We start from the raw sequence: 115343 nt of genomic DNA on the forward strand, positions 1-115343 counted from the left end.
CCGCCCCCAACACCGCCCCCGCCCCCAACACCGAGCCCGAACGCGTCCCGGAGGCCGACGGCATCGACGCCGTCGTCTTCGACTACGGCAACGTGATCTACGCCTGGGAGGCCGTCGGTGCGGTCGCCGGGCGGGTGCGGCTGGAGGACTGGCAGGAGTTCGTGGAGGCGGGGGAGTTTCACCGCTGGAACGCCATGCTGGACGCCGGCGTGCCCCTGGAACAGATCCTCGCCGCCCTGGCTGCCGCCCACCCGGACCGCCCCGACTGGACACGCATCCTGCGCACCTACTGGGACCATTTCATCGACACCAAGACCGGCCCCATTCCCGGCACGGCCCGGGTCATCGAGGCGCTCGCCGATGCCGGCGTGCCCCTGTACGCCCTGACCAATTTCAACGACGTCCTGTTCGCCACCACCCGGCACCTCTCCCCGCTGCTGGATCGCTTCAGCGGCATCGTGGTCTCCGGAGAGGAGCACCTGGTCAAGCCCGATCCCGCCATCTACCGGCTGCTGCTGGACCGCTACCGGCTGAATGCCCCCCGCACCCTGTTCGTCGACGACTCCGCGGTCAATGTGGAGGCGGCCCGGAGGGCGGGTATGCAGGCCCATCACTTCACGGGGGCGGCGAGACTGCGCGCCGTACTGATCGAGGCCGGCCTGCTGCCCGCACCCTTAGACTGACGCCATGCGTGTGCTCTTCGCCGGAACTCCCGACACGGCCCTACCCGCGCTGCAGGCGTTCATCGCCTCCCCGGCGCACCAGGTTGTGGGTGTGCTCACCCGCGCCGATGCCCGCCGCGGCCGGGGCCGCACCCTGCACCCGTCACCGGTGGCGGCCGTCGCCCGTGCGGCCGGGCTCGACGTGCGCACCCCCGTCACTCTGCGCGATCCCGAGGTCCAGGCCTGGGTGCGCGAGCTGCGGGCGGACGTCGCCGTCGTGGTCGCCTATGGGCGCCTGGTTCCCGCCGCTCTGCTGGACGTGCCCGCGCACGGCTGGATCAACCTCCACTTCTCCCTGCTGCCCGCCTGGCGCGGCGCCGCACCGGTGCAGCGGGCCATCATCGCGGGCGACGCGGTCACCGGCGCCAGCGTGTTCCGACTGGAGGAGGGGCTGGACACCGGCCCCGTCTACGCCCGCATCACCGAGCCCATCCGCCCCGAGGACACCTCCGGCGACCTGCTCGCCCGCCTGGCCGACGCCGGAGCCCCCTTGCTGCTGGACGTGCTGGCGGGGCTCGAGGCCGGAACCCTCACCCCCACGCCGCAGGATGATGCCGCGGCCACGCACGCCCCCGTCCTGAGTCCCGCAGACGGGCGCGTGGACTGGGAGGCGGATGCCACGGCCATTGATCGGCGTATCCGGGGCGTCACCCCCGCTCCCGGCGCCTACACCACCTACGCCGGCGCGCGGCTGCGCCTGGGACCGGTCACTCCCATCTCGGAGGACACCGGGCTGACTCCCGGCGCGCTGCACGTAACCAAGCACGAGGTGCGCGTCGGCACCGGGGCCGGATCCGTGCGGCTGGGACGGGTGGCCCCCGCCGGCAAGAACTGGATGGATGCGGACGCCTGGGCGCGCGGCGCCCGCCCCGCCGCCGATACCGTGCTAGGACGCACTCAACCGCAGGAGGACACCACCGCATGAGGCCAGACACCGAGCCCGACGCCGCCCGCCTGGCGGCCCTGCACGCGCTGACCAAGGTGCGTGAGGACGATGCCTACGCAAACCTGGTTCTGCCCGAACTGCTAGACCAGGCCCGCCTGGACCGTCGCGATGCCGGCTTCGCCACCGCCCTGACCTACGGGACGCTGCGCCTGCAGGGCCGCTATGACGCGATCATCGCCGCCTGCGTCGACCGTCCCTTGGACCAGGTCGACGCGGTGGTGCTGGATGTGCTGCGCCTGGGTGCGCACCAGTTGCTGGGCATGCGCGTGCCCACACACGCAGCCGTGTCCACCACCGTGGACCTGGCCGCCTACAGTGCCGGTCGCGGCGCCTCCGGCTTCGTCAACGCGGTGATGCGCCGCATCAGCGAGCACGACCTGGCCGATTGGCTGGACCGCCTGCGCACGGACGCCCCCGACGCCACCACCGCCCTGGCGCGCACGCTGTCCCACCCCACCTGGGTGGTCAAGGCCATGCGGCAGGCGCTGAAGGTCAATGCCCGGCCCGACGTCGACGCGGAGCTGGCGGCCCTGCTGGAGGCCGACAACACCGACCCGCGCGTCACCCTGTGCGCCCGCCCCGGCCTGATCTCGGTGGATGAATTGGCCGAGCAGGTGCGCGACGCCACCGGCGAGGAGCCCCGGCCCGGCCGTTTGAGCCCCAATGCGCTGGTCATGTCCGGCGGCGACCCCGGCCGCATCGAGGCGATACGGGACTCCCGCGCGGGTGTGGAGGACGAGGCCAGCCAGCTGGTCGCGCTCATGGTCGCCGCCGCGCCGCTGGAGGGGCGTGATGAGCGGTGGCTCGACCTGTGCGCCGGTCCCGGCGGCAAGGCCGCCCTCCTGGGTGCGCTCGCCGACTCCCGTGGCGCCACGCTGGTGGCCAACGAGGTCACCGCCCACCGTGCGCGCCTGGTGCAGGGCGCCGTGCGGGCTCTGCCCCCCGACGTGGTCACGGTGCGCACCGACGACGGCCGCAACGTGGGTCGGCAGGAGCCGGGCGCCTACGACCGCATCCTGGTGGACGCCCCCTGCTCCGGGCTGGGCTCGCTGCGGCGCCGCCCCGAGGCCCGTTGGCGCCGCACCCCGCAGGACGTGGCGGCCCTGGCCGAGCTGCAGCGCGAACTGCTGGCCTCCGCCGTGGCGGCGGTGCGTCCCGGTGGCGTGGTCGCCTACGTCACCTGCACGCCGCACGTGCTCGAAACCAGTCTGGTGGTGCGCGACGTGACCCGGCAGGCGGCCCGCGACGGCATCAAGCTGGAACCGCTGCACGCCGGGCGGATCGCCGCCGAGCTGGCCCCGACCCCGCCCGCCGGCGCCGACCGGGAGCAGTTGCAGACCTGGCCGCATCTGGACGATTCCGACGCCATGTTCTGCACCCTGCTGCGGCGCAGCGCGTAAGCAAAGATCCCCCCAGTGAAGGAGTCCGTCATGCCCGCCATTCACCCGTCCATCCTCAATGCCGACCAGGCCCACCTCGCCGCCGAGCTGGACCGGGTGCGCACGGCGGATGGCCTGCATGTGGACATCATGGACAACCACTTCGTGCCCAACCAGTTCGGCGGTCCCAGCCTGGTGGAGACGGTCCTGGCGCACAGCGAATTGCCGGTGGACGCCCACCTGATGATCGAGAACGCCGACCGCTGGGCACCGGTGTACGCCGAGGCCGGCTGTGCGATCGTCACCAGTCACCTGGAGGCGACGGCCGCCCCCTTCCGCCTGGCCGCGCAGTTGCACCGCCAGGGGGTGGGGGTGGGGCTCGCCCTGCGGCCGGCCACGCCCCTTGCCGCGGTGGAGTCGCTGCTGGGGGAGCTTGATCTGCTGTTGCTGATGACCGTGGAGCCCGGCTTCGGCGGGCAGTCCTTCCTCGAGCCCATGCTGGACAAGATCGCGGCCGCCCGACGCCTGGTGGGGCGGCACGGCCAGCAGCTGCGCATCCAGATCGATGGGGGAGTAACGGAGCAGACCATCGTGCGCGCCGCCGAGGCCGGGGCGGATGTGTTCGTTGCCGGTTCCGCCGTGTATCGGGCCGACGACGCCGCCGCGGCCATCGCCACCCTGCGTGAGCAGGCGGCCACCCACAGCCACTGAGTCCACCCCGACACCCCTGAGGTGAATTCAAGGTAACGGACCGGATTTGTGGTGATTCCACAATAGGCCCACAAAGGTCAACGGCCCTATCGTTGCGTTGCGGCGGGAATCGCATGCCACCCCCAAGCGGGGCAGCCGAAAAGGCTTGTAGACAACCGCGATTCCGTGCCTGCCCGTTACCAGAACCGCGCGGGTCCGCCCACATCGACCAGTCACCCCAGGAGCCGCTCAGTGAGCGTTGACGCGAGCTACAACCACACCCTCAGCCGCATTCTCATCGCCAACCGTGGCGAGATCGCCCTGCGCGTAGCCCGCACCGTGCGCGACCTCGGCGCCACCTCGATCCTGCCGTACACGCCCGAGGACCTGATGAGCCCGGCCGCCGAACTGGTCGACGAGGCCTACGCCCTGCCGGAGGGATCCGGCTACACGGACGCCGACGCCATCATCGAACTGGCCCGCCGCACCGGCGCCGATGCCATCCACCCCGGCTACGGATTCCTGTCCGAGGACGCCGACTTCGCCCAGGCGGTCAGCGACGCCGGTATCACCTGGGTGGGCCCCGCACCGGTGGCCATGCGCACCCTGGGGGACAAGCTCAGCGCGCGCCGGGCCGCCGAGCAGGCGGGCGTCGCCCCCGTGCCCGGGATCACCGGCGGCGTCGACGGCCCCGAAGCGGTCATCGCCTTCGCCGCCACCCACGGCTACCCGGTTGCGCTCAAGCGCACCGACGGCGGCGGCGGCCGCGGCATCACCGTGCTCAACTCCGACGCCGAGGCCAGCAGCACTCCGGCCTTCGACTCCGCCGCCGGAGTCGGCACCCTCATCCTGGAGAAGTTCGTCACCGCCGCCCGCCACGTGGAGACCCAGTGCGCCCGCGACGTCCACGGCGATTTCGCCGTCGTGTCCACCCGCGACTGCACCCTGCAGCGCCGCAACCAGAAGCTGCTGGAGGAGGCCCCCGCCCCGTTCCTTCCCGCCGGCGTGGCCGAGCGGCTGGTCGAGGCCTCCCACCGGCTGCTGGACGCCGTCGACTACGTGGGTGTGGCCACCTGCGAGTTCCTACTCGCCCCCACCGGCGAGTTGTGGTTCCTGGAGGTCAACCCGCGCCTGCAGGTCGAGCACTGCGTATCGGAGGAGGTCACCGGCATCGACTTGGTGGAAATGCAGTTGCGCATTGCCGCCGGCGGCCCGCTGGGCGACGTGCCCGCCCCGCGCGGTCATTCCCTGGAGCTGCGCATCACCTGCGAGGACCCCGCCCAGGGGCTGACCCCGTCCACCGGCACCATCACCCGGCTGCGCTGGCCCGCCGGCCCCGGCATCCGCATCGAGTCCGGCGTGGTCGCCGGCGACACCGTCACCCCCACCTTCGATCCCATGCTCGCCAAGATCGTGGTCACCGGCGCCGACCGGGAGCAGGCGATCCGCCGGGCGCGGCGCGCCCTGAAGGAGACGATCGTGGAGGGCGTGACCGTGTGCGCCTCCCTGCACGCCCACGTGCTCGGCCGCGAGGAGTTCACCCGTCCGGATGCCGACGGCGGCCTGGGCGTCACCACCCGTTGGATCGAGGACGCCGTCCTGCCAGCCCTGGCGCCCAGCGCAGCCGGTGACGGGACCGCCGCACCGACTGCCGCCAGCCCCGAGCCGGCGCCCGACGACCACCGCACCCGCTCCACCTACGTCATTGAAATCAACGGGCACCGCCTGCAGGTCACCGTCCCCGACGGGATCCTCGGCGCCCATGCCCGGCGCCTCAGCGGCGGTTACCACGGCGGCGGCGACCGCGCCCAGCAGCCACTGCGTGGCCGCGGGGGCGCCAACGGGCGCGGGCGCGCCACCACCGAGCCGGGCACGCGCAGCAGCGACCCGAACGCCATCGCCGCCCCCATGCAGGCGATCGTCACCCGCATTTGCGTCTCCCCGGGCCAGCGGGTGCGCGAGGGCGACCTGCTGGTGGTGCTGGAGTCCATGAAGATGGAGAACTACGTGCACGCGCCCGCGGACGCCACCGTCGCGGACATCCCGGTCAGTGCCGGCCGCACCGTAGCCGCCGGCGAGGTCCTGGTGCGCATGCGCGCCGGCGACGCCGTCAACGCCCCACAGGAGGCCTGAACCCATGACTGAGTCCACCACGCCCGACGCCACCATGGCCACCTCGGCCGCGACCAGCGCCTTCCGCGAGCGCATCGCGCGCGCCGACGCGCAGGCCGAGGAGCACGCCGCCGCCCGCCAGCACCCCAAGGGCAAGCACACCGCCCGCGAGCGCATCGCCATGCTGCTGGACGCCGACTCCTTCCTGGAGATCGGTCGCTACTCCGGCTCCGGCGCGGGGGAGGGGGCCCGCCCCTCCGGCGTCGTGACGGGATTCGGCCAGATCGGCGGCCGGCAGGTGGCCGTCTACTCCCAGGACTTCTCCGTGTCCGGCGGGGCACTGGGCACCGTCGAGGGCGACAAGATCGTGCGCCTGCTAGACGACGCCATGCGACTGTCCATCCCGGTGATCGGCCTGATCGACTCCGGCGGCGCCAAGATTCAAGAGGGCGTGGCGGCCCTGCGCCAGTACGGGCGCATCTTCAACCGCACCTGCGCCGCGTCCGGACTGGTGCCCCAGATCAGCGTGATCATGGGGCCGTGTGCCGGCGGCGCCGTCTACAGCCCCGCCCTGACGGACTTCGTGATCGCCACCCGCGAGGCCTCCCACATGTTCGTCACCGGCCCCGACGTGGTGCGCGCCGTCACCGGCGAGCGCATCAGCGCCGAGGAGCTCGGGGGCGCCGACATCCACGGCTCGGTCACCGGCGTGGTCCACTACGTGGCCGAGGACGAGGACGACGCCCTGGACCAGGTACGCACCCTGCTGGCCTACCTGCCGTCCTCCTCCGACCAGGAGGCGCCCCGCTACGCCTACGAGGACGCCGACCGGGCCACGGACCGGGACGCCGCCGCCCAGGTCGGCTCCCTGGTTCCCGCCTCGCCCCGCCAGCCCTACGACGTCACCGCCGTGGTGTCCGCCGTCGTCGACCACGGGGAGCTGGTGCAGGTCCAGGAGGACTTCGCCGCCAACGTGGTGGTCGGCTTCGCCTGCTTCGAGGGCCGCCCCGTGGGCGTGGTCGCCAACCAGCCCCTGGTCGATGCCGGCACCCTGGACGTGGACGCCTCCGAGAAGCTGGCCCGCTTCGTGCGCTTCTGCGACGCCTTCGGCCTGCCGGTGGTCACCTTCGTGGACGTACCCGGTTACCGGCCCGGCGCCGAGCAGGAGCACGCCGGCATCATCCGCCGCGGCGCCAAGGTGATCAACGCCTACGCGTCCGCGACCGTCCCGCTGGTGACGGTGGTGCTGCGCAAGGCCTACGGCGGCGCCTACATCGTCATGGGTTCCAAGGCGATCGGCGCGGACCTGAACTTCTGCTGGCCCGGCGCGGAGATCGCCGTGCTCGGCGCCCAGGGCGCGGTGGGCATCATTCACCGCCGCGACCTGCAGCAGGTGCGTGAGGAGGCCGGTGAGCAGGCGGCCGCCGCCGAGCAGCAGCGCCTGGTCGACGAGTACACGCAGACCGTCATCAACCCCGACAAGGCCGTCGCCATCGGGGAGATCGACGCCGTCATCGCCCCCGAAGACACCCGCACCGTGATCGTGGACTCCCTGGCCGCACTGGCCGAGAAACGCGACGAGCGGCGTACCCCCTACCGCAAGCACGACAACGGCCCCCTATGAGCCCCCAATGACCATCGACCCAACCAACCCCGACCCACAGACCACCGCAATCGACCCGACAACCGAGGACCGCATGACCACCCAGCCCAACACTGCCGACACCATCGCCGAACGACTTAACTCCGGCGAGCCCTACGTACTCGCCTTCGGCGGGCAGGCCACCCCCTGGCGCTCCACGCTGGAGGAACTGGCCGGCCTGGACCGCGACCTGGCCGGTGAGCTGGTCGCCATCGACGCCGCCGTCGCCGACCGGCTCGCCCCGGTCGCTACCGACCTGCTGACGGTCACGCCGCGCGGCGGGCGCTTCTTCACCGACGCCGGCGCGCCGGTGGCCCCGGCCCCGCAGGGCGGCGCCGCCGACACCGCCGACGTGTCCGTACCCGGCATCCTGTTCGCCCAGCACGCCGCCCTGGCCTGCCTGCCCGGCTCCGGCATCGACCCGGCCGGCGAGCACGCCCCCGGCGCCGTGATCGGCCACTCCCAGGGGGTTCTGGGCGTGGCCCTGCTGGAGGCGCTGCGCCGCGCGCGGGAGCACGGTGACGACGCCGTCGCCCCCGACGCGGTGGTGCAGGTGCACGCGATCGCCCGCCTGATCGGGGCCGCCGCCGCCCGCACCACGGGCAGGCTGAACCTGGGCACGGTCGGGGAGACCACCCCCATGCTGTCGGTGCGCGGCGTCACCCGCGCGGTGCTCGACGGGGTCCTGGCGCAGGTGCCCGGCGCGGAGCGCATCGCCGTCGGCGTGGTCAACGGCCGCCAGGCCCACATCCTGTCCGGCCGCCCCGGCGACCTGGAGCAGGTCATCACCGCCTTGCAGGCGGCCGCCCGCCGCAGCGAGCGCGACCGCAAGGAGCGGCGCCGCGGCGGCGCGGTCCTGAACCCGATCACCGAGTTCCTGACCACCTCCGTGCCCTTCCACACGCCGCTGCTGGCCACCGCCGTCGACGACGTGGTGGCCTGGGCGGGCCGCGCCGGCTTGGACACCAACCTGGCTCACGACCTGGCCGTGGCCGTACTGATCGACCCGGTGGACTGGCCGGCCATCGTCACGGCCGCCCTGGGCGCGGGGGAGCGCAAGCTGATCCTCGACGTCGGCCCGGGCACGGTCCTGTCCCGCCTGACCGAACCGGTGGTGGCCGGCACCGGCACCACGGTGGTGCCCGCCGGCACCGCCCGCCACATCGACGACCTGGACCGGCCCGGCACCGCCCCGGCCCCCACCGTGGACCGGGCGCGCTTCGCGCCGCGCCTGACCCGGCTGCCCGACGGCCGCATCACCGTGGACACCGCCTTCACCCGCCTGACCGGCCGCTCCGCGATCCTGCTGGCGGGCATGACCCCCACCACCGTGGACCCGGAGATCGTGGCGGCCGCCGCGAACGCCGGCTACTGGGCGGAGCTGGCCGGTGGCGGCCAGACCACCGCGAAGGTGCTGGCCGACAACCTGGCCGGCCTGGAGCAGGCCCTGGAGCCCGGCCGCACCGCCGCCTTCAACGCCATGTTCATGGACCGCTACCTGTGGAACCTGCAACTGGGCACGCAGCGACTGCTGTCCAAGGCGCGGGCCGCGGGCACTCCCGTCGACGGCGTGATCATCTCCGCCGGCATCCCCGAACTGGACGAGGCCATCACCCTGATCCACCGCCTGCGCGCGGAGGGCTTCCCCTACGTGGCCTTCAAGCCGGGAACGGTGGACCAGATCCGCCAGGTCATCGCCATCGCCAAGGCGGTCCCGGACGTGCCGCTCATCATGCAGATCGAGGACGGTCACGCCGGCGGCCACCACTCGTGGGAGGACCTGGACACCATGCTCCTGGCCACCTACGACGCCATCCGCGCGGTGGACAACATCGTGCTGTGCGTGGGCGGTGGCATCGGCGCCCCGGAGCGGGCCGCCGACTACATCACCGGTCGGTGGGCACTGGCCTACGGCACCGCGGCCGCCCCGGTGGACGGCGTCAGCGTCGGCACCGCCGCCATGACCGCCCTGGAGGCCAAGACCAACGAGGACGTCAAGCAGCTGCTGGTGGACACTCCCGGAATCGACCCCGCCCACGAGGGCGGCTGGGTCGCCTCCGGGGCCTCCGCCGGGGGCATGACCTCGGGCCTGTCCCACCTGCGCGCCGACCTGTACGAGATCGACAACTCCTCGGCCCGCGCCTCCCGGCTCATCCAGGAGATCGCCGGAAACGAGGCCGCCATGACGGCGCGCCGCGACGAGGTGATCGCCGCCCTGGCCAAGACCGCCAAGCCCTACTTCGGCGACGTCGAGTCGATGAACTACCTGGAGTGGGCCGCCCGCTACGCCGAGCTGTGCGTGGCGCCGCATGACGGGCGCGCCGCGGGCCGCGACGACTGGGCCGACGAGGGCTGGTACGACCGGTTCCTGGACCTGCTGCACCGGGTGGAGGCGCGCCTGAACCGCGCCGACCACGGTGAGATCCCCACCCTGTTCGCCGGTGAGGACGACGTCCTGGACGCCGACGCCGCCCTGGCCGCGCTGGCCGAGCGCTACCCGGAGGCCGCCACCACCCAGGTGGAGCCCGCGGATGCGGCCTGGTTCGTGGACCTGTGCCGCAAGCACCCCAAGCCGGTGCCCTTCGTGCCCGTGCTCGACGCCGACATCCTGCGCTGGTGGGGCACCGACTCCCTGTGGCAGTCGCAGGACCCCCGCTACACCGCCGACCAGGTGCGCATCATCCCCGGCCCGGTGTCCGTGGCCGGCATCACCACCATCAACGAGCCGATCGGCCACCTGCTGGGCCGCTTCGAGACGGCCGTGATTGAGGCGCTGCAATCCGCCGGTGAGCAGCCCGCCCCGGCGGCCGGCCGCCTCGGTGTCGGCTGCGGCGCCGGGACCCGCCCGGTGGCCGACGCCACCGAGTTGGTGCGGGCCACCCCGCACGTGCTGTGGAACGGTCACCTGACCGTCAACCCGGCCCGCGTGCTGGACGACGACGCCTACCAGGTGGTGGCCCGTCCCGACGTCGCCGAGGACGCCTACGACCTGGACATCGCCCTGGACACCCACTGGGACCACACCCCCGGCGGGGAGGGCATCCACGCGGTGCGGCGCCTGGTGGTGCCGCTGCGACTGGCCCGCGCCTGGGACGGGGCCGCTCCCTTCGTCGACCCGGGCCGTATCAGCGACACCATGAACGCGCTGCTGCGCGACACCGCCGGCGTCGGCGCCGTGTCCATCACCGGTGACGAGGTTGACCACCTGCCCGAGGTGGTGCCCGCCGTCCCGGACGCCAAGGACGCCCTGGGCCGCCCGGCCCAACAGCCCTTCGGCACCGTGCACGCCCGCTTCACCCTGGGTGCGGGCCTGGGCGCGGACCACGCCGCCGTCACCGCCGACGCCCTGCCCACCTCGCTGGCGGCCGCGCCGCTGGTACCGGACGCCCTGCTCGGCCCCTGCTGGCCGGTGGTCTACGCCGCCCTGGGCAGCGTCGTCGAGGACGGCATGCCGCTGATCGAGGGGCTACTGGGCGCGGTGCACCTGGACCACACCATCGACCTGCGACGCCCGCTGGCGGAACTGGCCCGCGAGGCCGGCCCCGACCGGGTCATTCAGGCCGACGGCTGGGTGGCCGGGCTGGAGGAGTCCAGCGCGGGCCGCGTGGTGGATGTGCGCCTGCAACTGACGGACGCCGCCGACGGCAGCGTGGTTGCGCTCATGCGTGAGCGCTTCGCCATCCGCGGCCGCGCCTCCGGCACCGCCGTGCCCTCCGCGCCCGAGCAGGCCGGCGGCACCGGCCGCGAGACCGCTCCGGCGGCCCGCCGCCTGCTGCGCCGCATCACCGTGACGGCCCCGACCGACATGACGGCCTTCGCCCGCGTCACCGGCGACTTCAACCCCATCCACACCAGCTACCACGCCGCGAAGGTCGCCGGCATGGACGCCCCGCTGGTGCACGGCATGTGGCTGTCGGCCACCGCCCAGCAGGCGGCCGCCGCCACCGCCACCGACGGCACCCACCACGTACTGACCGGCTGGACCTACACCATGCTCGGCCCCGTGGAGCTCGGCGACCGGGTACAGATCAGTGTTGAGCGCACCGGCCTGGTGGTCGGCGGCGGCCTGGTCCTGGAGGTCACCTGCCGCATTGGCGACGAGGTCGTCTCCCGGGGTACCGCCGTCACCGAGCCGGAGCCGACCGCCTACGTCTACCCCGGCCAGGGCATTCAGGCCCGCGGCATGGGCCTGGACGAGATGCGCATCTCCAAGGCGGCCCGCGAGGTGTGGGAGCGCGCCGACGCCCACACCCGCGCGGAGCTGGGCTTCTCCGTGATCTCCCTGGTGCGGGACAACCCCACCGAGATGACCGCCCGGGGCGTGACCTACCGGCACCCCGATGGGCTGCTCAACCTCACCCAGTTCACGCAGGTGGCGCTGGCCACCGTCGCCATGGCCACCACCGCCCGCATGGCGGAGGCCGGCGCCCTGGTAGAGTCCGCCGCCTTCGCCGGCCACTCCCTGGGCGAGTACACCGCGCTGAGCGCCTACGGTCGCGTCATGTCGGTGGAGACCACCATCTCCATCGTCTTCCAGCGCGGCTCCACCATGCACTCCCTGGTGCCGCGTGATGAGTCCGGTGCCTCCAACTACCGGATGGGGGCCCTGCGCCCCAACCAGGCGGGTATTGGCGCCGACGCCGTGGAGGACTACGTGCGCTCGGTGTCCGAGGCCTCCGGGGAGTTCCTGCAGATCGTCAACTACAACCTGGCGGGCGTGCAGTACGCCGTCGCCGGCACCATCAAGGGCCTGGAGGCGCTGGCCGCCGACGCCCGCGCCAAGGCGGCCGCCCGGGGCGGTAAGAACCCGTTCATGTACGTGCCCGGCATCGACGTGCCCTTCCACTCCGAGGTGCTGCGCCCGGGCGTGCCCGAGTTCCGGGAGCGGCTGCTGACGCTGATCCCCACGGACCTGGATGTGGACCGTCTGGTGGGCCGCTACGTGCCCAACCTGGTGGCCCGTCCCTTCGCGCTGACCCGCGACTTCGCCCGTGCCATCCTGGACGTGGTCCCCTCCGAGCCGGTCCGCCAGATTCTGGACGACTGGGAGCAGTGGGCCGCCCGGCCCGTCGAGCTCGGCCGCCAGTTGCTGGTGGAGCTGCTGGCCTGGCAGTTCGCCTCCCCGGTCCGCTGGATCGAGACGCAGGACGTGCTGCTGAGCGCCCCGGAGCAGGGCGGCCTGGGTGTGGAGCACGTCGTCGAGGTCGGCCTGGCCGCCTCCCCGACGCTGGCCAACCTCGCCTCCCGCACGCTGGCGCTGCCGCAGCACGCCGGCCGCCACGTGGTGGTGCACAACGCCCGCCGCGACGAGGCGCGCGTACTGGCCACCGACACCGACCCGGCCGCGGGCCTGGAGGAGGAGAGCTTCGAGCTGCCCGACGCGGCCGCGGACGCCGCGCCGGCCTCCGCGCCGTCCGCGCAGACCCCCGCCGCGCCGGCGGCCTCCGCCCCGACCCCCGCCGAGGCCGCACCCGCCGCCCCCGCTGCGAGCGCCCCGGCCGCTGCCGGGCCCGTCGCGGACCTGCCCTTCGGCGCCACCGACGCGCTGACGGTGCTGCTGGCGTACGCCGCCCGCATCCGCCCCGAGCAGATCGCGCCCACCGACACCACTGAGTCGTTGACCAATGGCGTGTCCTCGCGCCGCAACCAGCTGCTCATGGACCTGGGCACCGAGTTGCAGCTGGCCAGCATCGACGGCGCCGCCGACGCCGACATGAACACGCTGGCCGGCATCGTCGCCAAGGGCGCCCCCGGCTACAAGCCCTTCGGCCCCGTGCTGGCCGACGCCACCCGCACCGGGCTGGGCCGGATCCTCGGCCCCTCCGGCGTGCGCGCCGGCCGCGTCGGTGAGCGCGTGAAGGGCACCTGGGGGCTCGGTGACGGCTGGGTTGCCCACGTGACCGCGGAGCTGTTCCTGGGTACCCGTGAGGGCGCCTCCATGCGCGGCGAGGACCTGGCCACGCTGGGCTCCTCCGCGCCGCTGACCAACGCCGGCGCCGTGGACGCCCTGATCGACGCCGCCGTGCAGGCCGTTGCCTCCGCCCACGGGGTGAGCGTGGCCATGCCGAGCGCCGGCGGTGCCGGGGGAGCGGTGGTTGACTCCGCCGCCCTGGACGCCTTCGCCGCTCAGGTGACCGGCGCCGACGGGGTGCTGGCCAACACCGCCCGCACGCTGCTCGATGCCCTGGGCCTGGCCGACAAGGCGGGCGTGCCCGCCGACGCCGACGACGAGGCGGCCGCCACCCGCGCCGCGCTCGCGGCGATCGACGCCGAGCTCGGTTCCAGCTGGGTCAAGTCCGTGACCCCCGCCTTCTCGGCCGACCGCGCCGTCCTCATCGACGACCGCTGGGCCTCCGCCCGCGAGGACCTGGCCCGCCTGGGCAACGGCGAGACCGACCTGGCTACGGCCACCGAGCAGCTGGCCCCGCAGCGCTTCACCGGCCTGGGGGCCGCCGTGGCCGACCAGGCCGCCTGGTGGGGGCGGCAGCTGCGCGCCGCCGCCGACGCCGGGGCGGAGTCGCCGGACCTGGCTCGTCGCGCCGAGATCGCCGAGGCGATCGCCGCCGCGGCTGCCCAGAAGCCGGTCGCCGGCGCGGACTCGGTCCGCTGGGCGGACGACGTCGCCGTGGTCACCGGTGTGGCCCCCGGCTCGATCGCCGCGGCCGTCGTCGGGGAGCTGCTGGCCGGAGGCGCGACCGTCGTCGCCACCAGTTCCCGACTGACCCACGAGCGCTTGACCTTCGCCACCAACCTGTACCGCGAGCACGCCTCCGCCGGCGCCCGCCTGTGGATGGTGCCCGCGAACCTGGCCTCCTACCGGGACGTGGACGCCCTGGCCGACTGGATCGGTAACGACCAGACGGTCACCTCCGGCGGCTCCACGCAGCTGGTCAAGGAGGCGCTGGTTCCGACGCTGCTGTTCCCCTTCGCCGCCCCGCGCGTGGTCGGCACTCTCGCGGACGCCGGCCCGGCCGCCGAATCGCAGACCCGGCTGCTGCTGTGGAGTGTGGAGCGCACCATCTCCGCCCTGTCCGCCATCGGCACCGACACGCATGTGGACCACCGTCTGCACGTGGTGCTGCCGGGCTCGCCCAACCGCGGCACCTTCGGCGGTGACGGCGCCTACGGCGAGGTAAAGTCCGCCCTGGACGCCGTGGTGAACCGTTGGCGCGCGGAGAAGAACTGGTCCGGGCGGGTCACCCTCGCCCACCCGCGCATCGGTTGGGTGCGTGGCACCGGCCTGATGGGCGGCAACGACCCGCTGGTGGCGGCCGTCGAGGCCGCCGGCGTACGCACCTGGTCCACCCAGGAGATCGCCGCCGAACTCGTCGAGCTGTGCACCACCGAGGTGCGCGGCCACGCCGCCCAGGCGCCCGTCGAGGCCGACCTGACCGGCGGTTTGGGCGACGACGTCGACCTGGTGGCCCTGCGCGAGAGCGCCGCCGCGACCGCGCCGGCCCCGCAGGCCGAGCTCGCGTCTCAGGCGAGCATCAAGGCGCTGCCGACCCCGCATGTACCCACCCAGCCCACGGCCCCCGACTGGGGCGAGGTGGACGCCGACCTGGACGACCTGGTTGTAGTGGTCTCCACCGGCGAGGTCTCCACCTGGGGCTCGGGCCGCACCCGCCGCGAGGCGGAGCTGGGCATGACCGGCGGCGACGACGTCGAGCTGACCGCCGCCGGCGTGCTCGAACTCGCCTGGGGCATGGGCCTGCTCACCTGGCAGGACAGCCCCAAGGCCGGCTGGTACGACACCGATGGGGAGTTCGTCGACGAGTCGGATATCTACGCCCGCTACCGCGACGAGGTCGTGGCCCGCTGCGGCATCCGCGAGTTCGTCGACGACGGCGTGATCGCCACCGAGGGCCCGGAGGAGGTCGCCGTCTACCTGGACCACGACATCACCCTCACCGTGGCCGACGAGGCCACCGCCCGCACCATCGAGGTCACCGACCCCGAGCACACGCTGGTGACCCCGGAGCTGGTCGACGGCGCCCCCACGGGGGAGTGGACCGTCACCCGCCTGGCCGGGTCGCTGGCCCGAGTGCCGCGCCGCGCTACGCTCTCGCGCACCGTCGGCGGCCAGTTCCCGGTCGACTTCGACCCGGAGCGCTGGGGCATCCCCGCCGCCATGGTGCAGGGCATGGACACCATCGCCTCCTGGAACCTGGTCACCGCGGTGGACGCCTTCCTGTCCGCCGGGTTCTCCCCGGCCGAGCTGTTGGCGGCGGTGCACCCCTCCGACGTGGCCTCCACGCAGGGCACCGGATTCGGCGGCATGGAGTCCATGCGCAAGATGTTCGTCGGCCGCTTCCTCGGTGAGGAGCGCCCCAGCGACATCCTGCAGGAGGCCCTGCCCAACGTCGTGGCTGCGCACGTGATGCAGTCCTACATCGGCGGCTACGGCTCCATGGTGCAGCCGGTCTCGGCCTGCGCCACCGCGGCGGTGTCCATCGAGGAGGGCTGGGACAAGATCGCGCTCGGCAAGGCCGACGTGGTGGTGGCCGGCGCCATCGACGACATCTCGATCGAGTCGGTGGTCGGCTTCGGCAACATGAACGCCACCGCAGAGGCCGAGGCCATGTACGCCAAGGGCATCTCGGCCCGCCACTTCTCCCGCGCCAACGACCGCCGTCGCGGCGGCTTCGTCGAGGCCGAGGGCGGCGGCACGGTGATCCTGGCCCGCGGCTCCGTGGCGGCCCGACTGGGTCTGCCGGTGGCGGGTGTGATCGGCTTCGTCTCCTCCTACGCCGACGGCGCCCACACCTCCATCCCCGCCCCCGGGCTGGGTGCGCTCGGCGCGGGCCGCGGCGGCAAGGACTCCCGTCTGGCCAAGGCCCTGGCCGCTCTGGGCGTGGAGGCCGACGACATCGCCGTGGTCTCCAAGCACGACACCTCCACCGGTGCCAACGACCCCAATGAGTCCGAGCTGCACACCCGCCTGGCTCGCGCCCTGGGCCGCAGCGAGGGCAACCCGCTGGTGGCCGTCTCCCAGAAGACGATCACCGGTCACGCCAAGGGCGGTGCCGCACTGTTCCAGGTGGCGGGGTTGGCCGAGATCCTGGCCACCGGCGTGGCCCCCGGCAACACCAGCCTGGACGTGGTGGACGCCCCGCTGGAGCGCGACGCCTTCTGGGTGTGGCCGCGTACCCCGATCCGCCTGGCGGGTCGCGGTGGAGCGGACGGCCGCGTCCCGGGCGCCGGCCCGGTGCGCGCCGGCCTGCTCACCAGCCTCGGCTTCGGACACGTCTCCGGCCTGATCGCCCTGGTGCACCCCGGTGCCTTCGAGGCGGCGCTGCGCGCGCAGGGCGGCCAGGAGGCCGTGGACGCCTGGCTGGCCTCGGCCAACCGGCGCCTGGCGGCCGGTACGCGGCAGCGCCGCGCCGGCATGATCGGTCGCGCCCCGCTGTTCGAGCAGATCGACGGCCGGCGCCTGGGCGAGGAGCGCAAGGGTCGCGACCCGCACGAGGTTGAGGCCGCCATGCTGCTCGACCCGCAGGCACGCCTCGGCGCCGATGGTGTCTACCACACCGGCGAACTCGCCTAACCTCCGACACCGGCACCAATGAGATGCCGGCACCGGTAGCAGCGGCGGCCCCGGGAGCTTCGGTTCCCGGGGCCACCGCGCCGTAGGGCTCATCGCGGGGTTGTCGGCGCGAATATGTGCGCGGTTCGGACATATCGCGACCCGTAAGCCGGCTCGGCCCGCCCATTCTTTACGGGGGCAGGGATTCTTCCGGGCGTCCGGTCTTTGCGTACTCCCGGAGCCTTCCTTGGGGCCGGGACTGGAGCCTCACCGTGCGATGGTGTTTCCCGCGGGGTTCGTGCTCGTGGTGGTCTGTGTATTGACGGTTCGTACCTTTACACCGACGATTCGTACTTGTATGCGACGGTTCGGCACCTAGATGTACGTACCGTCGTCAGAGAGTACGAATCGTCGACCAGAAGTTACGAACCGTCACAAGATGTGCCGAATCGACAGCCAGAAGGTACGCCCCCACACGAAGGTACTGCGTGGTTTCCCCAGCTTTGGGAGCTTTGAGGCCATGACTTCTAGGATGCCGGTGCACTTATCATTGCCTGAATCGTGTACCGACTGGGCAAAAGATCGAGGGCGCCTGGTTGAGCGTCTGCCTGGCACACCCACCGACACGAATAGCCATGAAAAGCCGACTTAGGATTGAGTGATGAGCAAGGCCAGCCGGGCCGCGTACCGATGCGAAGACTGCTTGTTCACGGTGCGCCCCATGCGCGCCTCAGACGCCCGTGCGGACACAGGAGTGTGGTGTCGCGCCTGGTGCGACACCTACGTCCGCCCCGAAGGCGCCACCCGGCAGTGGGTCGATGAGATCTGGAAGCCTCGGCTCACCGACAAAGACATCTTCAACCGTGGGGCGCAACGCTTCTACATACGACTCGGATTCAAAGCAGTTCCGGGCTCGGACGCGTTGTGGCGAGGCGTGCTCCCGGTGGTCACCATGCGCCGGCCCGCCGACTGGCGCCAGAAGCGGATGACTGGCGCGAGATAGAACTGGTCGGCGATGCTCCATTGCAGCGAAGAATGAACGTGACGTACAGTTTTCTGCACAGGAGGTGAGTCATGAGGACCATGACCTACACGGAGTCCCGCGCGCGCTACGCCCAAGTGCTCAATGACGTCGTGGACGACCGCGAGGAGGTCGTCATCACCCGAGCCGGGCATGATCCTGCCGTCATCGTCTCCCTAGCGGAGTATGAGGCGCTCAAGGAGACCGCTTATCTCCTGCGCAACCCCGCCAACGCCAGGCGGCTCCTGGAGTCGATCACCGAGCTCGAGGACGGGCACGGCAAGGCCCACGAGCTGGTGAACACCGGTGAGGACTGACCGGGTCCGCCATGAGACTCATCTGGTCTACCCACGCCTGGGAGGACTACCTGTGGTGGCAGACTGAGGATCGTCGAGTCCTCAAACGCGTCAATCTCCTCCTCCAGGACATCCAACGACACGGCAACGAGGGTCTCGGCAAGCCAGAGGCCCTCCGCGGCAATCTCAGCGGCTACTGGTCGCGTCGCATTACGTCCGAGCACAGGCTCGTCTACCGGGTCGATGGGGACGACGTCCTCATCGTTGCGTGCAGGCTCCACTATGGGCGTTGAACCACGGTTGCCCGACGTCCCCGAACGTCAAAACGGTGAGATCCTCGGCGTTGGGGTGGACCTGGTGCATATCTCCGGTCTGGCCGAGCAGTTGCACCAGCCGGGCACCGTCTTCGCCGAGCGGGCCTTCACCGCACGCGAGCGGCGTGACGCCGCCCGCCGGGCCGACGTCACCGGCTCGGCGCAGGCCGAGCACCTGGCCGGCCGCTGGGCCGCGAAGGAGGCCTTCATCAAGGCCTGGTCCCAAGCCGTTAACGCCAGCGCCGGGCGAGCGGTCCCTCCGCAGCTGTCGCCCGAGGCGGTCGACTGGCGGGAGATCGAACTGATCACCGACCGCTGGGGGAGGCCGTCGCTGCGCCTGACCGGCGCCGTCGCCGTCGCCGTCACCGACTCCCTGGGCGACGGCGCCGCGGGCCCGCAGCACTGGCCCGTGTCTCTGACTCACGACGGCGACTGGGCGGCCGCCGTCGTGCTTTACTCCGCAAGCCGCTCCGCCTCGCTTGACCGCCCCGATCGCGCGTGAGCCGCGCCGGCTGCGCCCCTCACCGGTTCTCTGTATCGAACCGGACGCCGAATGGGGCCGAGACAGTGATCGGCGACTCATCCGCGGTACAGTTCTGCCATGAAAAAGCTCATTAACTCCGTCGACGGCGTCGTGACCGACGCGCTGGCCGGAATGGCCGCGGCACACCCCGACCGCCTCCGGGTGGATGTTGACCAGCACATCGTCTACCGGGCCACCCCCAAGGAGGATGGCAAAGTCGCCATCGTCTCCGGCGGGGGCAGTGGCCACGAGCCGCTGCACGGCGGGTTCGTCGGCTTCGGCATGCTCGACGCCGCCTGCGCGGGGGAGATCTTCACCTCCCCCGTTCCCGACCAGGTCTCCGCCGCGACCGCCGCCGTGGACCGGGGTGCGGGCGTACTGCACATCGTCAAGAACTACACCGGCGACGTCATGAACTTCGACATGGCCGCAGAGATGGTCGCCGCCGAGTCCGGCACGGAAATCGCCACGGTTGTGACCGCCGACGACGTCGCCGTGGAGGATTCCCTGTACACCGCCGGCCGCCGCGGCGTGGGCGTGACCGTGATCGTGGAGAAGATCGCCGGCGCCGCCGCCGAAGCGGGGCGCTCCCTCGCCGACGTGGCGGCGGTCGCCAAGCGCACCTCCGAGGCCGGTCGCTCCATGGGCATGGCGCTGACCTCCTGCACCGTGCCCGCCAACGGCAAGCCGTCCTTCGACCTGCCCGAGGATGAGATGGAGATCGGCATCGGCATTCACGGCGAGCCTGGCCGGCATCGGGACAAGATCGCCCCCGCCAGCGAGATCGCCAAGCAGCTGGTCGACCCCATCCTGGCCGAACTGCCGGAAGGCGACCGGGGTGTCATTGCGCTGCTCAACGGCATGGGCGCCAGCCCGCTCCTGGAGCTGTACCTGATGTACGGCGAGGTCGCCAAGTTGCTTGACGCGGCCGGCGTGAAGGTGGAGCGCTCGTTGGTGGGCAACTACATCACCAGCCTGGACATGGCGGGCTGCTCGCTGACGCTGGTGCGCGCCGATGAGGACATGCTCGGTCTGTGGGACGCTCCGGTGAACACGCCCGGCCTGCGTTGGGGGGCCTGAGCGCCATGACGACTTCAACTGCACAGACCCCGTCCGCCCCGCTGACGACGCTGGCCGCCACGGATGTGGCCGCCTGGATCCGGCGCGCATGCGCCCTGGTCACCGAGCAGGCGGACTATCTGACTGCCCTGGACGCCGCTATCGGCGACGCCGACCACGGCGCCAACATGAAGCGCGGCTTGACCGCCGCCGTCGAGGCGCTGGGAGCGGAGCCGGACTCCCCGGCGGCGGTCCTCAAGCAGACCGCGATGGCGCTGATCTCCAAGGTCGGCGGTGCCGCCGGGCCCCTGTACGGCACCTTCTTCCTGCGCATGTCCACCGCCTGCGCCAAGCACGAGACCATCGACACCGCCGCCCTGGTCGACGCCGTCGAGGCCGGCATTGGCGGCATTGTGCAGCGGGGTAACGCCGAGGCGGGGGACAAGACCATGTTGGACGCCTGGTACCCGGCCCTGGAGGCGCTCCGTGCCGACACGGACGGCGCCTTCGCGGCCGCCGTCAATGCCGCCGCCGACGCCGCGGCGGCTGGGCGGGACGCCACCGAGCCGATGCTGGCGAAGAAGGGGCGCGCCTCCTACCTGGGGGAGCGGTCCGTCGGTCACATCGACCCGGGCGCCGCCTCCACCGCTCTGATCATGCGGGCGCTCGCCGACGTCGTCTCCGGCCAGACGGCGGACGCCGCATGACGGGCATCGTCGTCGTCTCTCATTCACGCCCGCTCGCCGACGCCGCCGTCGCCCTCGCCAAGGGGCTGATTCCAGGCCTGGATGCGCCCACGGAGGTGGCGGCGGGCCTGCCCGACGGCTCCCTGGGCACGGACGCCACCGAAATCATGGCGGCGATCGAGCGCGCCGACGACGGCTCGGGCGTACTGGTGTTGGCAGACCTGGGCAGCGGCGTACTCAGCGCCCAGATGGCCCTGGAGTTGCTGGACCCGGACTTGGCCGCGCACGTGCGCCTGTCCGGCGCCGCGCTGGTGGAGGGCCTGGTCGCCGCCTACGCGGCGGCCGGCACCGGCAAGGACCTGGATGCGGTACAGGCCGACGCCGATGCCGCCGCGTCACTTAAACTGCGGCAGGTTGCAGGCCCCCCACCCGACTAGGAGCACCATGACCGAGACGACCTTCCAAGCCATCTCGATGATCATCTACTTCGTTGGAATGGTGGCGATCGGCTGGTGGGCCTACGGTCATAACGACTCCCTGGACGACTACATGCTGGCTGACCGCGGGCTCGGGCCCGCGGTCACCGCACTGTCTGCGGGCGCCGCCGACATGTCCGGCTGGCTGCTGATGGGGCTGCCCGGGGCGCTGTACGCCAGCGGGCTGGTGGAGGCGTGGATCGCCGTCGGGCTGACGGTGGGGGCCTGGTTGAACTGGCGCTATGTGGCGCCCCGGCTGCGCTCCTACACGGAGGTCGCCCACGACTCCATCACCATCCCCAGCTTCCTGGACAACCGGCTGCACGACGACCGGCACCTGCTGCGCTGGGCCAGCGGGGGCGTGATCGTCGTGTTCTTCACCTTCTACGTCTCCTCCGGGATGGTCTCCGGCGGCACCTTCTTCGAGTCCTCCTTCGGCCTGGACTACCGGCTGGGTCTGACCCTGGTGGCCGCCATTACGGTGATGTACACACTGGTGGGCGGCTTCCTGGCGGTGTCCTACACGGACCTGGTGCAGGGAGTCATGATGGTGACCGCGCTGATCGCCGTGCCCGTTGTCGGTGTGACGCGCCTGGGCGGGTTGGGGCCGACCCTGCGGGCGGTCAGTGAAGTCGACCCGCACTACTGGGCGGTGCTCGGACCCACCACCTCCGTGATCGGCATCGTCTCCTCCCTGGCCTGGGGCCTGGGCTACTTCGGCCAGCCCCACATCATTGTGCGCTTCATGGCGCTGCGCAGCCCGCAGGAGGCCGTGGCCGGCCGCCGCATCGGCATCGGCTGGATGCTGTTCGCCGTCGCCGGGGCGGCCGCAACCGCCATCGTCGGTGTGGCGATCTACCAGCGCGACGGCGCCGCCCTGACCAACCCGGAGACCGTGTTCATCAGCCTGGGGCAGCTGCTGTTCCACCCCTTCGTGGCCGGGTTCATGCTGGCCGCCATCCTCGCCGCGATCATGTCCACCATCTCCAGCCAGCTGCTGGTCACCTCCTCCGCCCTGATCGAGGACCTGTACCGCCAGGTTTTCCACCGGCAGGTTTCCCAGCGTCGGCTGGTCATGTACTCGCGCTTCGCGGTGCTGAGCGTGGCCGTGATCGCCGCGGCCATGGCCTGGACGCCCAATGACACGATCCTGGCGCTGGTCGCCTTCGCCTGGGCGGGCTTCGGCGCCTCCTTCGGCCCCACGGTCCTGCTGTGCCTGTACTGGCGGCGGCTGACCGCCACGGGCGCCTTCGCCGGCATTATCGCCGGCGCCGTCGTCGTCATGATCTGGGGCAATGTCTCCGGCGGGCCCGGCGGCATCTTCGACCTGTACGAGCTCGCCCCCGGCTTCGCCGCGAACCTGCTCGCCGCCTGGGCCGTGTCCCGCGCCGGCACGCCGGACCACGCCGTCGCCGGCGAGTTCGACGCCGCCGTGGCCGCCGCCCGCTGAGACCTGTCGGCCGGCCGGGCCGCACCGGATACATGCGGGCCCGGCCGGAGTATCCTGGTGTTGCTCAAGGGAGAGACCACCATGAAGACCGTCCGCCGTCCCGCCGTCGCCGGAAGCTTCTACCCCGGGGATGCGCGCGCCCTGAAGCGCATGCTCGCCGACCTGCTCACCCGGGCGCGGGCCCAGCTGTCCGACGCCCCGGCCGTGCCCAAGGCCGTCGTCATCCCGCATGCCGGCTACGTCTACTCCGGCCCCATGGCGGCGCGCGCCTACGCCCGCCTGGAGGCCGGCCGGGGACGCATCACCCGGGTGGTGCTGCTGGGACCCACCCACCGGGTGCCGGTGCAGGGACTGGCGCTGCCCGGCGCCGACCAGTTGGCCACGCCTCTGGGGGTGCTGAATGTCGACGCCGCCGGCTGCGCGCAGGCGGCCTCCCTGCCCGGCGTGACCACCGCGCCAGAGGTACACGCCTGGGAGCACTCCCTGGAGGTGCAGCTGCCCTTCATCCAGACCGTCCTGGGGGCTGACGTCGCGGTGGTGCCGCTGGCTGCCGGGGACGCCTCGGCGCGCACCGTCGCCGACGTGATCAATGCGCTGTGGGGCGGGCCGGAGACCGTCATCATCATCTCCTCCGACCTGTCCCACTACCTGCCGCAGGACTTGGCCGTAACCGTCGACGAGGAGACCGTCACGCGCATTCTCGCCTTGGACTCCTCCATCCCCCACGATCGCGCCTGCGGCGCCACCCCGCTGGACGGGATGCTGTTGGCGGCGCAGGAGCACGGCATGCGCGCCGAACTGCTGGGCCGGTGCACGTCGGCCGACACCGCCGGCGATCCGGATCGGGTGGTCGGCTACTGCGCCGTCGCACTCCATGAGGCGGCCACCGCAGGTGCCGAGCCCGCCGCGGCCGCGGCGGGTCCACAGGCGACCGAGCCGCCCGCCGACGCCGGAGACACGCTGCTTCCGCTGGCCCGCAGGGCGATCGCCCGCGCGGTGGGCGCCGAGGCCGGCACGCCCGCCGAGTTGTTGGCGGGGGAGCGACCCGCCTGGCTGGATCGCCCCGGTGCCGCCTTCGTCACCCTGCGCAGCGCCGACGGCTCCCTGCGCGGCTGCATCGGCTCGCTGGAGGCGCACCGGTCGCTCGGCGACGACGTCGTCGCCAACGCCGTGGCCGCCGCCCTGCGCGATCCGCGCTTCCCGCCCGTGACGGCGATGGAGCTGCCTGCTCTGAACCTGGAGGTGTCGGTACTCACCACGCCCGAGGTCATGGATACGCACGATGAGCAGGAGGTGCGCCGTCGCCTGCGCCCGGGGATCGACGGCGTGGTGCTGTCGCTGAGGGCCCGGCGCGCCACCTTCCTGCCGCAGGTGTGGGATGAGTTGCCAGACCCGGCCGACTTCCTGCGCCAACTCAAGCGCAAGGCCGGCTGGCCGGCCGGTTTCTGGGATGCGGACCTGGTGGTGGAGACTTACCGGGTTCGCGCCTGGGAGGAGTCGTGACCGCCTCCGCCCCGCCCGCCTCCAGGCCGGGTGCGGCGGGTGGGGACGCCGGATACACGGCCCGCTGGTGGCACCCGCTGCCGGACGGCCGGCTGCAATGCGACCTGTGCCCGCGGCACTGCCGCCTGCGGGAGGGACAGCGGGGTTTCTGCTTCGTGCGTCGGCGCAGCGGGGAGCGGATCGTGCTGACCGCCTACGGCCGGTCCACGGGTGTGTGCCTGGACCCGGTGGAGAAGAAGCCGCTGAACCATGTCCACCCCGGCAGTTCGGTGTTGTCCTTCGGCACCGCCGGCTGCAACCTGTCTTGCAAGTTCTGCCAGAACTGGGAGATCTCCACCGCCCGCTCCATCGAGGTGCTCAGCGTGGACGCCCCGCCGGGCAGCATCGTCGATCAGGCCGCCCGGTTGGGTGCCCGCGCCGTCGCCTTCACCTACAACGACCCGGTGGTCTTCGCCGAGTACGCCATCGACACCGCCCACGCCTGCCACGAGCGCGGGCTGTTGGCCTACGCGGTCAGCGCCGGGTGGATCTGTGCCGAACCGGGGCTGGAACTGTTCGGCGCCGTCGACGCCGCCAACATTGATCTCAAGGGTTTCACCGAGGACTTCTACCGGAAGATCACCGGGGCGCGGCTGCGCGACGTGCAGGACACGCTGGTGCGCGTGCGCGAGCACACCTCGACGTGGCTGGAGCTGACCACGCTGCTCATCCCGGGCCTGAACGACTCGCCCGAGGAGGTCGGTCGGCTCGCCGCCTGGGTGGTCGGCGCGCTGGGCGCGGACACGCCGCTGCACCTGACGGCCTTCCACCCCGCCCACCGCATGCTGGACCGGCCGCCGACGCCGGTGGCGACGCTTCGGCGGGCCCGCCGCGCGGCGCTGGATGCGGGGCTGCACTTCGTGTACCTGGGCAATGTGCGCGACGCGGAGGGTGCGACCACGCACTGCCCCGGCTGCGGCGCCCCGGTTATCGTCCGCCGCGGCTACACGGTAGAGACCTACGAGCTGGATGCGTCGGGTTGCTGCCGGCACTGCGGGCGGCGGTTACCCGGCCTTTTCGACGCCGACGACCCCGGCGACTCCGCAGCCGCCTACCCGTGGCGCGTGGCCCCGACGGGCTGGTGAGCGGCGGCGCGCACGCACACAACCCCGAGGTCCTTTTTCACTTATCCCGGTAAGTGGAAAAGACTTCGGAGAGGGTGACAGATATGCCTGCTGGTCCGCCATCCCGTCCTTGACGTCGCCACCACCGCCCAGGAACTGAAGGTTTCTCCGCAGAGCGCCAGACGTTCGCTGGCACGCCTGGAGCAGGCGGGATTCGTGGTCAGCTATCAGGTGGCCCCCGGTCGGCGTGCCTGGCGTGCTCCCGATGTGCTGGCCCTCATGGACCGTGTCACCGCCGGCATACGCCGCCACTGAGACGTATCACACTCCCGCCCGTTTCAGGCGAACAGGGTTGCCACTGCTGGCCCCAGCCACTAATGTCGGTGGTGCATGAAACGTGCTCCGGGGTCGGTGAAAGTCCGAACCGGCGGTGACAGTCCGCGACCCGGTTGTGTCCACCCGCAGGGTGGGTGCGGTCGGCTGAGCCGGTGGAATTCCGGCACCGACGGTGAAAGTCCGGATGGGAGGAGACACGTGGCGCGCGTCCGGCGTCGGCGGATCGTGGTGCGTTCCCATGCGGGCGCATCCCGGCCGTAGGCAGCGGCCCCGCGCCGTGCGGCGCTACGCGCGTACCGCCCGTCACCCCGGAGTGCCCCGGGGCGGGTGCTCCGGGGGAGCCGGAGAGGACACCGCGCATGACCAGCGCCACCGTCGCCAGCACCGCCCTCGGCGTGGCCGACCGTGAGGCTGCCCGCGCGCCGCGGCGCCCACGTACCGGATCGTCCCGTCTGCTGCGACCGTTGCTGAACCCACCGGCAGCCCTCGGGGCCGTGCTGCTGCTGGCCTGGTGGGCGATCACCCGCGCCGGGCTGATCCCGCCGGTCTTTCTGCCCAGCCCCGGCGACGTCGCCCGCCGCCTGGTGCTCGCCTTCACCCAAGGCGGCCTGGCCGGATACACCTGGGTGACACTGCGCGAGGCGCTGCTGGGCTGCCTGGCCGCCGCCGCCCTGTCGCTGCCCCTGGCCTGGACCCTGTACCACTCCCGTCGCTTCTCCCGCGCCGTCCTGCCGTACGTGGCCGCCTCCCAGGCGGTCCCGGCCATCGCCATCGCGCCGCTGCTGGTGGTGTGGATCGGCTATGGGACGGTGCCGACCGTGGTGCTGTGCGTGCTCATGGTCTTCTTCCCCATCACCGTCACCGTCCTGCTGGGCCTGCGGGGCCTGGACGCCGACGTCATCGACGCCGCCCGGCTCGACGGCGCCCACGGGCTGTCCATGCTGATCTACCTGGAGTTGCCCATGGCACTGCCCTCCATTCTGTCCGGCCTGCGCACGGGATTCACCCTGTCCGTCACCGGCGCCGTGATCGGAGAGATGACCATGGGCGGAGAGGGCCTGGGCATGGTGCTCGCCTCCCAGCGGCAGACCGTGGACACCACCGGGCTGTTCTCCACCATCGTGGTGCTGTGCGTCATCGCCACCACCATCCACTGGGTGCTGCATGAACTGGAGCGCCGCAGCCGCGTCGTCGCCTCCATGCGGGGGCGCCGCGCCACCTGAGTGCCCGCCCCGCCGCGGCGCGAACGCCACTCCCAACCGATTCCCACTTTCCCCACTTCTACCCGCCCGCTTCCCCTCACCGCCGCACGGCACCGAAAGGAACCCCCATGACCGCCCTCACCCCCCGCTTGACCCGCCGCACGCTGCTGACCGCCATGGGAGCGGGCACCGCCGGGCTGCTGGCCGCCTGCGCCTCGGGCACCGGCGCCCGGACCGCGACGGCCTCCGCCTCTGCCGACGCCTCCGGGCTGGTGATCGGCATGACCTACACCCCGAACGTACAGTTCGCCCCCTTCTACCTGGCCCTGGCCGACGGCGAGTATGCGGCGGGCGTCTCCCTGCGCCACCACGGGGAGCAGGAGGGGCAGTTCGACGCGCTGCTGGCCGGGACCGAGCACGTGGTGGTGGCGGGCGGCGACGAGGCCATCGTGGCCGCGTCCAACGGCAATGAGTTGGTGATCATCGGCGGCTACTACCAGCGCTACCCGGGCTGCATCATCGTCCCCGAGGAGTCCGACATCACCCAGCTCGCGGACCTGGCCGGCAAGACGATCGGCACCCCCGGCAAGACGGGAGAGACCTGGTACTCGGTGCTGGTGGCGCTGTCCTCGGCCGGGCTGAGCGAGGACGACGTCGACGTGCAGGAGATCGGCTACACCCAGCAGGCCGCCCTTTCCAGCGGCAAGGTGGACGCGATCGCCGGCTTCTCCAACAACGACGCCGTCCAGATCGCCCAGAACGGCATGCCCGTGCGCATCATCGCGATCGGCGAGGAGGTGCCGCTGCTGGGTGCCTCCCTGATCACCACCCCGCAGGTGCTGGCCGACCGCCGCGCCGAGCTGGAGGAGGTGGTGACCGCCTCCGCCGTCGGGATGACCAAGTTCGTGGATGACCCCGATGCGGCCGTGGAGGCCACCAAGGAGTACGTGCCCGACCTGGTCGACTCCGCACAGGCAGACAATGCACGCGAGGTGGCCGTGGCCACGGGTGAACTGGTGCGGCCCAGCGAGAACACCGTGGTGGGCGCGCTGGTGCCGGAGCAGGTGGGGGAGACCATCGACTTCCTGGCCGGCCGCGGCCTGCTCGGTGAGACCACCGTGACCTCCGACGACGTCTGCGACCCGCTGCTCACCGTCTGAACATAGTTACAGCCGGCAGGCCACCAGGGAGGACACCAGGATGGCGCGCGCGCCGATGGCGTAGAGCTCGTCCATGACGCGGTTGGCGTCCTTGCGGGGGACCATCGCCCGCACCGCCACCCAGTCGGGGTTCTGCAGCGGGGAGACGGTGGGGGACTCGATGCCGGGGGTGATCTCGCTGGCCAGGTGCAGCCGGTTCATGGGGATGTCGTAGTCCACGAGCACATAGGAGCGGGCCCGCAGCACCCCCTCCAGACGACGCACGAGCGTGGCCAGGCCGGGCTCGTCGCGGTACTGCTCGGTGGTGATCAGCACCGCCTCACTGGCAAGGATCGGTTCGCCGAAGGTCTCCAGGCCGGCGGCACGCAGCGTGGACCCGGTCTCGACGACGTCGGCGATCAGGTCCGCCACCCCCAGCTGCACGGAGGACTCCACGGCGCCGTCCAGGTGCACGGTCTGAGCATTGATTCCCTGTTCGGCCAGGAAGTTGCGCACGAGCACGTCGTAGGAGGTGGCCACCCGCTTGCCCTCGATGTCGGCGAGCGTACTCATGGTGCCGGCGGGCGCAGCGAAGCGGAAGGTGGAGCGGGCGAAGCCGAGCGGCAGGTGCTCGATCGCCTCCACGCCCGAGTCCAGCAGCAGGTCGCGGCCGGTGACGCCGGCATGCACGGTGCCCTGGCCGACGTAGACGGCGATGTCGCGCGGACGCAGGAAGAACAGCTCAACCTGGTTGGCGTCGTCGACCAGGACGAGCTCCCGCCCGGAACGGCGGGTGCGGTAGCCCGCCTCGGCGAGCATGGTGGTGGCGGGCTCGGACAGGGAGCCCTTGTTGGGCACGGCGATGCGCAGCACGGTGGTCCTTGATGTGGTGAGTGGTTGGTGGGTCGATGCGGGGCCCGGCGGGCCGGTCACAGGTAGCGGTAGATGTCCTCGAGCGTGTACCCCTTGGCGAGCATCATCACCTGGGTGTGGTACAGCAGCTGGCTGAGCTCCTCACAGGCGGCCTCGTCGGACTCGTGCTCGCAGGCCATCCAGGACTCGGCAGCCTCCTCCACCAGCTTCTTGCCGATGAAGTGCACACCGCGGTCGAGCTCCTCAACCGTGCCGGACCCGGCGGGGCGGGTGGCGGCCTTGTCCTTGAGCTCGGCGAAAAGGTCCTCGAAAGTCTTCATGGGCTCAGCGTAGTGCAGCCCCCGGTGTGGTCGCCGCGCCCGCCCGGGCCGCGGGCAGGGCCTGGGCCAGCCGGGCGGCGTGGCGGCCGGCCGCGGCCGCGGTCAGAAAGCCGGCGGCGTCCTCGGACAGGCCACGGCCCATGGTGTTCAGGCGCACGCCGGCCTCCCGCTCCACGGCGGCCAGCGCCCCGAACAGCCCGGTCACCGGCACCTCCACCAGCCGGTGCGTGGCTCCCTGCCGGCGCGGGGCGCACAGGGCGGCGGCCTGCTCGGCCACCTGCCGCCCGAAGGCGCCCTCCAGGCGAGGAACGACGACGTCGGCCGCGGCCAGGGCGACGCGCCCGTAGGCGGTCAGGGAGTGGTGGGAGATACCACGGTGGCGGGCGCGGCCGTCCGCCTCGGACACGCGCAGACAGGCGACCGGGTGGCCGTCCAGGGCGGCGACGGCGTTGACGGCGTCGCCGCAGGCCACCCCGGAGAAGCCCCAGGGGGTGTCGGTGCCCAGGTTGCCGGGGCCCTGGGCGACCACGATCACGTCCGCGCCCAGCACCAGCCGGGCCGCCAACAGGCCGTTGTGGATGCTGACGGCCTCCAAATCCCCGCCCCAGGCCTGCCCGACGCTAACGGTGCCGGCCAGCAGCCCCGCCTCCTGCAGGGCGGCGACCGTACGCGAGTAGGGCAGCGGCAGGGCGCCGCCGTCGGTCATGACGTAGACGACGCGCAGCTCGCGCCGCCGCGACGGCGTGGCCGCCGCGTCGCGGTCCGGCTCCAGCGGGGCGCGCAGGCCCGCCAGGACCGCCGGCAGGGCGGAGTGCAGGTCGGCGATCACCACGGGCGTGCCCGCGAGGGTGAGGTCCTCGATCGGGGCGGACAGCAGCGCATGGGCGGGAGTGTCCTGCTCATCGACGCCGGTGACCATCACCTGGTCGGGCATGTAGCGGGCCTTGACCAGGTGGCCGTCCGGCGCCGGATCGGCCGGCAACACGCTCGGCCGCGCGGTCACCATCGCGTGCCCGCCGGTGCCCAGGCCGCGGGCCAGTGCGGACACCTCCAGCCGCACCCACTCGCCGGGCTCGGGCAGGCCGGTGACTGGCTCGTAGGCGACGGCCCGGCACGGCTCGCCGTCGCCGAGCACGACGGCGCCCGGCGGGGCCGACACGATCCGGGCCTCGACCTCCGCGCAGCGCCTGCCGGGACGTCCCCAAATCCGCCGCACGCCGAGCACGTTCGCGTCACGCCACATCATGTCCTCACCCTAAGCCACCCGGGTGTCTCACCCGCACCGGCACCGCCGCAGCGCCTACGCTGGCGCCGTGCCCCAACCCGCATCCCGCCCCGCTCCGGCCGCCATCCCCGCCGAGGAACGGCAGGTCAACCTGCTGCTGGCACTGCGCAACACCGCCGTGGGCCTGACGCGCACACAGATCACCCGCACGGTCGCCGGCTATGACGCCGACGGCGGCGCCTCCGCCGAGCGCATGTTCGAGCGCGACAAGGGCGTGCTGCGGGACTTGGGCATCCAGATCACCACCATCGGCCGGGGCGAGGACGCCCGCTACCGCATCACGGACGCCGACTACACGCTGCCCGACCTGACGCTGACGGCCGCGCAGGCCGCCGCTGTCGAGCTGGCCGCCTCCGCCTGGCGCAGTGGGGCACTCACCCCCGCGGCCCGGCACGCACTGACCAAGATGCGGGCGGTCGCCGCGGACTCCGACCCCGCGCCGCTTCCGGATCTGAGCATTGACCTGGGCAGTGACATCTCCGGTGGACAGGTGCCCGCCGAGCTGGCCGGCGCCGTCCAGGAGCGGCGCCGCGTGAGCTTCGACTACGCCTCCGCCAGTTCCGGGAGAGTGGGGGCTCGCATCGTGGAGCCGCACCGGCTGCGCATGAGCGAGGGCGCCTGGTATCTGGACGGCCGGGACCAGTCCTCCGGCCAGCAGCGCACCTTCCGGCTGGCTCGCATCGTCGGGCCGGTGTCGGTGATCTCCGCGGCCGAGGCCTTCCCGGCCCCGGCCGCGCCCGCCCCCGCCGGGGTTGAGGCGGTGCTCGTCGTCGCTCCCGGCCGCGCCCTGCAACTGCGCGCCCGCGCGCACGCTACCGCGCCGGCGCGCCGACCGGCCGGCTGGGACGAGATCCATGTGACCTACACGGACCGGTTCTCCTTCGCCGGGACGCTTGCCGCCCTGGCCGACGCGGTCGTGGTCCTGTCCCCGCCCGAGCTGCGAGACGACGTCGCCGCGCACCTGCGGGCGGTGGCCGCCCTCGGCGGGCCCCCACCCGCCCGGGAGGGGCACTGACATGGCCCGCCCCAGTTCCACCGACCGGCTGGTGCGGCTGCTCGCCCTGCCCGCCTGGGTGTCCGAGCACGACGGCGCCACCCTGGAGCAGGCGGCCGCGCACTTCGGCGTCACCGCGCAGACCATCCGCCGGGATGTGGACACCCTGTGGGTCTCCGGCCTGCCCGGGGGCCTGCCCGACGAACTGGTGGACTTCTCCGCCGAAGCCCTCGAGGCGGGCCGGCTCAGCCTGACCGAACCGCTGGGCCTGGACCGGCCCGTGCGCCTGTCCCACCGCGAAGCGGTCGCGCTGCTGCTCTCATTGGGCGTGCTGGCGCAGGTGCTGGCCGACGATCCCGACGCCGCGGCCGTCCTCGACCAGACGCGCCGCGCCCTGCGCCGGGCCCTGGGCGCCTCGAGTAGCGCGGACGCCCCGGCGTCACCGGCGGTTCCCGGGCCGCAGGCCGCACCGGCGGGCGTGCTGCCGGCCGTGCGCCGGGCACTCGCCGGGCGACGGCGCCTGCACCTGGTCTACGTCTCCGCCACCGACACCCGCACCGAACGCGACGTCGACCCCCTCGAACTGGTCAGCGACGGCACTCACCTGACGCTGCGCGCCTGGTGCCTGACCGCCCGTGCCGAGCGATCCTTCAGAATCGACCGTATTTTGCAGGCGCAGGTCCTGGACGTGCCGGCCGTCAGCCACCGGGCTCCGCACCGCGCCCCGCGCACAGCCGCAGTGGAGGCGACGCTCGTGCTCAAGCCGACCGGCCGCTGGCTGGTCGAGCAGATCCCCTGTGAGGTGTTGCATACCGACCGGGATGGCACACTGCACGTGCGGATACGGGGGCGGGACCGGGCCTGGCTGGTGGGCCTGGTGCTGTCCGCCGGCCGTCACCTCCGGTCGGTCGCTCCCGCCGACCTCGCGGACGAGGCGGCCACGGCCGCCCAGCGCGCCCTGGACAGTGCGGCCGCCGTATACGCCTGTGGTGGAACACCGGCGAACGGATGCGCGCCCGACGACGGCGAAACGCTAGACTCGTGAGCGTATCTGCGGGCTCATCTACAGTCGCGAGCCCCATGAAAGGAGTTGCGTCGTGATCAAGCCCACGCACATCGTCGTCCTGCTTGTCGTCGTCCTGCTCATCTTTGGCGCCAACCGGCTGCCGGAGATCGCCGGCAGCATCGGCAAGTCGATGAAGGTGTTCAAGAAGGAGGTCAAGGAGCTCCGCGAAGACGAGGAGACCCCCGTCGCGCAGCAGCCCCCGGCCCAGATTCCGCAGCAGCCGCAGCAGGGCACCTACTACACCCAGCCGACCCAGGCGGGTCAGACCGCTCCGCAGGCGGCGCCCCAGCAGCCGGCCGCCCCGCAGCAGCCGCAGCCGTACACGGACGGCACCGTCCAGCAGTGACGCCCCGGCCCGCGGGGCCGTGACTGCGCCGCGGGCCGCGCGTCCACCTCACCTCGCCGCTGGGACCGGGCCCGCCCGGTCCCGCGTGCGTACGGTCACCAGCATCCGGGAGGAGTAGAACGTGCCGCATATGCCTAAGCTGCCCGGCCGCAAGCGCAAGGAGAACCCCGAGGCGATCATGTCGATCGGGGACCACCTGCGCGAGTTGCGCAACCGCCTGTTCATCTCCGCAATCGGCATCACCGTGATGGCGGTCGTCGGCTATTTCCTGTACGACGCCGCGTTCCAGTTCATCACTCACCCGGTCGAGGTCGCCAACGCCCGCGGCGCCAAGCTCAATATCAACTTCTCCACCATGCTGTCCTCATTCGACATGCGACTGCGGGTGTCGATCTGGATCGGCGTGCTGCTGTCCTCCCCGCTGTGGATCTACGAGTTCTTCGCCTACGTGGGCCCGGGCATGACTCGTAAGGAGAAGGCCTACACCTGGATCTTCGGCGTTGTCGGACTGCTGCTGTTCGCCGCCGGCTGCGCGTTGGGCATGTGGATCATGCCGCGCGCGACGGTGATCCTGACCGGCTTCATCCCGAAGACGGCGTCTTCCACCGGCATCATGGATGCGTCGACTTACCTGTCTTTCGTGCTGCGGCTGGTGCTGGCCTTCGGCGCCGCCTTCCTGCTGCCGGAGATCCTGGTCGCCCTGAACCGGCTCGGCGTGATGAAGGGGCGCACCATGCTCAAGGGGTGGCGCTGGGCGGTGGTCGGCATCTTCACCTTCATGGCCTTCGCGAACCCGCTGCCGGACCCGTGGTCGATGATCTTCATGGCGATCCCCATCACCGGCCTGTACTTCCTGGCCTGCTTCATCTCCATCCGGCATGACAAGAACGTGGCGAAGCGCCGCGCCGAGGAGGATGCCGCTCTGGACGCGGCCCTGGCCGAGAACTCCTCCGTCCCCACCGCCTGAGAACCACACCCGCCCGCCGCCGTTTCGTCGTAAGCAAGCACCTGCTGGCCGTGCGAAGCGGTGGCGGGCTACGCATAGGGTTACCCCATGAGCTCGCCCGCCGAACGCTACGCCGCTGCACGCCGTCGCCAAGCGGAGTCACGCACCGAGCTCGCCCGCTTCGCCGCAACCTACGACTTCCCCTTCGATGACTTTCAGAATGACGCCTGCCGGGCCCTAGAGGCCGGAGAGGGCGTGCTGGTGGCGGCGCCCACCGGCGCCGGCAAGACCGTGGTGGGTGAGTTCGCCGTCCACCTGGCACTGTCCAAGGGGCTCAAGGCCTTCTACACGACCCCGATCAAGGCCCTGTCGAACCAGAAGTACCTGGACCTGGTCGCCCGCCACGGCGCCGACCGGGTGGGCCTGCTCACCGGGGACACCTCCATCAACCCCCACGCTGACGTGATCGTCATGACCACCGAGGTACTGCGCAACATGCTCTACTCCGGGGCCCGCGACCTGGATCGGCTCGGCTACGTGGTCATGGACGAGGTCCACTACCTGGCCGACCGCTTCCGCGGCCCGGTGTGGGAGGAGGTGATCATTCACCTGGCCCCAGAAGTGCAGGTGGTGTCACTGTCCGCCACGGTCTCCAACGCCGAGGAGTTCGGGGACTGGCTCGGGCAGGTGCGCGGCCGCACCGCCGTCGTGGTCTCCGAGCACCGCCCGGTGCCGCTGACTCAGCACATGCTGGTGGGCCGACGGCTGCTGCCCCTGTACTCGGCGCCGGCGCAGTCCGCAGCCACCGATCAATCCGCCGCGGGAGAGGCCCGCTCGTCCGCCCAACCGCCATTGAATCCCGACCTGCTGCGGGCGGTGAGGGATGCGCGCCGCGCCGCCGCCGGGGAGGACCATCGGGGCGGCTATGGGCGCGGTGGCGGGCGCAGGGCCGTCTCCGGACGTGGGGGCCGGTGGTCGCGCAATGCCGGTGGCGGCCGCCCGCCGCGCCGCGGCGAGGGCGGGGCCCGCACCGCCCACCTGCGCCCGCCCTCACGCCGCACGGTCATCGGTGCCCTGCAACGCGCCGACCTGCTGCCGGCGATCGTGTTCGTCTTCTCCCGTGCCGGCTGTGAGAACGCGGTGCGGGAGGCCATCTCCCACGGCGTGGACCTGACCACCCCACAGGAGGCCCGCCGAATCCGGGAGATCATCGACCGGCGCACCGCGGAGATCCCCACCGCCGACCTGGGGGTGCTCGGCTTTCACGCCTGGGCGCACGCACTGACCCGGGGCGTGGCCGCGCACCACGCCGGCCTGCTGCCGGTGTTCAAGGAGACCGTCGAGGAGCTTTTTGCCGCCAACCTGGTCAAGGTCGTCTACGCCACCGAGACCCTGGCGCTGGGCATCAATATGCCCGCACGCACCGTGGTGCTGGAGTCGCTGCGCAAGTGGAACGGCTCGGCGCACGTGACCCTGACGCCGGGGGAGTACACGCAGTTGACCGGCCGCGCGGGCCGGCGCGGCATCGACGTCGAGGGGCACGCCGTCGTCCTGGCCACCGACGAGGCCGAGCCCGCCTTCGTCTCCTCCCTCGCCTCCCGCCGCACCTACCCACTGGTGTCCGCCTTCCGCCCCACCTACAACATGGCCGTCAACCTGCTGGGGCGCCTGCCGCGCGAACGGGCCCGGGAGGTGCTGGAGTCCTCCTTCGCCCAGTTCCAGGCCGACCGGGGCGTGGTGGAGCTGGCCGCCGAGGTCCGTCGCAAGCGCCGGCACCTGGACACGCTGGAGCAGCAGATGGCCTGCCACCTGGGCGACTTCGGCGAATACGCCCTCCTGCGCCGTCGCATCGCCGACGCCGAGGCCGACCAGTCCCGCACCAACCGGGCCGAGCGCCGCCGCGAGGCGAGCCGGTCCATGGGGGCACTGGCGCGCGGCGACGTGGTCCTGTACCGCACCGGCAGGCGTCACCGGCACGGCGTCGTCGTCGCCCAGCATGCGGCAAGTTCGGGGGAGCCATACCTGACGGTGGTCGGCGAGGACAAGCGGGTGCACACCCTCACCCCCGAGAGCACCCCGGACGGCGTCAACCGGGTCGGCTCACTGCCGGTGCCGGAGGACCTCGACGCCCGCCGCCCGCACCAGCGGGAGCGCCTGGCCGAGCGCCTGATAGAGGCGCTGCGCGCCGGCGCTCTGGATGCCTCCACCGCGCGCGGCTCCCGCCGCGGCCACCGCCACGACGCCGACGCCGCCTCCCGCCTCGAGCAACTGCGCCACCAGCTGCGCGCCCACCCCTGCCACGCCTGCCCGCACCGCGAGGAGCACGCCCGTATCGGCCGCCGCTGGGTGCGTGCGCGCGAAGACCTGGACCGGTTGCAGTCCCGGGTGGATCGGCGCACCGGCACGATCGCCCGCCAGTTCGACGCCGTGTGCCGGGTGCTGCTGGAGCTCGGCTACCTGGTCCCGGTCGAGGCGGATCGGCCCGAGGGCGAGCTGCGGGTCACGGCGGCCGGCAGGATGCTTGCGCGCGTATACGCCGAGCGGGACCTGCTGGTGGCCGAGTGCCTGCGCCAAGGGCTGTGGGACGGCCTGAACCCGGCGGAGTTGGCGGGGGCGGTGTCGGCCTGCGTGTACGAGCCGCGGATGGCGGTGTCCTCACTCGGCCTGCCGACCGCGCCCGGCTCCCGCCTGGGGGAGGTGCTGCGCCAAGAGCTCTCCGTGTCCCGGCGCATCAGCAACCTGGAGGCCCTGGAGCGGGTGGAGCCCTCCGCCGGTGCCGAGCCCGCCGTGGCCGGGTCGGTGCGGGACTGGGCCGACGGCGCCGATCTGACCACCATCCTGGCCGACTCGGACCTGACCGCCGGGGATTTCGTGCGCTGGTGCAAGCAGCTGCTGGATGTGCTCGGGCAGCTGGCCACGCTCAGCGCGGGGGAGCCGCCCCGGTCGGCTGACTCCGCCGGCCGCTCAGACCTGGCCCACCTGAACCGGCTGGCCCTGACCGCCGCCGAGGCCTGTCTCGATGTCAACCGAGGAGTGGTGAGTTGGTCGTCCGTATGAGGTCCCGTGCACGCCACCTGCTGACACTGCCGGCCTGTACCTGCGCCGGCCTGGCCGTATGGGCCGCCTTCCCGCCCATCGGGGCCTGGTGGGCGGCCCCGCTCGGGCTCGCCCTCTTGGCCTCGGCGCTGCGCGATCGTGGCCCCTGGGCGGGGGCGGGCCTCGGGCTGGTGTTCGGCGTCGCCCTGTTCACCCCGATGCTGCACTTCACGGCGGTGGCCATGGGCAACCCGGTCGGCTGGGTGGCGCTGACGGCGGTGGAGTCGCTCTACCTGGCGGCCTTCGGCGCCGCGTGGGCGTTGGCCTCTCGCATCGGCCACCTGGAGCGTCCCACCGCCACGGCCCTACTGGCGCGCATGTTGGCCTTCACCGTGATCTGGTGCGGGGTGGAGGAACTGCGCTCGTCCTGGCCGTGGGGCGGCTTCCCCTTCGGCCGGCTCGCCTTCGCCATGGCCGACGCCCCCATGCTGCCCTTCGCCGCCTACGGGGGCATCGTCGGGCTGAGCGCGCTGGTTGCATTGGTGGGGGCCGGCGTGGCCGAGGCCGCCCATGCGCTGCGCCGCCGTCGTGCCTTCAACGCGCTGGTGGCCGCGGCCCTCGCCGGCGCCGTGGTGGTCGCGCCGGTGGCGCTGCCGATGGAGAGCAGCGCCCAGGACGGAACCCTGCGCGTCGGCGCGGTGCAGGGCAATGTGGCCGAGGAGTTCGAGGACGCCTTCAACCGGGCGCTGGAGGTGACCGGCAACCACGCCGAGGCGACCCTGACACTGGCCGAGACCGTCGGCCGGGGCACCCTCGACGTGGTGATCTGGCCGGAGAACGCCGCCGACCTGGACCCGCGCGACGTCCCCGCGTCGGCGACGCTGGTGGAGGCGGCCGCCCAGGCGGTGGGGGCGCCCGTGCTTGTGGGGGCGATGTCCTACGCAGACGGCGTGCGCTACAACGACATGGTGGTGTGGACGCCAGGCGTCGGCGCGGGGGAGTACTACCGCAAGCACCGGCCGGTGCCCTTCGCGGAGTACATTCCCCTGCGCGAGCAGCTGCGCCACATCACCGAACAGGTGGACCGTATCGGCACCGACCTGGCCCCCGGCACGGGCCCACAGACGCTCACCATTCACGCCGCTGCTCAGGACCGCGACGTCACGCTGGCCATGGGCATCTGCTTCGAGGTCGCCTATGAGGACACGCTGCGCGCCGGGGTCGAGCAGGGCGGCGAGGTGATCGTCATCCCCACCAACAACGCCAGCTTCCTGCACTCCTCGGAGGCCGAACAGCAGCTGGCGCAGGGGCGGATCCAAGCGGTCATGCACGGACGCGCCCTGGTGCAGGTCTCCACCGTCGGAGTGACCGCCATCATCAACCCCCGCGGCGTCGTCGAGCAGCGCACCCAGGCCTACACGCAGGCCTCGCTCGTGGCCGATGTACCGCTGCGCACCTCCATCACCGTGGCCGACCGGCTCGGGGCCGCACCCGGGCTCGCCGCGCAGCTGGGTGCCGCACTGCTGGCCGCGGCCGGTATGGTTTCCGGTGTGTCACGACTGCGCCGTCGGCGGCGGCGAGCGTGACCGTGCCGCAGCCCGCACAAGGGACAGGAGAAGGACCGTGAAGGCTCTGGTCGTCATACCCACCTACAACGAGATCGAGACCCTTGCAGGGGCGCTCGACGGCGTACGGCAGGCCGCGCCGGAGGCCCACATCCTGGTGGTGGACGACAACTCGCCCGACGGCACCGGCCGTCTCGCCGACGCCCGCGCCCAGGCCGACGACCACATTCACGTGCTGCACCGCAATCAGAAGAGCGGGCTGGGTCCAGCCTATCTGGCGGGCTTCTCCTGGGCACTGGCCTCCGGATATGAGCTGGTATGCGAGATGGACGCCGACGGCTCCCACCGGCCGGAGGACCTGGCGCTGCTGATTCAGCGCGCGGAGATGGCCGATGCGCCCGACCTGGTGATCGGGTCCCGCTGGGTGTCCGGCGGTGCCACCGCGGATTGGGATGCGAAGCGCGTGGCCCTGTCCCGCGGCGGCAACCTGTACATCAACGCCATGCTGGGGCTGGGGGTCAGGGATGCGACCGCGGGCTTCCGGGTGTACCGGGCGAGCCTGCTGCGTCGCTTGAATCTGGGAGAGGTGGAGGCGCTCGGCTACGGCTTCCAGGTCAACATGACCAAGCTGGTGGCCGACGCCGGTGGACGCATCGTGGAGATGCCCATCACCTTCCGGGAGCGGGAGGCGGGCCGGTCCAAGCTGTCCGGCGGGATCTTCTCCGAAGAGCTGGCCCTGGTCACCAAGTGGGGGCTGGCCCGGCGCGGGGCGCAACTGGCGGACGCGGCCGGCTCGGCGGCGACCGCCGTGCGCGGCGCCGCCGACCGCTTCCGGCGCGCGGCTCAGAAGCGTTCGCGGTAGATCTCCCCGGAGCGCAGCATCTCCAGGCGCTCGTCCAGCAGGACCTTCAGGTCCTCAATGTCGCGGCGCTCCAGCAGCATGTCCCAGTGCGTGCGCGGCGCCTTCTTCGGCTCGTCCGACTCGGGCTCATCCTCGCCGCGCAGGGCGGCGGCCTGGCCACATTCGGGGCACTCCCAGGTGGGGGGCACCTCCGCCTCCACGGACATAGGCACGGTGGTGACGTGGCCCAGGGGGCACTCGTAGGTGATGTTCTGCCTGGCGGCGAACTCGACGCCCTCCTCGGACTCCATCGACTTCGCGCCGATCGTCATGCCTCGCAGTGCGCGATCCGCCATGCTGGTGGCCTTCCTTCTCGCTGTTGCTTAACTGCCGAGAGGATAACGCACCCGGGCCACGGCGCATTCCCGCGCCGCCGCACCCACCCGAGCGAATGCCCGGCGCCGGAACGCGACTACCGCCCGGCGTACTGCGGCATACTTGGCGCCATGGCAACCAAGCGTATCGGAATCCTGACCGCCGGTGGCGACGCCCCGGGACTCAACGCCGCGATCCGCGGCTTCGGCAAGGCGGCAATCGGCGAGCATGGCTGGAAGCTGATCGGTTTCCGCGATGGCATGCGCGGCCTGGCGGAGAACCGATACACCGAGCTGGACGGCGCGGCCCTGTCCGGCATCCTGACCACCGGTGGCACCATGCTCGGCACGAGCCGGGACAAGGTGCACCGCATGATGGTGGACGGCGAGGCCCGCGACATGATTCCCACCATCGTGGAGAACGTCGAGAAGGACAAGCTGGACGCCCTGGTGTGTCTGGGCGGGGGTGGAACCGCCAAGAACGCCCGTCGACTGATGGACGCCGGCATTAATGTGCTGCACCTGCCCAAGACCATCGACAACGACATCGTGCGCACCGACACCTCCTTCGGCTTCTCCACCGCCTTGGAGATCGCCACCGAGGCGGTGGACCGGCTGCACTCCACAGCGCACTCCCACCACCGCATCATCCTCACCGAGATCATGGGCCACCGGGCCGGGTGGCTGGCCCTCGGGGCGGGCGTGGCCGGGGGCGCGGACGTCATCCTGCTGCCCGAGGTTCCGTACTCGGTGGAGGCGATCGCGGAGAAGATCCAGCGGCGCCGCAAGCAGGGATCGAGCTTCTCGGTCGTGGCCGTCGCGGAGGGCGCCCGCAGCGTCAAGGACGCCGAGGAACTCGCTCACGCCCAGGCCCTGGTCAAGGACGCCTCCAGCCCGGAGCTGAAGGCCATGGCGAAGAAGGGCGTCAAGGCGCTGGAGGCCTCCCACCGCGCCAACACCTTCACTCTGGCCGAGCAGCTCGAGGCCGCCACCGGCCTGGAGGCACGGGTGACCATCCTGGGCTACGTACAGCGCGGCGGCACCCCGAATGCGGCCGACCGGCTGTTGGGAACCCGTCTGGGCGTGGCCGGGGCCAACGCCATCGCGGACGGCAAGTACGGCGTCATGGTCGCCGACCGCGGGCACGACACCGCACTGGTGCCCCTGAAGGACGTGGCCGGCAAGGTCAAGTACGTGCCGCGCGACCACGAGTGGATCAAGGCCGCCCGCGCGGTCGGCACCGCCCTGGGCGACTAGGCGGCCGGAGCCTGCCTGGGCGGCACCGCCGTCGAGGAGCGGACCACCAGTGAGCCGGCCGGCCGGCCGGCAGTGCCCCTAGTCCAGCGCTCGTGTTCCCGGGAGCACCTCGGGGTCGTGGTTGGCCAGTAGGCCCAGGCAGCGCGGATCGTCGCCGGCGGCGCGCACCCAGTCCAGTGAGCGCTTGGCCTGTGCCGCGTCGACGACGACACCGGGCCGTAGTCCCTCCTCAAAGGAGGGGCGGCCGTAGCCGGCGTCGGAGGTCAGCAGCAGGAAGTGGCGCGGATCGGGGACGCCCGGTGCATCGACGCCGTCGACCCACCGATCCCGGTCGGTCTCCGCGACCGCGCCGGTGCGCACGATGGTGGCGCACAGTCCGCGGGCGTGCCCCGGCACCGCCACCATCACCAGGCTGCCGTCCCCGAAGACATCGAATCCGGCGCCGAAGGGGCCCACCTGTGTGTTCCAGCTGAAGGTGCCTACGTCCACACCGTCCCACTCGTGGCGCAGATAGCGCAGGCGGTCGGTATTGCCCGCCTCCCACTCGGGGGAGGAGACCAGAATGCGGGGAGCCTCCTTGACATGCGACAGGCCGTCGGCGTGGTCGCAGTGCAGGTGGCTGAGCAGCACCAGGTCGAGGTCACGTGGCCGAATGCCGCGCTCTTCGAGTTGCTCGTGGACGGCCGCTCCGACTGGCAGCACCGCCTTGTTCACGGGGTACTGAGTTCGCAGGTTGGCGATCTGTCCGGCTCGTGTCCGGTTGCGGGCGTTCCAGCCGGTGTCTATGAGAATGAGTCCGTGGGGCCCCTCCAGCAGGTAGCAGGACACGGGCGCCTCAATCAGGTGACGGCGGCTCCGGCCGAGGTGCGTCCAGGCCAGCGGACGATCGGAGTCCCGGTGGTAGGGGAGAGCCTCATCGATGATGACGGTGCCGGTGTGCAGCACCGTCAGCTTAGCGGTGGCGGCGGAGATATCAGGCATGCGGGTTTCCTTTCACGTGGGGGCGTAGTGGCCCTGTTTCCAGTAGGCGTTGGAGCAGTCCGGGGGCCAGGGCGGCGAAGCTGTAGCGGCGGGGCACGACGGTGGTACGGGCGCGCCGATTGATACTGCGTACGATCTCCTTCACCACTTGGTCGCGATCGACGGGGGTGAACACGCCGCGGTATCCGCCCCAGGCGGCGGTCAACGCGGCGTTCTCCCGCAGCGTGGCTTGCATTGGGGTGTCGAAGAAGGTCGGGTGCACACTGCCGACGGTGACGCCGCTTCCTGCCAGTTCCAGGCGCAGGCTGTTGCACAGGGCGACGACGCCGGCCTTCGAGGCGGCGTAGGAGGACTGCATGGGGGAGTGGACGAATGCCGCCAAGGAGGAGACGGCCACCAGGTGCCCACGGGTCCGGCGCACATACGGCAGGGTCGCTCGGAAGGTGCGCCATACGGCGGTCAGGTTCGTATCTATGTCGCGTTCGAAGGCCCGCGGATCTACGTCTTCGAGGGTGTCGGCGGTGTCGGTTCCGGCGCCGGCGATGACCACGTCGATGCGTCCGAAGTGGTCCGCCGTCCGCGCCGCGACCCCTTCGAGCTGTGCCAGCTCCGCCACGTTCCCTTGCAGGGCCAAGGCGCGATCCGGGCCGCCGAGTTCCGCGGCGAGTGCTGCGAGTCGCTCCTGTGAGCGGCCCACGAGCGCGATGCGGGCGCCGTGGCGGTGAAGCTCGCGTGCCAGGTCGGTGCCGAGTCCTCCCGTGGCGCCGGTGAGCAGCACAACGGCTTCGTCCAAGTTCAGGCGCCGGCCGTGACTCCTGCGCCCAGCCGCGCGATTACGGGCCGCGGTCATGAATTGACGCCTTCGTCCGTGGAGACGCCGCGGTCGGCCGCACGGCCGCCAAGCCCGGGTGCGGTCATGCGCAGCACCAGATCGCGCAGTAGACCGGAGGTCGCCTCGACGCCCGGGGCGTGTGGGTCGGCCAGCCAACGGCGCATGGTCCAGGTGACGCCCGCGGCGATCGCCTCACTACTTACCTGCAGTGGCAGGGGCCCCGCGGCGAGCGCGGCGGTGGCGGGGGAGGAGCTGCGCAGCCTCTCGGCGAGGTACTGAATGATCGCCGCTTCGGTGGCCGGACCTCCGGGACCGTTGAGTACGCGCAGGAAGAACTCGGCGTGGGGTTGCATGCGCGTGAGCAGTTGCCGGAAGGTCGCCGCCAGTTCCTCGGCGTCGGCCTGCCGTGCGGCGGCTGCCGGCGGGGCCGCGGCGAATACGTCCTCGAGCCGGGCCATGGCGGCCGCGGCGAAGGCCCCGGGCAGATCCGGGAAGGAGGCGTAGAAGGTAGGGCGGGTAAGCCCGGCGCGCTTGACGACGTCGGTGATCGTGATCCCTACGGGGTCGCGTTCGTCGAGCAGCGCGGTCGCGGCGATGACCAGTCGTTGCCGCGACTGTGGTGAAGAGGCGGTGCGCGAGTCGGTGCACGACGCCGTTTGGAGGTTCGATGTCACACCCCCGACTTTACACATGTAAAGTCGTGCGCGAAAGTAACAGCTCACGCATCGGCGGGCACAGCCCGGGAAGCCGTGCCGGGTAGTTCAGGGCCGGCAGGACCAACAGACACCGCTCGTCACCCACATTAGGCGCATTGCACATCCACTCAGGCACTGTGACCGTTGCCATAGGGACGAATGCCGGCTCGTTCCAGCAAGAGCTTGCCGTACCGCCGGGAAGTCAACTAAAATTGACGGCATGAAAACCCTGATCGGCGCCGACGACGACGCACCATTGAAAGAGCTCGGACGCATCGTGCGCAAGCGCAGGCAACTCGACGCCGCCGAGGAAGTCGCCGTGCGCCGGGCGCGCAACGCCGGCCACAGCTGGACGGCCATCGGCGCCGCGCTGGGCATCAGCAAGCAGGCCGTCCATCGCCGCTACGGGAAGTAGCACGCGAGACGCAGCCGAACCGGCGCCAGTTGGAACACACTCAGACGAAGCCCGGCCGCCCAGTCCGGACCGGTCAACGCCCCCGCCAGCAACGCCGATAATGTACATTATGTCATTTCTGGGTTGAGGCGTTGATCCGAGGACCAGGTCCGCCCGCCCCGCCCCAGGACCTGCCTCAAACTCAGAGGGCGCTCCTCCCCTCAGAGCCCCACACGCAACAGCGCGACCGCCGGCACTCAACCGTGCCCAGATTCCGATGCTGCTCGAATGCCGCTCACACGGAACACCCTGCCGCCGAGGGCAAGCTGTTGCGCAGTTCGCGGATCGTCAACTTGGTCCGGCCGAGCGGATATGGGTCTACAGCCTCCCGCCGGCAACGAACCGCTTAGGAGTTCAAAGAAGGAGCCTCGGTGTTTCTTGCTCTGCGTGAGATTCAGCATGAGCCCGGTCGTTTCGCGCTCGTCGTCTCGGTGATCACGCTGATCACCTACCTCACCTTCTTCCTCGCCTCCCTCGCCACCGGCCTGGCCGGCTCCTACCGGGCCATCGTGGACAGCTGGCACTCGGGCAGCATCATGGTCACCGAGGCGTCCAACGAGAACATCTCGGCCTCGCAAATGACCAACGACCAAGTGGTCCGCGCCACATCAATTGCCGAGGACGCCGACACGCATGCCTCACCCCTCATCTCCGTTCCCGTCGTGGCGCAGCTGCCTTCAAGGGCGGACGGGGACGGCGCTCAGGGCGACGCGGAGAACGAGTCCAAGGCGGACGTCTTCGCCTTCGGCATCGACTTGGACGGCCGGCTCTCCCCCACCATCGTCTCCGGCTCCGGGATCACCGATCCGACTAAAGAAGTCCTGGCCGACGAGAGCCTGCGGGCGGACGGACTGGCCGTCGGCGACACGGTTCGGCTCCTGGGCTCGGACCACGAGTGGACCGTCACCGGCCTGACTCGGGACACCACGTTCCAGGCCACCCCCGTACTCACCATGGATGCGAACGCCCTGCGCGAGAAGGGACCGGTCACCCAGTCCCCCGCGACCAGCGCCGTCGTGCTTGACGGCAACATCACGGAGGACTCGCGAGCGGTCGAGGCGGCCTCGGCCGCCGGGCTCACGCTTTTGACGACCGAGGAGCTGATTCAGACGTTGCCCGGGTACTCCGCCCAGGTGCTGACATTCACCCTCATGATCGGCTCCCTCATTCTCGTGGGCGCACTGGTACTCGGGATCTTCCTCTACGTACTCACCCTCCAGAAGCGCCCGGTTCTGGGCATCCTGAGGGCGCGCGGGGTCCCCACCGGCTACCTCATCCGCTCCGGAGGCGCCCAGACCGCGGTCCTTGCGGCAACCGGCGTCCTGATGGGCCTGCTGCTGACCCTGCTGACCTCGGTCATCCTTCCAGACGTCGTCCCGTTCCGCCTGTCTGCGGGACTCAACGCCGTGATCGCTACCGCCTTCATCCTGGTATCGGTCCTGGGAGGGCTGGCGTCGGTGCGCGTTATCGCCCGCATTGATCCTGTGGAGGCAATCTCATGAGACACGACGCCCATCTGCATACAGACGCGCCTACTGCGGCGGCAATGGCGCTGTCCGGGGTATCGCGCGACTACCACCAGGGCAGGGAGATCGTGCACGCACTGAGAAGCACGGATCTGGAAATCCACGGCGGTGAGCTTGTCGGCATCCTGGGCCCCTCCGGTTCGGGCAAGTCGACTCTTCTGACCGTTATGGGCGGATTGCGCACGCCCACCACGGGTACCGTTGAAATCGACGGGAGCCCGTTCTCCGCGCTACCCGAGAAGAAGCGCGCGCAACTGCGTCGGCGATGCCTGGGCTTTGTGCTCCAGGGCTCGGGCCTGGTCCCGTTCCTGACTCTGGCCGACCAGTTCGCGCTGCATGACCGGGTGCTGCGGCGCGCCCCCGCCACGGAGCGTCGCGATGAGTTGCTCGCCATGCTGGGCATCGGGGAACGCGTTCGCGCCTACCCTTCCCAGATGTCTGGGGGTGAGAAGCAGCGCGCCGCGATCGCCGTCGCCGTGTACCACGATCCCAAGGTGATCCTGGCCGATGAGCCCACGGCCGCACTAGATTCGCACCGGGCCCACGACGTGGCCCAGTTGCTCGCGCAGCAGACACACGAACTGGGTAAGGCGACGGTGATGGTCACCCACGATGAACGGATCCTGCCGGTCTGCGACCGGGTCATGGTCATGCACGACGGCGTGCTCAACGACCAGGGGCGTTACGAGCCGCCGTGACCCCCGCGGCTCAGGCACTGCGAGGACCTCTATGCCCTGCCGAGACGCCTGCGCGCAACGAGGCGTGCGCATGGCCCACCACCCCGCGCCTGTCCGGTCATCGGCAGGAACTAGTCCCCGGGAATATGTGCAGGTCATGTGGGCGGCAGTCGCCGGTGCGGCATATGCTTGCCCGGTATGGGAACCCACCACCCCGTGACATGGTCTAGAATGTTATGACATAGATGCGGCCAAGACGGCCGTTTGGTGGCCGGATGCACAACATCGGCCTGCCAAGGACTAGGCTTAGGCGGGATTTGTCGGACGGCCGCGCAAATCGGTCGGCCCGGTGTTACAGATTCATGCAGTAGTCTCACAAAGGAGTCGCCGTTGGTCGTACGTCACGAACCCACGCTGGCTGACGTCGCCGAAGTCGCCGGCGTCTCCCTAACGACCGTATCCCGGGTCCTCAACAACCGCGGATACCTCAGCCAGGCGACTAAGGATCGAGTCGCCAAGGCGATCGCCCAGCTCAACTACCGGCCCAATCAGGTCGCCCGTGCGCTGCATGGCAAGTCGACCAACATCATCGGCGTAATCGTGCCGACGGTCGCCCTCCCCTTCTTCGGCGAGCTCGCCGATGAAATCGAGACCGCCCTGGCCGAGCACCACTACCGGATGCTCGTGTGCAACTCGATGGGCCGGGCGGAGCGGGAGCGGGAGTACCTGGACCTGTTGGTCTCCCACCGCGTCGATGGCATCATCTCTGGCGCTCACAACGACGACCTCAGCGAGTACCAGACGGTACGTATGCCGCTGGTGACGATCGACCGGGACATCTCCCCCACGATCCCGAACATCCGCTGCGCCAACGAGGCGGCCGCACACCAGGCCACTCGTTTGCTGCTGGATCGCGGGGCCCTCCGCCCTGCGCTACTCACCTCACGCACGGGTCCGCACAACCGGCGCGAGGCCGGTTACCGGAGTGTCCTGGAGCAGGCCGGCGTCGAGCCGCTCATCTTCACCGTCGACTTCCATACTCCCGATGACGAGCGGGCCCGTCTCATCGACGCCCACCTGGACGCCGCAGCAGACCAGATCGACGCCGTCTTCGCCACCGATGACCTGTCTGCGGCCGCGGTCCTGGACTGGGCCGAGCGCCACGGCCGGCGCGTGCCAGAGGACTTCAAGGTGATCGGATTCGACGGAACCTCCGCCGTGCGGCGCGCTCTGCCGGGCCTGGCCACGGTCCGCCAACCCCTGACCGACATGGCGCACGCCGCCGTCGAGGTGCTGCTGGCCCAGATTCAGGCGCATGCCAATGGTGAGGACGCCACTCCGGTGGACTCCCCCATAGAGCTGCCCGGAGAGCTGCTTCCCGGCAAGACGACGTAGCCGTCGTCTTCTCCCGCCGCTCCCCCACGCCGCGGCATGCGGGGGTGCGAAGGCCGGTGGCCGCCCCGGTTTCCCGGGACGGCCACCGGCCTTCGTTTACGGGACTCGGCAGGTCCTACACGCGCGGCTCAAGCGCCCACCGGCTCGGTGGCGGGGGCGACGGCGTACAGCGCGTCGCCGCGGTCGACTGCGCCGGTGTGCTCGTCGGTGACGCCACCGAAGGCGGTCGCGTTGGACACCACGATCGGGGTGACGGTCTGGTAGCCGTCCGCGGTTACGCCGGCCCAGTCGACCTCGACCAGCGTCTGTCCGCGCAGCACCTTGTCACCGGCGGAGACCCGCGGGGTGAAGTGCTTGCCGTTCAGTTCAACGGTGTCCATGCCGACGTGGATCAGCAGCTCGACGCCGCTGGCAGAGCGGATGCCGTAGGCGTGGCCGGTCGGGAAGGCGACCAGCACCTCGCCATCAACCGGCGAGACGACGGGCCCGGAGTCCGGCACCACCGCCAGGCCCGGACCAAGCATCCCGGAGGCGAAGGTCTGGTCCTGCACCTCGGACAGCGGTACCGCCCGCCCCTGGATGGGAGAGGTGATGGTGAAGTCGGTGGCGGCCTCGGCGGGCAGTTCGACGGTGGCCGCATGCGCCTTGGTGGCCTCGGCCTCCAGCGCCGCCTCGTCCACCTCATCGTCTGCGGCGAAGGACGCCTGCCCCTTGGGAGTACGGCCGTAGACGAAGGCGGCTGCGAAGGCGATGATGAAGGTGGCAATCTCCAGCACCACGTAGATCGGGATCTTATCGGTGATGATAGAGACGAAGCCGACGAATCCGGCGGCGCCCAGAGCGGCACCGCGCACGTGGAACAGGGCCACGCCGGCACCACCGATGGCGGCAGCCCCCATACCGATGAAGAACGGCCAGCGCAGGCGCAGGTTCACACCGAAGATGGCCGGCTCGGTGATACCGAAGACGGCGGAGACACCACCGGCACCGGCAAGACCCTTCATCTTGGCATCCTTGGTGAGGGCGAAGACCGCCAGGGCGACGGCACCCTGGGCGACGTTGGCCATGGAGGCGATCGGGAAGATGAAGTCACCGACGCCGCCGTTGACGGGCAGCAGCGGGATCTCGACGGCCGGGAAGGACTGGTGCAGACCGGTGACCACGATCGGCGAGTAGACCAGGCCGAACAGGAAACCACCGACCGGGCCGAGGGTGTTGTAAGTCCAGTCCAGGCCCTCGGTGATCCAGATGGACAGCTGCCGGGTGATGGGACCGACGATCACGAAGGTGAGGAAGCCGGTCAGCAGCATGGTGATCAGCGGCGTTAGCAGGAAGTCCGCGGTTCCCGACAGCCGCTTGTGCAACCACTTCTCGATGGTGGATAGGATCCAGGCGACGCACAGCACCGGGATGACCATCGCCTGGTAGCCGATCTTGTCGACCGTCAGGCCGAACAGGCTCCAGGTGTCGGAGGCGCCCATGTACTCCCAGAAGGCCTGGGCGGCGTCCTCCTTGGCCATGTCATATGCGGACAGCAGCGAGGTGGAGACCATGGCGGCACCCATCGCCGCACCCAGGTAGACATTGCCGCCGAAGCGCTTGGTGGCCGAGTAGCCGACCAGCACCGGCAGGAAGGCGAAGGCCGCCGAGGAGATCATGTTGATCAGGTCGGCGTAGTCGGTCAGCCAGGTGTAGTGCCCGACCAGCGAGTCGCCGTGCAGGAAGAAGAGCAGGCCCTCGGCTCGGAGCACGTTGTTGATCGCCATCATCAGACCGCCGGCGATCAGGGCGGGAAGGATCGGGACGAAGATGTCCGCGATCATCTTGATGAAGCGGGAGACGATATTGCCGCTCTTGGCGGCCTCCTGCTTGGCCTCGTCCTTGGAGACCTCCTTGACCCCGCCGGTCTTGACCATCTCGTCGAACACGATGTCGACGTCGCCGGGACCGACGATGATCTGGAACATACCGCCGGCGACGAAGGTGCCCTTGAGATCGGGATCCTTGTCCAGCGCCTTCTGATCCACCTTGTCCATGTCATTAAGGACAAGGCGCAGGCGGGTCGCGCAGTGCGCGGCCGCATTGATGTTATCCGCGCCACCGACGTATGTCAGGACGTCTTTCGCCACGCGGGCGTGATCCATAGCCACCCGGGCTTCCTTTCTGTGGGAACTGATCACTCTGCATTGAGCTCGACGGAAGGTTCCGGTACGCCGGGGGTCGGTCGCCGACCGGGCGCTTAGACCTATGTCAAACGTTGGTCAGACTACCTTCGCCCCTGAAGTTCCGCAACCTTTGGGGCCGGGCAATTCGCCGCGTTGACGCGCCCCGCCGCGGACGCGCGCCCCAAGCCTGCACTCAGTCGTAAACGACGGTGCCCGCCGTCAGTTGCGCTCCGTCGTCGGCCAGCAGGCCGGCACCGGTGGCGTGCGGGGCGACGAAGCTGCGCAGAGTGAAGGCGATCTCGCCGTCACCGACGAACACCTCGGTAATGGAACGGTCGTGCAGCACCTCCAGTCGCGGCGCCGTGCCTGCGGGCAGGGTGACGATGCGGGTGGCGCCGTGCTGCGTGTAGCGCGAGCGGGACCGATCCACGATCAACTGCGTGGCGCCGTCGGTGGCACGGGCAAGCTCGATGGTGACGCAGGAGTCGGCGGTGCCGATCCGCAGCCCCCACCGGTCCGCATCGGGCGCGGCCTGGAGACGCAACTGCCAGGAGCGGTGCCCCTCCAATTCCCGGATGGGGGCGGCCGCTTGACGGCCCTCCCCCACCAGGGTTAGCCCAGGCGTGGCGTCGCTCGGCGTTGTCACCGGCCGTTGTAGCAGGCGACCGCCGCGCAGGGTCAGCACGCGCGGCACCGTCAAGGCATGCACCCAGCCGCCGGTGTCGATCGAAGGCTGATCATCCTCGGAGGCGTTGCCCGCCCACGCGGTCAGCAGGACCGGGCCGGGCTCGCTGGGACGCCGTGCGAAGGCCTGCGGCGCATAGAACTCGAATCCGCGGTCCAGCTCGGCGAAGGTCCCGTCGCACTCGCGCAGCTCGGTGCCCACCAGGCGGCCGACGGTGTAGACGCAGGGGAAGATGTTCTCGTAGCCCTCGGTGTCGGGGGCGACTCCCTGCGGGCACCAGATCAGCACGTCACGCACCTGCCCGGTAAGCTCGTCGGTCAGGTGCACCAGGCCGGGGCACTCCCACATGTAGCCGAAGTGGTCGAAGGCGCCGCCGGCGTCGGGGAAGGTCAACTCACCCTCCAGCTCCCACTCACGCAGGTCGGTTGAGCGGTACAGCAGTGCGGTTCCGGTCAGGTCTTCGCGCTGGACGCCCAGAAGCATGCGGAAGCTGCCGGGTTCATCGGGATCGCGCCACACCTGCGGGTCACGGTAGTGAGCGGTGTAGCCGGCGGGGTGGTCGGGCAGCAGCGGATTGTCCGGCCACTTGGTGAAGCCGGCCAGGTCGGGGCTGGTGACCAGGCACTGGCTGGCGGTGCGCTCATCGGTGACCGGATCCTTGAGGTTGCCGGTGTAGAAGAACTGGTAGGGGGCGCCGGCTGGGGCCGCGGCGGTCTCCTCCGCCTCCAGCACGAGCGCACCGCCGGAGTAGGCGCCGGAGCGGTCGTAGAACGAGTCGGGGATGATGGCCGGATCGTGGTGGGTCCAGTGCAGCAGGTCCCTGGAGGAGGCGTGTCCCCAGTACACCAGCTTGCGGTGTGGGTGGAAGGGGCTGAACTGGTAGAAGGCGTGGTAGGTGCCGGAGTCCACCAGCAGGCCATTGGGGTCATTGAGCCGTCCGACGGGCGGGGCCAGATGCACCACGGGGTAGTCGGGGTCTGCGGCTGCGTGTGAGCGGGCTACAGCCTCCAGGGCGGCCGCTCTCAGATCCTCGGTCATGTGGCGACACTAACAGCCGGACTCGTTAGGCATCACCCGAACGCGCACACGAGGTGTCGGCGGTTTAGTGGAAGTACGGGATGATGAGCCACAGCCCGAACAGGGCGATGGCCACCACGCAGGCGATGAAGAAGCCCGCGGCCACTTCGGCGGCGTGCAGCCCGTTCACCTCGCCGGACTGCCGCTTGATGCGCACCGCGGTGAGCATGCGCACGGCCGCGGAGGTGACGGCGAGGATGAAGGCCGCTCCGACCACGGTGACCAGCGTGACCAGGCCCAGCGAGGACCAGTCGATGCTCATACCAGCGCCCCCGTCCCCCGGTCACTGGGGCTGGTACCCACAAGCTCGGCCTTGACCTGCTCCAGGCTCCTCGGGGGCCGCCCCAACTCCGGATCCGTCTGCTTGGCGACGACCACCTTGTCGGCGTCGTTGACGTTGGAGAAGTCCACCTTGTTGTGGTTGGCCTGGCGGATGATGAGCAGGGCGCTGAGCAGCAGCAGCACAATCACCCCAATGGTGCCGATGACCCCGCCCTTGACGGCGATGAAGGAGGTGACGGCACCAACCACGGCGGCACATGGCAGCGTAATGAGCCAGGCGGCGCCCATCTTCCCAAAGGTGCCCCAAGAGACCTTGGCGCCTCGGCCGATACCTGTGCCGAGGATCGATCCAGTGCAGATGTGCGTGGTGGACAGGGCGAATCCCAGGTGGGAGGAGGCCAGGATGGCGACGGTGGACGTCGTCTCCGCGGCGAATCCCTGCGGCGGATCGATGTGGACCAGGCCCTTGCCCATCGTCCGCATGATGCGCCACCCGCCGGAGTAGGTGCCCAGCCCGATGGCCGCGCCGGCGGCGAGTACGACCCACGAGTACGGTGCGGATCCCGCCTCCTGGTATCCGGCGGCAATGAGCACCAGGGTGATCACCCCCATGGTCTTCTGCCCGTCGGAGGTGCCATGGGCCAGGGCCACCATGGAGGCGGAAATGCGCTGGCCGTTGCGGAACATCTTGTCACCGAACTTGTCCGTGGGACCGGTAATCCGGTAGCTGACCCAGGTGGCGACAGCCGACGCCGCCGCGGCTACGGCGGGGGCGATCAGGGCGGGCAGCATGATCTTGGAGATCACCGTGCCCCAGTGAACCCCCTGGAATCCGGCGGCGACGACGACGGCGCCGATCAGTCCGCCGAACAGGGCGTGTGAGGAGGAGGAGGGGAGGCCCAACAGCCAGGTGGCGAGGTTCCAAAGGATCGCACCGGCCAGTCCGGCGAACACCATTTCGGGGGCCGCCTGGATCAGGGCGTCGTCGAACATGCCGTGGGAGATCGTCCTGGCGACCTCGGTGGAGAGGGTGGCGCCGACGACGTTCAGGACGGCGGCGATCAGCACGGCGCGCCGCGGCGTGAAGGCGCCCGTGGCAACGGAGGTTGCCATGGCGTTGGACGAATCGTGGAAGCCGTTGGTGAAGTCGAAGACGAGCGCCGTGACTACGACCACGACCACGATGAAAAGGGTTGTACTCATGCCATTCCCGGTCGGGTGGGCGGGAGCGCGGTCGCGTCGGAGGCTGTCCGGCACTTAACGCACCCGGGTCGTGTGAAAGCGACCTGCTGTCATTTTTACCCCGCCGGCGCGAGCCGCCGAAGCCCAGACGGAGGGAATTCACCAACTGTTCACTCGAGGTGTGGTGGCGGCGACGTCGTCGCTCGGGCCCAGTGGGCCGGGTCACCCCCGGGGGCCAAGCCGAAGAGTGGCAAAGAGGCCCACGCCTCACCGCTGCGCCGCCGCGCCGCCGGGCACCGGACGGGCCCGAGCGATAGGGTCGTTTCCATGGCAGCCCGAAGCGGTAGCAGCAATACGCGACAGACCCCCAAGCGTCGGCGCGCACCCTCCGCGCCCCTGGACCTCGGCATTGACCTGGGTACGACGCGCACCGTCGTGGCCCGTGCGGACCGAGGCAACTATCCCGTCGTCGGCTTCACCGACACCGACGGCGACGTACACGAGTTCTTCCCCTCACTGACGGCGCTCACCGACGACGGCCTGGTACACGGCTTTGCGGCCCGGGCGGCCGCCCGGAACGGCGCACCGCTGCTGCGCAGCCTCAAGCGCCTGCTCTCCTCTCCCGCGGTCACCGCCCAGACACCCGTGCAGCTCGGTGACGCGAGCTTCACGGTGCTGGAGCTATTGACCAGTTTCCTGACGACAGTGCGTGCACAGCTGACCGACTCCGGCGCATTGGAGGGCGCGGACCCGGGCTCCGAGGACGCCAACATCGTGGTGGCGGTACCGGCGCACGCCTATGGAGCGCAGCGGCTGATCACCCTGGACGCCTTCCGGGCGGCCGGCTTCCACGTCACCGCGATGCTTAACGAGCCCAGCGCCGCCGGCTTCGAGTACACCCACCGCAAGTCCGCGACCGTGTCCTCCCGGCGCACTCGGGTGCTGGTGTATGACCTGGGCGGCGGCACATTCGACACCTCGCTGGTGGACGTGCGTGGTCGGTCGCACGAGGTTCTCGCCTCACGCGGGGCCTCCGACCTCGGCGGCGACGACCTCGACCTGCTGCTCGCCCAGCTGGTGCTGGACCGGGCCGGGGTGGCCGAGGAGGAGCTGACCAGCAGGGAGCAGGATGACCTGCTCGACGAGTGCCGCGACGCCAAGGAGTCGATGGCACCGCAGACCCGGCGCCTGCTGATCACCTTGCGTGGCAGGGACGTGGTACTGCCGGCGGCGGACTTCTACGCCGCCGCGACGCCGCTGCTCCAGCGCAGCCTGGACACCATGGCCCCGCTGATCGGCCGACTGGACGACGGCGGACCCGACCTGGCCGACATTGCCGGCATCTACCTGGTGGGCGGTGGCTCCGCCTTCCCGCTGGTGCCGCGGCTGCTGCGGGAGCGCTTCGGACGGAGGGTGCACCGCTCCCCCTACCCGGGCGCCTCCACCGCGATCGGCCTGGCCATCGCCGCCGACCGCAATGCGGAGGTGGCACTCACCGACCGGCTCTCCCGCGGCTTCGGCGTTTTCCGGGAGGCCGACGCCGGTGCGCGCACCGTGTTCGACGCCCTGCTGACCGAGGAATCGGTGCAGGAGCGGGCCGACGGCGAGTCCGGCACGATCATCACCCGCCGCTACCCGGCCGTACACAACATCGGCCGCTACCGGTTCGTGGAGTGCGCCGGGGTGGATGCATCCGGCGAGCCACGTGGCCGGCTCGCGCCTTATGAGGATGTGCTGTTTCCCTTCGACCGCTCCTTGCGCGATGCCGAGGACCTGGCGGCGATACCGGTGCATCGGCTCGGCAACGGCCCACAGGTGGAGGAGCGCTACGAGATCGACGGTGCGGGGCTCATTCGCGTGACATTGACGGACCTGTCGGACGGCTACTCGCGCACCTACGTGCTGGGCCGTCGTACCGCCTGAAGTACGACGCCGCCCGGCGTGCGCCTTGAGGCGCACGCCGGGCGGCGTCGGTTCTGTTGCCGGTTGTCTCAGACCTGATCCGAGGCCCGGGTGAGCGCCGCGGTCTCGTCCGCGGTGAGCGTGAGCGTGAGGGCGTCGACGATGGGTCCGAGCTGTTCGAGGGTGCGCGCGGAGGCCAGCGGGGCCACCACACCGGGGCGGTCTCGCAGCCAGGCCAGGGCGACCGCGGCGGGGGCGACGTCGTGCGCAGCAGCAACCTCGCGCAGCACGTCCACGACGGCGAAGCACTCCGGGCGCAGGTAGTCCTCCACCCAGCCGCCGCGCGGCGAGGCCACCTCCGCGCCGGTCGCGGCGGCGGGCCGGTATTTGCCGGTGAGGAATCCGGAGGCGAGGGCGAAGTAGGGCACCATGCCCAGCTGGTGAGCGGCGGCAACCTCCCCGCGGTTGCCGGGGCCCTCGACGTCGTGCCGGTGCACCAGGTTGTAGTGGGGTTGGAGCGCAACCGGAGCCGCGAAGTCATTGGCGGCGGCGATGGCGCACCACTCCTCAACGCGGTCGGGGGTGTAGTTGGACAGCGCCACGTGGCGGGTCTTGCCGGCGACACGCGCCTCCTCGAAGGCGGCGACCGTTTCCTCCAGCGGCGTGTTCGGGTCGTCGTAGTGGGCGTAGTAGACGTCCACGTGGTCGGTGTGCAGCCGCTCCAGAGACTCGTCCAGGGCGGTGCGGATGTTGCCGGCGGCGAGGCCTTCGCGCCCGGGCTTGGTGGCTACCTTGGTGGCGATGATGACGTCGTCGCGGCGGCCGCGGTCCGCCAGCCAGCTACCGATCACGGCCTCGGACTCGCCGCCGACGTGGCCTTCGGCCCAGTGGGAGTAGCCGTCGGCCGTGTCGATGAAGTTTCCGCCGGCGTCCACGTAGGCGTCCAGAATGCGGTGGGCGGTGGGTTCGTCGGCCGTCCAACCGAAGACGTTCCCACCCAGACCGATGGGGCTGACGGAAACATCGGAGTTCCCGAGTGTTCTGGTTGGCGCCATGTTGTACCTCTTCGAGTTTGTTATCAGACCGCCTGCTGCTTGGCCGCACGGCGCTTGGCGAGCTCATCCTCGACGACCGGGGCGTCGGCGGCGTGCTCGACCGGAAGCTCGGCGAGCGATCCCTCGATCTCATGCCAGACGCGTCCGACCGCGATGCCGAAGACGCCCTGGCCGCCCTGGACCAGGTCCACGACCTCGTCGGCGCTGGTGCACTCGTAAACGGAGGCGCCGTCGCTCATCAGGGTGATCGAGGTCAGGTCCTCGACCCCGCGCGCGTGCAGGGCGTTGATGGCCACCCGGATCTGCTGGAGTGAGACCCCGGTGTCGAGCAGGCGCTTGACGATCTTGAGCAACAGGATGTCGCGGAACGCGTACAGCCTCTGGGAGCCGGAGCCCTTGGCTCCACGGATGGAGGGCTCGACCAGGCCCGTGCGGGCCCAGTAGTCCAGTTGCCGGTAGGTGATGCCGGCGGCGCGGCAGGCGACCGGTCCGCGATAGCCGGTGTTGACGTCCAGGTGCGGGAGCGGGTCACCGAAGAGCATCCCCTGCGTGTGCTGGGGTGCGGGTGCGTGAAGACTCGCTTCGTTGGCGCTCACTTGCCGGCTCCTGTCGAGATCGGGGCGTGCGCGGGGACGCACGCGCGGGCCGGTCCTCCCGGCCACTGCTCCACGATAGAACCCGTCGTGGGCGGACTCAATGTCAGGCACGCCGAACAAACGGCATTGAGTTGAGGTTGAGGTTCACGCTCGACTCCCCCGCTGCTCCGACGGCGCGAAATTGCGCGGATAACCCGCAACACCCGCAAGAGAAATGTGACGCGATGCACATCAACTTTCACATCTGTCACAAGAGCCACGCGTGTCGCAGAAAGCCGACCGGTCGGGACGGGCGGGGTCACGCATCTTCCGAGACGGCCCCGTCCAACTCCCGCCGCCACCGCAGCATGCGCTGCTGCAATGCCTCCTCGCCCAGATCGATGCCGCGCAACCGCAGCAGCGCGTCGGTGGCCAGCATCGGCAGGGACAGCACGTCGGCCAGAATCAGCGCGTCGCTGGGGACACAGGGCACCACCTTCGGCAGGCCGGGTGCCGCGGCGTCGAGCACCGCGGCGGCGCATAGGCCGCCGTCCGCATCGACGTCGAGCTCCACCCGCAGTATGGCCGAGCCGAAAGCATCCACGCAGGCAGTCAGAAACGGCACCCAGCTGGGGGGCCGGTTGTGGCTGGGGGTGCTCAGCAGCAGTCCGTCCCGCGCCCCCACGGGGACGGTGATCATGCCAGGGCCCCCGTCCTCCATGAGGACGGCGACCAGGCCTGAGTCCGGGACCGTGGAACGGACTCCCATCAGTGACATGGTCCGCACGCTCATAACCTACCGGCGGGTCGGCGGTGCTGTCCTGGGAACGGTGACAGAAGTATCTGGAGTAGCCGACTGGTATACGACGGTCAGCGCAGCGCGTCGACGGCGTGGTGCAGCAGGCTGGTGTGCAGCTGCGCCAGCACCCCGGCCAGTTCCGCGGCCGCGTCCTCCCCCGCCGTCGTTGAGCGACTGCGCTTGTGCTGGGTGGCCAGTTCGATGGCGTCGGCCTCACGCTCGGCGGCGCTGCGCACCGTCCGCAGATTGCGCAGGGGCACGCCCAGCCGGCCCGCCCTGAGCGCGAGCGACACGGTGGTGAGGGCACGGGAGTCGAAGCGGCCGTGCGCGTCGGGCACAATGATGCCGATCGTCACGAGTTCCTCGATCTGCGCCAGCGACGCCCCCGAGTGGTGCACCAGGTCATCGGCGTCGAAGGCGCCGGCCACGGTACGGCCGTCCGAGGCCACCACCCGCGCCACCGGGGCCGGCGGCGGGGCGTCCATATCCCCGTCCAACTCCGTCAGACGCTCGCGAATCACCGACAGCGGCAGGTACTCGTCGCGCTGCGCGGTCAGGGTGTAGCGCAGCCGCTCCATGTCGGCGACCGAGTAGCGCCGATAGCCATTGCCGACCCGGTGCGGGGAGATGAGTCCCTCGGCCTCGAGATAACGCACCTTGGAGACGGACAGCGCAGGGAACTCGGCTTTGAGGCGGTCGACCACCTCACCGATCTTCATCGCCGGCTCGCGGGAGACCCCGCGCGGCCACGGTTCGGATCCCTCGGCGGGCGCCAAGTCGTCGGCCGCCCCACGCCGGGCGGCGGCGCCGGTCACTGCGCGGCCCGCTGGGGCGCGGGGTGGTAGGTCATGCGGTACTTGCCGATCTGGACCTCATCGCCCGCGCGCAGGGCCACCTGCTCCACGCGCTGGCGGTTTACGTAGGTGCCGTTGAGCGAGCCCTGATCGCGCACGGAGAAGCCGCCGGCGGGCAGCGCGGTGAAGACCGCGTGCTTGCGGGAAACCGTGACGTCGTCGAGGAAAATGTCTGCGCGCGGGTGCCGTCCGACGGTTGTCTCGGCGGAATCGAGCAGGAAGCGAGCGCCGGCGGTCGGTCCCTGCTGCACCAGGAGCAGCGCCGTGCCCGCGGGCAGTGCCGCGATGGCGGCCCGGTCCTGAGCGGAGATGCCCACTGAGGGGACGTCGGGCTCAACGGGGACGCCAATCGCCCCGAAGGCCTGGGTCGAGGTGGGATCCGGTTCCATCGGCGTGCTCGACATCTGTTCCCCTCCGGTCGGGCGGTGCCGGTCGCACCGCTGTGGTCAAACCATACCGTTGCCGCGGTGGGCCGCCGCAATGCGTGGTCCGGAAAAGGTCCCGGCCGGGGCCGGATGCGGCTGATGGCGTTTCACCCGGCCCCGAGTCCAGGACTCAGTTCCACTTCTCCTCGGCGCGGCCCGGCTCGGCCCACAGCACGTGGTAGACGCCCTCGGGGTCGTCCACACGGTGATAGGTGTGAGAGCCGAAGAAGTCGCGCTGTCCCTGGATGAGAGCGGCGGGCAGGCGCTGGGCGCGCAGCTGGTCCACGTAGGCCAACGAGGCCGCGAAAGCCGGTGCGGGCACGCCCGCCAGGGCGGCGGCGGAGACCACCTGCCGCCAGGCCGGCAGGGCGGCTCGCAGCGCGTCCGCGAAGGTGGGGGCCGTCAGCAGGCTGGGCAGCTGGGGGTCGGCCTCGTAGGCGCGGGTTATGTCGTCCAGGAAGCGGGCGCGAATGATGCAGCCGCCGCGCCAGATGCGGGCCATGGCGCCCAGGTCCACATTCCAGTCGTGCTGTGCGGACGCGGTGGCGATCTCGTCGAAGCCCTGGGCGTAGGCGGCGATCTTGGACCCGTACAGGGCCTGGCGCACGGCGTCGACGAAGGCGTCGCGCTCGGGGCCGGCGGCCAGATGCGGCACGGTGGTGCCGGCGTTCAGGCCTGCGGCCCGCACGGCGGCCCGCTGCGCGGGAGCGGAGGAGGCCGCCCGCGCGAAGGTGGCCTCCGCGATGGCGGGCACGGCCACGCCCAGGTCCAGGGCCGTGCGGGTGGTCCAGGCGCCCGTCCCCTTCTGGCCGGCGGCGTCCACGATCACGTCCACGAAGGGCGCGCCCGTGGCCGGGTCCACCCGGTCCAGGACCTCGGTGGTGATGTCGATCAGGTAGGAGTCCAGCTCGGAGTGCTTCCAGTCGCGGAAGACGTCGGCGATCTCGGGCACGCTCATTCCGGCCACGCCGCGCAGCAGATCGTAGGCCTCGGCGATCAGCTGCATGTCGGCGTACTCAATGCCGTTGTGCACCATCTTCACGAAGTGGCCGGCGCCGCCGGGGCCGACGTGCGTGCAGCAGGGCTCGCCGTCCACGTGGGCGGAGATGGACTCCAGCAGCGGCCCGAGGCGCTCGTAGGAGGCGTCGGTGCCGCCGGGCATGATCGAGGGGCCGAGCAGTGCCCCCTCCTCACCACCGGACACACCCATGCCAACGAAGTGGATGCCCTGCTCGCGCAGGGAGGTCTCGCGACGCTCGGTGTCCTCATAGAAGGTGTTGCCGGCGTCGACGATGATGTCTCCCGGCTCCAGCAACTCGCGCAACTGCTCGATGACCGCCTCGGTGGCGGAGCCGGCCTGCACCATGATGATCACGGCGCGCGGCCGCCGCAGCGAGGCGACGAAAGCGGCCGCGTCGACGGCCGGCACGAAGTCGCCCTCGCCCCCGTGCAGGTCCATGAGCCGCTCCGTGCGGGCCGGGGTGCGGTTGAACACCGCGACCGAGTGACCATGGCGGGCGAGGTTGCGAGCCAGGTTGGCGCCCATCACCCCCAGCCCGTACACGCCTATATCCGCTGAGGCGGGCTGCGGGACGAAGTCGCTCGCTGAACTCATCGCAATCCTCTTCTGCCCGTCCGCACGGGCCACGGTTCTGGGATCGGTTATTGGGCAAGGTTACGCGCCGGGCAGGCTCCCGGCGCGCCCCAGAGCCTACCGTTGGGGCCGTCGCGTCGTACACGGCCGGTGAGAACTTGAAACACGCCCTGACAGACACCCCCTCGACACCCGCCCTGCCCGGCGTCGGTGTCGGCCGAGCGCATAGAGTGGATACGGTCGGCCCTGCACCGCATCCGGGATCCGAGTGGGCGTCACGGTCGGCCGCAACCACCCACCGGGAAGAAGAACAGGAAGGCGCAGAAGGCACCCGTGGACCTCCCCCATATCTCAAGCACACCGACCGCCTCCGGCACCCCGGGAGGCGTTGCCGCTCCGCGGGACAATCCGCTGCTGGACCCGCGCGACCTGCGTCTGCCCCGCATCGCCGATCCGTGCGTGCTGGTCATGTTCGGCATCACCGGCGACCTGGCCCGGCGCAAGCTCCTGCCGGCCATCTACGACCTGGCCAACCGTGGCCTGCTCTCCCCCAGCTTCTCGCTGGTGGGCGTGGGACGGCGCAACTGGTCCGACGACGACATGCGCGAATACGTCGCGGATGCGGTGCGCGGCGGCGCCCGCACCCCCTGGCGGCAGGCGATCTGGGATCAGTTGGCCGCCGGCATGCGCTTCGTCGAGTTGGCCTCCTTCGACGACGACGGCGCCTACGAGCGGCTCACCCGCACCGTCACCGACCTGGACGCCACCCGCGGCACCGGCGGCAACCGCGCCTTCTACCTGTCGGTGCCGCCAGCCTGGTTCTCCACCGTCACCGAGCATGTGGCCGCCTCCGGGCTCGTGGACGAGGTCCCGGCCTCCTGGCGGCGGGTGATCATTGAGAAGCCCTTCGGCCACAACCGCGCCAGCGCCCAGGAGCTGGACGCCGTCGTCTCCCGGATCGTGCGCCCGGACGACGTCTTCCGCGTCGACCACTACCTGGGCAAGGAGACGGTGCAGAACATTCTGGCGCTGCGCTTCGCCAACACCATGTTCGAGCCCCTGTGGAACCAGCGCTACGTGGACCACGTGCAGATCACCATGGCCGAGGACATCGGCATCGGCACCCGCGCCGGCTACTACGACACGATCGGCTCGGCCCGCGACGTCATCCAGAACCACCTGCTGCAGTTGCTGGCCCTGACCGCCATGGAGGAGCCCATTTCCATGCGCGCCTCCGCCATCCGCTCCGAGAAGGAGAAGGTGCTGGCCGCCGTCAAGCTGGAACGGGCCGGCGTCCTCGATCTGGACGCGACCACCGCCCGTGGCCGCTACGAGGCCGGCTTCCAGGGCGGCGTCCCCGTGCGCGGCTACCTGGAGGAGGACGGGGTGGCCGCCGACTCCCACACGGAGACCTTCGCCGCGGTGCGGCTGGAGATAGCCAACCGCCGCTGGGCCGGGGTCCCCTTCTATCTGCGTACCGGCAAGCGGCTGGCCCGCCGGGTCACGGAGGTGGCGGTGGTGTTCAAGCGACCACCGTTCCTGCCCTTCACCGACGCGGCCACGGCCGGCCTGGGCGCGAACACGATCGTGCTGCGCATTCAGCCCGACGAGGGCATCACCATGCGCATGGCCTCGAAGGTTCCCGGCACCCAGATGGAGCTGCGCGATGTGACCATGAACTTCGGCTACGGCGCCTCCTTCAACGAGGAGTCCCCAGAGGCCTATGAGCGGCTCATTCTGGACGCGCTGCTCGGCGATGCCCCGCTGTTCCCGCAGCAGCGGGAGGTGGACCTGTCCTGGCGGATCCTCGACCCGGTGATCGAGCACTGGGCCGCGAACGGAGTGCCGGAGGGCTATCGGCCCGGCTCCTGGGGGCCGCCCTCGGCCCATGACCTGCTTGCCCGCGACGGCCGCATTTGGAGGCGCTCATGATCATCAACCTCACCGAGACCACAACCGACGAGATCGTCTCCACCCTCCTTTCCGAGGGTGTCAGCAGCGGTTCGCGCGTGCTCACCCTCGTGATCGACACCGACCGGGACGGTCTGGAGGAGGCCCTCGTGGCCGCCCACGGCGCCAGCCTGGACCATCCCTGCCGCGTGGTGGCGGTCGTGTCGCCGACCAACGGCAGCGACGACGCCGACGACGACCGGCGTCACAATGGGCACCGTCCCGACGGCTCCCTCGGCCATCTCGACGCCGAGATCCGGCTCGGCCACGACGCCGGCGCCGGCGAGACCCTGGTGCTGTTCCCGGAGGGCGAGGCGGCCCGCCACGCCGACACCCTGGTGGTGCCCTTCCTCCTGCCCGACGTGCCCGTGGTGACCTGGTGGCCGTATGCGCCGCCCGTGCGCCCGGCCACGAGCCCGCTCGGAGCCCTGGCCACCACCCGCATCACCAACACGCCCTCTCAGCCGGACCCGTCCTCCGCCCTGGCGGCCCTCGCCCCCGAGTACACGCGCGGCGACATCGACCTGGCCTGGACGCGCATCACCCTGTGGCGCGCCATGGTCGCCTCAACCCTGGACTCGCTGCTGTGCGCCGGGGCGGTCCGGGGAGTCGTCGTCGCCGGCGAGCCGCACAATGCCTCGGTGTCCCTGATGATCCGCTGGCTGCGGCTGCGCCTGGGTGTGGATGTGGAGCGGGTGGATGCCCCAGAGGTTCCCGGCATCGCCACCATTACGGTGCGCACCGACTCCGGTGACCTGGTGATCACGCGCAAGGACCACGAGCGGGTGATGATCACGCGCCCCGGCGTCGAGCGCCCACAGGTCGTGACCATGGCCCGCCGCGAGCCGGTGGCGACGATGAGCGAGGAGTTGCGCCGGCTCAGCCCGGACCTCGTCTACGAGGAGGTTCTGGCCACCTTCGCCGAGGACTCCGCCCAGGCCGCCGTTGCGGAAGAAAGGATCCACTGATGCCCACAGTCGATGCCGCCGCCGTCAACGCGGCCGCGGACGCCCGTCCCCTCCCCTCCGTCGTCGTCCACGACTCCATGGCTGAGGCGGCCGCCACCGCCGCCGCGGAGACCGCGCGACTGCTCGCCGACGCCGCCGCCGAACGGGGCGTCGCCCACCTGGTCCTGACCGGCGGATCGGGCGGTGCGGCGCTCGCTGCGGCGCTGCCCGCCGCACTCGCCGCCGTCGGGCTCACATCCGCGCACGGGCTGGATCGGGTGCACCTGTGGGAGGGCGACGAGCGCTTCGTGCCCGCCGACCACCCTGACCGCAACGACCTACAGGTGACGGGACTGGTAGCCGCCGGAATTCCGGAGGCCAATATGCACCGCCTGCCTGGCCCCGAGCAGGTGGAGTCCGTCGACGCGGCGGCCGCCGCACTGGCCGAGGCGCTGCGGGAGCACGGCCCGGCCAACGGGCGCTTCGACGTCGTCCACGTGGGGCTGGGGCCGGATGCGCACGTGTGCTCGCTGTTCCCGGGGCACCCGGTCGCGCCCACCACCGGCACGGACGTGATCGCGGTGCGCGACTCCCCCAAGCCGCCGCCCGAGCGCGTGTCCTTCACCTTCGACGTGTTGCACCGGGCGCGTCGGGTCATGGTGGTGGCCGGCGGGGCCGGTAAGACCGAGGCGGTGGCCAAGGGGCTGGCCGCCCCCGACGTCGTCGCCGCCCCGGCCTCCTGCGCCCGCGGCGAGGCCACGGTCTGGCACCTGGATCGTGCGGCCGCCGCCGGCGTGCCCGACTGACCCGCGGCTCGTGCCCGCGGACGTCCACCGGCGTCCACAGGCACGGTCCGCGGCGGCTGCGAGCGCCCGGCTGTGGACAACGCCGGCCCGCCCCTAGGCACAGCCGCGGCCGTCAAGTACCGTATTTGTATGAGAATCCAACCAATTGGCTCATCCGACCTGACCGCCTCCAACCTCATCCTCGGCCTGATGCGCATTAAGGAGCTCAGCGACGCCGAGATCCGCGACCTGGTGGCCACCGCCCGCGGCGCGGGCATCACCATGTTCGACCACGCCGACATCTACGGCCGCGACCACGCCTGCGAGGAGCGCTTCGGCTCGGCCCTGAACTGGTCGGCCACCGAGCGCGAGCAGGTGGTGCTGCAGACCAAGTGCGGCATCCGCTGGGGCTGGTTCGACTTCTCCGCCCAGCACATCCTTGAGTCCGTCGACGCCTCCCTCAAGGCGCTGCAAACCGACTACCTGGACGTGTTGCTGCTGCACCGTCCCGACGCGCTGGTCGAACCGGAGGAGGTGGCCGCCGCCTTCGACTCCCTCGCCGCCTCCGGGAAGGTGCGCCACTTCGGCGTCTCCAACCACACGCGCGGCCAGCTGGAGCTGCTGCGCGCCACCGTGGACCAGCCGCTGCTCGTCAACCAGCTGCAGCTGTCCCTGACGCATGCGGACATGATCGCCGAGGGCGTGGCCCTGAACATGCGCCACGACCAGTCGGTGGTGCGCACCGACGGCATCCTCGACTACTGCCGCCTGACCAACACCACCGTTCAGGCCTGGTCCCCCTTCCAGTCCGGTGACGGCTCCGGCCCGTTCCTGGGCAACCGGGAGCGCTACGGCGAGCTGAACGACGTCGTGGACCGCCTGGCCGCCGAGTACGGCGTGACCCCGGAGGCGATTGCCACCGCCTGGATCACCCGCCACCCCGCCCGTATTCAGGTGGTGCTGGGCACCACCCGCCCAGACCGGGTCGAGGCCGCGGCCGCCGGCTCCGACCTGGAGCTGACTCGCGAGCAGTGGTACGAGGTCTTCCGCGCCGCCGGCTACATCGTTCCCTGAGCCGCCTCCGGCCGCGGAACCCGCCCATCATGCTGCCTCGTCTCCACCGATCCGCCCGGACGGCGCCGGCGGCCTGCGCGCTTTCGGCAGCGCTCGCCCTGACTCCGTGCGCGGTCGCGCCCCCGGCGGCAGCGGATACCGCGAGTTCGCTGGATGCGCCAACCGCGGCCGCTGTCTCCTGGGACGAGCGCGAGCGGCTCGTGCTGGGCGCGGCGGAGGCGTTGGACGCGCTCGAGGCGTTGCCGGAGGACTCCCCCGCCGCCGTCTCCTGGGGTGAAGGGGGTTCGCGCACCGGCTGGTTCGGCCAGGCGTGGATGGACGTCGATGGGGATGGCTGCGACACCCGCAACGAAATCCTGGCCCGGGACCTGACCGACGCGGACTTCTCCCGCGAGGACGGCACGCAGGACATCGAAGCCGGGCGCGGTCAGGGGGCGGCCGTCTGCCCCGACGCCACGGTCTGGTCGGGCACCCTCCACGATCCCTACACCGGATCCACGGTCGCCTTTCAGCGTGGGCAGGACACCTCCGACGCCGTTCAGATCGACCACGTGATCCCGCTGAACTACCTGTACGCGCACGGGGCCTGGCAGTGGGATCAGCGCCGGCGTCTGCTGGTCGCCAATGATCCGTTGAATCTGCTGGCGGTGGATGGCGCGGCCAATCAGGAAAAGTCCAACTGCGGCCCGGCCACGTGCCCGGCCGGCTCCACCGAGACGGGCACTTGGACCACCGCTACCGGGCCCGGATGGTGGCCCGACGACGTCGGTTACCGCTGTGAGTACGCGCGCCGGTTCGTCAGCGTGGCGGCCGCCTACGACCTCGGGCTGCCGGACGCCGACGCCGCCGCCCTGCGCACGGCACTGACCGACTGCGCGGCCGGCGGCGACGGCGCCGTCTCGGTGCCCGAGCGCGTCCGCAGTGTTGGTGTCCGGGTGGGACAAACGGTGCTGGCCGACCGCGTCTACACGCTGGTGTGTGCCGCCGGGGCGCTGCTGATCGGGCTCGGGCTGGTGACGCGTGGGCGTGCCGCCCTGCCCCGCCGCCGCGCATCTCGCCGAGGTCGGTAGCAGTTACGTGCCGAGGTCGGTTGAAATGGCACCTGGGCCCGACGCCCGATCCCCTAGGATCGGACACGTGGCGAATACGCAGTCGGGCCCAGCGGCCGGAAGCGATAGCCGGAGCGCTCCCGGCATAAACGATCCGGCGTCGGCGCGCGTGGACGTGTGGCTGTGGAGCGTGCGGCAGGTGAAGTCCCGCTCCGCCGCGACCGCGGCCTGCCGCGCCGGCCACGTGCGCATCAACGGCGAGACCGCCAAGCCCTCCCAACACGTGAAGGTGGGCGACGAGATCCGCTATCGCGTGCAGGGCTTCGACCGGCTGCTGCGCGTGCAGCGGATCCTCGTCAAGCGGGTGGGTGCACCCGTCGCCCGCACCGCCTACACCGACTTCTCTCCCCCGCGTCCGACCCCGCTGGATGCGCCCGCCGCGATCGTTCGCGACCGCGGGGCGGGCCGCCCCACCAAGAAGGAGCGTCGTCAGCTCGACGCCCTGCGCGCCACCCGCCGGGCCGACGTCGATATCGAGCACCTGCTGGACGAGGACTGAAGGAGAACCGCATGTCTCCCTCCGCTCGCGCCACTCGTGGCGCGGCCGCCATCGCCGCCCTGAGCGCCATCGGCGCGCTGGCGGTGCGCCGCCGAGAGCTGGGACCGGGACTCAACCGCGTGGCCCGGGAGCTGCGTGCGCCGCTGTTGGTGATTGGCCGGGGCCAGGCAGGAGTGCCCGAGGACCTGCCCACCGACTTCTCCTCCCTGCTTTCCTCACGGCTGCCCGCGCGGGTATTCCCATCCGGCCTGGGGCACCGTGACGTCGTCGTCGATGGCGGTCTGGAAGTGCCGGTGTGGCGGTACGAGCCGGATGCGCGGCGGGAGGCGCCGCCGTCGGGCGCCCTCGTGTGGCTGCACGGTGGCGGCTTTGTGGGTGGCTCCCCCGCCCAGGACCACTTGTTCTGCTCACGCATCGCCCGGGAACTGGGCATTCTGGTGGTCTCCGTCGATTACCGGCTGGCGCCCGCCCACCCCTATCCGGCGGCACTCGACGACGCCTTCACCGTTCTGCGTCGGCTGCACGCCGAGGCCGCGGCCGAGGGCGTGGACGCCGAGCGGATTGCGATCGGCGGCGCCAGCGCCGGCGGCGGGCTCGCGGCCGCGCTCGCTCAGCGCGCCCTGGACGAGGGAGTACCGGTTGCTTTCCAACTGCTGATCTATCCGATGTTGGATGACCGCACGGGTGCCGGTGGCGCCGAGATTCCCGGCCGCGGCGAGTTCGTGTGGACCGCCCGTCGCAACGCGGAAGGTTGGGGCGCCTACCTGGGGCGTCCGGTCGCCGAGCCGGCCGACCGGTGGGCGCCGGCGCGCTGGGCGGTGCCGGCTCGGCGGGAGCACCTGGATGGGTTACCGGCCGCCTGGATCGGCGTTGGCGAGTTGGACCTGTTCCTCGATGAGGACCGTGCCTATGCAGAACGCCTGCGGGCTGCCGGCGCGCAGGTGCAGCTGCGGGTTGAGCCGGGTATGTATCACGGCGCCGACTACTGCACCTGGTCGGCTGCGATGCGCGATTTCCGCAGTGATGCGATCGATGCTCTGCGTCGGGGGCTGGCGGGCGGAAGCTGAGGGCCCGCGCGACCGTCCCGTCCGGCGGCGGTGCTCAGGCCAGGCGCTGGAGCAGGGCGTCGACGGTGCGTAGGACGCCGGCTTCGGTGTTTGCGGGCGCGGTCCAGTGGGCGACGGCCTGAATGCCGGGGTGGGCGTTGGCCATGGCGAATGACAGCTCGGACCGCTCGTACATGTCCAGGTCGTTGAGATAGTCGCCGAAGACGGCAGTCTGCGCCGGCGTGATGCCCAGGCGCGCCTGCAGGGCGGCCAGGGCCCGGCCCTTGGAGGCGGTGCGGGGCATGAGGTCGGTCCAGTGCACGCCGGAGACGACGGCCTGCACGTCCGGCACGGCCGCCTTCAGTGCCTGCGAGCTGCCGGCCTCGACGTCGTCGAAGTCGTATACGGCCACCTTCAGCGTCCGGTCCAGCGGCACGGCGAGTAGATCGTCGACGATCTCCAGCTCCCGGTAGTAGCGGGAGACCTCTTCCACGAAGGGCGGGTCCTGGCGGTCGATGTAGGCGCATTCCACCCCGGCCAGGACGGCGCCGACGTTGTAGCCGTCGATGCCCAGGTCGCGGGCGGTGTCGATGGCGGCAACCGTGTCGCTCACGGTTATGGTCTCGCAGTGGATGACCTCGTCGTCTTGAACCACCAGGGTGCCGTTCTCCGCGATGATCGGCGAGTGGGTGATCGGCTCACCCAGCACGGAGCGCAGGTTGGCGAGCTGGCGCCCGGAGGCGGGAGCGAACAGCACCCCGTGGGCGCGCAGCCGCGAAACCATGTCGGCGAATCCCGCCGGGAGTAGGCCGTCGCCGTCGAGCAGGGTGCCGTCCATATCCGTGACGACCAGGCGCAGGTCGACGGGCGCGGGCGGCAGTGGGGCGGGGCCGGCAACCGAGCCGGGCGTGGTGGAGGACTTCACGCAGGCGATTGTTACAGACCCGGCGGATGATCGTGAATCGGCGCAGGCGATCAAATGGTGCGTTTGACAATTCCGTCTACGACGGCGTCGATGGCCTCGATCAGTCTCAGGCCGATCACGTCTACGCGTCTGAGCAGTTCGCGGCGGGCCAGCGCCTCCATGTTCAGTTCTTCCACGAACAGTTGGCGCAGCCCGTCGTCGTACTGTTCGCGTACCCGGCGGCCCTCCTTACGGGCGGCGGTGCACAGCTCCCGGTTGATGCGCCCGGAGGAGGTGTCCATGGCACCGACCAGCTGCTCCAGTCCGCGGCGAATGTGTTCGAGGCCCGTCCGCGAGTGGTCATCGGGCTGAATCTGCCAGGCGCGGGTCTCCCGCACGAAGTCACGAGTGTTGGTGAGCACCTCATCGAGGCAGCGGGAGAAGCGGAACATGTCCTCCCGGTCGAGCGGCGTCACCACGCGTGTTGACAGCAGGTGCACGAACTGCAGGCGAGTCGTGTCTCCCTGGCGCTCTACCTGCTCGATGCGCTCGACCAGCGCGTCCAGATCCGCGTCCGCCTCGCATGCGCGCAGCGCGAACTCGACGCCCTCAATGGCGAGAGTCGCCTGCGCCGACAGCGCCCCGACCAGAGTCTGCCGTCTCCCTGGTCGCCGTAGCCACGTCCACAGTCTTGCCATGCCGCATCCGTCCTCCGTGTACCCAATTGTGCGCGCCGCGCGACACCGTGCTCAATGACCGAGCAGCATGGCCGCGCCGGCCCCGCACAGCAGGGATACCGGGAGGGTCCAGGCCCAGGCGGCGGCGATCCGGCCGACGGCGTTCCACCGCAGTCTTCTCCACTGGACGCCGGGCACGCTCCCCATGAGGGCACCCACCGTGGCCTGAGTCATCGACACCGGGGCACCGAGAATGGCGCCCACCGTGACCGCCAGTGCCGTGGCCACCAGGACATTGCTGACCTGATAGGGCTTCGGTGCGAACACGCCCACCCGCCAGGCGCGGCCCGCAGCGCGCAGACCGAGCCGAGCCCCGATGGCGAAGGCCAACCCGGATCCGACCGCCGCCATCAAGCGCAGCGCCGGGCCGCCGCCCGGACCGCCCACGGGCTGCCCCAGCGCGGTCATCCACACCACGAACAGCTTCTGGCCGTCATTGAGCCCATAGGCCGCGCAGACGCAGATGAACCCGCCGCTGCGGGCATACCCCATCCACCGGTGGGCGTCCGGCAGCCGCAGGCGTGCCAGCACGGCCAGGAGGGCGCGAGCGCACAATCCGGCCAGCACGGGAGCCAGGGCGGCCAGCGCCAGCACCCGTGCGACGAGTGGCCAGTTCGCGCCTCCGCCTGCCAGGCGCACCCCGGTCGCGGCGCCTACCAGGGCGAGCGTGACCGACGTGGGCACCCGCACGACCGTCGCGGCCCCCAGGGTCACGATCGCCGCCAACAACACGGTGCCGAGCTCACGCACTCCGCCGCCGCCCAGAAGCTCCCGATAGGTGCCGGCCACGGGCGCCGTCCCCGCCAGTGGGACCAGGGCGGTCACAGCGGCGAGGATGGCGACCGAGCCCCAGGGGCGCTCCGGGTTGGCCCCGATGTTGAGCGCGCACAGCGGCGCCCCATCGTTTCTGCCCACTACGACGGTGAAGGCCAGTACCAGCGCGGCGGTTAGCAGCACGGCACAAGGCTCTCACGCACACAGCGCAACAATCGTCCGGACCGGGGTTTCCAGGCGGAACGGACCACGGCTGTACGGAGCCAGCACCACCTGTCTGTTCTCATCGATGACCAAACGGGCTCCCGTCCGGTCAACCAGGACCGTTCCCACCGCGTCGACCGCCATGAGCTCGTCATCCCCATAGTGCGCGACACCGCCGAGCCTTATCAGTGCGGGAGAGTCGGCGAGATTAGGCCGAGCCTCGTCGGGACTCACCAATCGTGCCGTCCCGGTGATCGTGGTACGTCCCGCTGCCATGGCATCAATCAACGCCGCGGCACTGCATTCCTCTGCGGCGATCCAAGTAGTCGGCATCCCCGGGCGCAAGGGGGTGGAGCGGTTGTGAAAGTCGCTGCCACCGACGATTACGCTACTCCTGTCGCTCGCTGCCGCCCAAGCCAGGGGCGCCGTACTGGTGGGATTCCGGTAAGAAGATCCGTGAAAAAGCTCGGCACCGATCGTCCCGGACGGCAAGGGGTACAGCCACGAACAGTCCCCATCGACCGGGTGATTGATCGATATGAAGCCCTTGCTGCGCTCGGCCTCCCGCACCCAGGAAGCAGCCTCCTGACGAAAGTCGATGGTCCCGATCTGCCCCCAGGCGTTGGCATGTCCGCGGTGAGTGGTTATTTCCTGGCCGGGAATCAGAGTAACTCCGTGGCGTTGTCCCACCGAATCGAGATGCCTGTGGTGGCTCACCGTGTTGTGTTCGGTGCAGCCCAGATAGTCCAGCCCCGATCTGACCGCCTCGTTGGCGAGTTCCCACAATGACAACTCACCGTCGGAGTGGAGGCTGTGGCTGTGTGTGTCGCCCGCGTACCAGGTCAGACCGGGCGGGGCGGGCAGTCCACGGTCGCTGCCGCGCATAACACGCCGAACGGGGGCTTCCCGCGGGCCGTGCTCCGGACTGGTGGTTGCCGGCGTAACGACTGTGACTGACACGTCGATTCCGTTGGCCGGCAGTTGATGCAGTCCCATGAGCACCGCCCAATTGCCCGCCTTCAGACCCGGCAGGTAACCGGGAGTGGCGTCCTCCTGGGTTATGACGCATTCGGTTCTGGCCGCTCCGGACCAGCCTCGCAGTCCGTCTGGGCCCAACAGGCCCAGATCAATCACCGCTGTGCCGTCGTCACCATCCACATCAAGGGTGATCTCCAGCGAGTCGACCTGCCGCGGTAGTTCGAAAGGAACCTGCAGGTAGCGGTCGGCGGCCTGGTCCGCCAGCGTCGGGTGCAGCTCTGTGTGTCGTAGCACCGTCATGGTCCTATCTCCTGCTTCGTGTCCTATGAGTTGTCATGCGCCGCCGCGTCGGCCGTCTGGGTATCCCGACGCCGGCGTAGTGTGAGGATGGCGGCAGCGGGCACGGTCATCTCCCACAGGGGGACCTTCTCCTTCGTCACCGCCCCGGTCAGATCGGTTTGATCCCATTCTCCCGCGGCGCGCGCCCGTAGCGGTTCCGGATGGTGCTGGTAATTGACCAGACGAGCTTCCAGAACGCCGTCGTCGAGACGACGCAGAGACTCCAGGGCTACGCGCCCGTGCGTGGTCATGGGTGGCATGACCGTTCCCGGGGCCTCCCTCCCAGTCCCGACGACACATACCGGATCCAGACGGAATTCGTCCGAATGGCGAATGACGTCGGAATCTTCCCAGTCGGGACAAGACAGGTCCACGGCGAAGTCGGTGGTCACCGCCGTGTCCAGGTATTGAGCGCCGGGTACGGCCAGCTCCGCCCCTGCGGGTTCATCGCGCAGAGGGTGGAGATTGACGCTCATGAGTCCGACGGCGCGCAGAAGTGTCAGTGCGATTTCGTCGGGCCGATTGGGCACCTCGGCACGGACGGCGGGAGTTACCACCTCGTACTCCATCGGCCGGTCGGTGAAGACCGCGACCTCGCCGGCATGAACGAAGCGGGTAGCCGGGAAGGTCGGAATGGGGTATTCACCCCAGCCCCCCTCACCGACGCGTGCGCGGCGGGTGACACCATACTGTCCGGCGGCAACAGAGCCGACCAGGCCCCGTCCCTCGGTGGGGATATGGATGCGTAACCGGTGGCTGCCCACCACATTGACGAAACTGGTACGCACCCGCAGGAACTGTTCATCTGCGCGGATCTCGAGCCGCGTGTCGATCACCTGGTCACGGGTCTGAGAACTGCGGGACCTCCCCTCGGCGTCCAACCCGACCGGCAGGCGATAGACACGACGAATTCGGATCCTGCCACGCAGCGGGCCCCACTCCTCAACCTCGATATCAACACGGGTGGGTTTGGTGACTGCGCCGGACCGGACGGGGCCATAGTTGTAGGAGTCTCCCCGGTCCCCCTCATCGGTAAGATCGAGGGCGCGGGTGACCGTGCGCCCACTGGGGAGGTCCGTGACTGCGACCAGGCCGTCGTCGTCGACGTCAACGCGGACGAGGCCGTTGTCCAGACGACGTTCCGAGACACACACCGGATGTTCGACGCCGCCGTCGGCTTCCAATACGGCCGCGCTCATTCCGGACGCGTGGCCCGCCAGCAGGACTCTGCAGGCTGGCGCGGCGCGCGTGACGACGTGCCAGTAGTCCTCGGTCCCAACTCCCGCCAGCCGACGACGAAGCTCTTGGGCGAAGGCGTCGCGGTCGAAGGCATCACTCTCGTTGCGGGAAACCTCGAAGACGAGTTCGTCGGGCGTTGGGAAGTGATAGCCGCATATGGTGTAGCCGAATAGCTCTCTTCCGTGGATCCGCCGCAGTATCCGGGGTACGTCTGCGGCTGGCAGCCTTTCGTCACCGACGACTGTGGGCAGTGCTTCGATGAACTGGGCTCCCTTTGGGACTGCATCCGCACCTACATCGAGCACGGCTTCTCCCTGGACCGTCCGCGCCCAGCCGGACTGATTGAAGGCGGCCACGGCGCCTGCCGGTAGGCGACGCGCCAATCGCGGGAGCGCGATGTCGATGACCCCGCGTGCGGTGTGCGCAGCTACATGCAGACGGGTGAGCACCTCCTCCGCTGTTTCATCGCAGCCGCAACCAGTCACCGAGTCATGGGCCGAGGATTCAATCACGAGACCCCAACCGCGCTCGCACAGCGTCCTGCGGGAGGAGCCGCCAACCGCGGCATCGAGGCGTTCGGCCGTGACGAGGTCCCGCTCCGCGCGCGCCATGGCCGCCTTGAGGTTAGTTCTTATCGACAATACGCCGGGCAGGATATTCCCTCGGGCATGTGAGCGCAGTTCACCGTTCACCAGTGGTAGTTGTCGCAGGTGCGCGGCGTCGTGTGAACGCGAGACTATCACCTCGCTCAGGGTCGCCAAGGCCAGACGGGTGTCAGGGCAGCGCGCATTGTGATCGCGTACCAGGGTGCACAGGTCCGCGCGTGGACTCATGTGGTCGGTTCCGTACATTCCCGCAGGTGGGTCTCCGCGGAAACGGGCAACATGTAGCCGCAAATACTCCGCCACGAGCCGATCAACCCTGTCCGGCGGATCGAACAGCTTCAGCGCCGAACCGTACCCGTCCCACAGGTACTCCACCCGGACCTCGGAGCCGTCCAGGGCCCTCCACCTGAACGCGTCGGTGTCAACCGCCGCTGGCGCCCCCCGCCACAGGGCGGCGTCGGTCAGGCCGAATCCTTTGAGAATCTGCGGCATCTGGGCGGCATGACCGAACATGTCGGGAAGGTATCCGACCCGCATCTCTCCGCCTATGGCGCGGGCAGCGCGAATGCCTCGTTCAAGGTTGCGCACCATGGTCTCACCGTCGCAGCAAAATTCGTCCATGAGTATCGCGAACGGTCCCACCGCCAGTTGTCCGCGGGTGACGGCCGCACGCAGCTTACCGGCGTTCTCGGGACGGATGGCCAGATAGTCCTCGACCATGGCGGTCTGCCCATCGAGGGTGAAACGGTATTCTTCGTCGTCGTCAAGGAGCGTCAGTAGTCGGTCAATGACGGGAATCAGGCGCGCCCGGAACACGTCATGTGGTTCGTACCACTCCCGGTCCCAATGAGTGTGGGGAATGATCCACATGGCGGTCGGTACGGCGTTGTCGTGCTGCGTCATCGCTGTCCTCCTCCGATTAGTGTGCCGGTGTCGGTGTCGAAGACGAGGATCTTCGCCATTGGGAAGGTGAACCAGCAGCGTTGTCCCGGTTCCGGTAGCGGATCCTCCCCGACTACGGCCTGTAGGCGATCCGTCCCGGCGCGCATGGTGAGCAGGGTGTTGGCGCCCAGATTCTCCACGGTGTACACATTGCCGGCGACGGCCCCGATCGCGGTCGCCGAGTCGTCGGGCGACAGCGGTGAATCCTCCGTGGAACCGGCGGGGATCGGCGTCCAGTCGACGTACTCCGGCCGCACTCCCCAGGTGACATGTGCCCCGTCGGGCAGCGCATGGGCGGCCGCCCCAGGGGCAGGGATCACTGTGCCCATTGACGCGATACGCCCGCCGCGTAGGACTCCCGCCACGAGGTTCATGGGGTGGGCGCCAATGAACGAGGCGACGAATTCATTGGCGGGGGCGTGGAAGATCTCCCTGGGAGTGCCGACTTGCTGGATCCTCCCGTCTTTCATGACCGCGATGCGATCCGCGAGGGCTAGGGCCTCGGCCTGGTCGTGGGTGACGAAAACGGAGGTGATGCCGAGATCGCGTTGCAGCTCTTTGAGAAAGGTGCGGGCTTCGAGGCGCAGCCTGGCGTCAAGGTTAGACAGGGGTTCATCGAGGAGAAGCACCTCGGGGCGAGTGGCGATGGCCCTTGCCAGGGCGACGCGTTGCTGCTGTCCGCCCGACAGCTGACCGGGACGACGGTCTAGCAAGCCATCCAGGGACAGCTCTCCCGCCGTGTCCGTAGCAACCCTTCTGCGCTCGGTCTTGGATACCTTGCGGACCCGCAGCGGGTAGGCGATATTGTCTAGGACATTCATGTGGGGGAAGAGGGCATAGTCCTGAAACACCATGGCCACGCCTCGCTCTCCCGGCTCGGTGTCGGTCATGTCGACGCCGCCGATGTGCAGGCTACCCTCGGTGATGGTCTCCAATCCAGCGATGGTTCTCAGCAGGGTGGTTTTCCCGCAACCGGACGGTCCCAGCAGCGCGAAGAACTCCCCCTCCCGAATCAACAGGTTGATTCCGTCGACGCCCCGCACGCCGTTGGGGTATTGCTTGACCAGCCCGCGCATTTCGATCGTGGACGTCATGACTTGATCCCCCCGTAGAAGCGGAAGCCGAATCGCCTGTTGACGAAGAAGTAGATGAGCAGGACGGGGACCGCAAACACCAGGGCGAACACGGAGATGAGCCGTAGATCGGCCTGCCCGGACTCGGTGTAGAATGTGTACATGACCACCGCGGCCGGCTGACTACCCGGATCGCGCAGCAGCAGATAGGGGACGAGGAAGTTGCCCCAGACCTGCACCACCGCCCAGATCGCCACGAAGGCTATGCCCGGCCTGGCGACGGGAATGACGACGTCGGCGAGGATCCTTCCGGGACCGGCGCCGCACAGGCGTGCGGACTCCTCGTAGGACTTAGGAACGGAGTCCATGAAGTCCTTGAGAATGAACACGACTGTCGGCAGCAGTCCACCTGCCAGAACCAGGATGACGCCAGTGTGGGTATTGATGAGCCCGATGGCATTCATCAATTGGAATGTGGGTACCATGGCCGCGGTACCGGTGACGATGGAGGAAAGCAGCAGCATGCCGTACAGGAGGCCGTCGCGTCCTGGTATGCGCACTCGGGAAAGCGCATAGGAAGCCAGTGTGCCCAACACGACCACCACCGCCATGGTGCCCAAGGCAATAATGAGCGAGTTCCTGATCGATCCCATGGCGTAGGGATTGTCCAGCAGCCGACGAAAGTTCGACAGCGTCCACCGCGGCCACTTCACCGCCATTGTCGGGTGGCCGTCGAACGGTGCCAGTATTAACCAGGTTAGGGGCAGGGCGAAAAACACGCCGACGACGGCGAGCACCGTGGTGAAGATGATCCGTCGCGCGAACTTCATTGTCGCCCCCTTCCCACACGCATGTATGCCAGGGCGATGACCAGGTTGATCAGCAGCATAAGTACGGACAGGGCGGCACCGTGACCCAACTGACCGCCTGGAATAGAGGTCTTATAGATGTATACGGACAGTATCTCGCTCCTGCTAGCCGGACCACCGGCGGTGAGCAGGTAAGGGGTGAAAGTATTAAAGGTCCACAGGGTGATCATGAGTGTGTTCGTCAAAATGTGTCCCCTGATCGTGGGTAGGACCACGTCGCGCAGTTGCTGCCAGCCGGAGGCGCCCGCCATTTGCGCGCTCTCCAGTTGTGAGGGCGGCACTGCCGACAGGGCAGAGGAGAACAGCTGCATGGAGAATGCGGTGCCGCACCAGATGTTAAAGATGATGATGACGGCCAGCGGATGCTCGATGAGCCACGCCTTTCCCGGCATGTTGAGCAATGCGTTCAATGTGCCGCCGCGCCGGTCGAGCAGCGCTATCCACAGGAAGGAGACGACCGAGCCGGGAATGACCCAAGCGGCCAGCACCACCGACTCCAGGAGGGTTCGCGCCCAGCCGGCGATACGGCGGGTGGACCAAGCCAGCGTGAAGCCCACAACCGTTTGACCGATGACGCCGGAGAATGCGACGAAGGCGACGGTCAGACGCAGGGAGTTCCAGAACGCGGGATCGCGTAACGTGGCCAAGTAGTTGCCCAGCCCGACGAACTCTGTGTGTGCCGCGGCCAGGCCGGTGAGCCGGTAGTTGGTCAAACCCAGGTAGATGGTCCACACCGCCGGGAACAACAGGAACAGCACGATCAGGACCAGGGCGGGGACGACGAAGAAGGTGGCGCGCCCCCGCCCCAGGCCGGCGATGTCCTCGGCCCGTCTGCGCGGCCGCCGCCGTCCGGTCCGCGTCTGTGCCATGGGCTCAATCCCCGCTTACGGCGTCGGCACCTACAACGCCCTCGAGCGCCGTCACATAGCTGCCCATGGCCTCATCGACACTGGTGCCGGTGACCACGTCGAGCGTGGCCTGCTGCAGGAGCACCGATACCTCCGGGTACTCCGCGAGTCCGGGGCGGTATGAAGTGATCGGCAGGACCTCCTCCGAGACGAATGACAGCATCGGGTCGGAGGCGAGCAACTGCTCATTGACGTCGTCGCGCGGCGAGATAGATAAGGTTCCCTCCGCGCGGGCTTTGAAGGCCTCCGGGGAGTTCATGAAAGCCAGTAGCTCCCAAGCGAGCTGGGGGTTTGCCGAGTTCGGGTTCAGCACTCTCGCGGTGCCGCCCGACATGGAGACGAAGTCCTGCCCGTTGATGCCTCCGCCGGGGGTCACGGCGGGGATCTTGGCGTAACCGACCAACGTGTCGCGGTCGGCCATGGGTGCAGTGCCGACCGCCTCGTCGGGGTTGATGACGGAGCGCCAGAAGTAGTCACCCTCCAGCAGGATGGCGATGCGTCCCTCGGCGAACTCCTGGAAGGAGGCGTCACGTCCGGAGGCCTCCTGCTGGAGGATGGGGTCGCCGAGCTCCTCGTCAACATAGATCGTCTTGTACAGGTCCAGCACCTGCCGCATGCCTGGCGTATCCCCGGCCCACATGCCATCGTCCCAGATCGCCTGTCCGGTGCCGACCAGCATGGGCAGGAACCCCTGCATGGTGGCGGCCTCCCCCATGGCGGTTCCGGCATTGAGCTGGAGTGGGACGACGTCGTCGACCCGCTGCTTGAGCGTGCGCGCGGTCTCGAGAATGTCGTCCCAGGATGCTGGCTGCCAGTCGGTGGGCAGTCCCGCTCGTTCGAAGATGTTCCGGTTGTAGTAGATGACGCGTCCATCGGCGCCCTGCGGCACGCCGTAGCGTCGACCCTCGAAGGATGCGGCCTGTTGGACCGCCTCGGGAATCTGCTCCCATCCGTCCCAGGCCGTCATGGCGTCTCCGGCGATCTCCTCCAGCGGCTTGATGTATCCGGCCTGGGCGAATTCACCGATCCAGATCCCATCCAGTCCCACGATGTCGGCGCCCTTACCGGACTGGAAGTCCAGTGCGGCCTTGGTCTTGTAGTCCTCGTCGTCGACCCCCTGCGCCTCGAAGACGACCTGGACCGATCTGCCTGCCTCCTTCTGGGCGGCTGTGAACTCGGGAATCACCCAGTCTGCGATCCAGTCGGCCTCCGCGGCGTTCTTCCCGCCTGCGATCGCGTTCGTCATGATAGTTAGGGTCACGGCGCCTGAGGTGGAACTGGTAGTTGACTGGTCGCGGGATGCGCAGGCCGCCAGTACGAGGGCGGTAGACGCCAACGCCGCGCCCGTAATTGCGGTTCTTCGTGTGATGGATGACGTCATCGTCAATACCTCCGTGGTGTGTGGCACGGGTCGCCTGCAGGCGCCGCCGAGACCGATGCGCGGCTGCGCGCGCGGACGCCCACATCACCTCATCGTGATGTCCGCCACCCATTAGTCTGAACTTCTGAAAAAATACTGTCAACCCCGGCCGAGGAGCGTTACGGACTTGGGACTCCGACCCCAGCGTTTCGGGGAGCACCACGAGTCGTCGACTCGTTGCCGCCCGAGGTCAGTTAGGGGAGCTGGGCGGACGGGGCACATACAGGTTGTCGTGAACGACCGCCGCGGCGCCGACGGCGCCGACGTTATCCCCCATAGCCGATGAGAGGATCGACACCGGATGCGGCCCTCTGGCAGACGGGCGCCGCACGGCGCGACGGCTCGCCGGGGCGTACCAGGGTTCGAGCAGACGCCAGTAGGGCCCACCGAAGACGACCGTGTCCGCATCGAGCAATTCCACTGCCATCATGACCAGTTCCGCCATGCGCAATGCTGCGCCCTCCAGGAGCTCATCTGCACGCCGATCCCCGTCAACCGCCGCGGCACATAGTCTCGCCAGACGCCGTTCGACCGCGTCGAAGTCGGTGCGCGGAGGAAGCGGTTCTGGCTGAAGCCCGAGGGTATGAGCGCGTTCGACAATAAAGGCAGGATCATTGTCCATGCCCGTGTGCTCCCCAGGAGTGCGTGAGCCGAGTGCCGTCATCATGGTCCCGACCTCGCCACTGTTACCTGAGAAGCCGCGCACAGGCTCGCCGTTGATCGAAAGTCCCATGCCTGTGCCCGTCCCCACATAGACGAAGACCATGGTCGAGTCGAGGAAGGCTCCACCCCTGACCCAGTTCTCGCCGATCACCGCAGCCAAGGTGTCTTTGACCACCGGCACATGCATCCCCAGATGATCGCCCAGAACCTCTCCCAGAGGCACTGCGGTCCAGCCAGGAAGCCAGGCAGGGCCGTCCGGAGCGCCGTTGGTCGGATCCAACGGTCCAGGAATAGCCAGGCACGTCCCAGCCAACCGCTGCTCATCAAGGGACTGCTCACGAACAAGCTGGCGCACCATCTCGGCGACCCGGGCCATAGTCGTATGCGGATCATCGGGATTCACACGGCGCGATGACGCCGCTCCAGTCACGTGTCCTCCGAGGTCGAGAGCGACCACAGTGATGAGTGACGGATCGACGTGTACGCCGACAGCGATACGCGCCGAGCCAACGATATTGAGAAGGACGCGGGGACGCCCCCGCCCGGTGATCTCCGTACCGACCTCGCTGAGCAGGCCCTGCCGTTGCAGGCCCCGCACGATCGCCGACACCGACTGTGCCGACAGTCCCGTGGCGGCAGCGATGTCACGCTGGCTGCAGGCACCCAGACAGCGCAACGCATGAATCACGACGTTTGCGTTGTATTTGCCCAAATCCACCAGGTTGGTACCCGCACGCATTGAAACACCTCCCCCACGGAACCGGAGCGATCACGTCGCTCGCGGCAACTAGCACCGCCGCGTGGAGATTAGCGTATGCGTCCGGACCGAAGCAGCGCCCAGAAGGCGCATTACGGACGCCACACCGTCGGCTCGGGCTCCAGGAGGTCGGTCGCATCGGCACCCACGCAGTCGGCCAGGCTCACGCACCGCAGTGCCGGGTCGTCATAGGTCGAGTAGTAGTAGGTGCCGGTGCGGGCCGAGAAGCAGCCGGTGTACAGCGTGCGCTCGTAGGCGCCGTCGGCCATGAGGGCGGCCCCATCCACCATGGAGACATTGCCCAGGGTGTGGAACAACCGGGAGACGTTCTCCACTTCATTGTCCTTAACCGGGTAATGGGCGTTTAGGAATGCCGCCTTGGCGAATCTCGACGGCGAGTAATAGTCGCCGGGAATTCCACGCATGCCGGCACCCGAACCGAATGGGGAGAGTTCAGCGTCGCGCCAGTGGGCGGCGTCCGGCATATCACCGTTGGCGGTGATGAAGGTGCGCAGATTCTCCATGTGCCAGTCGAAAGTGGGCTGGTTGGCCAGAGTATCGACCGGGTTGTCGTGAATGTGCATGCCGTCCTTCATGTACTCCACCACGATGCTGCGCCGCCCATCGCCGATGATCCAGTGCAGCAGGGAGACGCCGAGGTTAGCGCTGACCGGTTTGGCCACGATGGCGGTTTCCACCAGTGCCGCCTCGACCTCATCGACGCTGGTGAAGTTCGCCGCGATCCACAGCGGGAACTCGTAGGCGGCCACGTTGGTCTTGCCGACCACCGGCCCGTCCTGATAGCAGGCGTAGCCGGGGAAGTTCAGCCCGGCGACGGCCAGGCCGGCGTCGTTGCCGCAGTCGAAGTACAGCGGGTAGTCCTCGAAGACGATGCCCATGCCGATCACCGCGTGCGCGGCCGGAGCATCCTCGCCGAACGCCGAACGGATCATGAAGCCCGAGGGGACGACTACGATGCGCTCGCCATAGGACGTGCTCCAGTCCAGATTGCGCCCGAAGTACATGTTGCCTTGACTGTCCGTGAACCTGATTCCCGTGCACATGGCAGCCTCTTTCCATATGTGAGCGTTGACGACGTATTGACTGAACGGTGCCGGCCGGGCACCTGGAAGGAAATGTAGTACGCCACTCAAGCGCATGTGGGAGATTTCACCAATTCGATACGGCGGGCGCCTTATCTGGGAAAACAATGAAATTAGTCTGCGGTTTTCCGGGATGGAAAAGTGGCATCAATCTGGCTCTTCGAGCCTGTGGTGTGGCTTGTTGTCTGTTCTGGCGAACCCGAGAAGGGCCTCCGGCCTCCTCAAATGCTGCCTACCGCGTCCGAGGAGGGACTCCCCTTCCCCGCTCATCGCACCCGCGGGGACGTACACCAGCCAGCACTCGTGCTCTCTGCCCTTCCACCACCACACCCCCCGAACACGAAGAGCCGGTGTTCGCGGTTCGACCTGAGTTCGGCCTCAGATTCGACGATCCGTGCCCGGACCAGTCAGCCGGCCGCGATGACCGCCGCCGACTGACCGGTCCGGCTCCTGAGCCTGCCTGCTGTCTCGCCCCGTCCTCCTGTCACTCAGCCTCGAAGCCCTGGGAGTCGAACTTCAGGGTCTGGGCGTTCTCGCTGATGGTGCGTACGTCGGCATCGAGGAACCCGCCGGGCTTGGTGGCCTCAATGTCGATGGTGATCTTGAGCCGTGCGCCTGCGCCGGCAAGACGGTCGATCACCTCGCGGGTGACCGTGCCGATGTCGCGCCCATAGCGCTCCGGATCCACGGTGACGGATCCGAAGAACCGGGTCGGCACCGCTTCCATGCCGGATTCGGTAGCAGTCGCACCGCCGGAGAGTCCCCCGGCGGTGCTGTGACTGGATCCTGATGCGTCGCCGTGGTCCGCTCGCGTCTGCCCTGCTTCGTCCGACGACGCGGCCGGGGCGCGCTTAGTTGTCGCCGACGCCGCCACTGCGGCCCGGTCGGCGTCGAGCTGCTGCTGCGCCTTGGTTACGTCAACCAGCAGCGTGGAGTCGGTGACTTCGATGTGGGCGTCGGCCTGGGGCGGGATTATCAGCCCCCGGTACCTTCCGTTCTCCGGGTCCTTGCCGGTAGCGATGGCGAAGCGCTCGTCCCCGACGAGAACCGCGTCAACAGAGCGGCGGATGCAGTCATCCAGCACGCTGCGGCGGACCAGCCGCGGCAGGTATGGGTAGCGGGTCAGGTACCCCCACAGCTCCCCCACGCTGAGTTCGCCGTCCCGCTCCCATACTTCCTTCAACTCGCTGTGAAGCATGACTCCGAGGAAGGGCGCGCCGAGCTCGGTGACGAGCTGCTCCTCCCGGCGGAGCTTCACGCCGACGCGTTCGGCCAGCGAGCCGCTGCCGGAGTCGGGAATCCTGGTGACGTCGAGTTCGAAGGGGACGGTGGCGACGGGCTGGTAGGGGTAGAGCGCCCACTGATAGGTGCCGCGCAGACGGTCCTCGACGGTCTGGTTCAGCCGGGCCAGTTCCTCGCTGACCTGCTGGTTCTGCTGGGCCGACAGGTTCAGTGATTCCGCCTTTGCCTGCACCTGCCTCCAGCCCAGGTAGCTACGGGTGGCGGCCTCCAGGGAGGCGAGCTCACCGACGTCGGCCAGCAGGAACACCAGGGCGTTGCGGTGCGTGCGCTGAGCAGCTCCCCTGGACTCGATTGCCTCGTGCACCCAGCGGTGCGACGGCGAGTCGGGGCCGTCCTGCTTGCTGCGGGCGTGACGGGGATGAACGACGACGAGCCGGGCCTCCTCCAGGTCGGGGATCTCCGCGCTGGAGGCGGGTGCCAGGTGCACCCGGTCGAAGGCTCCGCGGGCACGGTCCTGGCCGCCCAGGCGCCGGACGATTTCGTTCCATACCAGTTCTTCGTCCTCGCGCAGCCGCTCGGCGTAGTCGTTGGCGGTCTTGGTCAAGGACGGGCTGGTGTCGAACCAGTAGTGTCCCTGGTCCTGGTAGAAGTAGGTGGAGCGCTGAGCCAGCGCCTCCACGGCGGTGCCGAAATTGCCCAGTACGTCCCCGGGTACGGCGGTGCCGAGCCACACGTAGGGCTTGTCGATCCCCTTGTGGGCCGAGCTGGTGCGCGGCGCCGCCCCGAGGAACACGGTGCGGGCGATGCGCCGTGTGGTGAAGCGTGAGCCCAGGCTCGTGCGCTCGTTGTCGATCGCCTGGGCGGTGGAGGCCGGGCCGTCGATATCGGAGTCGATGACGGGCTTCCACCGGTCCTCCAGGTACTGGGTGAGGTCGGTGTTGACGGTGGTGGCGCTCAGGGGCACGTTGCCGGGCAGGATCAGGGGTGAGGCGTCCTGCGAGGCCCACAGTTCATGGACCACGGAGGAGACGAGCTTGAGCACGCCGCGGGTCCGCTGGAAGCGCTCCAGGGTGGACCAGTCCTCATATAGCCGGTCCAGCAGTTCGGGGTGCAGCGGGTAGGAGGCGCGGATGCGCTTCTCGTAGTCGTCATCGGGCCCGGATGCCTCCCGGGGAAACAGGGCCGGGGCGTTGCGGTATACGTTGACGAAGGCGCGGGCGGTGGTCCGGATGGCCTGGAGGCCCTCGGCGTCGGGCTCCTGGAACAGGCGGCGACGCACGATCTCGAAGGACTCGTCCCGGCTGGAGGGGCGCCACTGGTCCGCCACCCGGCGGATGACGTTCTGCAGCCGCTGCAGGGCGAGGTGCCCGTTCTCGCCGCCGATCTCGATGTCGCTGCCGCGCCCGTCCGGGCCGGAGTCCGACGCCGGGATGGAGACCACCAGCATGGTGCCCGGGATGGAGCGCACTACCTCCGTGAGTGACTGGGCGAAGGTGAACTGGGTGTCGAAGGCGCCGGCCGGGAGCTCCTTGTCGGTGAGCAACTGGCGGGCGTAGGCCACCCACTCGTCGATGAGTATCAGCGCGGGTGTGTACCGGCGCAGGAGTGTGCCCAGGGAGTCGCCGGGATTGGTGCCGGTGCGGTCGGCGTCGGCGATGATGTCGTAGGCCTCGCGGCCGCCGAGCTGCCAGGCGAGTTCGCCCCACAGGGTGTGTACCTCGGTGCCGTCGTCCTTGACCTGCGGGGAGCCTGCCTGCAGGTAGGTACCCACCAGGGCGACGCGGTGAGCTTTGAGCCCGGCCGGATCGGGGTTGCCCGCATCCGCCAGTAGGTCTTGGAGGTCCTGCGGGAGCCTCTGGGCGCTGGTATCGCCGAACAGGTGGTACAGGGCGAGCATGGAGTGGGTCTTGCCGCCGCCGAAGTTCGTCTGCAGGTTGATTACGGGGCTGGCCCCGGCGTCGCCGCCGAGCCGGCGTACCGCCCGGGTCAGCAGGTCGCGCAGGCCCTCGGTGAGGTAGGTGCGGGAGAAGAACTCCACCGGGTCCGCGTATTCGCTGCCGACGGCTTGCCCGGTGGCCACCTGGTGCAGGTCGGCGGCGAACTCGGAGGCGGTGAACTTGCCGCCGGCCACGTCCGGGTGGGGGCGGATGACCTCGCGCCAGGGCCGCAGGCCGTTGCCGCTCACCGTGGTCTTGGCGACCTTTTTGACCTGTTGGCGGGTCTGGGCCTCGTACACGGTGCGCTGCAGGGTGGCGTGCATCTTGTGGACGTCGGTGGCGGAGTCTACGGCGCCCACGGCCCGCAGCAGCCGCTCGGTGGTGTCCAGCGCCCGCAGGGTGTCCTCGGAGCTGAGTTTCTCGCCGTGCGCCCACTGGTTGCGGGTCTCGCGCAGCTCGGAGGCGAAGCTCTGCTGGGCGCGGGAGAGCACGTTCTTGAACTCGTAGCCGTGCTCGTTGATGGCGCGCAGCAGCACCATCGGGTCGTCCTTGGACATGGTGCGGGCGGGCCGCCCGTGTTTGGCGGCGTCGCGGGCCGCCCAGGCGGTGGGCCAGTCGGTGGTGCCGAAGATCTGGGCCATGACCGGATCGACCGTGTCGATGAGTCCTTCGGCTAGCAGTTCGAAGGCGCGACCGACGTATTCCCGGTTGCTGAGTGCCATGTCAGTCCTCTCCGTTCATGTTGAAGCCGTCCTGTATGGCGGTGGGTATCCCGGCGAGGCGGCGTGCCTTGCCGGTGATGTCGGCCCAGGCGGTTACCAGGCCGTTGAACAGGAGGGCGTCCTCGGTGTGGTGCTGTTTCTCGGCCTCGTGGAAGAGGAGGAAGCCGAGTTCCTTGATGGAGTCCGGGCTGATGCGCGACTGCGCCTGCGCGAGCAGCTGGGCGGTCCGCTCCACGCCGTCCTTGTTCATGACGGCGGCCAGGCGCACGGTGGCCTCCCAGATGCTGATGCGGTCGTCGGCCTCCGGGTTCCACTGCCCGTCCAGCTCGGAGGGGGACAGCAGGCGCGCCTTGCCGCCGCGCGCCTGGAAGGTGCCGCCGCGTTCCAGGGCGCCGAGCGAGGTGTCGCAGCTGCGGGCCAGCTGGTCGGCCAGGCCGGCGCTGTCCTGCTCCCAGCCGTATTGGCGGTACCAGCGGGTGGCGAAGCGCGTGTCCGGGTCGGTGTCCGCCTCCTGCTCGCCGAGTACCTCGTCGAGGGTGGCGTTGATGAGGGTTAGGGCGTCGCTGACGGTCATATTCGTGCCGTCGGCCTCGCGCACGCGGGTGTAGCGGGAGAACACGGAGATGCCAGGGCCGATGGCGGCCTGGGCCAGGTCGACCGGGGCGACGGCGCCCTGCATGAGCGTGCGCAGGGCACCCGGCAGCTCCGCCTTGAGCTGGGCCGTCAGGGCGCGGCGAGTGGTGGCGGGGGCATCCGCGGGGCGGGGCCGACAGGCCAGCACAATGGAGGAGGCCAGGGCATTGCTCCCTTGCGATCTGGGCCTGTTGGCCAGCTCACTGCGCATGGGCCAGGTGGCGGTAATCTCCCAGCCTGCGTCGATGAGGCCCGCCAGCAGCGTGTGCCACCCGGTGGAGGTGGTGCCACCTGCGGCGGCGTCCTGCTGCTTGTAGGCGTAGTAGACGGTCATGGGCACGGCCGGGTTGGCCCCCTGCCGGATACGGGCGAAGACCGAGTTGAAGCCATCGACGAAGAACTTGGCGGCGCCCTCCTTGCCGTCGTGCCGGTAGGGGTTGGCCACCAGCTCCTCGGCCTTGGGGGTGAGCATGGTGCCGACCACGTCGGGGTGGATATCGTGCAGGCAGCGGCGCAGCCAGATGTAGAAGAAGTCGGACAGGTCGGAGTAGCCGATATTGTCGTAGTAGGGCGGATCTGTGGAGATCACCAGGGAGTCGTAAGCGCGATCCGTGGCACTCACCTGCTTAGCTTCGCCGGCCGCGGATGCGGGTGCGTGGACGAGGGCCTTAGCCACCCACGTGAGCTGGCCGAGGAAGTTTCCCGAGGAGCCTGAGAAGATGTTCGCCTCCGTGTAGTCCCAAGTCATCGGAATCGCCTGACGGGTAAACAGATGCGTGATTTTTTCACCGGTCGTGTGCCAAGTGCATAGCGCATTGCAGTAATCCGCCGTGCGACTGACGCCCAGCGCCAGGTAGGTGGCCACCGCGTCGGCGTAGGCCTGGGCGCCGGTGCCGCCGTCCCTGAGTCGTTCCCCCGGCGGCGTTCCAGCCGCAAGGGCGTCGGCGAGCACGCGCTCGCGCGCCTCCCCCACGAGGTCACTCAGTGTAGTCAGCGCCACCAACTGCCGGTTCGTAAACAGGTCAATCCATTGTTTGAATCCATAAGCCTGGACACGGAAGCCAAGAGCCTGCACGGGCAAGGCTGCATCAGGTAGACCGACAGGACGATCTACCCGCGCAGCTTCTGTGTGCAACACCATTGGGGACGTGTACAGGCGCCCCGAGGGTCCCTCAGCAACAACGGCGATGAGGTGAGTTCCCATCCGGCCTGCTCGCGATTCGGAGCGGATGTAGTCGAAGTCGATTGGTGTTCCATCGGCTACGGAGACCGCACCGCGGCGGTTGATCGTGCCATCATCCTTTCCACGCGGTCCATTGGCGTCATGCATGACCTCGTAGTGGACCTGCCCGTCGCGGACGGTGGCCTTGATCCAGGCCTCATGGCCCTTCTTCTTGCTCAGCCACCAAGAGTTGACCAGTGGTGTTTCGATGGGGTTGGCGGGGTTGGGGCTGCGTACTGTGCGGGCCCACTTCCAGGCGATGACCGTGTATTCGCTGCCGTCAGGCCCGGTCACCTTGGGGTAGAGGTGGCCGATGCGGCGCTGCGCTTCATCGCGCATCCACTGCCCGTAGTGGCGAACATCCTCGGCCAGACCCTCGGCCCGCTGATAGAAATTCTGCTCGGCCCCGCCCGGGTGTACGGGCTCCCGGCCGGCGAAGCGCGGCGGAATATCCACCAGCGCCTTATTTATGATTACGGAGAGCGGATTCAGATCGCTCGCATGCGCTTCAAGGCCGAGGCGCTGCGCCTCTAAAGGAATAGACCCCCCCCCCGCGAATGGGTCGACCACCGCGGGCAATTCACCATTATTGCTCTTGCGAATCTCGGCCCGGGCCTGGCGCAGCAGCGTCTCATCGTTGCTGTTCTCCCACACCACCAGTCTGCGCATGAGCTCGTGCAGGCGGGCGCGCTCGGCGTCCTGCTCGGCGACGGTGGGGAACTGCTCCGGATGGGAGGCGGGATCGTCCACCAACTGGGCGAATAGCACGGCCCTCGCTGTGGCGAGCGGTTTGCGCGACCAGTACAGGTGCAGGGTGGAGGGATGCCCGTGGCGGATCGACTTCTCTCGCACCGAGGCGTCGTTGATGGCCTCCAGGGGCAGGGATGTCTCGATGAGTTTCTTTGCGGGCTGGGTCAGGTTCACTGCATGACTTTCTGCCGCATGGATGCGGCGGGATTGAGGGGAAACGAGGCGGAAACGGGTCAGCAGGGCGGGCCTCCCCGACTCCAGTGATCATTCCAGACCTCATTATAGGAATGGGTTGTGGCCGAGGGCTCCAGGTGGGTGAACGCACCCAAGACGTAACAAACCCGGTCATAGGCCGGTCCCCGCGGGTCCACCGCCACCAGCGCCAGGCGGTGGCGGTCTCCCTGCGTGCGGGCGAAGGCGACCTCGTTCGTGGTTATGGTGAAGGTGTCGGCACCCGTGATGCGTCCCTTGACCTCCAGGTAGTACACGGCGCCCGTGGGATCGTTGGAGCGGATGTCATAGCCGGGGTTGTTGTGCGGCATTTCCTCCGGCGTGCGTCCCAGAGCCCGCTCGGCGGCCAGTACGGCCTCCACGGCCCGGCGCTCCACCTCCTGGGTGTCGCGAGCGAAGCGGGCCTGCGTCTGCGAAACCGCGTTCGCGTCGGCCAGCAGGCCGGCAAGCATCCGACTTGGAACCACCAGCGCCATACCGCGTATGACCGCCGGTGCGGGCACCAGGTGAGTGGCGTCGTCGAGCTCGCGCATGCGGCGCTCCAGGCGCGCCTCCAGGCTCTCGACACGCTCCCGGGCGGTCTGCGCCCGCAACCGCCCAATATTGCCCTGACGTTCCTGGGCCTCCAGTTGGTTGTACTGATTGTCCCAGTAGTTGATCTCGACCAGGAGGCGCTGGCGTACCTGGACGCGGGTACGGTCGGTCTCCGCACCTATCCGGGCCTTGAGCTCCTCCAGGCGTGGCACGAGTCCCTCCCGGTACGCCCAGGCGCGCGCATCCCGCTCATGCGAGTGGCGCAGCCAGTCGGCATCAAGCAGACGGGCAATGGCCTCATGCTCCTCGGGGCGTGGCCGGTCGTAGTCGAGGTAGGCGGGGGCCGGTGTCACCGTGAAGGTGCCATCCTCGCCGAGTGAGGGGTAGTCGAAGTGGTGCGAGATGGTACGTCGGTCCACGCCGGTAACGCGCTGCTCCACCGTATGTAGCAGTGCCGGGGCATCTGCCTGCTTATCGCGCCGGTCAATGAACACAGCACCGCGTCGCAGGCACGTCCCCAGGTCCGCAATGGTCGCCTCGATCACGGCGCTGAGCAGCGGGTGCCCCGGAGCGAGCAGCGCAGCCGGAGGCAGGCCCTCGGGGTGCATACGCTCCAGCTCGAAGGTGACGCGCTCGTAGGCGCCCGGCAGCGGGTCCAGCCGGTTGGCTCGGCGGGCAAGGCCCAGCAGGCGCGGGGGCACGCGGCCGATCTCGTACCGGCCGGACTCCCGGCGGCTCATGCGCCCGCCCAAGCGCCGGAAGGCAGGGATGAAGAACGCGGCGATGTAGCCGGGCTGGAGGCGACGCTCACGCGCCTGCTCCATGCGTGCGCGCACCCCCTTCAAATCAAGGGTTGAGAACATGTCTGGGTGCAGGGCACGCTCCTGAAGTACCTCATTGAGCCCGGTGGACACGCCTCGGTCAATCACCCGATCCAGTTCCGCCTTGACCTCCGGCCGGTCCCCATAACGGATGGCCTCGATGAGCAACTCGCGCAAGGAGCGCTCCTCGAAGGCGCCGGAGTCCCCGAGCACATTGAACAGGTTGCCGTTGTAGGCACGCGACATCTGGCCGATCTTTTCCAGCAGTCGTGTGAATACCTCGCCCTCGCGGGTGCCGGAGGCCACCATGTTCCACAGGTGGCAGACCTCCCGCTGACCAATGCGGTGGATCCGGCCGAAGCGCTGCTCAATCCGGTTCGGATTCCACGGCAGGTCGTAGTTGACCATGAGATGCGCTCGTTGCAGATTGAGCCCCTCCCCCGCCGCATCGGTGGCCAGCAGCACCACGGCGTCGGGGTTGTGTGTGAACTCCTCGCGGGCGGCCTTGCGATCCTCCCGGCTGGTTCCGCCGTGGATGGTGACGACGGCGTCGGCCCTCCCGAGCTGGGCGGCGATCCGGCGCTGAAGATAGCTGAGGGTGTCCCGGTGCTCGGTGAAGATGATCAGCTTGCGCGGCGGCCCAGCACGGTTGGCGAGCAGCTGGTCGTTAAGGATGGTGCGCAGCTGCGCCCACTTGCGGTCCTCAGCGGACTCGCGCACCCGCCTGGCCACCGCGATGAGGCCATCCAAGATGGTGATCTCGGCCCGCAGCTCGGTGACCGTCTGGGCCGCGGTCGCCAGGTCTGTGACCTCGTCGACCTGCGCCTCGAACCGGGCACGCTCAAGCCACGGAACCTCGTCGTCAAGGTCGTCGAAGGAGTCCAGGTTGAAACTGACCGGCAGGTCCAGGTCGAGCGGCACCTCCCAGGACGGCGCCTCCCCGACAGGCGGCACGCCGCCGGAGGCGGCCGTGGGGTACTGGCCGCGCTGTACCTCCACCAGGCGGCGCTCCAGACGGTCACGGCGCCGCTCAAGAGAACGCACGATGGCCTCCGGGCTGGAAGCCAGGCGCCGCTGCAATACCGTGAGCGCGAAGCCGACGTTGTTTCCGCGCCTCCTCTCGCCGGCCTGTATCAGCCGCTCGGCCCGGCCCATCTCGGTACGTACATAGTCGGTCACCTGCTCGTACAGGTCCTGCTCGGCGGGGCTGAGCCGGTAGGTGACGGTATAGGCGTGCCGCTCCGGGAACAGCGGCTTACCGTCGAAGGTGAGCAGATCCTCCTTGACCATGCGGCGCATGAGTCCGCGAGTGTCGGTGCGGTGCACGCCGCTACGGAACTGCCCCTCGAAGCGGTCGCGGTCCAGCAGCGACATGAACAGTTGAAAGTCCTCCTCCTTGCCGGCATGCGGGGTGGCTGTCATCAGTAGCAGGTTGTGGGCCCTCTCCGAGAGCACCCGCCCCAGGCGAAAGCGACGAGTCTCGGTCACGTCGCCCGACCAGTTGGAGTAGTGGGCGCTCATGCGGTGGGCCTCGTCAACCACCGCGACATCCCAGCCCACCTCACCGATCTGCTCCATGAGGTCGTCGTCGCGGGAGATCTGGTCCATGCGCACGATCAGGTAGGGATGCTCGGCGAAGACATTGCGGCCCTGGGCGTCATCGCACATCTGGCGAGTGAAGACCTTGAAGTCAAGATCGAATTTGCCGGAGAGCTCGTCGTGCCACTGCTCCACCAGTCCCCCGGGCGCGACGACGATCGCCCGCTCGCAGTCGGAGCGCAGGATGAGTTCCTTCAGATATAGGCCCGCCATGATGGTCTTGCCCGCACCGGGATCGTCGGCCAGCAGGAAGCGCAGGGGCACACGCGGCAGCATCTCCTCGTACACGGCGCGAATCTGGTGGGGCAGCGGGTCGACGTCGGAACCGTTGACGGCCGCCATCGGGTCATACAGGGCGGCGTACTTGATGCGCAGCGCCTCCGCGGCCAGACGGAACTCGTCCGGATCGGCATCGAAGGGCGGGGCGGTATCCGCATCGCCAACGAGCTCGAATACGGCCGCGTCGGCCTCGGTGACCATGCGAGCACCGTCGATACCGGCGTCGTCCCTGTAGAACAGCTCTGACATTCCGGTGTCGATCGGATCCACGGCCACCAGCCGCACCACCCGCCCGTGCAGCACTCCGCGCAGCCGCTGGCCGGGGCGCAAGTCAGCCAGGGCGACCGCCGATCTGGTTGGTTCCTCCGCTGCATCCTTGACTGTCTCGTCCACGGCACGTCCTTTCGTGTTCGACGCAACGGGCCAGCATACGTCCTGCCTCCGACACGTATGCTCAAGCCACATCGGGCCCGGGCAGCGCTCGTCCGGCAATCAACTCCGCCACGCGGAACACCTCGTCCAGGTCCGGGGTCTGGCCGAGGTAGGTCAGCCGGTACAGGAAGGTGCCCACCAGCATGTCCACGCTGGTGACCGGGTCCGGTCCGTTCCACGCTCCGGTGTCCACCGCGCGGGCGACGGCGGCAATCGCCCCGTCTCGCAGGGGTGCGATCACGCGCTCCCGGTACGCGGCGGCCGCCCGGGGGTGCCCGGCGAGCTCCATACCCAGGCCGGGCAGCGCCGTCGTCAGGGGCGGGCGCATGAGCAGTCGCCAGGTGTGGACGATGATGCGAGCGAGGTCGGCCAGCGGGTCCTTACCCGCCGGGAACTCCCGCGGCCCGAGGGCGGCGTCGACGGCGTCGACGGCGAGCTCGGCCAGGGAGGGCCAGCGCCGGTAGATCGTGGACTTGGGGACGCCCGCGCGCGCGGCTACCGCGTCGATGCGCAGACCGTGCAGCCCCACCTCGGTCAACAGAGTGAAGGTTTCTCGCAGGATGCGTTCGTCCAGCGCGGTGTCGCGCGGGCGTCCGCCGCGGCCCGCATCTGTGCGCCGAGCGGTGCCGGCGCGCAGCCCGGCCCGTCGGCCCGCCTCACCCGTGTCGTCTGGCCTGCCCGCCACGGTGTCCTCCTCATCCTGTCACCGGATCGCACGCAATTCTTCCATCTGCCCCCCACTTCCGCTACTGTAGGTTGCGCAACTATTGGTAGCGATATCCTGGGAGGCCCCATGGACAGAGTTGACTTGGCGACTTCAGGACTGTTCTTCGCCTGGCTGGCTCACGACCTGGAGGAGTACGCGACCATGCCCGGGCGCCGTCACCCCTTCCTGCACGCCCTGCCACTGTTACCCGAGGACGTACGCACGCGGGGGATGTCGCGCGACCAGGTGTATGTGGCGCTGAGCCTGATGGGGGTGTTGATGGCGGCGGCCTCCTTGGACGGTTACCGCACCCGCGGGCGCTCGGGCTTCTACCAGGCGATGCTCTACGGCTACGGCATGCACGCCTTCATGCACCTGGGCTCGGCAGCACTGGCCCGCGGCTACACGCCCGGCTGCGCCACCGCCCTCCCGCTGGTGCTTCCGTTCTGGCGCTTCGCCAAGGCGGCTCTGCGGGCCGACGGCGTCGAGCCGAAGTCCGCCCGGTGGACCATTCCGGCCTTCCCCGTCGTCGGCGTCGTGCTGCATGGGGCCGGGTACCTGGCTGCGCGGCGCTGGCGGAGCTTCACCTCATGACGCGGCCCGAAGGCGTCAAGGCGGCGGCGCTGGGGCTGGCCGCCTGCTATCTGCTCAACGACGGCGAGGAACTATTCACCTACCGGGCCTCATCCGCCTGGCTGCTACGCCGCGCGCCGGAATGGATGCCGCTTCCGGAAGGGGCGCGGCGCGAGGGGTGGAGTCAGACGCATGTGAGTCTGGCGATCGCCCTGATCGGGATTCACTGGGTCGGCGCCTCGGTGGCGGGATACCGCAGCCGCGGTCGCTCCGCCTGGTTCCAGAACGCGGCCGCGGCCTGGGGCCTGCACGGCTTCGCCCACCTGGCGGCGTGCGCGGCCCGGGGCGGGTACGTGTCCGGGGCACTAACCGCACCGCTGGTAATCGGCTACGGCGCCTGGGCCCGCGGCGCACTTCGGGCCCAGGGCGTGCCCTCCCGCGTGTCGCCGGCCGGCGTCGCCGCCTCCCTGCCCGTACTGGTCGCAGCCCACGTCGGCGCCGAGGCCATACTCGCGATAGCGGGACACAAGCATCCACGACCCCGGCTGACCGACCGCGGTGCGGTAACGTGATCATCAACTTGCCCGAGGAGAACGGAGAGCGCCGCAGTGACACGTGTACTGGTGACCGGAACAAGCACCGGACTGGGGCTGGGCGCTCTGCATGACCTACTGGACGCCGGAGCAGAGGTCGTGGCGCACGTGCGTCGCGAAGCACAGCTGGAGGCGGTGCGTCGGGAGCTTGGGGTATGGGTTCCCGGCGTCGTCGGGGACCTGGCCGATCGGGCCCAGGTGCGGGACGTGGCCGAGCAGGTGACCGCCCTGGGAGGTGTGGACGCCGTCATCCACAACGCCGGCACCATGGACGAGCGTCTGGTGCTGGCCGTCAACGTCATCGCCCCCTACCTGCTCACCGCCCTCGTGCCCGCGCAGCGCCACGTCTACCTCTCCTCCAGCATGCACCGCGGCGGCCGACTCAACACCGCACGGCTGGCCGAACTGGACTGGATGGGCGTGCGGCCAACGGCGTCGTATTCGGACTCCAAGCTGCTGGTTACGGCGCTGGCCGCCGCGGAGGGCCGGCTCCGTCCGGGCACATGGGCTAACGCCGTCGACCCGGGCTGGGTGCCCACCCGCATGGGCGGCGCCGGCGCCCCGGACGACCTGGAGGCCGGGCACCGCACCCAGGCCTGGCTGGCGCTGGGCGATGACCCGCGCACCCACACCAGCGCCTACTGGCACCACCAGCGCACGCAGGAGCCCGACCGGCGCGTGAATGACATCGAGTTCCAGGACCGGCTGCTGGCCGCGTTGGCGCAGGAGACGGGAACGCCGCTGGGCTAGCGCCGCAGCCGGCACCGGAGACTCCGTCGGAACACGCTCACGGTGACGGCGGCCCCGCCGCCGTCCGGCTCCAGGACCGTTGCACGACGGTCTCGACCCGGCACCCGCGGCCCGTCCCGGACCATGCCGCCACGTCGTCGTCCTAGATTGCCCGCATGCCAACGCTAACCGCGCGCGGCGTCGCCTCCGCAGCCGCCCCCGAACACATGCCTCCCCGCACCTGGTCCCTCACACTGACGCTGACCATGCTCGGACTGTTCTCCGCCTGGTTCGGCCCCATTCAGGTGCTGCTCGGGCTGCAGGCGGCCCAGCTCGCCCCCGACCACAAGGAGGCGGTGCTGTCCCTGGTCACCGGCCTGGGTGCGCTGGTGTCCACGCTCGGCAATCCGGTCTTCGGCGCCCTGTCAGACCGCACTTCCGGGCGCTTCGGCCGCCGCCTGCCCTGGATCGCCGGCGGCCTGACCCTGGGCACCGTCGGACTGGTGGTCCTGGCCATCGCCGACTCGGTGGCGTTGATGATCCTGGGCTGGTGCCTGGTGCAGGGCTTCCTCAACGCGGCCTACGCCGCCCTGAATGCCTCGGTGACCGACCAGGTGCCGGTGGACCGCCGCGGCTTCGTCTCCGGGCTCATCGGCGTGGCACAGACCGCCGGCCTGGTGATGGGCGCCGGCATTGCCGCCACGGCGGGTGGCACTCGCACCGGCTACCTGGTGCTGGCCGTGCTAGTGGTCGTCCTCGGCATCCCGCACGTACTCAACGCCCGCGACCTGCGGCTGCCCGACGGCGCCCCGCGCCCGTCGCTGCGGCACATCCTCGCCGGCTTCGTGCCACCGCTGCGCTCCCACCCGGACTTCGGCTGGGCGTGGTTGACCCGCTTCCTGGTCAACCTGGGCAACTCCACCGGGACGCTCTACCTGCTCTACTACCTCATGGATGCGGTCGGCATGGAGGCCGACGCCGCCGCTACCGGAGTCTTCATCCTCACCGGCATCTACGCCGTCGCCGTGTTCGGCTCGACCGTGTCCGGCGGCATCTGGTCCGACCGGCTGGGACGGCGCAAGCCCTTCGTGATCGTGGCGGCGCTGGTGACGGGGCTGGCGGCGCTCGACCTGGCGCTCACCCAGAACTGGGTCGGTGCGATCGTCGGCGCCGTCATCCTCGGGATCGGCTTCGGCGCCTTCACCAGCGTGGATTTCGCGCTGGTCACCCAGGTGCTGCCCAGTTCCGGCGACGCCGCTCGCGACCTGGGAATCATTAACATCGCCTCCGCCGGCGCCCAGGTACTGGCCCCGGTTGTCGCCGCCCCCATCGTCACCCACCTGGGTGGCTACACGGGCCTGTACCTGATGGCGGCCGCCGCCTGTGTGCTCGGCGCCGTCTGCGTTACGCGCATCCGCACAGTCGACTGACCCCGTGTCGGCGCATTCGGCCGGCGGAAGTATTCACGCCGGCCGAATCGGGTGCCGGATGACCGTGCGCAGCCGCTCGGGGGCGACGCGTCGGGCGTCGCTGAGATAGATCTCGTGGTGGCGGCGCACGTCGGAGAAGTCCGGCACATGGCCCTCTGACTGCGCAAACTCGTGCATGAGGGCCAGTGTGGCCGGCTCGTCGTCGTAGGGGCCCACGTGCAGGCACTGCACGCACAGCCCCTCCTGCAGAGGCATGAACTGGACCCGGGAAAAGTCGGCGTGCTTCTTGCGCGTTGCCTCCTCAAGCGCCCAACCGAACTCGGCCTCCGTGACGAAGTCCGGCAGGCGGATGGCGGCGATCCACTCGAAGCGCTCCTTGTGGGCGTAGTCGACGTCGCCGGCGCCTGCCTGCCACCAGAAGCCCTCCAGTGGTGGGACCACGTAGTCGAAGTAACCCTCCATGAGGTGCCCGGCGCGCCGGCTCATCTTGATGGTGAAGGCGACGGCGTACAGCAGGCCGATCGCCTGCTGGTAGTCCCCGTCCTCGCGGTTGGGGTCCCCACTGCCGCGCACGGCAATGAAGTTCATGGCGGGGACGTCCACAATGCCCGGCCGCCGGGGCGGGGCGTAGAACTCCTTGTACTCCCGCTTGTAGTCAAAGGCCATGTCACACCTGCTGCTTCCTTGCATAGGCTGGATCTACGGTCTCTGTAAGGCGTGTAAGAACACGCGAGCCCCGGAACGAACTGTCGTCATTCCAGGGCTTTCCGTCGGGCTGGCGGGATTTGAACCCACGACCCCTTGACCCCCAGTCAAGTGCGCTACCAAGCTGCGCCACAGCCCGTCCGCTCGCGGCTGTTGCCTCGCGCGAACAGGGATGACAATAGCCCATCCGGGCGCCGGCGTCGAAATCCGTGGGCGGTGACGCCGCTCACCGTTCTCGTGGGACCCCGGCGACAACTTCGACCGATCTCGGCACGTAATGTCTACCGACCTCGGCGGTTATATCTACCGACCTCGGCGAGTTGGCGAGTTAGGCGGAGGCGGCCCAGGCCTTGATGCCGCCCTCCAGGTTGGTCATGGGGCCGGCGTATCCGGCATCTTCCAGGGCCGCAATGGCGCGGGCGGAGCGCACGCCACCGGCGCAGTAGACAATCAGCTCGCGGCTCGGATCGAGCTCACCACGGCGCTCGACCACCTGGGCGAGCGGGATGTGCACGGAGCCATCGATCGTCTCGAGCTCGACCTCGTGCGGCTCGCGCACGTCCAGCAGAGTGAAGGCCCGTCCGGGCAGTTCCCCGGCGGCAATGCGCTCGCGCAGCCCATCGGCGGTGATCGTGTTCATATCGCTCTCCTCTGCAAGAGTCATCCTCCCCTGCGGCCGGGCGCCGCAGAAGGCCTCATAGTCCACCAGCCCGGTGACGGTTGGCTGGGTGCCGCACAGCGGGCAGTCGGGGTTCTTCCTTATCGGCAGTTCCGCACCGCGCCCGTCCCAGGCGTTGATCAACAACATGCGGCCCACCAGGGGAAGCGCTCCCCCGATCACTAGCTTCAACGCCTCCGCGGCCTGCATGGCTCCGACGATTCCGGGCAGCACGCCCAGTACCCCGGCCTCGGCGCAGGACGGTACCGCGCCCGGGTCGGGCGGTGCCGGGTGCACGCAGCGGTAGCAGGGACCGCGTTCGGCGTCGAAAACGGTCACCTGGCCGTCGAAGCGCAGCACCGCCCCGTGCACGAGCGGGATTCCGAGCAGCACGCAGGCGTCCCCCAGCAGGTAGCGGGTGGGGAAGTTGTCGGTGCCGTCGATCACCACGTCCCAGCCGCGCAACAGCTCCATGGCGTTGGCGCTGGTCAGGGCCTCCCGGTAAGTGACCACCTCTACGTCCGGGTTCAGGGCGGCCACGGTCTCCCGGGCGGAGTCGACCTTGGGCCGCCCCGCGGCGGCAGTGGTGTGCAGCACCTGGCGTTGCAGGTTGGAGACGGCGACATCGTCGTCGTCGATGATGCCGAGCGTGCCCACGCCGGCCGCAGCCAGGTACAGGACGGCGGGCGACCCCAGGGCGCCGGCGCCCACCACCAGGATGCGGGAGGCGCGGATGCGCTGCTGACCGCGCCCGCCCACCTCCGGCACGAGTGCATTGCGCGAGTAGCGCTGCTGCTCGGCGGTGGTGAGCGGGCGCAGGCGGACGTCGTCGATCAGCGAGGGGTAGGTCTCCCCTACTCCCGGCGTCATGTCTGTACCGAGTCGTCCGCGGTCAGTGCCGCAGGCCGCGGTAGCGGTCGATCAGCTGCCGGGTGGAGGCGTCCTGGCCGGCGTAGGCGGCCTCGTCTCCGCGCACCGCGGGGGCGATCTCCAGGGCCAGCTTCTTGCCGAGCTCCACGCCCCACTGGTCGAAGGAGTCGATGCCCCACACGATGCCCTCGGTGAAGGTGATGTGCTCGTACAGGGCGATCAGCTGCCCGACCACGGTGGGGGTCAGTGCCGGGGCGAGGATCGACGTCGTCGGCCGGTTTCCGCTGAACACGCGGGCCGGGACGATCGCCTCAGGGGTGCCCTCCGCGCGCACCTCATCGGCGGTCTTGCCGAAGGCGAGGGCGGCGGTCTGGGCCAGGAAGTTGGACAGCAGCAGCTCGTGCACGTCCGCCTCGCCGTCCTTGACCGGGTGGGCCGGGTTGGCGACGGTGATGAAGTCGGCGGGGATCAGCCGGGTGCCCTGGTGCAGCAGCTGGAAGAAGGCGTGCTGGCCGTTGGTGCCGGGCTCGCCCCAGAAGATCTCCCCGGTGTCGGCCACCACGGGGCTGCCGTCCCAGCGCACGGACTTGCCGTTGGACTCCATGGTCAACTGCTGAAGGTAGGCCGGGAAGCGGTGCAGGTACTGGGCGTAGGGCAGCACCGCGTGGGAGGCGGCCTGGAAGAAGTTCACGTACCAGACGTTGAGCAGGCCCATGAGCATGGGCACGTTCTCCGCCGGCGCCTTGGTGGCGAAGTGCTCGTCGACGGCGTGGAAACCGGACAGGAAGTCCGCGAAGTTCTCCGGGCCGACGGTCACGGCCAGCACGGTGCCGACGGCGGAGTCCACCGAGTAGCGCCCGCCCACCCAGTTCCAGAAGCCGAAGGCGTTGGCCGGGTCGATGCCGAAGGCCTCCACCTTGTCCAGGGCGGTGGACACGGCCACGAAGTGCTTGGCGACGGCGCCGTCGGTGCTGATGCCGCGCGCGGCCAGCGCCTCCAGCAGCCAGGTGCGGGCCATGCGGGCGTTGGTGAGGGTCTCCAGGGTGGTGAAGGTCTTGGAGGCGATGATGAACAGGGTGGTCTCCGGGTCCAGGTCGGAGACCTTCTCGGCGCAGTCGTTGGGGTCGATGTTGGAGATGAAGCGGGCCTCCAGCCCCTCCTGCACGTAGGGGCGCAGGGCCTCATAGACCATGACCGGGCCGAGGTCGCTGCCGCCGATACCGATGTTGACGACCGTCTTGATGGGCTTACCGGTCACGCCGGTCCACTCCCCCGAGCGCACGCGGCGGGCGAAGGCGTAGATCTTCTCTAGGACCTCGTGCACGTCGGCTACGACGTCCTGCCCGTCCACGGTGAGGGTGTCGGTGGCGGGGCGGCGCAGGGCGGTGTGCAGGACGGCGCGGTCCTCGGTGATGTTGATGTGCTCGCCCGCGAACATGGCGTCACGGCGGCCGGGCACGTCCACGGCCTCGGCGAGTTCCACCAGGGCGTCGCGGACCTCGTCGGTCAGGAAGTTCTTGGACAGGTCGACGAACAGGTCGCCCACCTCGTAGGAGTAGCGCTCGGCACGCTGCGGGTCCTGGGCGAACCAGGCGCGCAGGTCGGGCTCCATGGACTTGTGCAGCTCGGTAAGCCGCTTCCAGGCGGCCGTGGCGGTGGGGTCAACCGGTGTGCGTGTTGTCGACATGGAAGCAGTCTAGGCCGTCCGCTACGGTTACCGCATGGAAGACCTGGTGATCGGCGAGGACGGGCTGGCGCGGCCGGTGTGGGCGGCCGCCGACCCGCTGCTGCGCGACTACTACGACACCGAGTGGGGCATGCCCGTGCGCGATGAGCGCGGCGTGTTCGAGCGCCTCAGCCTGGAGGCCTTCCAGTCCGGCCTGTCCTGGCGCACCATCCTGGTCAAGCGGCCAGCCTTCCGGGAGGCCTTCGCCGACTTCCAGCCGGAGGCGGTGGCCGACTTCGGGGACGACGACGTGGCCCGCCTGCTGGCCGACACCCGGATCGTGCGCAACCGGGCGAAGATCCTGGCCACCATCAACAACGCCCGGGCCACCATGGCCCTGCGGGATGCCGACGACGTCGACGGCGGCCTGGCGGGCCTGGTCTGGTCCTACCGGCCGGCGGCCACGCCCGCCCCGCGCACGCTGGCGGAGACGCCCACGCGCTCGCCGGAGTCGGAGGCGCTGGCTCGCCGGCTCAAGCGCCTGGGCTTCCGGTTCGTCGGCCCGACGACGGCGTTCGCGCTTATGGAGGCCATCGGCATCGTGGACACCCACCTGGTGGGATCCTGGCGCCGCGGCTCCTCCGGGGTGTGGAACTGAGGAGCGCCTCACGAAGTCAGTGATCCGCTGCCTCGCCGTGGCTCGCTCCGCGCTCTTGCTGTCAAAATCGATGACAAACGAAATCCGCAGCGCTCCAGGCGCTTCACAAAACGTTGGAACCATGCGGGTACCGAGTGGCGTAGAAGAGCGCTTCCCCGGCGTTTGTCATCGATCTTGACACTGCCGGTACGTTGGCATGCCGAGCCGCCCCGGCAACACCGCTCCGGGGTCAGCCTGGGTTGCCGAGGAGCTTGGACAGGCGCTTCTTGCGGCGGTTCTGGGTGACGATCCAGGCCACGTCGGGGTCGCCGACGTCGAGCGCCGCGAATACGGGGAGCCCCGCGCCGGGGTCGGCCGCCACGGCCACGCTCCAGCAGTAGCCGAGGGACTTGCGCAGCGTCCGCGCCGCGGGAGCCTTGCGGTCCTGCGGCGGCAGTGCAATGAGGTGATCGGTGGTGCGCCGGCACACGTCGATGGCGAGCCGAGCGGCCTCGGCGGTACACAGCAGCCGCGGCTCGCAGATCGTCACCGCGGCGGCGCGCTGTACCAACGGGTCATCGTCGTCGGCCCATGTCAGGACGAGGGAGAACAGCGTTTGCGGGTCGGAGTCCCCCAGTAGCTGCAGGCCGATGGTGACCGCCTCGCGCACGCGCCAGCGCTCGTCGGTGGCAAGCTCCCGCGCCCGTCGCTCATATGGCGCATCGGCCGCCCGGTAGCCAATTGCGGCGGCCGCACAGGCAGTGGTGTACTCGCCGCCGTCGGCCAGCAGTTCTTCGATCGTGTCTGGATCGGCGGCCCGCGCGGCCGTCGCGATCAGCTCGATGTTCGCGCGGGGGCCGGGAAGCCCCGAGCGCTGGTTCAGGTACGCGGGCCAGTCGGCGGCCTCCAACTCCTTGAGGTCAGCGATCCACGACGCCGTGTCGACCATGCCGCGATCGTACAACTGCCGCGAAGAAATGTCCGAAATCGGCACGAACAAGCCCGCAATCCCAAGCCACGGGTCAGCCAGTCCTTGGAATCACGCGGATGCGGAATCACCCCGAGCGGCCGAGCCCGGCGTTAATGCCGATCGTGGACATTCTGCCGCACCCGGCGCGCGCTCACGGCCGGGCGAAGCCGCCCTCAGCGCCGCTGACGACGCTCGCGCACGCGCACACCGATCTGGATGGGGGTGCCGGCGAAGCCGAACTCCTCACGCAGCCGGTTCTCGATGAAGCGCCGGTAACCGGCGTCCAGGAATCCGGTCGTGAAGATGACGATGCGTGGCGGGGCGGTCTGCACCTGGGTGGCGAACAGGATGCGGGGCTGCTTGCCGCCTCGCACCGGGTGCGGGCTGGCCGCCTGTAGCTCCCCCAGGAAGGCATTGAGCCGCCCCGTGGGCACGCGCGTGTTCCAGCCGGCCAGGGCCGTGTCCAGGGCGCGCGCCAAGCGGTTGGTGTGCCAGCCGGTGCGGGCGGAGAGGTTGATGCGCGGCGCCCAGTCCACATGGGCGAGCTCGTGCTCCGCCTCCCACTCCAGCTGCTTGCGGCGGTCCTCGTCAACCAGGTCCCACTTGTTGTTGACGATTACCAGGGCGCGTCCGGCGTCGACCACCTGCTGGATCACGCGGATGTCCTGCTCGGTGATGGCCTCGGAGGCGTCCAGCAGGACCACCGCCACCTCGGCCTTCTCCACCGCTCCCTGAGTGCGCAGCACCGCGTAGTAGTCGGCACCGCGCGCCTGCCGGATGCGGCGGCGGATGCCGGCGGTGTCCACCAGCAGCCACTGGCGGCCGTCGAACTCGACGACCTCGTCCACCGGGTCGCGGGTGGTGCCGGCCAGTTCGTTGACCACCACCCGCTCGTTGCCGGCAAGCTGGTTCAGCAGTGAGGACTTGCCGACGTTGGGGCGCCCCACCAGGGCGATGCGGTGCAGGTCGTCGCTGCGCTCCGGCCCGGCCACGGCGGACACCTCCGGCAGGATGGCGACGGCGGCGTCGAGCAGCTCCCCGCTGCCGCGGCCGTGCAGGGCGGAGACGGCGTAGGGCTCGCCCAGGCCCAGGGCCCACAGCGCGGCGGCGTCGCCCTCCTGCACGGGCGAGTCGACCTTGTTGGCGGCCAGCACCACCGGCTTGCCGGAGCGGCGCAGCATCTTGACGATCCGGTCGTCGGCCTCGGTAACCCCCACGCGGGCGTCCACCACCAGCAGCACGGCGTCGGCCAAGTCCACGGCGGCCTCGGCCTGCGCGGCGACGGCGGCGTCCAGGCCGGCCACGTCAACCTCCCAGCCGCCGGTGTCGACGATGGTGAAGCGCTTGCCGGCCCATTCGGCCGGGTAGGAGACGCGGTCGCGGGTCACGCCCGGCACGTCCTGCACGACGGCGGCGCGCCGCCCCAGCACGCGATTAACGAGCGTCGACTTGCCGACATTGGGACGGCCGACGACGGCCAGCACCGGCAATCCTGCCTCCAGCCCCGCCTGGGCGCTGGGGATCTCCTCCCCCGCGAGCACCGCCTGGTCGTCGGCGTCGAGCACGTAGTCGTCCAGGCCTGCGCGCAGCGCGTCGGCGCGGGCGTCCTCCAAGCGCTCGCGCTCGGCGGCCTCGGTGCGCGCCTGCTCGACCAGCTCGGTGACGCGGGCGATGGTCTCCTCCAGCGTCAGATCGGAGGTATCCACGGCGGTGACGCCCTCAGGAACGGTGAGGAACTGGGAGACGGTGGCGTCGTCGTGGTCGCGGCGCACCACCTGGTCGCGCAGGGCGGCCGCATCCACGGCCTTGCCGGCGGCATCCAGGTCGGCGGCGCGGCGGGCGAGCCGGGCCTGCTCGCTGGCGGTCAGCAGCAGGCGCACGTCGGCGTCGGGGGCGACCACCGTGGTGATGTCGCGCCCCTCGGCGATGATGCCGGCGCCGCGGGAGAAGGAGCCGGCCAGGCCGGTCGCCTCGGCACGGATGATCTCCCGCTGGAGCCGGGCCAATTCGGCGCGCACGTCCAGATTGGTGGCAACCTTGGAGACCACGGTGGAGATGTGCGGGTCGCGGATGGCCTCGGCGAGGTTCACCCCGTCGCAGGTGACGCCGGGCGCCTCGGGGTCCAGCCCCATCACCAGCGGCATGGCCTGCACGGCGTGGGTGACGGCAGCGGCGTCGTCCAGGTCGATGCCGGTGCGCTCGCACCACCAGGCGGCCGCCCGGTACATGGCGCCGGTGTCCAGGTAGGCCAGCCCCAGCGCGGCCGCAACCCGCTTGGACACCGTGGACTTGCCGGACCCGGACGGCCCGTCAATGGCGACGACGATTCCCATGTGCTCCTCCAACGTTCAACCCCGCAGGCTCAGGCGAGCCCGGTTGGCCTCAAGGGGTAAGCGTCCCACAATGACGCGGCCGGGCGCGGATCCGCAGCAGATGAGTCCGCCCACAGCCGCGCCGGGACGGACGCCGCGGGCCGCCTCAGGACACGACCACGCGCCAGCCGCGGGCGTCCAGGGCCTCCTCCAGCCCCTGCGCGGCGGCCGGCATGACCGAGAGCATGGCCAGGCCGGCGCTCTGCCCGGGCGAGTGCTCCATGGCGAAGTCCTCAATGTTGACGCCCGCCTCGCCGACGTCGGAGAACAGCCGGCCGAGCGAGCCGGCGGAGTCGGGCACCAGCACCTGCACCTGTGCGTAGCGGCGCGGCGCCCCGCCGTGCTTGCCCGGTATGCGGGCCTGCCCGGCGTTGCCGCGGGTCATCAGGTCGGTAATGGCGCCGACGGCGCCCGGGGCGATGGTGGCGGCGTCTCCGGCGGCGGTGTAGGCGGGGTCGTCGGGCGACACGGCGGCGGGTGCGATCCCATCGATCAGGCGGTCCAGGTCCCCACGCAGCTGGCGCAGCATGTCCGCCACCGGCCCGGCGTTGCCGACCACGATGGCCGACCACAGCCGCGGATCGGAGGCGGCGATGCGGGTGGTGTCGCGCAGTCCCTGCCCGGCCAGACCGAGCGCGTTCTCCGGGGTGGTCTCCAGACGCGCGGCCAGTAGGGAGCTGACCAGTTGGGGGACGTGGCTGACGGCGGCGACGGCGGCGTCGTGCTCGGCCGCGGTCATGCGCACCGGGGTCGCGCCGACGTCGACGGCCAGGTTGCGCACCGCCAACTCGGCCTCCGGGGTGGCGCCGTCGGCGATGACCACCCAGGGGCGGCCCGCGAACAGGTCGGAGTCGGCCGCGCCGGCCCCCGACCGCTCCCGCCCGGCCATGGGGTGGGAGCCGACATAGCGGCGCGCGTCCCACCCGCCGTGGCGGCGCACCTCGGCGGCAATGCGCGCCTTGACGCTCGCGACATCCGTGACCACCGCATCCGGGTGCGCGTCCAGTTCGCGCAGAACCACGCCCGCGGCCACGTCCGGTGGAGTGGCGACCACGATCAGGGCCGGTTCGGGGCTGTGCTCGTCACGCACCTGCCCGGCACCCATATCGCGGGCCAGCGCCAGGGAGGTGGGCGAGGTGTCGGATAGCTGCACCGGGACGCCGGCGGCGGTCAGGGCCAGCGCCAGGGAGGTGCCCAGCAACCCGGTGCCGACCACCAGCACCGGCCCCCGGGTGGACAGGACGGCCGAGGGGTTTCCGATGGCACTCACAGGCCCACCTCCTGCTGCAGGGCGCTGACCTCGGCGCCGGTCAGGGCCCGCATGGCACCGGGCCGCAGATCACCCAGGGTCAAGGGGCCCAGCCGGGTGCGGGAAAGACGGATCACCGGGTGGCCGACGGCGGCCAGCATGCGGCGCACGATGCGGTTGCGTCCCGAGTGCAGGGTGACTTCCACGATCGAGGCGTCCGGGGAGACATCCTTGACCACCGCCCGGTCGGCGGTGATCGGACCGTCCTCCAGCTCGACGCCGCGCCGGAACCGCCGCGGCAGGCCGGCGCCCACCCGGCCCTTGACCACGGCCACGTAGGTCTTACCGACCTCGTAGCTGGGGTGGGTGAGCCGGTGGGTGAGTTCGCCGTCGTTGGACAGCAACAGCAGCCCCTCGGTGTCGGCGTCCAGCCGGCCCACGTGCACCAGCCGCAAGGCGGCGGCCTTCTCCACTCCGCCCAGCTGCTCGGCGTGCTCGGTCAGGTACCGCTCGGCGTACTCGGCGACGGTGGGCCGTCCCTGCGGGTCCTCCATGGTGGTGACCACGCCGGCGGGCTTGTGCAGCATGATGGTGATGACGTCGGGGTCGGTGAGCACCCGCGAGCCGTCCACGCGGATCTCCTGAGTGGCGGGGTCCACGCGCACCCCGGGTTCGGTGACCCGCACCCCGTCGACGCTCACTCTCCCCGCGGCGATCAGCTGCTCGCATACGCGCCGCGACCCCACCCCGGCGTGGGCCAGCACCTTCTGGAGCCGCTGGCCGCCGGCGACGTAGGGGTCCTCGGTGCGCGCCTGCCCGTCCTGGCCGGCGCCGGCTCCCGCCACGGCGGGTGCCGTAGAGGGGGCGTCGACCTCGTAGTCGACTTCTTCGAGGTCGTCGGCGTCGTAGAACTCCTCGGCGCCGAAGTCCAGCACGGCGTCCGTGCGCTCGTCGCGGTGGTCCTGGCTTGGGTTCACGGCAGTATTCTCCCGCTGATCTCGTCTTCGATGTCTCCCAGGGCGGATGTGTCGGGCAGGTAGGGGGCCAGGGGCGGCAGGTCGTCGAGCGAGTCCAGGCCCAGGTACTCCAGGAACTCGCCGGTGGTGCGGTACAGAATCGCGCCGCTGGGTTCGCTGCCGGCCTCCTCGATCAGGCCGCGGGCGTGCAGGGTGCGCACCACGCCGTCGACGTTGACGCCGCGGATGGCGGCGATCCGGCCGCGGGTGACGGGTTGCCGGTAGGCGATCACGGCCAGCGTCTCCAGGGCTGCCTGCGACAGGCGTGCGGTGGCACCGCCGATGACGAAGCGTTCCACCAGTTCGCTGAACCGGGGTGCGGAGGCCAGCCGCCAGCCGCCGGCGGCGCGGCGCAGCACGAAGCCGCGCGCCCGGACGCCCCGGTCGGGGGACGGCTCCCCGCCGGCGTACTCGGCGGCCAGGGACTCCAGCAGCGCCTCGACGTCGGTCTCCTCCCTGCCGAGGGCGGCCGCCAGGGCGGCCGCGGTCACCGGCTCGTCGGCCACCACCAGCACCGCCTCGACGGCGGCGCGCAACTCCGCGTCCGACACGGGCACGGGCAGCCGGGAGGCCGCGGGTTCCGGGATGCTCATGCGAACTCCTCCTCCAAATCGGGGCTGGTCATGCCGGCCGCATCCGCGTCGCCGCGCCAGGTGACGGTGATCTCCTCCATGGGGGCGGCCTGGGTCAGGTCGACGCCGCCCTGCCGGTACATGATGAGCAGGGCGAGGAAGCGGGCGACGACGACGGCGGTGCGGCCCGCATCCGCGGTCAGCTCGGTGAAGGTCAGGGTGCCGGCCCGGCGCAGCCGGTCGGCGAGAATACGCAGCTGCTCCCCCACCGGGACCCGCTCGTGCAGGTGCACGGTCTGCACGCCCGGATCGTGGGGGCGGGTGAACACGTCGGCGGCAATACGGGCCAGGTCCTCCGCATCGATGGTGGCCACGAGCCGGGGCAGTAGCGCCGCCAGTTCGGGGGGCAGGGCCACCACGCGCGGGTGAGTGCGGGAGGCGGTCTCGGCGCGGCCGCGGAAGGCGGCGGCCGCCTCCTTGTAGGCGCGGTACTGCAGCAGGCGGGCGAACAGTAGGTCGCGGGCCTCCAGTAGCTCCATGTCCTCGTCGGCCTCATCCGGGTCGTGTGGTAGCAGCCGGTGGGCCTTCAGGGCGAGCAGGGTGGAGGCGACCACCAGGAACTCGGTGGCGCGACCCAGGTCGCCGTCGGCGCGCATGTAGGCGATGAACTCGTCGGTGACCTCCGCCAGGGCCAGCTCGGTGATGTCCAGGCGCTTGCGGGCGATCAGGGTGAGCAGCAAGTCGAAGGGACCCTCGAACTGGGGCAGGTTGACGCTGAATCCCGGCAGTTGCGTTCTCGCCGCGGCGTCGGGCTGTGCGGCGCCCTCCAGCGGTGGCTGGGAGGCGGCCGCCGCGGCGCTCGCGGAGCCAGGTTTAGGCGACATTCTTAGGCAACATTGCCGCGGGCAATGACCTCCCGGGCGAGGCGCCGGTAGGCTTCGGCGCCCGGGTGACCGGGGGCGTAGCTGGTGATGGGCTCGCTGGCGACGGAGGCGTCCGGGAACTTCACGGTGCGGCGGATCTGCGTGTCGAACAGCTTGTCCCCGAAGGCCTCCTGCAGGCGCTCGAGCACCTCCCGGGAGTGCAGAGTGCGCGGGTCCACCATGGTGGCCAGGATGCCGTCGATCTGCAGGCGCGGGTTGATGCGGTCGCGTACCCGGTCCACGGTCTCCACCAGCAGGGCCACCCCGCGCAGGGCGAAGAACTCGGTCTCCAGGGGGATCATGACGCCGTGGGCGGCGGTGAGGGCGTTGACGGTCAGCAGGCCCAACGACGGCTGGCAGTCCACAATGATGGCGTCGTAATCGTCCAGGACGGGGCGCAGCACTCGGGCGAGTGCCTGCTCGCGGGCGACCTCGCCCACCAGTTGCACCTCGGCGGCGGACAGGTCGATGTTGGCGGGCACCAGATCCAGTCCCTCCACGGAGGTGTGGTGGATGATCGGGCGCACGTCGGGGCGGGCGGCCACCAGCATGTCGTAGACCGTCTGGTCCAACTCGTGGGCGTTGACGCCCAGGCCGGCGCTGGCCGCGCCCTGGGGGTCGAAGTCCACGATCAGTACTCTCCGCCCGTATTCGGCCAGGGCGGCCCCCAGGTTGATGGTGGTGGTGGTCTTGCCGACGCCGCCCTTCTGGTTGCACATGGCGATGACGCGGGCCGGGCCGTGCGAGTCGAGCGGCGCGGGGACGGGGAAGGTCTTCTCCTCCTGCTGGTCCTCGGCGGGGGTATCGGGCGGGTCGATCAGGCCGGGCTGCTTCACGTCACTCACACGGGCAGCCTAGTCGAAGAGGCAGCGCGGGGCGCGGTGACCGTTCCCGTGACCGCCGGCGATGGTCAGCCGCGGGCGCGCGGATGGCTGGTGGCGTACACCTCACGCAGGTGGTCGACGGTGACCTTGGTGTAGATCTGGGTGGTAGTGACCGAGGCGTGGCCGAGCATCTCCTGCACCACGCGCACATCCGCGCCGCCGGCGAGCAGGTGGGTGGCGAAGGAGTGGCGCAGCGTGTGCGGGGAGATGTGCCGTTCCCCCTGCGCGTCGGCGCCCGTCAGCCCGGCGCGCTGGGCCGCCTGCTGCAGCACCGCCCAGGCGGACTGGCGTGACAGGGGCCGGCCGAGCGTATTGAGGAACACCTCGGGCACCCCCCTGCCCTTGGCGGCCAGCACGGGGCGGCCGCGCACCAGGTAGGCGTCCAGGGCGTCCCAGGCGAACTGGCCCATGGGCACGATCCGCTCCTTGCGGCCCTTGCCGAACAGGCGCAGACAGCCGGATTCGGCGTCCAGATCGTCCACCACCAGCCCCACGGCCTCGGAGATGCGGGCGCCGGTGGCGTACAGCAGCTCCAGCAGGGCGCGGTCGCGCAGTGACACCGGGGAGTCGTCAACATCGGCGGCCTCCAGCAGACGACGCACCTCGTCGACGGTGAGGGCCTTGGGCAGGCGCCGACCCACTTGCGGCGGACGCACGGCCGCGGAGGGGTCGGCGCCGGTGATGCCCTCGGCGTGTAGGAACTTGTGCCAGCCGCGTACGGCAGTGACCGTGCGGGAGGCGGAGGACGCGGCCAGGGGGCGGCCGCCGTCGGCGCCGGTGCGCAGTGCCTCCAGGAAGGCGGTCACGTCCGCCTCGGTGACCGCGGCGGGGGTCAGGATGGCGCGGGCGCGCAGGAAGTCGGCGTAACGGCCCAGGTCACGCTCATATGCGGCCAGCGTGTTGGGGCTGAGCCCGCGCTCCACCCGCAGGTGGGCGAGGTAGCCGGCCCGGGCCCGCTCGAGTGCGTCCCCCCGGGGGTCGACGTCGGGGCGCGCGGTGTCGACGGCTGGTTTCGTGGCGACCTCGTCCGGTTCAGGCGAAGCGGGCCAGTAGGCCCAGGCCGACGATCGTGGCGACCCATACCAGGGCGACGCCGACGGTGATGCGGTTGAGGTTGCGTTCGGCCACGCCGGAAGACCCGGCGGAGGAGGTGATGCCGCCGCCGAACATGTCCGATAGGCCGCCGCCCCTGCCCTTGTGCATGAGGATCGTCATGATCAGGAAGAAGCTGGACAGCACCAGCAGCACTTGCAGGATGATGGTCAGCGTGCCCACGCGGTTCCCTTCGTTGTCGGCTGTTCGGCATTCGGCCGGGGCGGTCCGGCGGCTATGAGGCGGCCGCCGCTTCGTGGGCGACTCTACCCGATCCCCTCCCCCATGTATGCGGGTGCGCCCGACCCCACGGTGGGGTCGGGCGCACCCGCCACTGACGCGGATACGGGTCAGGCGTAGAAGCCGGCCATCTGCGCGAAGGAGTCGGCCTTCAGCGAGGCGCCGCCGACGAGAGCGCCGTCGATGTCGGGCTGAGCCATGAGCTCCTTGATGTTGGCGGGCTTGGCCGAGCCGCCGTACAGGATGCGGGTGGCGTCGGCGGTGGCGTCGCCGAAGTCGGCGCGCAGGGCCTCACGGATGGCACCGCAAACCTCCTGCGCGTCGTCGGCGGTGGCGGTCTCGCCGGTGCCGATGGCCCAGATGGGCTCGTAGGCGATGACGATCTTGGCGACGTCCTCGGCGGACCAGCCCGCCAGGGCGGCGCGGATCTGGCCGAGTACGAAGTCGACGTGGGTGCCGGCCTTGCGGACCTCGAGGGCCTCGCCGCAGCACAGGATCGGCGTCATGCCGGCGTCCAGTACCTTGCGGGCCTTGGCGCCAACCAGCTCGTCGGACTCGTTGTGGTACTCGCGGCGCTCGGAGTGGCCCATGACCACGTAGCTGCAGCCGAGCTTGGTGAGCATGGCGGTGGAGATCTCGCCGGTGTAGGCGCCGTTGTCGTGAATGGACACGTCCTGGGCGCCGTACTTGATGTCCAGGGAGTCCGCCTCGACGATCGTCTGCACGGTGCGGATGTCGGTGAAGGGCGGGATCACCAGGACCTCGCACTTGGAGTAGTCGTGCCCGGCGTCGCTCAGGGCCATGGCCAGGCCCTGCACCAGGTGGTTGGCCTCGAGGTGGTCGAGGTTCATCTTCCAGTTGCCCGCCATCAGCGGGGTGCGGTTGCTCATTTGCGTATTCCTTATCCGGGTTCCCTTACGGGAACTGTGTGATGGGGGTTGGTCAGTCGTCCAGGACGGCGATACCGGGCAGGGTCTTGCCCTCCAGCAGCTCCAGGGAGGCGCCGCCACCGGTGGAGATGTGGGAGAAGGTGGACTCGTCGAAGCCGAGCGTGCGCACGGCCGCGGCGGAGTCGCCGCCGCCGATCACGGAGAAGGCGTCAGAGTCGGAGATGGCCTTGGCGACGGCCTTGGTGCCCTCGGCGAAGGCCGGGAACTCGAACACGCCCATGGGGCCGTTCCAGACCACCGTCTTGGAGGAGGCGATGGCCTGGGCGAACAGCTCCCGGGTCTTGGGGCCGATGTCCAGGCCCATCTGGTCGGCCGGCATGGCGTCGGCGGCGACGACGGAGGCCGGGGCGTCCGCCTTGAACTCGGGGGCGACCACGGTGTCGACGGGCAGGAGCAGCTCGACGCCGTTGGCCTTGGCCGTGTCCAGGTAGCCCTTCACCGTGTCGATCTGGTCCTCCTCCAGCAGGGAGGTGCCGACCTCGTGGCCCTGGGCGGCGAGGAAGGTGTAGGCCATGCCGCCGCCGATGAGGAGGCGGTCGGCCTTGCCCAGCAGGTTGGCGATGACACCGAGTTTGTCGGAGACCTTGGAGCCGCCCAGCACCACGGTGTAGGGGCGCTCGGGGTCGTTGACTGCCTTGCCGAGGGACTCGATCTCCTTGGCGACCAGCAGCCCGGAGGCGGCCGGGAGGATGCGGGCCACGTCGTAGACGGAGGCCTGCTTGCGGTGCACGACGCCGAAGCCGTCGGAGACGAAGACGTCGGCCAGGGCGGCCAGCTGCTCGGCGAAGGCGGCGCGCTCGGCGTCGTCCTTGGAGGTTTCGGCGGCGTTGAAGCGGACGTTCTCCAGCAGCACGATGTTGCCGGGCTCGAGGGCGGCGACGGCGGCCTGGGCGCTCTCGCCGACGGTGTCCTGCGCGAGGGTGACCTTCACGCCGGTCAGTTCGGCCAGGCGGGTGGCAACCGGGGCGAGGGAGAAGTCGGGGTTGACCTGGCCCTTGGGACGGCCCAGGTGGGCGACGATGATGACCTTGGCGCCCGCGTCGAGCAGGGTCTTCAGGGTCGGCAGGGCGGCGCGGATGCGGCCGTCGTCGGTGATGTGCTTGTCGGCGTCGAGCGGGACGTTGAAGTCGGAGCGGACCAGGACGCGCTTGTCCTTCAGGTCGCCGAGGGACTCGATGGTCTTCATGGAACCTCGCAGTGCTGTGTTGGTTGTGTTGGTGGGATGGTTGGTGGATGAAGGTCCGGAGCGTGTGTTCGCGCCGGATGCGGCGGACGCCCGCGCACGCGAGTTGGCGTGCGCGGGCGTCCGTCAGTTGCTCACAGTGGTGAGTGCCGGCTTACGCGGACTCAGGCGAGCTTCTCGCAAACCAGGGCGGTGAGCTGAACGAGGCGGTTGGAGTAGCCCCACTCGTTGTCGTACCAGGAGACGACCTTGACCTGGTCGCCCTGCACCTTGGTCAGCTTGGAGTCGAAGATGGAGGAGTGGGAGTCGCCGACGATGTCGGTGGAGACCAGGTCCTCCTCGGAGTAGGCCAGAACGCCCTCGAGCGGGCCCTCGGCGGCGGCCTTGACGGCGGCGTTGATCTCCTCAACGGTGGCCGGCTTGGCGGGCTTGAAGGTCAGGTCGGTGACGGAGCCGGTCGGGACCGGGACGCGCATGGCGTAGCCGTCCAGCTTGCCCTTGAGCTGCGGGAGGACGAGCGCCACGGCGCGGGCGGCACCGGTGGAGGTCGGGACGATGTTGAGGGCGGCGGCGCGGGCGCGGCGCAGGTCGCGGTGCGGGGCGTCGTGCAGGCGCTGGTCACCGGTGTAGGCGTGCACGGTCACCATCAGGCCGTTCTCGATGCCGAAGGCCTCGTCCAGCACCTTGGCCAGCGGCGCGAGGCAGTTGGTGGTGCAGGAGGCGTTGGAGATGATGTTGTGCTTGGTGGTGTCGTAGTCCTGCTCGTTCACGCCGACCACGAAGGTGCCGTCCTCGTTCTTCGCCGGGGCGGAGATGACGACCTTCTTGGCGCCGGCATCGATGTGCGCCTTGGCCTTGGTGGCGTCCGTGAAGAAACCGGTGGACTCGACGACGACGTCGACACCCAGGTCCGCCCAGGGCAGGTTGCCCGGCTCGCGCTCGGCCAGGACGCGGATCGGCTTGCCGTCGACGATGATGTTCTCCTCGTCGTAGGTGACCTCGGCGCCGAGGCGGCCCATGATGGAGTCGAACTTGAGGAGGTGGGCGAGGGTCTTGATGTCGGTCAGGTCGTTGACGGCCACGACCTCGAAGTCGGCGCCCTGCTCAAGGGCGGCCCGGTAGAAGTTACGGCCGATGCGGCCGAAGCCGTTGATACCAACGCGGGTGGTCACTTTGTGTCCTCCTAGTGCGCCATGGGACGCACGTATTCGTAGCTTGCTGCACACGTGGTGTGCCCCGGGCCTTCGTGGGGTGCTCCCCGTCCGATCCGGCAGGTTGAGTCTAGCGTTACGTGCACGCCGCCGTGCCGGTTCGGACACGCCAGGGGCGAACACGCGGGTGCATCTCACATGTCGAGCATGTCCTGGGTGAGTACGGATTCCGTGTCCGGGATGCCCAGCTCGTGGGCGCGCTTGTCCGCCATGGCCAGCAGTCGGCGGATGCGTCCGGCCACCGCGTCCTTGGTCAGCGGCGGTTCGGCCATGCGCCCCAGCTCCTCCAGGCTGGCCTGCTTGTTCTGGATGCGCAGCCGTCCGGCCTGTACCAGATGCGCGGGCACGTCCTCCCCCAGGATCTCGAAGGCGCGCTCCACCCGGGCCCCGGAGGTGACGGCGGCGCGCACCGAGCGGCGCAGGTTGGCGTCGTCGAAGTTGGCCAGCCGATTGGCGGTGCCGCGGGTCTCACGGCGCGAGCGACGCTCCACCCAGGTGGCGTTGGCCTCCACGGCCCCCATCTTCTGCAGCAGCACGCTGATCGCCTCGCCGTCGCGAACCACCACCCGGTCGGCGCCGCGAACCTCGCGGGCCTTGGCCACCACGTCGAAGCGGCGGGCGGCACCCACCAGCGCCAGGGCCGCCTCACTGCCGGGGCAGGTGACCTCCAGGGCGGAGGAGCGACCCGGCTCGGTAAGCGAACCACGCGCCAGGAAGGCGCCGCGCCAGGCGGCCGCGGAGGCGTTGCGTCCCCCCTGGACTACCGCGACGGGCATGCCGCGCACGGGACGGCCGTGGGCGTCCACCAGGCCGGTCAGGCGGGCCAGGTCGCGGCCGCGGTCGCTCACACGCAGCACGTAGCGACTGCCGCGGTGCAGGGAGCCGGCCTGAACCACCAGCACCTCCGGTGTCATGCCGTACAGCTCCCGCAGGTCCCGGTGCAGTCGGCGCACGGCCCCGCCGTGGTCCAACTCGGCCTCCACCACGATGCGGCCGGACACCAGGTGCAGTCCGCCGGCGAAGCGCAGCATGGCCGCCACCTCGGCGCGCCGCTGGGCGGCGTTTTCGGTACTTACGCGGGCGAGCTCGTCCTTGACGGTCACCGTCAGCGACATGTGGTGATGCTCCTGGTCCTTGTTTTTGGGCTGTTATGGGCTGGTTGTGGGCTGCCGCGCGGCCGCTTTTCAGGGTCGGCCGGTTGGGTGCAGTCCACTCGGGTACCGGTCAGGCGGCGCGCGGCGGGCCGGTGATGTCCCCCACCGCGCCGTCGAAGGCGTCCCGGAAGACGGCGGCCAGCCGCAACGGGTCATGGTGGCACAGGGCGTCCCCCGTCCGCACCTGCCGCAGCATCAGCACCGCCCCCATGGAGTCGGCCACCGCGCTCAGTTCCGCGACATCCTCCACCACGCTCGGGTCGGCGATGACCACGTCCAGGCGCAGGTCGGGGGCGTATTCGGCCAACACGCGCAGATGGTCGGCGAGCGTCATGTCGTCGGTCTCGCCGCTCTGCGCCGACAGGTTCAGCACCACGGCCTTGCGGGCGCGGGTACCGACCAGGGCGCGGCGCATGGACGGCAGGATCAGGTGCGGAAGCACCGAGGTGTACCAGGAACCCGGCCCCAGGATCACCCAGTCGGCGGCGTCGATGGCGCGGATCGCCTCCGGGTGTGCATCGGCGTCCTCGGGCACCACGCGCACGTTCTCCATGCGGCCGCGGGTGGAGGCGACGGCCACCTGTCCACTGACGCGCTGGCGGTGATCGCCGTCGACGATATCCGCCTCGATCACCAGCGGGGAGGCGCTCATGGGGATGACCCGCCCGTGAATACTCAGCAGCCGGCCCACCCAGTCCAGCCCCTCGACCTCGTCGCCGAGCAGCTGCCACAGGGCCAGGATGAGCAGATTTCCCAGGGCGTGGTTATCCAGCTCGCCCTCACCGGAGAAGCGGTGCTGGAGCACATCCCGCCAGGTCAGCCCCCACTCGGTCTCGTCGGTCAGGGCCGCCAGGGCCATGCGCAGGTCGCCGGGCGGCAGGCAGTTGAACTCGCGGCGCAGGCGGCCCGAGGAGCCGCCGTCGTCGGCGACGGTGACCACGGCGGTGAGCCGCTGGGTGACGTGCCGCAGGGCCCGCAGGGTGGCGGACAGGCCGTGTCCACCGCCCAGGGCGACGACGGCCGGCCCCTCCTCCCCGCGTCGACGCCAGCCGGCCGAGTCGATGGTGGCGCGGGCGCCGGGCACGTCGATGCCGGTTGCACCGTGCCCGGGTTCCCCCGGAGTCTGTCCCATGACGTTCACTCCCTCCCCAGGTCCCGGTGCTGCACGGCGACCTTGAATCCCGCGGCCCGCAGGCCGGCGCCGATCCGCTCGGCGGTCGCAACCGAGCGGTGCTTGCCGCCGGTACAGCCCACCGCGATGGTGACATTCGGTTTGAGCTCGTCCACGTAACGGGGCAGCGCCGGGATCAGCAGGTTCACGTAGCCGTCCACGAAGGCGGCCGCACCATCCTGCTGGAACACGTACTCGGCCACCGGCGCGTCCCGCCCGGTCAGATGCCGCAGTTCCGAAACCCAGTAGGGGTTCGGGATGAAGCGCACGTCCAGGACG

General features: G+C 70.0%; 93 protein-coding genes, 1 tRNA gene, 1 pseudogene and 1 riboswitch (1 of these 96 running past the window's edge). Of the genes and pseudogenes, 44 read left to right on the forward strand and 51 right to left on the reverse strand.

Annotated elements, in window-relative coordinates:
* From ACGLYG10_RS11670 to ACGLYG10_RS11760, 19 genes are all read left to right on the forward strand, one after another.
* Positions 1-683: HAD family hydrolase (locus ACGLYG10_RS11670; protein WP_432416230.1), on the forward strand; the 683-nt coding region annotated here is incomplete at its 5' end.
* 4 nt (positions 684-687) lie between these two features.
* Positions 688-1647 (forward strand): methionyl-tRNA formyltransferase, encoded by a 960-nt coding sequence (fmt, locus tag ACGLYG10_RS11675; protein ID WP_073332180.1) that lies wholly within the window; start codon positions 688-690, stop codon positions 1645-1647.
* Positions 1644-3068, forward strand: coding sequence for an RsmB/NOP family class I SAM-dependent RNA methyltransferase (locus ACGLYG10_RS11680; RefSeq protein WP_073332181.1), 1425 nt, complete (start codon positions 1644-1646; stop codon positions 3066-3068). The genes fmt and ACGLYG10_RS11680 overlap by 4 nt, the downstream gene beginning before the upstream one ends.
* 30 nt (positions 3069-3098) lie before the next feature.
* On the forward strand, positions 3099-3758 hold the full coding sequence (gene rpe / locus ACGLYG10_RS11685) for a ribulose-phosphate 3-epimerase (protein ID WP_073332185.1): 660 nt from the start codon (positions 3099-3101) through the stop codon (positions 3756-3758).
* A gap of 231 nt (positions 3759-3989) precedes the next feature.
* Complete coding sequence (locus ACGLYG10_RS11690) at positions 3990-5870, forward strand: ATP-binding protein (RefSeq protein WP_073332188.1); 1881 nt, start codon at positions 3990-3992, stop codon at positions 5868-5870.
* A 4-nt stretch (positions 5871-5874) separates the two neighbouring features.
* Positions 5875-7473: an acyl-CoA carboxylase subunit beta gene (locus ACGLYG10_RS11695; RefSeq protein ID WP_073332191.1), complete on the forward strand. Its 1599-nt coding sequence runs from the start codon at positions 5875-5877 to the stop codon at positions 7471-7473.
* Positions 7474-7546: 73 nt separating this feature from the next.
* On the forward strand, positions 7547-17038 hold the full coding sequence (locus ACGLYG10_RS11700; protein ID WP_073332698.1) for a type I polyketide synthase: 9492 nt from the start codon (positions 7547-7549) through the stop codon (positions 17036-17038).
* 700 nt (positions 17039-17738) lie between these two features.
* Positions 17739-18020, forward strand: coding sequence for a hypothetical protein (locus ACGLYG10_RS11705; RefSeq protein ID WP_139240972.1), 282 nt, complete (start codon positions 17739-17741; stop codon positions 18018-18020).
* A 71-nt stretch (positions 18021-18091) separates the two neighbouring features.
* Positions 18092-18355, forward strand: a complete 264-nt coding sequence (locus ACGLYG10_RS11710; RefSeq protein ID WP_073332197.1) for a type II toxin-antitoxin system Phd/YefM family antitoxin — start codon at positions 18092-18094, stop codon at positions 18353-18355.
* An 11-nt stretch (positions 18356-18366) separates the two neighbouring features.
* Positions 18367-18627 carry a Txe/YoeB family addiction module toxin gene (locus ACGLYG10_RS11715; RefSeq protein WP_073332200.1) on the forward strand — a complete coding sequence of 87 codons (261 nt, stop codon included), beginning with the start codon at positions 18367-18369 and terminating at the stop codon, positions 18625-18627.
* The gene (gene acpS / locus ACGLYG10_RS11720; RefSeq protein WP_139240973.1) at positions 18617-19150 is read left to right on the forward strand and encodes a holo-ACP synthase AcpS; all 534 of its coding nucleotides are present in this window, start codon (positions 18617-18619) and stop codon (positions 19148-19150) included. The genes ACGLYG10_RS11715 and acpS overlap by 11 nt, the downstream gene beginning before the upstream one ends.
* 99 nt (positions 19151-19249) lie before the next feature.
* Positions 19250-20251 (forward strand): dihydroxyacetone kinase subunit DhaK, encoded by a 1002-nt coding sequence (dhaK, locus tag ACGLYG10_RS11725; RefSeq protein ID WP_073332206.1) that lies wholly within the window; start codon positions 19250-19252, stop codon positions 20249-20251.
* Positions 20252-20256: 5 nt separating this feature from the next.
* Complete coding sequence (gene dhaL / locus ACGLYG10_RS11730) at positions 20257-20937, forward strand: dihydroxyacetone kinase subunit DhaL (protein WP_073332209.1); 681 nt, start codon at positions 20257-20259, stop codon at positions 20935-20937.
* Positions 20934-21353, forward strand: coding sequence for a dihydroxyacetone kinase phosphoryl donor subunit DhaM (gene dhaM / locus ACGLYG10_RS11735; RefSeq protein ID WP_073332212.1), 420 nt, complete (start codon positions 20934-20936; stop codon positions 21351-21353). Before dhaL ends, dhaM begins: the two co-directional genes overlap by 4 nt.
* Before the next feature lie 7 nt (positions 21354-21360).
* Positions 21361-22842: a sodium/proline symporter PutP gene (putP, locus tag ACGLYG10_RS11740; RefSeq protein WP_073332215.1), complete on the forward strand. Its 1482-nt coding sequence runs from the start codon at positions 21361-21363 to the stop codon at positions 22840-22842.
* Between the two features lie 81 nt (positions 22843-22923).
* The gene (gene amrB, locus ACGLYG10_RS16715) at positions 22924-24345 is read left to right on the forward strand and encodes an AmmeMemoRadiSam system protein B (protein WP_073332701.1); all 1422 of its coding nucleotides are present in this window, start codon (positions 22924-22926) and stop codon (positions 24343-24345) included.
* Complete coding sequence (amrS, locus tag ACGLYG10_RS11750) at positions 24342-25469, forward strand: AmmeMemoRadiSam system radical SAM enzyme (protein WP_073332216.1); 1128 nt, start codon at positions 24342-24344, stop codon at positions 25467-25469. Before amrB ends, amrS begins: the two co-directional genes overlap by 4 nt.
* A gap of 373 nt (positions 25470-25842) precedes the next feature.
* Positions 25843-25985, forward strand: a riboswitch (FMN riboswitch).
* A 158-nt stretch (positions 25986-26143) separates the two neighbouring features.
* On the forward strand, positions 26144-27007 hold the full coding sequence (locus ACGLYG10_RS11755) for an ABC transporter permease (protein WP_083565889.1): 864 nt from the start codon (positions 26144-26146) through the stop codon (positions 27005-27007).
* 107 nt (positions 27008-27114) lie between these two features.
* Complete coding sequence (locus tag ACGLYG10_RS11760) at positions 27115-28146, forward strand: ABC transporter substrate-binding protein (RefSeq protein WP_073332219.1); 1032 nt, start codon at positions 27115-27117, stop codon at positions 28144-28146.
* A gap of 6 nt (positions 28147-28152) precedes the next feature.
* Here ACGLYG10_RS11760 and hisG read toward each other — a convergent pair whose 3' ends face one another.
* From hisG to ACGLYG10_RS11775, 3 genes are read right to left on the reverse strand one after another with little or no spacing between them, the layout of a single operon-like run.
* Entirely contained in the window at positions 28153-28998 is an 846-nt protein-coding gene (gene hisG / locus ACGLYG10_RS11765; RefSeq protein WP_073332221.1) for an ATP phosphoribosyltransferase, read from the reverse strand.
* 56 nt (positions 28999-29054) lie between these two features.
* Positions 29055-29318, reverse strand: coding sequence for a phosphoribosyl-ATP diphosphatase (locus tag ACGLYG10_RS11770; protein WP_073332223.1), 264 nt, complete (start codon positions 29316-29318; stop codon positions 29055-29057).
* 4 nt (positions 29319-29322) lie between these two features.
* Entirely contained in the window at positions 29323-30564 is a 1242-nt protein-coding gene (locus tag ACGLYG10_RS11775) for a DUF3866 family protein (RefSeq protein ID WP_073332225.1), read from the reverse strand.
* Positions 30565-30631: 67 nt separating this feature from the next.
* On the opposite strand from ACGLYG10_RS11775, the gene ACGLYG10_RS11780 reads away from it, so the two are divergent.
* From ACGLYG10_RS11780 to ACGLYG10_RS11810, 7 genes are all read left to right on the forward strand, one after another.
* Positions 30632-31618 (forward strand): helix-turn-helix transcriptional regulator, encoded by a 987-nt coding sequence (locus tag ACGLYG10_RS11780; protein WP_073332228.1) that lies wholly within the window; start codon positions 30632-30634, stop codon positions 31616-31618.
* Position 31619: 1 nt separating this feature from the next.
* Positions 31620-32642, forward strand: coding sequence for a helix-turn-helix transcriptional regulator (locus tag ACGLYG10_RS11785; protein ID WP_073332230.1), 1023 nt, complete (start codon positions 31620-31622; stop codon positions 32640-32642).
* A 52-nt stretch (positions 32643-32694) separates the two neighbouring features.
* The gene (tatA, locus tag ACGLYG10_RS11790) at positions 32695-33009 is read left to right on the forward strand and encodes a Sec-independent protein translocase subunit TatA (RefSeq protein ID WP_073332233.1); all 315 of its coding nucleotides are present in this window, start codon (positions 32695-32697) and stop codon (positions 33007-33009) included.
* A gap of 130 nt (positions 33010-33139) precedes the next feature.
* Entirely contained in the window at positions 33140-33976 is an 837-nt protein-coding gene (gene tatC, locus ACGLYG10_RS11795; RefSeq protein ID WP_396027133.1) for a twin-arginine translocase subunit TatC, read from the forward strand.
* 87 nt (positions 33977-34063) lie between these two features.
* The gene (locus ACGLYG10_RS11800; protein ID WP_073332239.1) at positions 34064-37012 is read left to right on the forward strand and encodes a DEAD/DEAH box helicase; all 2949 of its coding nucleotides are present in this window, start codon (positions 34064-34066) and stop codon (positions 37010-37012) included.
* On the forward strand, positions 37009-38577 hold the full coding sequence (gene lnt / locus ACGLYG10_RS11805) for an apolipoprotein N-acyltransferase (protein WP_073332242.1): 1569 nt from the start codon (positions 37009-37011) through the stop codon (positions 38575-38577). The genes ACGLYG10_RS11800 and lnt overlap by 4 nt, the downstream gene beginning before the upstream one ends.
* A gap of 37 nt (positions 38578-38614) precedes the next feature.
* A complete protein-coding gene (locus ACGLYG10_RS11810; protein ID WP_073332245.1) occupies positions 38615-39418 on the forward strand; it encodes a polyprenol monophosphomannose synthase in 804 nt (267 codons plus the stop codon).
* On the opposite strand, the gene ACGLYG10_RS11815 is transcribed toward ACGLYG10_RS11810, so the two are convergent.
* Positions 39400-39753, reverse strand: coding sequence for an RNA polymerase-binding protein RbpA (locus ACGLYG10_RS11815; protein ID WP_073332247.1), 354 nt, complete (start codon positions 39751-39753; stop codon positions 39400-39402). The two genes, ACGLYG10_RS11810 and ACGLYG10_RS11815, sit on opposite strands and share 19 nt — an antisense overlap.
* 150 nt (positions 39754-39903) lie before the next feature.
* Between ACGLYG10_RS11815 and ACGLYG10_RS11820 the strand changes: the two genes are divergently transcribed.
* Complete coding sequence (locus ACGLYG10_RS11820; RefSeq protein WP_073332249.1) at positions 39904-41028, forward strand: 6-phosphofructokinase; 1125 nt, start codon at positions 39904-39906, stop codon at positions 41026-41028.
* Positions 41029-41106: 78 nt separating this feature from the next.
* Here ACGLYG10_RS11820 and ACGLYG10_RS11825 read toward each other — a convergent pair whose 3' ends face one another.
* The 3 genes from ACGLYG10_RS11825 to ACGLYG10_RS11835 are packed head-to-tail and all read right to left on the reverse strand — an operon-like array spanning position 41107 to position 43515.
* Positions 41107-42009: an N-acyl homoserine lactonase family protein gene (locus ACGLYG10_RS11825; protein ID WP_073332252.1), complete on the reverse strand. Its 903-nt coding sequence runs from the start codon at positions 42007-42009 to the stop codon at positions 41107-41109.
* Positions 42002-42802, reverse strand: a complete 801-nt coding sequence (locus tag ACGLYG10_RS11830) for an SDR family NAD(P)-dependent oxidoreductase (RefSeq protein ID WP_170866512.1) — start codon at positions 42800-42802, stop codon at positions 42002-42004. The genes ACGLYG10_RS11825 and ACGLYG10_RS11830 overlap by 8 nt, the downstream gene beginning before the upstream one ends.
* A gap of 53 nt (positions 42803-42855) precedes the next feature.
* Positions 42856-43515, reverse strand: coding sequence for a TetR/AcrR family transcriptional regulator (locus ACGLYG10_RS11835; RefSeq protein WP_073332258.1), 660 nt, complete (start codon positions 43513-43515; stop codon positions 42856-42858).
* A gap of 241 nt (positions 43516-43756) precedes the next feature.
* Between ACGLYG10_RS11835 and ACGLYG10_RS11840 the strand changes: the two genes are divergently transcribed.
* The 4 genes from ACGLYG10_RS11840 (at position 43757) to ACGLYG10_RS11855 (ending at position 47588) form a co-directional block, all read left to right on the forward strand.
* Positions 43757-43951 carry a hypothetical protein gene (locus tag ACGLYG10_RS11840; RefSeq protein ID WP_073332261.1) on the forward strand — a complete coding sequence of 65 codons (195 nt, stop codon included), beginning with the start codon at positions 43757-43759 and terminating at the stop codon, positions 43949-43951.
* A 410-nt stretch (positions 43952-44361) separates the two neighbouring features.
* Positions 44362-45492: an ABC transporter permease gene (locus ACGLYG10_RS11845; RefSeq protein WP_073332263.1), complete on the forward strand. Its 1131-nt coding sequence runs from the start codon at positions 44362-44364 to the stop codon at positions 45490-45492.
* Entirely contained in the window at positions 45489-46214 is a 726-nt protein-coding gene (locus ACGLYG10_RS11850) for an ABC transporter ATP-binding protein (protein ID WP_280173617.1), read from the forward strand. Before ACGLYG10_RS11845 ends, ACGLYG10_RS11850 begins: the two co-directional genes overlap by 4 nt.
* Before the next feature lie 369 nt (positions 46215-46583).
* The gene (locus ACGLYG10_RS11855) at positions 46584-47588 is read left to right on the forward strand and encodes a LacI family DNA-binding transcriptional regulator (protein ID WP_073332269.1); all 1005 of its coding nucleotides are present in this window, start codon (positions 46584-46586) and stop codon (positions 47586-47588) included.
* A 128-nt stretch (positions 47589-47716) separates the two neighbouring features.
* On the opposite strand, the gene ACGLYG10_RS11860 is transcribed toward ACGLYG10_RS11855, so the two are convergent.
* The 4 genes from ACGLYG10_RS11860 to ACGLYG10_RS11875 form a co-directional block, all read right to left on the reverse strand.
* Entirely contained in the window at positions 47717-49732 is a 2016-nt protein-coding gene (locus tag ACGLYG10_RS11860; protein ID WP_170866517.1) for a sucrose-specific PTS transporter subunit IIBC, read from the reverse strand.
* Between the two features lie 214 nt (positions 49733-49946).
* Positions 49947-51476 (reverse strand): glycoside hydrolase family 32 protein, encoded by a 1530-nt coding sequence (locus ACGLYG10_RS11865; RefSeq protein ID WP_073332275.1) that lies wholly within the window; start codon positions 51474-51476, stop codon positions 49947-49949.
* Positions 51477-51540: 64 nt separating this feature from the next.
* Positions 51541-51777 carry a hypothetical protein gene (locus tag ACGLYG10_RS11870; RefSeq protein WP_073332278.1) on the reverse strand — a complete coding sequence of 79 codons (237 nt, stop codon included), beginning with the start codon at positions 51775-51777 and terminating at the stop codon, positions 51541-51543.
* Positions 51774-53000, reverse strand: a complete 1227-nt coding sequence (locus ACGLYG10_RS11875) for an inorganic phosphate transporter (RefSeq protein ID WP_073332281.1) — start codon at positions 52998-53000, stop codon at positions 51774-51776. Before ACGLYG10_RS11875 ends, ACGLYG10_RS11870 begins: the two co-directional genes overlap by 4 nt.
* A 306-nt stretch (positions 53001-53306) precedes the next feature.
* On the opposite strand from ACGLYG10_RS11875, the gene ACGLYG10_RS11880 reads away from it, so the two are divergent.
* Positions 53307-54902: an Hsp70 family protein gene (locus ACGLYG10_RS11880; protein WP_073332284.1), complete on the forward strand. Its 1596-nt coding sequence runs from the start codon at positions 53307-53309 to the stop codon at positions 54900-54902.
* A gap of 68 nt (positions 54903-54970) precedes the next feature.
* On the opposite strand, the gene ACGLYG10_RS11885 is transcribed toward ACGLYG10_RS11880, so the two are convergent.
* The 6 genes from ACGLYG10_RS11885 to gndA form a co-directional block, all read right to left on the reverse strand.
* Positions 54971-55936, reverse strand: a complete 966-nt coding sequence (locus ACGLYG10_RS11885; RefSeq protein ID WP_073332286.1) for an aldo/keto reductase — start codon at positions 55934-55936, stop codon at positions 54971-54973.
* Between the two features lie 23 nt (positions 55937-55959).
* Positions 55960-56478: a MerR family transcriptional regulator gene (locus ACGLYG10_RS11890; protein ID WP_073332706.1), complete on the reverse strand. Its 519-nt coding sequence runs from the start codon at positions 56476-56478 to the stop codon at positions 55960-55962.
* Positions 56479-56830: 352 nt separating this feature from the next.
* Entirely contained in the window at positions 56831-57280 is a 450-nt protein-coding gene (locus ACGLYG10_RS11895) for a bifunctional nuclease (RefSeq protein WP_139240975.1), read from the reverse strand.
* Between the two features lie 101 nt (positions 57281-57381).
* Positions 57382-58029 (reverse strand): transcriptional regulator FtsR, encoded by a 648-nt coding sequence (gene ftsR / locus ACGLYG10_RS11900; protein ID WP_073332710.1) that lies wholly within the window; start codon positions 58027-58029, stop codon positions 57382-57384.
* Between the two features lie 92 nt (positions 58030-58121).
* Entirely contained in the window at positions 58122-58568 is a 447-nt protein-coding gene (locus ACGLYG10_RS11905) for an FHA domain-containing protein (protein ID WP_073332292.1), read from the reverse strand.
* 151 nt (positions 58569-58719) lie between these two features.
* Positions 58720-60204 carry an NADP-dependent phosphogluconate dehydrogenase gene (gene gndA, locus ACGLYG10_RS11910; RefSeq protein ID WP_073332294.1) on the reverse strand — a complete coding sequence of 495 codons (1485 nt, stop codon included), beginning with the start codon at positions 60202-60204 and terminating at the stop codon, positions 58720-58722.
* Between the two features lie 390 nt (positions 60205-60594).
* Between gndA and zwf the strand changes: the two genes are divergently transcribed.
* The 7 genes from zwf (at position 60595) to ACGLYG10_RS11945 (ending at position 67614) form a co-directional block, all read left to right on the forward strand.
* Positions 60595-62115, forward strand: coding sequence for a glucose-6-phosphate dehydrogenase (gene zwf, locus ACGLYG10_RS11915; protein WP_280173618.1), 1521 nt, complete (start codon positions 60595-60597; stop codon positions 62113-62115).
* Positions 62112-63101, forward strand: a complete 990-nt coding sequence (locus ACGLYG10_RS11920) for a glucose-6-phosphate dehydrogenase assembly protein OpcA (RefSeq protein ID WP_073332297.1) — start codon at positions 62112-62114, stop codon at positions 63099-63101. The genes zwf and ACGLYG10_RS11920 overlap by 4 nt, the downstream gene beginning before the upstream one ends.
* Entirely contained in the window at positions 63101-63886 is a 786-nt protein-coding gene (pgl, locus tag ACGLYG10_RS11925; protein WP_073332300.1) for a 6-phosphogluconolactonase, read from the forward strand. The genes ACGLYG10_RS11920 and pgl overlap by 1 nt, the downstream gene beginning before the upstream one ends.
* Positions 63887-64015: 129 nt before the next feature.
* Entirely contained in the window at positions 64016-64939 is a 924-nt protein-coding gene (locus ACGLYG10_RS11930) for an aldo/keto reductase (protein WP_073332302.1), read from the forward strand.
* 29 nt (positions 64940-64968) lie between these two features.
* Positions 64969-66009 (forward strand): HNH endonuclease family protein, encoded by a 1041-nt coding sequence (locus ACGLYG10_RS11935; RefSeq protein WP_073332305.1) that lies wholly within the window; start codon positions 64969-64971, stop codon positions 66007-66009.
* Between the two features lie 124 nt (positions 66010-66133).
* Positions 66134-66547 carry an RNA-binding S4 domain-containing protein gene (locus ACGLYG10_RS11940; RefSeq protein WP_244542681.1) on the forward strand — a complete coding sequence of 138 codons (414 nt, stop codon included), beginning with the start codon at positions 66134-66136 and terminating at the stop codon, positions 66545-66547.
* Between the two features lie 11 nt (positions 66548-66558).
* Positions 66559-67614: an alpha/beta hydrolase gene (locus ACGLYG10_RS11945; protein WP_073332307.1), complete on the forward strand. Its 1056-nt coding sequence runs from the start codon at positions 66559-66561 to the stop codon at positions 67612-67614.
* 34 nt (positions 67615-67648) lie between these two features.
* On the opposite strand, the gene ACGLYG10_RS11950 is transcribed toward ACGLYG10_RS11945, so the two are convergent.
* From ACGLYG10_RS11950 to ACGLYG10_RS12020, 15 genes are all read right to left on the reverse strand, one after another.
* Positions 67649-68518, reverse strand: a complete 870-nt coding sequence (locus ACGLYG10_RS11950; protein WP_073332310.1) for a Cof-type HAD-IIB family hydrolase — start codon at positions 68516-68518, stop codon at positions 67649-67651.
* A gap of 50 nt (positions 68519-68568) precedes the next feature.
* Positions 68569-69195 (reverse strand): DUF47 domain-containing protein, encoded by a 627-nt coding sequence (locus tag ACGLYG10_RS11955; protein ID WP_073332313.1) that lies wholly within the window; start codon positions 69193-69195, stop codon positions 68569-68571.
* A 51-nt stretch (positions 69196-69246) separates the two neighbouring features.
* Positions 69247-70191: an inorganic phosphate transporter gene (locus ACGLYG10_RS11960; protein WP_073332316.1), complete on the reverse strand. Its 945-nt coding sequence runs from the start codon at positions 70189-70191 to the stop codon at positions 69247-69249.
* A gap of 12 nt (positions 70192-70203) precedes the next feature.
* A complete protein-coding gene (locus ACGLYG10_RS11965) occupies positions 70204-71490 on the reverse strand; it encodes a PHP domain-containing protein (protein ID WP_073332318.1) in 1287 nt (428 codons plus the stop codon).
* Positions 71491-71513: 23 nt separating this feature from the next.
* Entirely contained in the window at positions 71514-74276 is a 2763-nt protein-coding gene (locus ACGLYG10_RS11970) for a glycoside hydrolase family 38 N-terminal domain-containing protein (RefSeq protein ID WP_073332321.1), read from the reverse strand.
* On the reverse strand, positions 74273-75409 hold the full coding sequence (locus tag ACGLYG10_RS11975; RefSeq protein ID WP_073332323.1) for an ABC transporter ATP-binding protein: 1137 nt from the start codon (positions 75407-75409) through the stop codon (positions 74273-74275). Before ACGLYG10_RS11975 ends, ACGLYG10_RS11970 begins: the two co-directional genes overlap by 4 nt.
* A complete protein-coding gene (locus ACGLYG10_RS11980; RefSeq protein ID WP_073332326.1) occupies positions 75406-76218 on the reverse strand; it encodes a carbohydrate ABC transporter permease in 813 nt (270 codons plus the stop codon). Before ACGLYG10_RS11980 ends, ACGLYG10_RS11975 begins: the two co-directional genes overlap by 4 nt.
* Complete coding sequence (locus ACGLYG10_RS11985) at positions 76215-77126, reverse strand: carbohydrate ABC transporter permease (RefSeq protein WP_073332328.1); 912 nt, start codon at positions 77124-77126, stop codon at positions 76215-76217. The genes ACGLYG10_RS11980 and ACGLYG10_RS11985 overlap by 4 nt, the downstream gene beginning before the upstream one ends.
* 4 nt (positions 77127-77130) lie before the next feature.
* Complete coding sequence (locus ACGLYG10_RS11990) at positions 77131-78411, reverse strand: extracellular solute-binding protein (protein WP_211483022.1); 1281 nt, start codon at positions 78409-78411, stop codon at positions 77131-77133.
* 364 nt (positions 78412-78775) lie between these two features.
* Complete coding sequence (locus ACGLYG10_RS11995) at positions 78776-79987, reverse strand: ROK family transcriptional regulator (protein WP_073332332.1); 1212 nt, start codon at positions 79985-79987, stop codon at positions 78776-78778.
* A 110-nt stretch (positions 79988-80097) separates the two neighbouring features.
* Positions 80098-81069 carry a choloylglycine hydrolase gene (gene bsh / locus ACGLYG10_RS12000; RefSeq protein WP_073332335.1) on the reverse strand — a complete coding sequence of 324 codons (972 nt, stop codon included), beginning with the start codon at positions 81067-81069 and terminating at the stop codon, positions 80098-80100.
* A 523-nt stretch (positions 81070-81592) separates the two neighbouring features.
* On the reverse strand, positions 81593-85009 hold the full coding sequence (locus tag ACGLYG10_RS12005) for a DUF499 domain-containing protein (protein ID WP_073332337.1): 3417 nt from the start codon (positions 85007-85009) through the stop codon (positions 81593-81595).
* A 1-nt stretch (position 85010) separates the two neighbouring features.
* Positions 85011-87788, reverse strand: coding sequence for a DUF1156 domain-containing protein (locus ACGLYG10_RS12010; protein ID WP_139240976.1), 2778 nt, complete (start codon positions 87786-87788; stop codon positions 85011-85013).
* Positions 87789-87847: 59 nt separating this feature from the next.
* A complete protein-coding gene (locus ACGLYG10_RS12015; protein WP_073332340.1) occupies positions 87848-91471 on the reverse strand; it encodes a helicase-related protein in 3624 nt (1207 codons plus the stop codon).
* A 61-nt stretch (positions 91472-91532) separates the two neighbouring features.
* Positions 91533-92195 carry a TetR/AcrR family transcriptional regulator gene (locus ACGLYG10_RS12020; protein WP_244542674.1) on the reverse strand — a complete coding sequence of 221 codons (663 nt, stop codon included), beginning with the start codon at positions 92193-92195 and terminating at the stop codon, positions 91533-91535.
* 108 nt (positions 92196-92303) lie between these two features.
* On the opposite strand from ACGLYG10_RS12020, the gene ACGLYG10_RS12025 reads away from it, so the two are divergent.
* The 4 genes from ACGLYG10_RS12025 to ACGLYG10_RS12040 all read left to right on the forward strand — a co-directional run bounded on the left by ACGLYG10_RS12025 (position 92304) and on the right by ACGLYG10_RS12040 (position 95541).
* Positions 92304-92810 (forward strand): HXXEE domain-containing protein, encoded by a 507-nt coding sequence (locus tag ACGLYG10_RS12025; protein ID WP_073332342.1) that lies wholly within the window; start codon positions 92304-92306, stop codon positions 92808-92810.
* On the forward strand, positions 92807-93361 hold the full coding sequence (locus ACGLYG10_RS12030; RefSeq protein ID WP_073332345.1) for an HXXEE domain-containing protein: 555 nt from the start codon (positions 92807-92809) through the stop codon (positions 93359-93361). The genes ACGLYG10_RS12025 and ACGLYG10_RS12030 overlap by 4 nt, the downstream gene beginning before the upstream one ends.
* A gap of 36 nt (positions 93362-93397) precedes the next feature.
* On the forward strand, positions 93398-94132 hold the full coding sequence (locus ACGLYG10_RS12035) for an SDR family NAD(P)-dependent oxidoreductase (RefSeq protein WP_073332348.1): 735 nt from the start codon (positions 93398-93400) through the stop codon (positions 94130-94132).
* Between the two features lie 155 nt (positions 94133-94287).
* Complete coding sequence (locus tag ACGLYG10_RS12040; RefSeq protein WP_244542675.1) at positions 94288-95541, forward strand: MFS transporter; 1254 nt, start codon at positions 94288-94290, stop codon at positions 95539-95541.
* A 33-nt stretch (positions 95542-95574) separates the two neighbouring features.
* Here the strand turns inward: ACGLYG10_RS12040 and ACGLYG10_RS12045 are convergent, their stop codons facing one another.
* The 4 genes from ACGLYG10_RS12045 to pgi form a co-directional block, all read right to left on the reverse strand.
* The gene (locus tag ACGLYG10_RS12045; RefSeq protein ID WP_073332351.1) at positions 95575-96207 is read right to left on the reverse strand and encodes a GyrI-like domain-containing protein; all 633 of its coding nucleotides are present in this window, start codon (positions 96205-96207) and stop codon (positions 95575-95577) included.
* Between the two features lie 104 nt (positions 96208-96311).
* Positions 96312-96385, reverse strand: a tRNA-Pro gene (locus ACGLYG10_RS12050).
* Between the two features lie 189 nt (positions 96386-96574).
* On the reverse strand, positions 96575-97774 hold the full coding sequence (moeB, locus tag ACGLYG10_RS12055) for a molybdopterin-synthase adenylyltransferase MoeB (protein WP_073332354.1): 1200 nt from the start codon (positions 97772-97774) through the stop codon (positions 96575-96577).
* 22 nt (positions 97775-97796) lie between these two features.
* Positions 97797-99461, reverse strand: coding sequence for a glucose-6-phosphate isomerase (gene pgi / locus ACGLYG10_RS12060; protein WP_073332357.1), 1665 nt, complete (start codon positions 99459-99461; stop codon positions 97797-97799).
* Between the two features lie 34 nt (positions 99462-99495).
* Here pgi and ACGLYG10_RS12065 point away from each other — a divergent pair, with 34 nt between their 5' ends.
* Positions 99496-100098, forward strand: coding sequence for a DNA-3-methyladenine glycosylase I (locus tag ACGLYG10_RS12065; protein WP_073332360.1), 603 nt, complete (start codon positions 99496-99498; stop codon positions 100096-100098).
* Positions 100099-100327: 229 nt separating this feature from the next.
* Here ACGLYG10_RS12065 and ACGLYG10_RS12070 read toward each other — a convergent pair whose 3' ends face one another.
* The 15 genes and pseudogenes from ACGLYG10_RS12070 to rapZ form a co-directional block, all read right to left on the reverse strand.
* A complete protein-coding gene (locus tag ACGLYG10_RS12070; RefSeq protein WP_073332726.1) occupies positions 100328-101026 on the reverse strand; it encodes a PBS lyase heat domain-containing protein repeat-containing protein in 699 nt (232 codons plus the stop codon).
* Between the two features lie 194 nt (positions 101027-101220).
* Entirely contained in the window at positions 101221-103380 is a 2160-nt protein-coding gene (gene der, locus ACGLYG10_RS12075) for a bifunctional cytidylate kinase/GTPase Der (RefSeq protein WP_073332363.1), read from the reverse strand.
* Between the two features lie 145 nt (positions 103381-103525).
* Entirely contained in the window at positions 103526-104689 is a 1164-nt protein-coding gene (locus ACGLYG10_RS12080) for a prephenate dehydrogenase (protein WP_073332365.1), read from the reverse strand.
* Positions 104686-105645, reverse strand: coding sequence for a pseudouridine synthase (locus tag ACGLYG10_RS12085; protein WP_073332368.1), 960 nt, complete (start codon positions 105643-105645; stop codon positions 104686-104688). Before ACGLYG10_RS12085 ends, ACGLYG10_RS12080 begins: the two co-directional genes overlap by 4 nt.
* Positions 105642-106277 carry an SMC-Scp complex subunit ScpB gene (scpB, locus tag ACGLYG10_RS12090; RefSeq protein WP_073332371.1) on the reverse strand — a complete coding sequence of 212 codons (636 nt, stop codon included), beginning with the start codon at positions 106275-106277 and terminating at the stop codon, positions 105642-105644. The genes ACGLYG10_RS12085 and scpB overlap by 4 nt, the downstream gene beginning before the upstream one ends.
* Entirely contained in the window at positions 106274-107140 is an 867-nt protein-coding gene (locus tag ACGLYG10_RS12095) for a segregation and condensation protein A (RefSeq protein ID WP_073332373.1), read from the reverse strand. The genes scpB and ACGLYG10_RS12095 overlap by 4 nt, the downstream gene beginning before the upstream one ends.
* 2 nt (positions 107141-107142) lie before the next feature.
* Positions 107143-108024: a ParA family protein gene (locus ACGLYG10_RS12100; protein ID WP_073332376.1), complete on the reverse strand. Its 882-nt coding sequence runs from the start codon at positions 108022-108024 to the stop codon at positions 107143-107145.
* 65 nt (positions 108025-108089) lie between these two features.
* A pseudogene (xerD, locus tag ACGLYG10_RS12105) lies at positions 108090-109025 on the reverse strand (site-specific tyrosine recombinase XerD); the annotation flags it as partial.
* 70 nt (positions 109026-109095) lie between these two features.
* Positions 109096-109338, reverse strand: coding sequence for a preprotein translocase subunit SecG (gene secG / locus ACGLYG10_RS12110; protein ID WP_073332382.1), 243 nt, complete (start codon positions 109336-109338; stop codon positions 109096-109098).
* A 167-nt stretch (positions 109339-109505) separates the two neighbouring features.
* Complete coding sequence (gene tpiA / locus ACGLYG10_RS12115; protein ID WP_073332385.1) at positions 109506-110285, reverse strand: triose-phosphate isomerase; 780 nt, start codon at positions 110283-110285, stop codon at positions 109506-109508.
* A gap of 52 nt (positions 110286-110337) precedes the next feature.
* The gene (locus ACGLYG10_RS12120) at positions 110338-111531 is read right to left on the reverse strand and encodes a phosphoglycerate kinase (RefSeq protein ID WP_073332388.1); all 1194 of its coding nucleotides are present in this window, start codon (positions 111529-111531) and stop codon (positions 110338-110340) included.
* 161 nt (positions 111532-111692) lie between these two features.
* Positions 111693-112700, reverse strand: a complete 1008-nt coding sequence (gap, locus tag ACGLYG10_RS12125) for a type I glyceraldehyde-3-phosphate dehydrogenase (RefSeq protein WP_073332391.1) — start codon at positions 112698-112700, stop codon at positions 111693-111695.
* A gap of 173 nt (positions 112701-112873) precedes the next feature.
* Positions 112874-113854 carry a DNA-binding protein WhiA gene (whiA, locus tag ACGLYG10_RS12130; RefSeq protein WP_073332394.1) on the reverse strand — a complete coding sequence of 327 codons (981 nt, stop codon included), beginning with the start codon at positions 113852-113854 and terminating at the stop codon, positions 112874-112876.
* A gap of 109 nt (positions 113855-113963) precedes the next feature.
* Complete coding sequence (locus ACGLYG10_RS12135) at positions 113964-115025, reverse strand: gluconeogenesis factor YvcK family protein (RefSeq protein ID WP_083565893.1); 1062 nt, start codon at positions 115023-115025, stop codon at positions 113964-113966.
* A gap of 5 nt (positions 115026-115030) precedes the next feature.
* Positions 115031-115343, reverse strand: the final stretch of a protein-coding gene (rapZ, locus tag ACGLYG10_RS12140; protein WP_083565894.1) for an RNase adapter RapZ. Its footprint extends 803 nt past the window's final position; only the last 313 of its 1116 coding nucleotides appear in the window; the start codon falls outside the window, past its right edge; it ends in the stop codon at positions 115031-115033.

Source organism: Actinomyces glycerinitolerans, assembly GCF_900098745.1.
In the GTDB taxonomy this organism is placed as follows: Bacteria; Actinomycetota; Actinomycetes; order Actinomycetales; family Actinomycetaceae; genus Actinomyces; species Actinomyces glycerinitolerans.

Bases quoted from the DNA above. Each gene is read 5' to 3' on its own strand.
- fmt (WP_073332180.1), top strand. From the start codon at position 688: ATGCGTGTGCTCTTCGCCGGAACTCCCGACACGGCCCTACCCGCGCTG.
- ACGLYG10_RS11680 (WP_073332181.1), top strand. From the start codon at position 1,644: ATGAGGCCAGACACCGAGCCCGACGCCGCCCGCCTGGCGGCCCTGCAC.
- rpe (WP_073332185.1), top strand. From the start codon at position 3,099: ATGCCCGCCATTCACCCGTCCATCCTCAATGCCGACCAGGCCCACCTC.
- ACGLYG10_RS11695 (WP_073332191.1), top strand. From the start codon at position 5,875: ATGACTGAGTCCACCACGCCCGACGCCACCATGGCCACCTCGGCCGCG.
- ACGLYG10_RS11700 (WP_073332698.1), top strand. From the start codon at position 7,547: ATGACCACCCAGCCCAACACTGCCGACACCATCGCCGAACGACTTAAC.
- ACGLYG10_RS11705 (WP_139240972.1), top strand. From the start codon at position 17,739: ATGCGCGCCTCAGACGCCCGTGCGGACACAGGAGTGTGGTGTCGCGCC.
- ACGLYG10_RS11710 (WP_073332197.1), top strand. From the start codon at position 18,092: ATGAGGACCATGACCTACACGGAGTCCCGCGCGCGCTACGCCCAAGTG.
- ACGLYG10_RS11715 (WP_073332200.1), top strand. From the start codon at position 18,367: ATGAGACTCATCTGGTCTACCCACGCCTGGGAGGACTACCTGTGGTGG.
- acpS (WP_139240973.1), top strand. From the start codon at position 18,617: ATGGGCGTTGAACCACGGTTGCCCGACGTCCCCGAACGTCAAAACGGT.
- dhaK (WP_073332206.1), top strand. From the start codon at position 19,250: ATGAAAAAGCTCATTAACTCCGTCGACGGCGTCGTGACCGACGCGCTG.
- dhaL (WP_073332209.1), top strand. From the start codon at position 20,257: ATGACGACTTCAACTGCACAGACCCCGTCCGCCCCGCTGACGACGCTG.
- dhaM (WP_073332212.1), top strand. From the start codon at position 20,934: ATGACGGGCATCGTCGTCGTCTCTCATTCACGCCCGCTCGCCGACGCC.
- putP (WP_073332215.1), top strand. From the start codon at position 21,361: ATGACCGAGACGACCTTCCAAGCCATCTCGATGATCATCTACTTCGTT.
- amrB (WP_073332701.1), top strand. From the start codon at position 22,924: ATGAAGACCGTCCGCCGTCCCGCCGTCGCCGGAAGCTTCTACCCCGGG.
- ACGLYG10_RS11755 (WP_083565889.1), top strand. From the start codon at position 26,144: ATGACCAGCGCCACCGTCGCCAGCACCGCCCTCGGCGTGGCCGACCGT.
- ACGLYG10_RS11760 (WP_073332219.1), top strand. From the start codon at position 27,115: ATGACCGCCCTCACCCCCCGCTTGACCCGCCGCACGCTGCTGACCGCC.
- ACGLYG10_RS11770 (WP_073332223.1), bottom strand. From the start codon at position 29,318: ATGAAGACTTTCGAGGACCTTTTCGCCGAGCTCAAGGACAAGGCCGCC.
- ACGLYG10_RS11775 (WP_073332225.1), bottom strand. From the start codon at position 30,564: ATGATGTGGCGTGACGCGAACGTGCTCGGCGTGCGGCGGATTTGGGGA.
- ACGLYG10_RS11785 (WP_073332230.1), top strand. From the start codon at position 31,620: ATGGCCCGCCCCAGTTCCACCGACCGGCTGGTGCGGCTGCTCGCCCTG.
- tatC (WP_396027133.1), top strand. From the start codon at position 33,140: ATGCCTAAGCTGCCCGGCCGCAAGCGCAAGGAGAACCCCGAGGCGATC.
- ACGLYG10_RS11800 (WP_073332239.1), top strand. From the start codon at position 34,064: ATGAGCTCGCCCGCCGAACGCTACGCCGCTGCACGCCGTCGCCAAGCG.
- lnt (WP_073332242.1), top strand. From the start codon at position 37,009: ATGAGGTCCCGTGCACGCCACCTGCTGACACTGCCGGCCTGTACCTGC.
- ACGLYG10_RS11815 (WP_073332247.1), bottom strand. From the start codon at position 39,753: ATGGCGGATCGCGCACTGCGAGGCATGACGATCGGCGCGAAGTCGATG.
- ACGLYG10_RS11820 (WP_073332249.1), top strand. From the start codon at position 39,904: ATGGCAACCAAGCGTATCGGAATCCTGACCGCCGGTGGCGACGCCCCG.
- ACGLYG10_RS11825 (WP_073332252.1), bottom strand. From the start codon at position 42,009: ATGCCTGATATCTCCGCCGCCACCGCTAAGCTGACGGTGCTGCACACC.
- ACGLYG10_RS11840 (WP_073332261.1), top strand. From the start codon at position 43,757: ATGAAAACCCTGATCGGCGCCGACGACGACGCACCATTGAAAGAGCTC.
- ACGLYG10_RS11850 (WP_280173617.1), top strand. From the start codon at position 45,489: ATGAGACACGACGCCCATCTGCATACAGACGCGCCTACTGCGGCGGCA.
- ACGLYG10_RS11860 (WP_170866517.1), bottom strand. From the start codon at position 49,732: ATGGATCACGCCCGCGTGGCGAAAGACGTCCTGACATACGTCGGTGGC.
- ACGLYG10_RS11865 (WP_073332275.1), bottom strand. From the start codon at position 51,476: ATGACCGAGGATCTGAGAGCGGCCGCCCTGGAGGCTGTAGCCCGCTCA.
- ACGLYG10_RS11870 (WP_073332278.1), bottom strand. From the start codon at position 51,777: ATGAGCATCGACTGGTCCTCGCTGGGCCTGGTCACGCTGGTCACCGTG.
- ACGLYG10_RS11875 (WP_073332281.1), bottom strand. From the start codon at position 53,000: ATGAGTACAACCCTTTTCATCGTGGTCGTGGTCGTAGTCACGGCGCTC.
- ACGLYG10_RS11880 (WP_073332284.1), top strand. From the start codon at position 53,307: ATGGCAGCCCGAAGCGGTAGCAGCAATACGCGACAGACCCCCAAGCGT.
- ACGLYG10_RS11885 (WP_073332286.1), bottom strand. From the start codon at position 55,936: ATGGCGCCAACCAGAACACTCGGGAACTCCGATGTTTCCGTCAGCCCC.
- ACGLYG10_RS11890 (WP_073332706.1), bottom strand. From the start codon at position 56,478: ATGCTCTTCGGTGACCCGCTCCCGCACCTGGACGTCAACACCGGCTAT.
- ACGLYG10_RS11895 (WP_139240975.1), bottom strand. From the start codon at position 57,280: ATGGGAGTCCGTTCCACGGTCCCGGACTCAGGCCTGGTCGCCGTCCTC.
- ftsR (WP_073332710.1), bottom strand. From the start codon at position 58,029: ATGAAGATCGGTGAGGTGGTCGACCGCCTCAAAGCCGAGTTCCCTGCG.
- ACGLYG10_RS11905 (WP_073332292.1), bottom strand. From the start codon at position 58,568: ATGTCGAGCACGCCGATGGAACCGGATCCCACCTCGACCCAGGCCTTC.
- gndA (WP_073332294.1), bottom strand. From the start codon at position 60,204: ATGAGTTCAGCGAGCGACTTCGTCCCGCAGCCCGCCTCAGCGGATATA.
- ACGLYG10_RS11920 (WP_073332297.1), top strand. From the start codon at position 62,112: ATGATCATCAACCTCACCGAGACCACAACCGACGAGATCGTCTCCACC.
- pgl (WP_073332300.1), top strand. From the start codon at position 63,101: ATGCCCACAGTCGATGCCGCCGCCGTCAACGCGGCCGCGGACGCCCGT.
- ACGLYG10_RS11930 (WP_073332302.1), top strand. From the start codon at position 64,016: ATGAGAATCCAACCAATTGGCTCATCCGACCTGACCGCCTCCAACCTC.
- ACGLYG10_RS11935 (WP_073332305.1), top strand. From the start codon at position 64,969: ATGCTGCCTCGTCTCCACCGATCCGCCCGGACGGCGCCGGCGGCCTGC.
- ACGLYG10_RS11945 (WP_073332307.1), top strand. From the start codon at position 66,559: ATGTCTCCCTCCGCTCGCGCCACTCGTGGCGCGGCCGCCATCGCCGCC.
- ACGLYG10_RS11955 (WP_073332313.1), bottom strand. From the start codon at position 69,195: ATGGCAAGACTGTGGACGTGGCTACGGCGACCAGGGAGACGGCAGACT.
- ACGLYG10_RS11965 (WP_073332318.1), bottom strand. From the start codon at position 71,490: ATGACGGTGCTACGACACACAGAGCTGCACCCGACGCTGGCGGACCAG.
- ACGLYG10_RS11970 (WP_073332321.1), bottom strand. From the start codon at position 74,276: ATGACGCAGCACGACAACGCCGTACCGACCGCCATGTGGATCATTCCC.
- ACGLYG10_RS11975 (WP_073332323.1), bottom strand. From the start codon at position 75,409: ATGACGTCCACGATCGAAATGCGCGGGCTGGTCAAGCAATACCCCAAC.
- ACGLYG10_RS11980 (WP_073332326.1), bottom strand. From the start codon at position 76,218: ATGAAGTTCGCGCGACGGATCATCTTCACCACGGTGCTCGCCGTCGTC.
- ACGLYG10_RS11985 (WP_073332328.1), bottom strand. From the start codon at position 77,126: ATGGCACAGACGCGGACCGGACGGCGGCGGCCGCGCAGACGGGCCGAG.
- ACGLYG10_RS11990 (WP_211483022.1), bottom strand. From the start codon at position 78,411: ATGACGAACGCGATCGCAGGCGGGAAGAACGCCGCGGAGGCCGACTGG.
- ACGLYG10_RS11995 (WP_073332332.1), bottom strand. From the start codon at position 79,987: ATGCGTGCGGGTACCAACCTGGTGGATTTGGGCAAATACAACGCAAAC.
- bsh (WP_073332335.1), bottom strand. From the start codon at position 81,069: ATGTGCACGGGAATCAGGTTCACGGACAGTCAAGGCAACATGTACTTC.
- ACGLYG10_RS12005 (WP_073332337.1), bottom strand. From the start codon at position 85,009: ATGGCACTCAGCAACCGGGAATACGTCGGTCGCGCCTTCGAACTGCTA.
- ACGLYG10_RS12025 (WP_073332342.1), top strand. From the start codon at position 92,304: ATGGACAGAGTTGACTTGGCGACTTCAGGACTGTTCTTCGCCTGGCTG.
- ACGLYG10_RS12030 (WP_073332345.1), top strand. From the start codon at position 92,807: ATGACGCGGCCCGAAGGCGTCAAGGCGGCGGCGCTGGGGCTGGCCGCC.
- ACGLYG10_RS12040 (WP_244542675.1), top strand. From the start codon at position 94,288: ATGCCAACGCTAACCGCGCGCGGCGTCGCCTCCGCAGCCGCCCCCGAA.
- ACGLYG10_RS12045 (WP_073332351.1), bottom strand. From the start codon at position 96,207: ATGGCCTTTGACTACAAGCGGGAGTACAAGGAGTTCTACGCCCCGCCC.
- moeB (WP_073332354.1), bottom strand. From the start codon at position 97,774: ATGACGCCGGGAGTAGGGGAGACCTACCCCTCGCTGATCGACGACGTC.
- pgi (WP_073332357.1), bottom strand. From the start codon at position 99,461: ATGTCGACAACACGCACACCGGTTGACCCCACCGCCACGGCCGCCTGG.
- ACGLYG10_RS12065 (WP_073332360.1), top strand. From the start codon at position 99,496: ATGGAAGACCTGGTGATCGGCGAGGACGGGCTGGCGCGGCCGGTGTGG.
- ACGLYG10_RS12070 (WP_073332726.1), bottom strand. From the start codon at position 101,026: ATGGTCGACACGGCGTCGTGGATCGCTGACCTCAAGGAGTTGGAGGCC.
- der (WP_073332363.1), bottom strand. From the start codon at position 103,380: ATGGGAATCGTCGTCGCCATTGACGGGCCGTCCGGGTCCGGCAAGTCC.
- scpB (WP_073332371.1), bottom strand. From the start codon at position 106,277: ATGAGCATCCCGGAACCCGCGGCCTCCCGGCTGCCCGTGCCCGTGTCG.
- ACGLYG10_RS12095 (WP_073332373.1), bottom strand. From the start codon at position 107,140: ATGTCGCCTAAACCTGGCTCCGCGAGCGCCGCGGCGGCCGCCTCCCAG.
- tpiA (WP_073332385.1), bottom strand. From the start codon at position 110,285: ATGAGCAACCGCACCCCGCTGATGGCGGGCAACTGGAAGATGAACCTC.
- ACGLYG10_RS12120 (WP_073332388.1), bottom strand. From the start codon at position 111,531: ATGAAGACCATCGAGTCCCTCGGCGACCTGAAGGACAAGCGCGTCCTG.
- whiA (WP_073332394.1), bottom strand. From the start codon at position 113,854: ATGTCGCTGACGGTGACCGTCAAGGACGAGCTCGCCCGCGTAAGTACC.
- ACGLYG10_RS12135 (WP_083565893.1), bottom strand. From the start codon at position 115,025: ATGGGACAGACTCCGGGGGAACCCGGGCACGGTGCAACCGGCATCGAC.